Annotated in this window: 105 protein-coding genes and 2 tRNA genes (2 of these 107 cut by a window edge); 37 read left to right on the top strand and 70 right to left on the bottom strand. The window is 63.8% G+C overall.

Annotated features, from left to right (window positions below):
• The 4 genes from GB927_RS06965 to GB927_RS06950 form a co-directional block, all read left to right on the top strand.
• Positions 1-661: the 3' end of an ABC transporter ATP-binding protein gene (locus tag GB927_RS06965; protein ID WP_256115942.1), read on the top strand. Its footprint begins 968 nt before the window's first position; the window shows 661 of its 1,629 coding nt (coding positions 969-1,629); its start codon lies off the left edge, out of view; its stop codon occupies positions 659-661.
• A gap of 13 nt (positions 662-674) precedes the next feature.
• Positions 675-1,529 carry a serine hydrolase gene (locus GB927_RS06960; RefSeq protein WP_305110940.1) on the top strand — a complete coding sequence of 285 codons (855 nt, stop codon included), beginning with the start codon at positions 675-677 and terminating at the stop codon, positions 1,527-1,529.
• 26 nt (positions 1,530-1,555) lie between these two features.
• Positions 1,556-3,100 (top strand): ABC transporter substrate-binding protein, encoded by a 1,545-nt coding sequence (locus GB927_RS06955; protein WP_256115940.1) that lies wholly within the window; start codon positions 1,556-1,558, stop codon positions 3,098-3,100.
• 130 nt (positions 3,101-3,230) lie between these two features.
• A complete protein-coding gene (locus tag GB927_RS06950) occupies positions 3,231-4,673 on the top strand; it encodes a M20 family metallopeptidase (protein ID WP_256115939.1) in 1,443 nt (480 codons plus the stop codon).
• Positions 4,674-4,776: 103 nt separating this feature from the next.
• Here GB927_RS06950 and GB927_RS06945 read toward each other — a convergent pair whose 3' ends face one another.
• Positions 4,777-4,992: a hypothetical protein gene (locus tag GB927_RS06945; RefSeq protein WP_256115938.1), complete on the bottom strand. Its 216-nt coding sequence runs from the start codon at positions 4,990-4,992 to the stop codon at positions 4,777-4,779.
• Between the two features lie 75 nt (positions 4,993-5,067).
• On the bottom strand, positions 5,068-7,173 hold the full coding sequence (recG, locus tag GB927_RS06940) for an ATP-dependent DNA helicase RecG (RefSeq protein ID WP_256115937.1): 2,106 nt from the start codon (positions 7,171-7,173) through the stop codon (positions 5,068-5,070).
• A 108-nt stretch (positions 7,174-7,281) separates the two neighbouring features.
• Here recG and GB927_RS06935 point away from each other — a divergent pair, with 108 nt between their 5' ends.
• Together GB927_RS06935 and mfd are read left to right on the top strand one after the other, a co-directional pair.
• Positions 7,282-7,590 (top strand): FAD assembly factor SdhE, encoded by a 309-nt coding sequence (locus GB927_RS06935; RefSeq protein ID WP_256115936.1) that lies wholly within the window; start codon positions 7,282-7,284, stop codon positions 7,588-7,590.
• Positions 7,587-11,090 carry a transcription-repair coupling factor gene (mfd, locus tag GB927_RS06930; RefSeq protein ID WP_256115935.1) on the top strand — a complete coding sequence of 1,168 codons (3,504 nt, stop codon included), beginning with the start codon at positions 7,587-7,589 and terminating at the stop codon, positions 11,088-11,090. The genes GB927_RS06935 and mfd overlap by 4 nt, the downstream gene beginning before the upstream one ends.
• A gap of 3 nt (positions 11,091-11,093) precedes the next feature.
• Here mfd and GB927_RS06925 read toward each other — a convergent pair whose 3' ends face one another.
• Complete coding sequence (locus GB927_RS06925; RefSeq protein WP_256115934.1) at positions 11,094-11,765, bottom strand: DsbA family oxidoreductase; 672 nt, start codon at positions 11,763-11,765, stop codon at positions 11,094-11,096.
• A gap of 155 nt (positions 11,766-11,920) precedes the next feature.
• On the bottom strand, positions 11,921-13,717 hold the full coding sequence (locus tag GB927_RS06920) for an extracellular solute-binding protein (RefSeq protein WP_256116187.1): 1,797 nt from the start codon (positions 13,715-13,717) through the stop codon (positions 11,921-11,923).
• Between the two features lie 303 nt (positions 13,718-14,020).
• On the opposite strand from GB927_RS06920, the gene GB927_RS06915 reads away from it, so the two are divergent.
• Positions 14,021-14,647 carry an invasion associated locus B family protein gene (locus GB927_RS06915; protein ID WP_256115933.1) on the top strand — a complete coding sequence of 209 codons (627 nt, stop codon included), beginning with the start codon at positions 14,021-14,023 and terminating at the stop codon, positions 14,645-14,647.
• A gap of 76 nt (positions 14,648-14,723) precedes the next feature.
• On the opposite strand, the gene hspQ is transcribed toward GB927_RS06915, so the two are convergent.
• Entirely contained in the window at positions 14,724-15,056 is a 333-nt protein-coding gene (gene hspQ / locus GB927_RS06910) for a heat shock protein HspQ (protein WP_256115932.1), read from the bottom strand.
• 155 nt (positions 15,057-15,211) lie between these two features.
• On the opposite strand from hspQ, the gene GB927_RS06905 reads away from it, so the two are divergent.
• Positions 15,212-16,408 carry a coiled-coil domain-containing protein gene (locus GB927_RS06905; protein WP_256115931.1) on the top strand — a complete coding sequence of 399 codons (1,197 nt, stop codon included), beginning with the start codon at positions 15,212-15,214 and terminating at the stop codon, positions 16,406-16,408.
• A gap of 44 nt (positions 16,409-16,452) precedes the next feature.
• Positions 16,453-17,487, top strand: coding sequence for a TAXI family TRAP transporter solute-binding subunit (locus GB927_RS06900; RefSeq protein ID WP_256115930.1), 1,035 nt, complete (start codon positions 16,453-16,455; stop codon positions 17,485-17,487).
• A gap of 95 nt (positions 17,488-17,582) precedes the next feature.
• Here the strand turns inward: GB927_RS06900 and glnA are convergent, their stop codons facing one another.
• Positions 17,583-18,992 carry a type I glutamate--ammonia ligase gene (gene glnA / locus GB927_RS06895; RefSeq protein ID WP_256115929.1) on the bottom strand — a complete coding sequence of 470 codons (1,410 nt, stop codon included), beginning with the start codon at positions 18,990-18,992 and terminating at the stop codon, positions 17,583-17,585.
• 60 nt (positions 18,993-19,052) lie between these two features.
• Positions 19,053-19,391 carry a P-II family nitrogen regulator gene (locus GB927_RS06890; protein WP_003515720.1) on the bottom strand — a complete coding sequence of 113 codons (339 nt, stop codon included), beginning with the start codon at positions 19,389-19,391 and terminating at the stop codon, positions 19,053-19,055.
• Between the two features lie 363 nt (positions 19,392-19,754).
• Here GB927_RS06890 and GB927_RS06885 point away from each other — a divergent pair, with 363 nt between their 5' ends.
• On the top strand, positions 19,755-21,242 hold the full coding sequence (locus tag GB927_RS06885) for an NAD(P)H-hydrate dehydratase (RefSeq protein WP_256115928.1): 1,488 nt from the start codon (positions 19,755-19,757) through the stop codon (positions 21,240-21,242).
• An 82-nt stretch (positions 21,243-21,324) separates the two neighbouring features.
• On the opposite strand, the gene GB927_RS06880 is transcribed toward GB927_RS06885, so the two are convergent.
• Genes GB927_RS06880 through uvrA form a run of 3 tightly spaced genes read right to left on the bottom strand, consistent with a single transcriptional unit; the run spans position 21,325 to position 25,711 of the window.
• Positions 21,325-22,128 carry a DUF72 domain-containing protein gene (locus GB927_RS06880; protein ID WP_256115927.1) on the bottom strand — a complete coding sequence of 268 codons (804 nt, stop codon included), beginning with the start codon at positions 22,126-22,128 and terminating at the stop codon, positions 21,325-21,327.
• Between the two features lie 37 nt (positions 22,129-22,165).
• Positions 22,166-22,789 carry a glutathione S-transferase family protein gene (locus GB927_RS06875; RefSeq protein WP_256115926.1) on the bottom strand — a complete coding sequence of 208 codons (624 nt, stop codon included), beginning with the start codon at positions 22,787-22,789 and terminating at the stop codon, positions 22,166-22,168.
• A 3-nt stretch (positions 22,790-22,792) separates the two neighbouring features.
• Entirely contained in the window at positions 22,793-25,711 is a 2,919-nt protein-coding gene (gene uvrA, locus GB927_RS06870) for an excinuclease ABC subunit UvrA (protein ID WP_256115925.1), read from the bottom strand.
• A gap of 286 nt (positions 25,712-25,997) precedes the next feature.
• Between uvrA and GB927_RS06865 the strand changes: the two genes are divergently transcribed.
• A complete protein-coding gene (locus GB927_RS06865; RefSeq protein ID WP_256115924.1) occupies positions 25,998-26,522 on the top strand; it encodes a single-stranded DNA-binding protein in 525 nt (174 codons plus the stop codon).
• A 79-nt stretch (positions 26,523-26,601) separates the two neighbouring features.
• On the opposite strand, the gene GB927_RS06860 is transcribed toward GB927_RS06865, so the two are convergent.
• Entirely contained in the window at positions 26,602-28,356 is a 1,755-nt protein-coding gene (locus GB927_RS06860; RefSeq protein WP_256115923.1) for a hypothetical protein, read from the bottom strand.
• A gap of 62 nt (positions 28,357-28,418) precedes the next feature.
• The gene (locus tag GB927_RS06855; RefSeq protein ID WP_256115922.1) at positions 28,419-29,048 is read right to left on the bottom strand and encodes a MarC family protein; all 630 of its coding nucleotides are present in this window, start codon (positions 29,046-29,048) and stop codon (positions 28,419-28,421) included.
• Between the two features lie 238 nt (positions 29,049-29,286).
• On the opposite strand from GB927_RS06855, the gene gyrA reads away from it, so the two are divergent.
• Entirely contained in the window at positions 29,287-32,073 is a 2,787-nt protein-coding gene (gyrA, locus tag GB927_RS06850) for a DNA topoisomerase (ATP-hydrolyzing) subunit A (protein ID WP_256115921.1), read from the top strand.
• 165 nt (positions 32,074-32,238) lie between these two features.
• Here the strand turns inward: gyrA and GB927_RS06845 are convergent, their stop codons facing one another.
• Positions 32,239-32,385 (bottom strand): hypothetical protein, encoded by a 147-nt coding sequence (locus tag GB927_RS06845; RefSeq protein ID WP_256115920.1) that lies wholly within the window; start codon positions 32,383-32,385, stop codon positions 32,239-32,241.
• 9 nt (positions 32,386-32,394) lie between these two features.
• The gene (locus tag GB927_RS06840) at positions 32,395-32,520 is read right to left on the bottom strand and encodes a hypothetical protein (protein WP_256115919.1); all 126 of its coding nucleotides are present in this window, start codon (positions 32,518-32,520) and stop codon (positions 32,395-32,397) included.
• A 248-nt stretch (positions 32,521-32,768) separates the two neighbouring features.
• Here GB927_RS06840 and coaD point away from each other — a divergent pair, with 248 nt between their 5' ends.
• The 6 genes from coaD to tgt all read left to right on the top strand — a co-directional run bounded on the left by coaD (position 32,769) and on the right by tgt (position 37,176).
• Complete coding sequence (gene coaD / locus GB927_RS06835) at positions 32,769-33,260, top strand: pantetheine-phosphate adenylyltransferase (protein ID WP_256115918.1); 492 nt, start codon at positions 32,769-32,771, stop codon at positions 33,258-33,260.
• A 33-nt stretch (positions 33,261-33,293) separates the two neighbouring features.
• Positions 33,294-33,854 (top strand): peptidylprolyl isomerase, encoded by a 561-nt coding sequence (locus tag GB927_RS06830; protein ID WP_256115917.1) that lies wholly within the window; start codon positions 33,294-33,296, stop codon positions 33,852-33,854.
• 81 nt (positions 33,855-33,935) lie between these two features.
• A complete protein-coding gene (locus GB927_RS06825) occupies positions 33,936-34,451 on the top strand; it encodes a peptidylprolyl isomerase (RefSeq protein WP_256115916.1) in 516 nt (171 codons plus the stop codon).
• 78 nt (positions 34,452-34,529) lie between these two features.
• Entirely contained in the window at positions 34,530-34,979 is a 450-nt protein-coding gene (locus GB927_RS06820) for a DMT family transporter (protein WP_256115915.1), read from the top strand.
• A gap of 8 nt (positions 34,980-34,987) precedes the next feature.
• Positions 34,988-36,049 carry a tRNA preQ1(34) S-adenosylmethionine ribosyltransferase-isomerase QueA gene (gene queA, locus GB927_RS06815; RefSeq protein WP_256115914.1) on the top strand — a complete coding sequence of 354 codons (1,062 nt, stop codon included), beginning with the start codon at positions 34,988-34,990 and terminating at the stop codon, positions 36,047-36,049.
• Positions 36,046-37,176, top strand: a complete 1,131-nt coding sequence (tgt, locus tag GB927_RS06810; RefSeq protein WP_256115913.1) for a tRNA guanosine(34) transglycosylase Tgt — start codon at positions 36,046-36,048, stop codon at positions 37,174-37,176. The genes queA and tgt overlap by 4 nt, the downstream gene beginning before the upstream one ends.
• Before the next feature lie 9 nt (positions 37,177-37,185).
• Here tgt and GB927_RS06805 read toward each other — a convergent pair whose 3' ends face one another.
• Complete coding sequence (locus GB927_RS06805) at positions 37,186-37,608, bottom strand: DUF4864 domain-containing protein (RefSeq protein WP_256115912.1); 423 nt, start codon at positions 37,606-37,608, stop codon at positions 37,186-37,188.
• Between the two features lie 186 nt (positions 37,609-37,794).
• Complete coding sequence (locus GB927_RS06800; RefSeq protein WP_256115911.1) at positions 37,795-38,340, bottom strand: GNAT family N-acetyltransferase; 546 nt, start codon at positions 38,338-38,340, stop codon at positions 37,795-37,797.
• Between the two features lie 295 nt (positions 38,341-38,635).
• Between GB927_RS06800 and GB927_RS06795 the strand changes: the two genes are divergently transcribed.
• Positions 38,636-39,580 carry a phosphoribosylaminoimidazolesuccinocarboxamide synthase gene (locus GB927_RS06795; RefSeq protein ID WP_256116186.1) on the top strand — a complete coding sequence of 315 codons (945 nt, stop codon included), beginning with the start codon at positions 38,636-38,638 and terminating at the stop codon, positions 39,578-39,580.
• Here GB927_RS06795 and GB927_RS06790 read toward each other — a convergent pair.
• From GB927_RS06790 to GB927_RS06745, 10 genes are all read right to left on the bottom strand, one after another.
• Positions 39,568-40,395 carry an MBL fold metallo-hydrolase gene (locus tag GB927_RS06790; RefSeq protein WP_256115910.1) on the bottom strand — a complete coding sequence of 276 codons (828 nt, stop codon included), beginning with the start codon at positions 40,393-40,395 and terminating at the stop codon, positions 39,568-39,570. The genes GB927_RS06795 and GB927_RS06790 overlap by 13 nt on opposite strands.
• A gap of 2 nt (positions 40,396-40,397) precedes the next feature.
• Positions 40,398-41,177, bottom strand: a complete 780-nt coding sequence (locus tag GB927_RS06785) for a TatD family hydrolase (protein WP_256115909.1) — start codon at positions 41,175-41,177, stop codon at positions 40,398-40,400.
• A 7-nt stretch (positions 41,178-41,184) separates the two neighbouring features.
• Complete coding sequence (gene metG / locus GB927_RS06780) at positions 41,185-42,735, bottom strand: methionine--tRNA ligase (RefSeq protein WP_256115908.1); 1,551 nt, start codon at positions 42,733-42,735, stop codon at positions 41,185-41,187.
• A gap of 77 nt (positions 42,736-42,812) precedes the next feature.
• Positions 42,813-43,844, bottom strand: a complete 1,032-nt coding sequence (locus GB927_RS06775) for a DNA polymerase III subunit delta' (RefSeq protein ID WP_256115907.1) — start codon at positions 43,842-43,844, stop codon at positions 42,813-42,815.
• Positions 43,841-44,524, bottom strand: coding sequence for a dTMP kinase (gene tmk / locus GB927_RS06770; protein WP_256115906.1), 684 nt, complete (start codon positions 44,522-44,524; stop codon positions 43,841-43,843). Before tmk ends, GB927_RS06775 begins: the two co-directional genes overlap by 4 nt.
• Before the next feature lie 109 nt (positions 44,525-44,633).
• Positions 44,634-45,797, bottom strand: a complete 1,164-nt coding sequence (locus GB927_RS06765; protein WP_256115905.1) for a D-alanyl-D-alanine carboxypeptidase family protein — start codon at positions 45,795-45,797, stop codon at positions 44,634-44,636.
• 71 nt (positions 45,798-45,868) lie between these two features.
• Positions 45,869-46,840, bottom strand: coding sequence for a septal ring lytic transglycosylase RlpA family protein (locus GB927_RS34275; RefSeq protein ID WP_305110920.1), 972 nt, complete (start codon positions 46,838-46,840; stop codon positions 45,869-45,871).
• 267 nt (positions 46,841-47,107) lie between these two features.
• Positions 47,108-47,323 (bottom strand): hypothetical protein, encoded by a 216-nt coding sequence (locus tag GB927_RS06755; protein ID WP_256115904.1) that lies wholly within the window; start codon positions 47,321-47,323, stop codon positions 47,108-47,110.
• Between the two features lie 106 nt (positions 47,324-47,429).
• Positions 47,430-47,519 (bottom strand) — tRNA-Ser (locus GB927_RS06750).
• A complete protein-coding gene (locus GB927_RS06745) occupies positions 47,483-47,902 on the bottom strand; it encodes a hypothetical protein (RefSeq protein ID WP_256115903.1) in 420 nt (139 codons plus the stop codon). Before GB927_RS06745 ends, GB927_RS06750 begins: the two co-directional genes overlap by 37 nt.
• Between GB927_RS06745 and GB927_RS06740 the strand changes: the two genes are divergently transcribed.
• From GB927_RS06740 to GB927_RS06720, 5 genes are all read left to right on the top strand, one after another.
• Positions 47,890-48,102, top strand: coding sequence for a hypothetical protein (locus GB927_RS06740; RefSeq protein WP_256115902.1), 213 nt, complete (start codon positions 47,890-47,892; stop codon positions 48,100-48,102). The two genes, GB927_RS06745 and GB927_RS06740, sit on opposite strands and share 13 nt — an antisense overlap.
• A gap of 200 nt (positions 48,103-48,302) precedes the next feature.
• Positions 48,303-48,827 carry a DUF992 domain-containing protein gene (locus tag GB927_RS06735; protein WP_256115900.1) on the top strand — a complete coding sequence of 175 codons (525 nt, stop codon included), beginning with the start codon at positions 48,303-48,305 and terminating at the stop codon, positions 48,825-48,827.
• A gap of 86 nt (positions 48,828-48,913) precedes the next feature.
• Positions 48,914-49,177, top strand: a complete 264-nt coding sequence (locus GB927_RS06730; protein WP_256115898.1) for a hypothetical protein — start codon at positions 48,914-48,916, stop codon at positions 49,175-49,177.
• A 26-nt stretch (positions 49,178-49,203) separates the two neighbouring features.
• On the top strand, positions 49,204-49,551 hold the full coding sequence (locus tag GB927_RS06725; protein ID WP_256115897.1) for a hypothetical protein: 348 nt from the start codon (positions 49,204-49,206) through the stop codon (positions 49,549-49,551).
• 95 nt (positions 49,552-49,646) lie between these two features.
• Positions 49,647-51,440 (top strand): cation:proton antiporter domain-containing protein, encoded by a 1,794-nt coding sequence (locus GB927_RS06720; RefSeq protein WP_256115896.1) that lies wholly within the window; start codon positions 49,647-49,649, stop codon positions 51,438-51,440.
• Positions 51,441-51,484: 44 nt separating this feature from the next.
• Here the strand turns inward: GB927_RS06720 and GB927_RS06715 are convergent, their stop codons facing one another.
• The 7 genes from GB927_RS06715 to pcsA form a co-directional block, all read right to left on the bottom strand.
• The gene (locus GB927_RS06715) at positions 51,485-52,192 is read right to left on the bottom strand and encodes a FadR/GntR family transcriptional regulator (RefSeq protein ID WP_256116185.1); all 708 of its coding nucleotides are present in this window, start codon (positions 52,190-52,192) and stop codon (positions 51,485-51,487) included.
• A 200-nt stretch (positions 52,193-52,392) separates the two neighbouring features.
• Positions 52,393-53,463: a BMP family ABC transporter substrate-binding protein gene (locus GB927_RS06710; RefSeq protein ID WP_256115895.1), complete on the bottom strand. Its 1,071-nt coding sequence runs from the start codon at positions 53,461-53,463 to the stop codon at positions 52,393-52,395.
• 42 nt (positions 53,464-53,505) lie between these two features.
• Positions 53,506-54,426: an ABC transporter permease gene (locus GB927_RS06705; protein WP_256115894.1), complete on the bottom strand. Its 921-nt coding sequence runs from the start codon at positions 54,424-54,426 to the stop codon at positions 53,506-53,508.
• Entirely contained in the window at positions 54,426-55,520 is a 1,095-nt protein-coding gene (locus tag GB927_RS06700) for an ABC transporter permease (RefSeq protein WP_256115893.1), read from the bottom strand. Before GB927_RS06700 ends, GB927_RS06705 begins: the two co-directional genes overlap by 1 nt.
• The gene (locus tag GB927_RS06695) at positions 55,510-57,084 is read right to left on the bottom strand and encodes an ABC transporter ATP-binding protein (RefSeq protein ID WP_256115892.1); all 1,575 of its coding nucleotides are present in this window, start codon (positions 57,082-57,084) and stop codon (positions 55,510-55,512) included. Before GB927_RS06695 ends, GB927_RS06700 begins: the two co-directional genes overlap by 11 nt.
• 50 nt (positions 57,085-57,134) lie before the next feature.
• A complete protein-coding gene (locus tag GB927_RS06690) occupies positions 57,135-58,106 on the bottom strand; it encodes a quinone oxidoreductase family protein (RefSeq protein WP_256115891.1) in 972 nt (323 codons plus the stop codon).
• 21 nt (positions 58,107-58,127) lie between these two features.
• Positions 58,128-58,850, bottom strand: a complete 723-nt coding sequence (pcsA, locus tag GB927_RS06685) for a phosphatidylcholine synthase (RefSeq protein WP_256115890.1) — start codon at positions 58,848-58,850, stop codon at positions 58,128-58,130.
• Between the two features lie 249 nt (positions 58,851-59,099).
• Between pcsA and GB927_RS06680 the strand changes: the two genes are divergently transcribed.
• Positions 59,100-60,296, top strand: a complete 1,197-nt coding sequence (locus GB927_RS06680) for a UbiH/UbiF family hydroxylase (protein WP_256115889.1) — start codon at positions 59,100-59,102, stop codon at positions 60,294-60,296.
• Here the strand turns inward: GB927_RS06680 and GB927_RS06675 are convergent.
• On the bottom strand, positions 60,264-61,226 hold the full coding sequence (locus GB927_RS06675) for an AEC family transporter (RefSeq protein WP_256115888.1): 963 nt from the start codon (positions 61,224-61,226) through the stop codon (positions 60,264-60,266). The genes GB927_RS06680 and GB927_RS06675 overlap by 33 nt on opposite strands.
• Before the next feature lie 42 nt (positions 61,227-61,268).
• The gene (locus GB927_RS06670) at positions 61,269-62,018 is read right to left on the bottom strand and encodes a cytochrome c biogenesis CcdA family protein (RefSeq protein WP_256115887.1); all 750 of its coding nucleotides are present in this window, start codon (positions 62,016-62,018) and stop codon (positions 61,269-61,271) included.
• A 232-nt stretch (positions 62,019-62,250) separates the two neighbouring features.
• Here GB927_RS06670 and GB927_RS06665 point away from each other — a divergent pair.
• A tRNA-Lys gene (locus GB927_RS06665) sits at positions 62,251-62,326 on the top strand.
• A gap of 105 nt (positions 62,327-62,431) precedes the next feature.
• Here the strand turns inward: GB927_RS06665 and GB927_RS06660 are convergent.
• The 6 genes from GB927_RS06660 to GB927_RS06635 all read right to left on the bottom strand — a co-directional run bounded on the left by GB927_RS06660 (position 62,432) and on the right by GB927_RS06635 (position 71,763).
• The gene (locus tag GB927_RS06660; protein ID WP_256115886.1) at positions 62,432-63,958 is read right to left on the bottom strand and encodes a caspase family protein; all 1,527 of its coding nucleotides are present in this window, start codon (positions 63,956-63,958) and stop codon (positions 62,432-62,434) included.
• A complete protein-coding gene (locus tag GB927_RS06655; protein WP_256115885.1) occupies positions 63,958-65,532 on the bottom strand; it encodes a caspase family protein in 1,575 nt (524 codons plus the stop codon). Before GB927_RS06655 ends, GB927_RS06660 begins: the two co-directional genes overlap by 1 nt.
• 5 nt (positions 65,533-65,537) lie before the next feature.
• A complete protein-coding gene (locus GB927_RS06650) occupies positions 65,538-66,488 on the bottom strand; it encodes an OmpA family protein (protein WP_256115884.1) in 951 nt (316 codons plus the stop codon).
• 69 nt (positions 66,489-66,557) lie between these two features.
• Positions 66,558-69,911: a c-type cytochrome gene (locus tag GB927_RS06645; RefSeq protein WP_256115883.1), complete on the bottom strand. Its 3,354-nt coding sequence runs from the start codon at positions 69,909-69,911 to the stop codon at positions 66,558-66,560.
• 111 nt (positions 69,912-70,022) lie between these two features.
• The gene (locus GB927_RS06640; RefSeq protein ID WP_256115882.1) at positions 70,023-71,282 is read right to left on the bottom strand and encodes a ferredoxin reductase family protein; all 1,260 of its coding nucleotides are present in this window, start codon (positions 71,280-71,282) and stop codon (positions 70,023-70,025) included.
• Between the two features lie 238 nt (positions 71,283-71,520).
• A complete protein-coding gene (locus tag GB927_RS06635; protein WP_256115881.1) occupies positions 71,521-71,763 on the bottom strand; it encodes a hypothetical protein in 243 nt (80 codons plus the stop codon).
• Between the two features lie 166 nt (positions 71,764-71,929).
• On the opposite strand from GB927_RS06635, the gene GB927_RS06630 reads away from it, so the two are divergent.
• Entirely contained in the window at positions 71,930-73,285 is a 1,356-nt protein-coding gene (locus GB927_RS06630) for a M10 family metallopeptidase (RefSeq protein WP_256115880.1), read from the top strand.
• A 156-nt stretch (positions 73,286-73,441) separates the two neighbouring features.
• Complete coding sequence (locus GB927_RS06625) at positions 73,442-74,062, top strand: GntR family transcriptional regulator (protein WP_256115878.1); 621 nt, start codon at positions 73,442-73,444, stop codon at positions 74,060-74,062.
• Positions 74,063-74,113: 51 nt separating this feature from the next.
• Here GB927_RS06625 and GB927_RS06620 read toward each other — a convergent pair whose 3' ends face one another.
• From GB927_RS06620 to cysG, 5 genes are all read right to left on the bottom strand, one after another.
• Positions 74,114-74,926 carry a ferredoxin--NADP reductase gene (locus GB927_RS06620; RefSeq protein ID WP_256115876.1) on the bottom strand — a complete coding sequence of 271 codons (813 nt, stop codon included), beginning with the start codon at positions 74,924-74,926 and terminating at the stop codon, positions 74,114-74,116.
• 193 nt (positions 74,927-75,119) lie between these two features.
• Entirely contained in the window at positions 75,120-75,611 is a 492-nt protein-coding gene (locus GB927_RS06615; protein ID WP_256115875.1) for a DUF934 domain-containing protein, read from the bottom strand.
• 11 nt (positions 75,612-75,622) lie between these two features.
• Complete coding sequence (locus tag GB927_RS06610) at positions 75,623-77,296, bottom strand: nitrite/sulfite reductase (protein WP_256115873.1); 1,674 nt, start codon at positions 77,294-77,296, stop codon at positions 75,623-75,625.
• Positions 77,297-77,306: 10 nt separating this feature from the next.
• Positions 77,307-77,624 carry a DUF2849 domain-containing protein gene (locus GB927_RS06605; RefSeq protein ID WP_256115871.1) on the bottom strand — a complete coding sequence of 106 codons (318 nt, stop codon included), beginning with the start codon at positions 77,622-77,624 and terminating at the stop codon, positions 77,307-77,309.
• A gap of 1 nt (position 77,625) precedes the next feature.
• Complete coding sequence (cysG, locus tag GB927_RS06600) at positions 77,626-79,065, bottom strand: siroheme synthase CysG (RefSeq protein WP_256115869.1); 1,440 nt, start codon at positions 79,063-79,065, stop codon at positions 77,626-77,628.
• 197 nt (positions 79,066-79,262) lie between these two features.
• Between cysG and GB927_RS06595 the strand changes: the two genes are divergently transcribed.
• Together GB927_RS06595 and mazG are read left to right on the top strand one after the other, a co-directional pair.
• Positions 79,263-79,850, top strand: coding sequence for a deaminase (locus GB927_RS06595; RefSeq protein WP_256115868.1), 588 nt, complete (start codon positions 79,263-79,265; stop codon positions 79,848-79,850).
• A gap of 9 nt (positions 79,851-79,859) precedes the next feature.
• Entirely contained in the window at positions 79,860-80,711 is an 852-nt protein-coding gene (gene mazG, locus GB927_RS06590) for a nucleoside triphosphate pyrophosphohydrolase (protein ID WP_256115867.1), read from the top strand.
• Positions 80,712-80,718: 7 nt separating this feature from the next.
• Here the strand turns inward: mazG and hflX are convergent, their stop codons facing one another.
• The 9 genes from hflX to dusB all read right to left on the bottom strand — a co-directional run bounded on the left by hflX (position 80,719) and on the right by dusB (position 92,193).
• Positions 80,719-82,041, bottom strand: coding sequence for a GTPase HflX (gene hflX / locus GB927_RS06585; protein ID WP_256115866.1), 1,323 nt, complete (start codon positions 82,039-82,041; stop codon positions 80,719-80,721).
• 77 nt (positions 82,042-82,118) lie between these two features.
• The gene (gene hfq / locus GB927_RS06580) at positions 82,119-82,361 is read right to left on the bottom strand and encodes an RNA chaperone Hfq (protein WP_023514954.1); all 243 of its coding nucleotides are present in this window, start codon (positions 82,359-82,361) and stop codon (positions 82,119-82,121) included.
• A gap of 98 nt (positions 82,362-82,459) precedes the next feature.
• A complete protein-coding gene (locus tag GB927_RS06575) occupies positions 82,460-83,323 on the bottom strand; it encodes a D-amino-acid transaminase (RefSeq protein WP_256115865.1) in 864 nt (287 codons plus the stop codon).
• Positions 83,324-83,331: 8 nt separating this feature from the next.
• Entirely contained in the window at positions 83,332-84,708 is a 1,377-nt protein-coding gene (gene trkA / locus GB927_RS06570) for a Trk system potassium transporter TrkA (protein ID WP_256115864.1), read from the bottom strand.
• Positions 84,709-84,738: 30 nt separating this feature from the next.
• On the bottom strand, positions 84,739-86,103 hold the full coding sequence (gene ntrX, locus GB927_RS06565) for a nitrogen assimilation response regulator NtrX (RefSeq protein WP_256115863.1): 1,365 nt from the start codon (positions 86,101-86,103) through the stop codon (positions 84,739-84,741).
• Entirely contained in the window at positions 86,093-88,363 is a 2,271-nt protein-coding gene (locus tag GB927_RS06560; protein WP_256116184.1) for a sensor histidine kinase NtrY-like, read from the bottom strand. The genes ntrX and GB927_RS06560 overlap by 11 nt, the downstream gene beginning before the upstream one ends.
• A 208-nt stretch (positions 88,364-88,571) precedes the next feature.
• Positions 88,572-90,026 carry a nitrogen regulation protein NR(I) gene (ntrC, locus tag GB927_RS06555; protein WP_256115862.1) on the bottom strand — a complete coding sequence of 485 codons (1,455 nt, stop codon included), beginning with the start codon at positions 90,024-90,026 and terminating at the stop codon, positions 88,572-88,574.
• Positions 90,026-91,171: a two-component system sensor histidine kinase NtrB gene (locus GB927_RS06550; protein ID WP_256115861.1), complete on the bottom strand. Its 1,146-nt coding sequence runs from the start codon at positions 91,169-91,171 to the stop codon at positions 90,026-90,028. The genes ntrC and GB927_RS06550 overlap by 1 nt, the downstream gene beginning before the upstream one ends.
• On the bottom strand, positions 91,168-92,193 hold the full coding sequence (gene dusB / locus GB927_RS06545) for a tRNA dihydrouridine synthase DusB (protein WP_256115860.1): 1,026 nt from the start codon (positions 92,191-92,193) through the stop codon (positions 91,168-91,170). The genes GB927_RS06550 and dusB overlap by 4 nt, the downstream gene beginning before the upstream one ends.
• A gap of 145 nt (positions 92,194-92,338) precedes the next feature.
• Between dusB and GB927_RS06540 the strand changes: the two genes are divergently transcribed.
• Together GB927_RS06540 and GB927_RS06535 are read left to right on the top strand one after the other, a co-directional pair.
• A complete protein-coding gene (locus GB927_RS06540) occupies positions 92,339-93,550 on the top strand; it encodes a bifunctional 2-C-methyl-D-erythritol 4-phosphate cytidylyltransferase/2-C-methyl-D-erythritol 2,4-cyclodiphosphate synthase (protein ID WP_256115859.1) in 1,212 nt (403 codons plus the stop codon).
• A gap of 2 nt (positions 93,551-93,552) precedes the next feature.
• The gene (locus GB927_RS06535; RefSeq protein ID WP_256116183.1) at positions 93,553-94,047 is read left to right on the top strand and encodes a CinA family protein; all 495 of its coding nucleotides are present in this window, start codon (positions 93,553-93,555) and stop codon (positions 94,045-94,047) included.
• On the opposite strand, the gene GB927_RS06530 is transcribed toward GB927_RS06535, so the two are convergent.
• From GB927_RS06530 to GB927_RS06470, 13 genes are all read right to left on the bottom strand, one after another.
• Positions 94,044-94,853 carry a hypothetical protein gene (locus GB927_RS06530; RefSeq protein ID WP_256115858.1) on the bottom strand — a complete coding sequence of 270 codons (810 nt, stop codon included), beginning with the start codon at positions 94,851-94,853 and terminating at the stop codon, positions 94,044-94,046. The two genes, GB927_RS06535 and GB927_RS06530, sit on opposite strands and share 4 nt — an antisense overlap.
• 31 nt (positions 94,854-94,884) lie before the next feature.
• The gene (locus GB927_RS06525) at positions 94,885-95,337 is read right to left on the bottom strand and encodes a type II toxin-antitoxin system RatA family toxin (protein ID WP_256115857.1); all 453 of its coding nucleotides are present in this window, start codon (positions 95,335-95,337) and stop codon (positions 94,885-94,887) included.
• Between the two features lie 9 nt (positions 95,338-95,346).
• Entirely contained in the window at positions 95,347-95,913 is a 567-nt protein-coding gene (locus GB927_RS06520) for a P-loop NTPase family protein (RefSeq protein ID WP_256115856.1), read from the bottom strand.
• 73 nt (positions 95,914-95,986) lie between these two features.
• Positions 95,987-96,964, bottom strand: coding sequence for a lipoyl synthase (gene lipA, locus GB927_RS06515; protein ID WP_256115855.1), 978 nt, complete (start codon positions 96,962-96,964; stop codon positions 95,987-95,989).
• Positions 96,965-97,055: 91 nt separating this feature from the next.
• Positions 97,056-98,501: a dihydrolipoyl dehydrogenase gene (gene lpdA, locus GB927_RS06510; protein ID WP_256115854.1), complete on the bottom strand. Its 1,446-nt coding sequence runs from the start codon at positions 98,499-98,501 to the stop codon at positions 97,056-97,058.
• A gap of 58 nt (positions 98,502-98,559) precedes the next feature.
• Positions 98,560-99,201, bottom strand: coding sequence for an SGNH/GDSL hydrolase family protein (locus tag GB927_RS06505; RefSeq protein ID WP_256115853.1), 642 nt, complete (start codon positions 99,199-99,201; stop codon positions 98,560-98,562).
• 16 nt (positions 99,202-99,217) lie between these two features.
• Positions 99,218-100,567 carry a pyruvate dehydrogenase complex dihydrolipoamide acetyltransferase gene (locus GB927_RS06500; RefSeq protein ID WP_256115852.1) on the bottom strand — a complete coding sequence of 450 codons (1,350 nt, stop codon included), beginning with the start codon at positions 100,565-100,567 and terminating at the stop codon, positions 99,218-99,220.
• Between the two features lie 15 nt (positions 100,568-100,582).
• Positions 100,583-101,965 carry a pyruvate dehydrogenase complex E1 component subunit beta gene (locus GB927_RS06495; protein WP_256115851.1) on the bottom strand — a complete coding sequence of 461 codons (1,383 nt, stop codon included), beginning with the start codon at positions 101,963-101,965 and terminating at the stop codon, positions 100,583-100,585.
• A 19-nt stretch (positions 101,966-101,984) separates the two neighbouring features.
• Positions 101,985-103,031: a pyruvate dehydrogenase (acetyl-transferring) E1 component subunit alpha gene (pdhA, locus tag GB927_RS06490; protein WP_256115850.1), complete on the bottom strand. Its 1,047-nt coding sequence runs from the start codon at positions 103,029-103,031 to the stop codon at positions 101,985-101,987.
• Between the two features lie 149 nt (positions 103,032-103,180).
• A complete protein-coding gene (locus GB927_RS06485) occupies positions 103,181-103,489 on the bottom strand; it encodes an FtsB family cell division protein (RefSeq protein ID WP_256115849.1) in 309 nt (102 codons plus the stop codon).
• Positions 103,490-103,947: 458 nt separating this feature from the next.
• Complete coding sequence (gene eno, locus GB927_RS06480; protein ID WP_256115848.1) at positions 103,948-105,222, bottom strand: phosphopyruvate hydratase; 1,275 nt, start codon at positions 105,220-105,222, stop codon at positions 103,948-103,950.
• A gap of 130 nt (positions 105,223-105,352) precedes the next feature.
• On the bottom strand, positions 105,353-106,192 hold the full coding sequence (gene kdsA, locus GB927_RS06475; RefSeq protein WP_256115847.1) for a 3-deoxy-8-phosphooctulonate synthase: 840 nt from the start codon (positions 106,190-106,192) through the stop codon (positions 105,353-105,355).
• Position 106,193: 1 nt separating this feature from the next.
• Entirely contained in the window at positions 106,194-107,087 is an 894-nt protein-coding gene (locus GB927_RS06470; protein ID WP_256115846.1) for a VOC family protein, read from the bottom strand.
• A gap of 57 nt (positions 107,088-107,144) precedes the next feature.
• On the opposite strand from GB927_RS06470, the gene GB927_RS06465 reads away from it, so the two are divergent.
• The 3 genes from GB927_RS06465 (at position 107,145) to GB927_RS06455 (ending at position 110,699) form a co-directional block, all read left to right on the top strand.
• A complete protein-coding gene (locus tag GB927_RS06465) occupies positions 107,145-108,476 on the top strand; it encodes an NAD(P)/FAD-dependent oxidoreductase (protein WP_256115845.1) in 1,332 nt (443 codons plus the stop codon).
• A gap of 78 nt (positions 108,477-108,554) precedes the next feature.
• Positions 108,555-109,295, top strand: a complete 741-nt coding sequence (locus GB927_RS06460; protein ID WP_256116182.1) for a metallophosphoesterase family protein — start codon at positions 108,555-108,557, stop codon at positions 109,293-109,295.
• Positions 109,296-110,699, top strand: coding sequence for a bifunctional serine/threonine-protein kinase/universal stress protein (locus GB927_RS06455; RefSeq protein ID WP_256115844.1), 1,404 nt, complete (start codon positions 109,296-109,298; stop codon positions 110,697-110,699). It abuts the gene before it with no gap.
• Positions 110,700-110,702: 3 nt separating this feature from the next.
• Here the strand turns inward: GB927_RS06455 and GB927_RS06450 are convergent, their stop codons facing one another.
• Positions 110,703-111,662 carry a GlxA family transcriptional regulator gene (locus tag GB927_RS06450; RefSeq protein WP_256115843.1) on the bottom strand — a complete coding sequence of 320 codons (960 nt, stop codon included), beginning with the start codon at positions 111,660-111,662 and terminating at the stop codon, positions 110,703-110,705.
• A 100-nt stretch (positions 111,663-111,762) separates the two neighbouring features.
• Between GB927_RS06450 and GB927_RS06445 the strand changes: the two genes are divergently transcribed.
• Both GB927_RS06445 and GB927_RS06440 read left to right on the top strand, forming a co-directional pair.
• A complete protein-coding gene (locus GB927_RS06445) occupies positions 111,763-112,308 on the top strand; it encodes a cysteine hydrolase family protein (protein ID WP_256115842.1) in 546 nt (181 codons plus the stop codon).
• A gap of 195 nt (positions 112,309-112,503) precedes the next feature.
• Positions 112,504-113,649 (top strand): ceramide glucosyltransferase, encoded by a 1,146-nt coding sequence (locus GB927_RS06440; RefSeq protein WP_256116181.1) that lies wholly within the window; start codon positions 112,504-112,506, stop codon positions 113,647-113,649.
• Between the two features lie 4 nt (positions 113,650-113,653).
• Here GB927_RS06440 and GB927_RS06435 read toward each other — a convergent pair whose 3' ends face one another.
• Positions 113,654-114,043: the 3' portion of a TetR/AcrR family transcriptional regulator gene (locus GB927_RS06435; RefSeq protein WP_256115841.1), read on the bottom strand. The gene runs 201 nt beyond the window's last position; only the last 390 of its 591 coding nucleotides appear in the window; its start codon lies off the right edge, out of view; it ends in the stop codon at positions 113,654-113,656.

Genomic DNA, 114,043 nt, shown 5'->3' with positions numbered 1-114,043 from the left:
GACCACGCTTGGCCGCACCATTGCCGGCCTGGTGAAGGAAAGCGGCGGCCGGATCCAGTTCCAGGGCCGCTCGCGCGACGAGGAGTGGCAGGATTACCGCCTGAATTGCCAGATGGTGTTTCAGGATCCCTATTCCTCGCTCGATCCGCGCATGACGATCCTGGCGCTGGTCGAAGAAGCGCTGCGGCTGGTGCCGGGCCTCGATGCCGCCGCAAAACGCAAACGCGCGCTGGAGACGCTGGAGGAGGTCGGCCTCAATGCCGATTATGCCAGCCGCTACCCGCATGAACTCTCCGGCGGCCAGCGCCAGCGCGTGGCGATTGCCCGCGCCATCGCGCGCCGACCGCGTTTCCTGATCGCCGACGAGCCGGTCTCCGCGCTCGACGTGACGGTGCGGGCGCAGGTGCTCGCGCTCTTCTCCGACCTCCAGAAACGCTACGGCTTCTCGTGCCTGTTCATCAGCCACGATCTCGGCGTTGTCGAGCAGGTCGCCGACCGCGTCGTCGTCATGCAGGACGGCCGCATCATCGAAGAGGGCGACCGCGACACGATTTTCGACAGCCCGAAGGAGGCCTATACGCGCCGTCTCCTCTCGGCCATTCCCGCCCTCGACCAAAATGCGCGGGGCGGCGTGTCCCTCAAATGGCGCCTGGAGAACTGACGTGGACAGGCTGATGAATTCCGGGCGCGCGGCCGAACGGCTCGCCGCCATTTGCGACGCCCAGCCCTTCGTGACGCGCTTCCTGGCGCGCAACCTCCTGACGGGCGAGACCTATGAGCGCGGCGCCGACGAGGAGACACCGTCCGCCAGCACCCGCAAGACGTCGATCATGATGGCGGCGCTGAAGGCGGCCGAGGACGGCCGGCTCGATCTCGACGAAAAGATCACCTACGAGGCGCGCTATGCCGAGGAAGTGGCGAGCGGCATGTTCCGCTACCTGACGCCCGGCATCGTCATTTCGCTGCGCGACGCCATCACCGGCATGATGGTGCTGAGCGACAATGTCTGCACCAAGATGGTGTTCGAGCGGCTGACGCTGGAGGAGGTCGACGGCTATTGCAAGGCGATCGGCATGGCCGGCACGCATCACCGCTTCCTCATTCCGCCGCTCGCGCTCTCGCCGGATCACACGCTGACCTCCGTCACCACCACGACCGCGCGCGACCAGGCGTTCCTGCTGCAGGCGATCCTCCATGCGCAGACTTCTGAGGAAAGTGCCCGCCTGCTTGGATGCTCGCAGGCGCTCTGTGCCTTTGCGCTGCAAACCCTGAAGAACCAGATCCTGCGCTACGCGATCCCCTCCAGGCTGCCGTTCGGCGCGGTCGTCGCCCACAAGGGCGGCACGGGCAAGCGCGGCCGCATGAACTGCGGCATCGTCTATCGCGACGGAAATCCCTTCTACATCCTCTGCGCCTTCACCGATGAAGTGCCGCAGGCCATGCCCGACGGCACGCCGGGGTACACGCTATCGCTGGAAACCATCGGCAGGCTCTCGCGCGCCTGCTGGGATGAATTCCAGCCCCAATGATCAACAAGAGAAAAGAGGGTAGAACAATGAAAACGCTTCTTCTGGCAGGCACCGCCCTGCTTGCCTTGGCCCATGCCGCCGCCGCGCGCGACATCACCGTCGCGCAGAGCTCCGACCTGCGCAGCAACAATCCCGGCGTCAACCGCGACGGCAACACCGACGGCGTGATCCTGCACATCGTCGAGGGGCTCGTCGGCTATAACAACAGCGGCGAAGTCAAGCCGCTGCTCGCCAAGAGCTTCGAGACCTCGGCCGACGGCCTCACCTATACGTTCAAGCTGCGCACCGACGTGAAGTTCCACAACGGCAAGCCGTTGACGGCGGAGGATGTCGTGTGGAACTGGACGCGCTATCTCAACCCGGAAACGAAATGGACCTGCCTGTCCGATTTCGCCGAAGGGGGTGCCGCCGCCGTCACCGGCGTCAAGGCGGTCGATGCGTCGACGGTCGCGATCACGCTCGCAAAACCCTCGGCCGTTCTCCTCGGCCTGATGTCGCGCCCGGAATGCGGCTATACCGGCATGATCTCGCCCGACTCGCTGGCTGCCGACGGCAGCTTCGACAAGCCGATCGGCACCGGCCCGTTCCAGTGGGACGAGTGGAAGAAGGGTGAATACATCCATCTCGCCAAGTTCGCGGATTATGTGTCGCCGGAAAATGATGGAAAGCCGGACGGCATGGTCGGCTCCAAGCGGCCGCTTGCTGACGGCATCAAGTTCATGGTCATCCCCGATGCCTCGACGGTGAAGGCCGGCCTTCAATCGGGCGTGCTCGACACGGCGGAGATTTCGCCGGACCTCATTCCGGAATTCAAGTCCAGCGACAAGACGCAGCTGATCGTCTCGCGCAACAACGGCAAGAACCTGTTCTACATCCAGACCCGCGACAAGGTGCTGAGCAAGCCCGGCGTGCGCCGCGCCATGGCGATGGCGCTCGATCTCGACGAACTCGTCGCGGCCGCCTCGAATGGCACCGGCGAGGCGAACGGTTCGATGGTCTCGCAGGACTCCGTCTATTTCGACGATATCCAGAAGAAGCGTCTGCCCTACGACCTCGAAGCCGCCAAGAAGGAACTGGCGGATGCGGGCTATAACGGCGAGCCGATCTCGATCATCGCCAACAAGCGCGGCAACGTGCCGAGCTTCCCGGTCGCCGTCATGGCGCAGGCGATGATGCAGCAGATCGGCCTCAACGTGGAGATCGAGGTGCTCGATTACGCGACGCAGGTCGACCGCCGCCGTTCCGGCAACTACCAGGTGATCTCGCAGTCGGTCGCGCCCCGTCTCGACCCGGCGCTGATGTACGCCTTCTATGTCGGCGACAAGGACAAGAACGCCTCGCTGATGTGGGACGATCCCAAGGCCGTCGAACTGATGAAGGCTGCCTATGTCGAGGCCGATTCTGCCAAGCGCCAGAAGATCTTCGACGAGTTTCATGAACTGATGCTCAAGGAAATGCCCGGCATCTTTCTCTATGACATGGTCGACGTCTGGGGCGCCACGAAGAAGCTGAAGGGCCAGCCCGTCTGGCAGTCGAACACGCGCCTCTGGGAAGTGTCCGTCGAGGACTGAGCCCAACGCCGCGCCGGCAGCGGACCCCGGCGCGGCTTTTCCATCATCGATCAGGATCGACCCCGGCGACACGACGCCGGAAGGATTTCTGCGCCCTTCGAGGGCCTGCAAGCATAAACGAGGACATGCCATGGATAGCGACGCCCTGACGAAGATTGCCGCGGCAATCGACAGCATGAGGCCGGATTTCTCAGCGCTCAGCGACGAAATCTGGGATCATGCCGAGCTGAAGTTCGAGGAGCGGCGGTCTTCGGCTCTGCTGGCGAAGGCCCTCGAAGACAACGGCTTTGCCGTGCGGCGCGGCGTGGCGGGAATGGATACGGCGTTCATCGGGGAGTTCGGCAGCGGCAAGCCCGTCATCGCGTTTCTCGGCGAGTTCGATGCGCTGGCCGGAATGAGCCAGGCCGCGGGCCTTGCCGAGCCGCGGCCGCTTGCCTCGGGTGGCACCGGCCATGGCTGCGGCCACAATCTGCTCGGCGTCGGTTCGCTGATGGCGGCCATCGCGCTCGCGCGGCACCTGAAGGACAGCGGCCTGCCGGGCACGGTGCGCTACTATGGCTGCCCGGGCGAGGAGGGCGGTTCCGGCAAGACCTTCATGGTGCGGGCAGGGCTGTTTGCGGATGTCGATGCGGCGTTGACCTGGCATCCCGCACCCTTCAATGGCGTCCGCTCGACCAACAATCTCGCGGTGCTCGAATATTACTATCGTTTCAAGGGCATCGCTGCCCATGCCGCGAACGCCGCGCATCTCGGCCGCTCCGCGCTGGATGCCGTCGAGCTGATGAATGTCGGCGTCAATTTCCTGCGCGAACACATGCCGCAGGATTGCCGCGTGCACTATGCCATCACCGATACCGGCGGGCGGGCGGCGAATGTCGTGCAGGCACAGGCCGAGGTGCTCTATCTCATCCGCGCGCCGGAAATGCGCCAGGCGCTCGATCTGGCGGCGCGTGTCGAGAAGGTGGCGCAGGGGGCTGCCATGATGACGGAAACCCGGGTGGAGACCGTGTTCGATACGGCGTCCACCAATCTCCTGCCCAACATCACGCTGGAAACCGCCATGCACGAGAACATGGTGGCGCTCGGCCCGATCGCCTTCGATGAAGCCGACCTTTCCTTCGCGCGCTCGATCCAGCAGACGTTCACCGACGAAGCGATCCGGAGCAGCCTTCGCCTCTACCAGATCAAGGGCGATGTCTTTTCCAATGCGAAGATCGATGGTTCGACGCCGCTGCATCTCGGGCTGCGGGAATTCGAACGCCAGTCGCATTTCCGCGCTGGCTCGACCGATGTCGGCGATGTCAGCTGGGTGACGCCGACAGCCCAGTGCTGGACGCCGGCCTGGGCGATCGGCACCAATCCGCATACCTGGCAGGTGGTGGCGCAGGGCAAGAGTGCGGCCGCCCACAAGGCAATGGCGCATGCCGCCAAAGTGCTGGCTACGACCGGATTTTCATTGCTGACGTCGCCGCAATTGCTGGCTGCCGCCAAGACGGAATGGGCAGAAAAGACGGAAGGCCGACCCTATGTCTGCCCCATCCCGCCGGAGGTGATGCCGGGCGCCGGCCATTAGGTAGCGTGAATGCCAAGGCGAGCTGGCTGACGCGCAGCCTCGCCTTGGCGCTGGTCGAATTCTCCTGACCCGGCGCGATCATGCGCACAGGTCATGGACGACCTTATTTCGCGGCGGTCGCGTCTTTCTGGTCTTCCAGAATCAGCGCATCGGCTTCTGCCGGCAGGCGGGATTGTTTTTCGGTGGTGTTGACGCTTGCCGTCGTGATCGTCCTGTCGACGTCCGCTTCGGCCGAGCCCTTGGTGTGATAGGCGCAATCCGCAAAGGCGGCGGATGCCGAAAGGCCAAACGCTGCTGCGACTACGAGAACTGTCTTCATGGCATTTCTCCTTCTTCGCTGGTGCACAGCCAGTATGCCTTCACGGCCGGTCTCGGCGAAATCACGATTTTGTGGTCACCCAGCACGTAGGAACCGGATTGCCTCGTCGCGGCGGTAGAGATAGAGCAGCGTGCGTATTGCTTCGCCGCGTTCGCCCGTCAGCTCCGGATCGCGCTCCAGCATGTAGGCGGCGTCCTTGCGGGCGATTTCCAGTAGGTCGCCATGCGCTTCGAGGCTTGCCACCAGGAAACCCGGCGTGCCGGACTGGCGGGTGCCCAGAAGCTCGCCTTCGCCGCGCAGCTTCAGGTCCTCCTCGGCAATGCGAAAACCGTCCTCCGTCTCGCGCAGGATGGACAGCCGCGCGCGGCCGTTTTCGCTAAGTGGCCCCTTGTAGAGCAGGATGCAGCTCGACGCTTCCTCGCCGCGCCCGACGCGCCCGCGCAACTGATGAAGCTGGGCGAGGCCGAATCGTTCGGCATGCTCGATCACCATGATGGACGCATCCGGCACGTCCACGCCGACCTCCACCACCGTCGTCGCAACCAGCAGCCGCGTCTCGCCGCTTTTGAAGGCGAGCATGGCGGCATCCTTCTCCGGCCCGCTCATCCGCCCATGCACGAGACCCGCTGCCGGGCCGAAGACGCTGGCAAGCGTCGCGTGCCGCTCCTCGACGGACATCAGGTCGCTTTCCTCCGATTCTTCCACCAGCGGGCAGATCCAGTAGGCCTTCTTGCCCTCGGCAAGGGCGGCGCGCAGGCGCTCGACGATCTCGCCAACGCGCTCCTGCGCCATCACAACGGTCTGGATTGGCTTGCGGCCCGCCGGCTTTTCCGTGAGCTTCGAGACGTCCATGTCGCCGAAGGCGGCGAGCACGAGCGTGCGCGGGATCGGCGTTGCCGTCATCACCAGCATATGCGGCGAGATGCCCTTCGCCGTCAGCCGCAGGCGCTGGTGCACGCCGAACCGGTGCTGCTCGTCGACGACGGCGAGCACGAGGTCCTTATAGGCGACATTGTCCTGGAACAGTGCGTGGGTGCCGATGACGATCTGCGTTTCGCCCGACGCGATGCGGTCGAGAATGGCCTCGCGCTCGCGTCCCTTCGTGCGGCCGGTCAAAACGTCGATGGTGATGCCCGCAGGTGCTGCCATGCGCGACAGCGTGGCAAAATGCTGCCGGGCGAGGATTTCAGTCGGGGCCATCAGCACGGCCTGTCCGCCGGATTCGACGGCGGCCAGCATGGCCATCAGCGCCACCGCCGTCTTGCCCGCGCCGACATCGCCCTGCAGCAGCCGCAGCATGCGCTGTTCGGCGGTCATGTCCTTGAGCACTTCGGCGATCGCCGCCTGCTGGCTGTTGGTCAGCGAAAAGGGCAGGGCGTTGATGACCGGGCGGCTGAGCTTTCCGGTCGCAACGACCGGCCGGCCGGCGACCTTGCGCAGGCGCTGGCGCACCAGGGCGAGCGAAATCTGGCCCGCCAGGAACTCGTCATAGGCGAGCCGGCGGCGGGCCGGGGCCTGCGGGTCGAGGTCCGTCTCGTCGCGCGGATCGTGCAGGCGGTGGAAGGCATCGAAGGCGGAGGGGAAATCCTGCCGCTGCAACAGCGTCGCCTCGATCCATTCCGGCAGGTGCGGCACCCGCGCGATTGCCGCCTCGACGACCTTGCGCAGCACGCGCGACGTGAGCCCGGCGGTCAGGCCATGCACCGGCTCGACCAGCGGCAGGTTGTCGGCCTCGCCGAGCCGGACCATGTAGTCGGGATGCACCATCGAGGCGCGGCCGTTGAACCAGTCGACCTTGCCGCTGACGACGACGGTCTCGTCCACCGGCAGCGCCTTCTCCAGCCAGTTGCCCTTGACCCGGAAGAAGGTCAGCGCCAGTTCGCCCGTCTCGTCATGCAGAAACACGCGGTAGGGCTGGTTCGATTTGCCGGGCGGTGGCGGCTGGTGGCGATCGACCTCGCCGGTGATCGTGACGATGACGCCCGGCTGCGCATGGGCGATGCCCGGCTGGTTGCGCCGGTCGACGATCGAGTGTGGAAAATGGAAGACGAGGTCGATGACCCGGCAATCCTCGATGCTCTCGTGGTTCAGCAGGCGCGCGAACAGGTCCCCGAGCTTCGGGCCGATGCCGGGAAGCGAAGAGAGGGGTGCGAAGAGCGGATCGAGCAGGGCGGGGCGCATGACCGGCAAAATCGCCGGAGAAGGACGCTTTGGCAAGGCTGACAAGTGGCTTTTGCCGGTCTATAGAAGCGCCGGATGGTTGAGGTTGTTGGAAAAGGCAGGACGATCATGACGGGAACGACACGCTCGAGCGCCGAGATCGACCCGCGCCGCAAGCGCATCCTGTTCCGCTGCTGGCACCGCGGCATCCGCGAGATGGACCTGGTGCTCGGCAGCTTCGCCGATGCGGAGATCGAGACCCTCGACGAGGCCGAACTCGACGAGCTGGAGCGCATCATGGCCGAGGAGGACAACGACCTCGTGAAATGGGTGACCGGCGAAAAGCCGGTGCCAGACGCCTTTCGCGACGGCCTCTTCCCGCGCATCGCCGCCTATCGCCCCGATTTTTCGCCGCTCTTCAAAGACGACCGCGCATGATCCCCGGTTTTTCCCCAGAACGCATCGCGGCGGCCGGCCGTCCGCTGACGATCGGCGCCGTGCCTTCGGGCATCGAGCCGCTGATCCTCGCCGACCTCGCCCGCAAGACCGGCCCGATAGCCTTCGTGCTGTCGGACGGCCAGCGCATTCCCGATCTCGAACAGATGCTCGGCTTCGTCGCGCCCGACATTCCGGTGCTGACGCTGCCCGGCTGGGACTGTCTGCCCTATGACCGCGTCTCGCCGAGCGCCGAAGTGTCCGCGCGCAGACTGTCCGCGCTGTCGGCGCTGATCGCCCACCAGAAGAAGCCGCATCCGGCGATCGTGCTCGTCACCGTCAATGCCATGCTGCAGAAGACGGCGCCGCGCGACATCATCGAGAGCCTTGCCTTCTCGGCAAAACCCGGCAACCAGATCCGCATGGACGACGTTGCCGCCCGGCTGGAGCGCAACGGCTTCGAGCGGGTCGCGACCGTGCGGGAGGTCGGCGAATATGCCGTGCGCGGCGGCATTCTCGATGTCTTCGTGCCCGGCAGCGGCGAGCCGCTGCGCCTCGATTTCTTCGGCGATACGCTGGAGAGCATCCGCTCCTTCGACCCTGCCAGCCAGCGCACGACCGGCCAGGCGCGCAGCCTCAGCCTCAACCCGATGAGCGAGGTGACGCTGACGCCGGAGACGATCTCGCATTTCCGCAAGCATTATCTCGCGGCCTTTGGTGCTGCGACCCGCGACGACGCGCTCTACCAGGCGGTCTCCGAGGGCCGGCGCTATCCCGGCATGGAGCACTGGCTAGCGCTGTTCTACGACGGGCTGGAAACGGCCTTCGACTACCTCGAAGGGTTTCGCATCGTCACGGACCATACGGTGCGGGAATCGGCCATCGAGCGCGCGCGCCTGGTGCGCGACTATTACGATGCCCGCATGGCATCCGCGACGCCCGGCAAGGGGCAGGTAGCGCAGGCGACGCCCTACAAGCCCGTGCCGCCGGGCCAGCTCTATCTCGATGGCGAGCGTTTTGCGCAGGAACTCGACGCGCGCAACGCCATCCGCCTGTCGCCCTTCAATGAACACGACGGCGAGGCGCGCCACGTCGAGAGCATCGCGGCACGGCCGGGCATGCGCTGGGCGCGGCCATCGGGCAGCGAGGATGCCGAGGGCGCGCGCGTCAACGTCTTCGACCAGGCGACGAAACACATCGCCGACAAGCGGGCGTCCGGCGCGAAGGTGCTGGTGACGGGCTGGTCGGAAGGTTCGCTCGATCGGTTGTTGCAGGTGCTTTCCGAACACGGCCTCGGCAATGTCGTGCCGGTCGAGAAATTTGCCGATCTCGGCAAGCTGAAGCCGGGCGAGGCGGGGTCTGCGGTTCTCAGCCTCGAAAGCGGTTTCGAGACCGGCGACATCGTCGTCATCGGCGAGCAGGACATTCTCGGCGACCGCATGGTGCGGCGCTCGAAGCGGCGCAAGCGCGGTGCGGATTTCATCACCGAGGTCGCCGGGCTCGACGAGGGCTCGATCGTCGTGCATGCCGAACACGGCATCGGCCGTTTCGTTGGCCTGCGCACGATCGAAGCGGCCGGCGCGCCGCATGCCTGCCTCGAACTGGTCTATGCGGACGAGGCAAAGCTCTTCCTGCCGGTCGAAAACATCGATCTGCTCTCGCGCTACGGCGGCGAGGGCAGCGATGCGATGCTCGACAAGCTCGGCGGCGTCGCCTGGCAGGCGCGCAAGGCCAAGCTGAAAAAACGCCTTCTCGACATGGCGAACGGCCTCATCCAGATCGCCGCCGCGCGCCTCGTGCGCCATGCGCCGGTGCTGGCGGCGCCCGAGGGCGTCTATGACGAATTCGCTGCCCGATTCCCCTATGACGAGACCGACGACCAGGCAAGCGCCATCGACGCGGTGCGTGAGGATCTCGGCGCCGGCCGGCCGATGGACCGCCTCGTCTGCGGCGACGTCGGCTTCGGCAAGACGGAGGTGGCGCTGCGCGCCGCCTTCATCGCGGCGATGAACGGCGTGCAGGTCGCCGTCGTCGTGCCGACCACGCTGCTGTCCCGCCAGCACTTCAAGACGTTTTCGGACCGTTTCCGCGGCCTGCCGATCCGCGTGCAGCAGGCTTCCCGCCTCGTCGGCTCGAAGGAACTGGCGCTGACGAAGAAGGAACTGACCGAGGGCAAGACGGATATTGTCGTCGGCACCCATGCGCTGCTTGGTTCGTCGATCAAATTCGCCAATCTCGGCCTGCTGATCATCGACGAGGAGCAGCATTTCGGCGTGAAGCACAAGGAGCGGCTGAAGGAGCTGAAGAGCGACGTGCATGTGTTGACGCTCTCGGCGACGCCGATTCCGCGCACGCTGCAACTCGCCATGACGGGCGTGCGCGAACTCTCGCTCATCACCACGCCGCCGGTCGACCGCATGGCCGTGCGCACCTTCATCTCGCCCTTCGACCCGCTGGTCATCCGCGAGACGTTGATGCGCGAGCATTATCGCGGCGGCCAGAGTTTTTACGTCTGCCCGCGGCTCAGCGACCTCTCGGAAATCCATGATTTCCTGCGCCAGGACGTGCCCGAGCTGAAGGTTGCCGTTGCACACGGCCAGATGCCGGCGACGGAACTCGAAGACATCATGAACGCCTTCTACGAGGGCCGCTACGACGTGTTGCTCTCGACGACGATCGTGGAATCCGGCCTCGATGTGCCGACGGCGAACACGATGATCATCCACCGCGCCGACATGTTCGGTCTGGCGCAGCTCTACCAGTTGCGCGGGCGCGTCGGCCGATCGAAGGTGCGCGCCTTCGCGCTTCTGACGCTGCCGGTCAACCGTACTCTGACCGGCATGGCGGAACGCCGCCTCAAGGTGCTGCAATCGCTCGACACGCTCGGTGCGGGCTTCCAGCTTGCAAGCCACGACCTCGACATCCGCGGCGCCGGCAACCTGCTCGGCGAGGAACAGTCCGGCCATATCAAGGAAGTCGGCTTCGAGCTCTACCAGCAGATGCTGGAAGAGGCGGTCGCCGAAATCAAGGGTGACGAGGAAGTGGCAGACAGTGGCTGGTCGCCGCAAATCTCCGTTGGCACGCCGGTCATGATCCCGGACGATTACGTGCCGGACCTGCATCTGCGCCTCGGCCTCTACCGCCGCCTCGGCGAGATCAACGAACTCGGCGATATCGACGCCTTCGGCGCGGAACTGATCGACCGCTTCGGTCCCCTGCCGGTCGAGGTGCAGCATCTGCTGAAGATCGTCTACATCAAGTCGCTTTGCCGCACGGCGAATGTCGAGAAGCTGGATGCCGGCCCGAAGGGTGTCGTCGTGCAGTTCCGCAACAAGCAGTTCCCCAACCCGGCAGCATTGGTCAGCTATATCGCGAAGCAGGGCACGCTCGCGAAGATCCGGCCCGACCACAGCGTCTTCCTCGCGCGCGACTATCCGACGCCTGAAAAGCGCCTGACGGGCGCTGCGCAGGTCATGACGCAGCTTGCCGGCTTGGCGAAGTAGGGCTTACTCCGCGCCGTTGCGCTCCTGCGCCTTCATCGTCGCGATCTCGCGGAAGGCATTGACCAGCACGTCGGGGGACTGCGCGCCCATCACGGCATATTTGTTGTCGATGATGAAGCAGGGCACGCCGGTGACGCCCATGTCGCGGGCCATGCCGATCTCTTCCTTGACAGAATCGACATCGGCGCCGGCGGAAAATAGGGCGGTCACCACCGCGCGGTCCATGCCGGAGGCCTCAGCGATATCGAGCAGCACGGCGCGGTCGCCGACATTGCGACCTTCCTCGAAATAAGCCTTGAAGAGCGCGATTGCCGCGCGCTCCTGCACGAGCGGGCCTTCGATCATCGCCCAGCGCAGCAGGCGGTGCGCGTCGAGCGTGTTCGGGCTGATCTTCACCGCGGGGAAATCGAAGTCGATGCCGGCGGCATGGCCGAGGTCCGTCAGCATCTGGTGCGCACGGTCGACGGCGTCGATCCCGCCGAGCTTTTCGGCGAGATGCTTCTTGTGGTCGACGCCTTCGGGCGGCAGGTCCGGATTGAGCTGGTAGGGACGGAACGTCACGGTGACGGCAAGCTCGTCCTTGACGTTCTCGATCGCCTGTTCGAGCCGCTTCTTGCCGAGGTAGCACCAGGGGCAGACGACGTCAGAGACGACGTCGATCGTGATCGCTTCCATCCGGGTTTCCTTTCGAGACGCCGGAAGCTTCCGGCTGCGACGCAATCCTTTCAAGGCATTGCGCCGTCACTTCAACGTTACCGCCGAGATAAGCTTACCGGCCACGGCTTTCAACTGGTTACCTCGTGGTAACCCCAATTCTGGGGATACCCTCTTTATTGCGCCCTCTCGTCCCACCATGCGGGAAGCTGGAAGCCCCAGAGCGGCGTCATCTCCGGCCGCCCGACGTGCTTGTTGCGGGCGATCCACTGTTTGCTGAGGTGATAGAGCGGAACGATGTAGTTGCCGGAAAGCAGCATCCTGTCCTGCAGGCGAACGGCCGAGCGGAAATCCTCCGCCGAGCGAGCGGAAAGAATGGCGGTCATCACGCGATCGAGGTCGGGGTCAGCGACACCGGCGAAATTCTCGCTGCCCTCGCGATCGCGCGCATCCGTTCCCCAGCGCCGCAACTGTTCGAGACCCGGCGACAAGGACGACAGGAACGCCTTCATGATGACGTCGTAGTCGAAGGTCTGGCTGCGGCTCTGATACTGCGAATCGTCGACGGTCCGGAGGCTGACACGCACGCCCAGCGCCGCCAGGAAGCGCTGGTAGGCGAGCGCGAGCTTCTCCTGGTCGGCGTTCTGCGTCATGATTTCAAAGGCGAGCGGCTCGCCGGACGCGCCGACCATGCGGCCGTTCTGGATCGAATAGCCGGCCTTTTTGAAATGATCCATCGCCTGGCGCAGTACCGCGCGGTCGCGTCCCGAGCCGTCGGTTACCGGCAGGCGGTAGGTTCCGGCAAGCACGCCAGGATCGATTCGCTTTTCCGCCTCGCCGATGATCTCGCGCTCGCGCGCATCGATCGGCACATTGAGCGACGACAGCTCGGAGTTTTGCCAGAAACTCTCCGTGCGCGTGTAGGCGTTTTCGAACAGGGTGCGGTTGACCCATTCGAAATCGAAGGCAAGCGAGAGCGCCTTGCGCAGTTCCGCGTTCTGGAAGACGGGCCTGCGCGTGTTGAAGACGAAGCCGAACATGACGGGCGGAAGCTTCGATTTCACGGCGTCCTTGATGACCGTGCCGGACTGCACGGCGGGAAAATCGTAGCCCCGCGCCCACTTCGTCGGATTGCCTTCCTGGTAGACGTCGATCACGCCCTTCTTGAAGGCCTCGAACAGCGAATTGTCCTGCAGGAAATACTCGACGGAGATCTCGTCGTAATTGTCGAAGCCGACCTTCGAGGGGATGTCCTTGCCCCAGTAGTTCGGATCGCGTTCATAGACGATGCGTTCGCCGGGTTTGACAGCCTTTACCTTGTAGGGACCGGAGCCGAGCGGCAGAGCGAGCGACGACCGGTCGAAGATCTCCACGTCGATCGCGTGTTTCGGCAGGATCGGCGAGAAGGCAATCAGCAGGGGCGCCTCGCGGTCACCCTTGTCGTTGAAGGTGAAGCGGACGCTATGCTCGCCGGTTTTTTCCAGCTTTTCTACCGTGTTCAGGCGGATGCTGAAGGGCGCGCGGCCCTTGTCGCGCATGAGCTCGAAGGTGAAGATCACGTCCTCGGGGGTGACCGGCTGACCATCCGCCCAGCGCGCCTTCGGGTTGATGTGGAATTCGATGAAGCTCCGGTCATCGTCCCATTCCACGCTTTCGGCGAGCAGGCCGTACATGGTGAAGGCCTCGTCGCGCGAACGCACCATCAGCGATTCGTAGACGAGATTGCCGAATTCCGGATCCCACATGCCGCGCGCCGTCGTGCGCATGCTCTTGAGAATGAAGGGGTTCAGGCTGTCGAAGGTGCCGACGACGCCATAGGCGATGCGCCCGCCCTTCTTCACGTCCGGATTGACATAGCTGAAATGTTTGTAGTCCGGGGGAAGGGCAGGGTCGCCGTGCATGGCGATGCCGTGCACGGGGGCGGCGTGGCCGAGGGGCGCGGAGAGGCCGAGCAGCGAGGCCGCAAGGGCCATCAGGAGTGGTCGCAAGGGTGTCTCCTCGTTGCGATACGGATGATTCTCGCCCATTATACTCCTGCAAATGGGGACGGCAGCGTGGCGGGTGCTGTAAATCGAAAGCAGGCAGGATTTTCGCAAGAAAAGCTGGATATCCGGCGCCGCCCATTGTAACAGGGTTCCCCGAAGCGGGTCATGCAAATGCCTCAATTCGCCGACAGGAGAGCGCACGGCTGACCAAATCGCCCGAGAGTGACCCACGACGGGTCCAGGAGGGGCTTTTTCGCTCCGGCACCGGATTTTCAGGAGACCGAAATCGTTATGATCTTCACATCGCACCTCATCAAGCGGACCGTGCTTTCCGCCTTCGCTGCTTCCGTTGCCGTGGCGGCTGTGCCGTCCGCATCGCTTGCGCAGCAGCAGGCCCTGCCGCCGAAGGGCTGGTTCAAGGTCTGCACCAAGCAAGAAGACAACGACGTCTGCATCGTACAGAACCTGCTGACGGCCAATAGCGGTCAGCTCATCACGGCCGTCGGCCTCATCACGGTCGCCGGCAAGACGAACCGCAAGATCATGCAGGTCTCCGTGCCGAGCGCGCGCCTGGTGATCCCCGGCGTCCAGATGCAGATCGACGGCGGCAAGGGTCTGAAGCTCGACTACGCCATCTGCATGCCCGACAAGTGCGTCGCCGAAGTGCCGCTGACGGACCAGATGATCGCCAGCCTCAAGAAGGGCGGCGAACTGGTCCTGACCTCGGTCAACTTCCAGCGCGCGCCGAACCCGATCAAGATCTCGCTCGAAGGCTTCACCGGCGTGTTCGACGGCGAGCCGATCGAACAGTCGCAGCTCGAAGAGCGCCAGCGCCTGCTGCAGGAAGAAATGCAGAAGAAGGCCGAGGAAGCCCGCAAGAAGCTCGAAGACGCCCAGAAGGCTGCCAAGAGCCAGTAAGCGTTTAGCTTCATGAGACACGAAAAACCCGGCCATCGGCCGGGTTTTTTATTGCTTTCATGCTGGTCGCAAGCGGCTAGTGGAAGATGCCGCTTTCCTCTTTCCAGCGATAATGCCCCTGTTCCACGTCCATCAGGGCGCGGACCTGCGGGTGGCGGATCGGCTTGCCGCTTTCGTCCGGCACGAGGTTCTGCTCGGAGACATAGGCGACGTATTCCGTATCCTCGTTCTCCGCGAACAGGTGATAGAAGGGCTGATCGCGCGACGGGCGTATTTCAGCCGGAATGGCGTTCCACCACTCTTCGGTGTTGGCAAATTCGGGGTCGACATCGAAGATCACGCCACGGAAGGGGAAGACCCGGTGGCGGACGATATCGCCGATGGCAAATTTTGCGTTACGCATCTTCATGGCGTACCTACCTTTCTTCCCATATTTGGGTAATTACGCCAAAACATCAATAGTTAGACCTCGTCATACGTCCTTCATGCAGAGGCTTGCGGCGCTTGCGCCTCCAGCCGTTTCAGCGTACCTCGAAAGTCAACGTCTCAGGCGGGTCGGATGGCATGAACAATCAATGGGGCAGGAGCAGTGGCGGAACGGCGGCAAGCGGCGGCGGCATAGGCGGCATCCTGTTTGCCTCGGTGGTGAGCCTGGCATTGGGGGCGGCCGGCGGCTACGGCGCGTTCCGGATGATGGACGGCGCCGTTCCCACGAACGAAATCGAACAGCGCGACCAGCGCATCAGCGACCTCGCCCGGGAGCTCGATGCCCGCGTCGCCCAGGTCGAGGACAGCAGCCAGAAGGCGCAGGCGCTCACTGAGGAGAATGGCAGCCTCAAGCGCCAGATCGAGACCCTGCGCAAGAATTCCGGCACATCCGATGCCGCCGCGGCCCTGGCCGAAAACGTGCGGCTGAACCAGGAAGTGCCCGAACTCAAGAACCAGCTGGAACTGGCCTCGCAACTCGTCGCCGATGCCGAGGCGCTGAAGAAGCGCGCGGAGGAAACCGTCCGCGATCGCGATCGCCAGCTTTCGCTGCGCAGGGACGATATCGCCCGGCTGGAAAAGGCGCTGGCCGAGGCCCGCAGCCAGCAGAGCACGACACAGGGTGCCGAGGCGCAACGCCAGGAGGCCGAAGCGGCACTCCGCCGTGAGCTCGAAGAGGCGCAGCGCGCCAAGGACACGATCCAGACCACCGACCTGCCGGCGCTGCGCGACGAGGTTGCGCGACTGGAGAAGGCGCTGGCCGAGGCCCGCAGCGAGCAAAACACGACGAAGAGCGCCGAGGCGCAACGCCAGGAGGCCGAAGCGGCGCTCCGCCGCGAACTCGAAGAGGCGCAGCGCGCGAAGGATGCGATCGAGACGACCGACCTTCCAGCGCTACGCGACGAGATTGCCCGAAAGGACAAGGAGATCGCGGCGCTGAAGACGCTCAACACGTCCCTGACATCTCGGATCAGCGCGCTTGAGACTGCCGCACGCTCGGTTACAGTTCCGGGCAAGCCGGATGACAGTGGCGACAAGCCCGTGCTCGACAACAAGAAGCCGACGCAGGTGCGCAATCCGCGCAGCGCCGTGCTGGTCGCGTTGGCTATCGACAACTCACCCGGCCTCGACCGCCTGAGCAGCACCCAGCGCGAACAGCTCGAACAAACGCTGGTCTCCGGCGAGTGCGTCACCAAGGCGCTCGACAGCGCGCTGAAGCGTGTGCCGGTGCTGGCGCTGCGCAACCTGATGCGCGACCTCGACAGCGATTGCTAATTCATGCGGCGGCTCGACCGTCGGATTTGGGAAGGAGATTTTCGATGAAGCGATCCGTTCTGGCGGCAGCCCTTGGTCTTGCGCTTTTCGTGGGCGGGGCCTCGGCACAGGAATTTGAGCGCAACATCATGACCGGCGGTGCGCAGGGCACCTATATCAAGGTCGGCCGCGACATTGCGGCCCTCGGCGCCGAATGCGGCCTGAAACTCAATGTCGTGGAAAGCGCCGGCTCGCTGGAAAATTTCGTTGGCGTGCGCAACCGCCGCAACACACAGTTCGGCATCGTGCAGAGCGACGTGCTCGAATACCTGAAGACCTTCGAGGCGAACGACCCCGAGGTGCAGAAGGCGGTGAAGGGCGTACGCATCATGTTCCCGCTTTATAATGAAGAGATCCATGTGCTCGCCCGCAAGGACATCGGCAGCATGAAGGATCTCGCCGGCCGGAAGGTCGCCGTCGGCAAGAAGGATTCCGGCACCTTCCTCACCGCAACGCTGATCATGGACATCCTGCAGGTGAAGGCCGGCCAGCGCATGGACATCAATCCGGAGGAGGCGCTGCCAAAGCTGCTCTCCGGCGAGATCGACGCTTTCTTCTACGTGGCAGGTGCGCCCGCATCGCTCTTCTCCGGCAACACGATCGACAAGGCGAAATTCCACCTCGTGCCGATCACCGAGGCGCCGCTGCTGGCGACCTACACGCCCTCGCGCATCGATGCCGGCACCTATGCCTTCCAGGATCAGCCGGTCGACCTGATCGCGGTCAAGGCCGTGATGATGACCTATGACTACGACACCAAGCGCAACGCCTATCACCGCGACAGCTGCAAGACCGTGGCGGATTTCTCCAACCTCATCGTCTCCGGGCTCGACAAGCTGAAGACGACCGGCCATCCGAAATGGAGGACGGTGGACCTGACGGCGCTGCCGCCGGGCTGGCAGGTCGGCGTCTGCGTCAAGGCCGGCATGGCGCTCGACTACAAGCCTGCCTGCAAGGCGGGTGCCGCAACCTCCACCAGCGGCGGCGACGACAGCAACGAAGAATATCTCAACCTGCTCAAGCAGCGGCTTCAGCCGTAATTTTTTCGACGATACGGCAACAAAAAACCCGGCCATTGGCCGGGTTTTTTGTTTGAAAACCTCCCGTCCGAAGACGGGAGGAATTCTTGAGCCGATCAGGCGGAGTAGTACATGTCGAACTCGACCGGGTGCGGCGTCATTTCGTAGCGCATGACTTCGACCATCTTCAGTTCGATGTAGGAATCGATCTGGTCGTCGTCGAACACGCCGCCGGCGGTGAGGAACTTGCGATCCTTGTCGAGGCTTTCCAGCGCTTCGCGCAGAGAGCCGCAGACCGTCGGGATCTTCTTCAGTTCCTTCGGCGGCAGGTCGTACAGATCCTTGTCCATGGCCTTGCCGGGATGGATCTTGTTCTTGATGCCGTCGAGGCCGGCCATCAGCATCGAGGCGAAGCCGAGGTACGGGTTGCCCAGCGGGTCGGGGAAGCGGATTTCGACGCGCTTGGACTTCGGACCAGTGCCGAACGGAATACGGCACGAAGCCGAACGGTTGCGGGCCGAGTAGGCGAGCAGGACCGGCGCTTCATAGCCCGGGACGAGACGCTTGTAGGAGTTCGTCGTCGGGTTGGTGAAGGCGTTGATCGCCTTGGCGTGCTTGATGATGCCGCCGATGAAGTAGAGGCAGGATTCCGACAGGCCGGCATATTCGTCGCCGGCGAACTGCGGCTTGGAGTCCTTCCAGATCGACAGGTGGACGTGCATGCCCGAGCCGTTGTCGCCGAAGATCGGCTTCGGCATGAAGGTGGCCGTCTTGCCATAGGCATTGGCGACCTGGTGCACGACGTACTTGTAGATCTGCACCTTGTCGGCGCTGCGAACCAGCGTGTCGAACTTGACGCCGAGCTCGTGCTGGGCGGCCGCCACTTCATGGTGCTGCTTCTCAACGGTGACGCCCATCTCGGTGAGCACCGTCAGCATTTCGGAACGCATGTCCTGGCAGGAATCGACCGGGGGAACCGGGAAGTAGCCGCCCTTGACGCGCGGGCGATGGCCGAGGTTGCCGGTCTCGTAGTCGGTGTCGTCGTTCGACGGCAGTTCGGACGAGTCGAGCTTGAAGCCCGTGTTGTACGGATCGGCCTTGTACTTGACGTCGTCGAACACGAAGAATTCCGGTTCCGGACCGGCATAGACGGTGTCGCCGATGCCCGAGGCCTTGAGGTAAGCTTCAGCCTTCTTGGCCGTGCCGCGCGGGTCACGGTTGTAGGATTCGCCCGAGACCGGGTCGAGGATGTCGCACATGATGACCATGGTGGACTGCGCGAAGAACGGGTCCATGTGAACCGTTGCCGTATCCGGCATCAGCACCATGTCGGACTCGTTGATCGCCTTCCAGCCGCCGATCGAGGAGCCGTCGAACATGACGCCATCGGCGAACATGTCTTCGTCGACGACGCCGACATCCATCGTAACGTGATGCATCTTACCCTTGGGATCGGTAAAGCGCAGGTCGACGAACTTGACGTCGTTTTCCTTGATTTGCTTGAGGATATCATTGGCAGTCGTCATTTTTTATAGTCCCTGTGTGTGATGACGAGGTGGAAGCCTTGGCCGAACGGCAAGGCGGGATTAGATGGCGTCGACGCCGGTTTCACCGGTGCGGATGCGGATGACTTCTTCGACGTTGGAGACAAAGATCTTGCCATCGCCGATGCGGCCGGTCTGGGCCGCATTGCGGATGGCCTCGATGACGGCCTCCGCGTTTTCGTCCGCCAGCACGACTTCGACCTTCACCTTGGGCAGAAAATCGACGACGTATTCGGCGCCACGGTAAAGTTCCGTGTGCCCCTTTTGGCGTCCAAAGCCTTTCGCCTCGGTGACGGTAATTCCCTGCAGGCCAACTTCCTGAAGGGCTTCCTTCACCTCATCGAGCTTGAAAGGCTTGATGATCGCTTCGATCTTTTTCATGAGAAAATGTCTCTCCGCTTCTCCCGTTTGCGCAGGATTGCGCCTGCTGACCACTTCAAATGCACGTAGCATGCCAACTTGATGCGGAATGTCTGCCAAATCGGATGAAATCCGTTTCTTTCGTGATCCCGCTCGTCATCACGCCGGGATGATGCGGCTTTCCGGGCAAAAGGGCTAGCGAATTCTGCCTAAAATTTGTCACTTTCTGTGCCACCCAGCCCGCATGAGGGGCATGCCTTGCCATCTCGGGGCGCGAAGCTGCAAATTTGAGCATACCGAATATGCATATGATGAAAAAATAGGCTTTACGCTGCGCCGATCGTCGCGCTTGTCTCGATCATGCCATTGCGGGCATGGTGGGGAATGCACCAGGAAATCGACACGCTCATCATTACGCCCGCCGATATGGGCCATATCGACCAGGCCGCCGCCGCTTCAGGCCTTTCAAGCTATGGCCTGATGGAGCGGGCGGGCCAGGCCGTCGCCGCGACGGCGCTTCGCCGTTTTCCAGGCGCGTTGCGTTTCGCCGTGCTCTGCGGCCCCGGCAATAACGGCGGCGACGGCTATGTCGCGGCGCGCGCCTTGCAGGAGGTAGGTGCTTGCGTCGCGGTCTATGCTCTTGGAGACCCCGGCGCTTTGAAAGGCGATGCAGCAACCGCCTTCGCGGCCTTCCAAGGCCCGGTCGCGCCGCTCGTGAGCTACGCGCCCCAGCCTGGCGACGTGGTGATCGACGCGCTCTTCGGCGCCGGCCTGGCGCGCGACGTTCCGGACGAGGTCGCAAAAACCATCGAGGCGGTCCGCAGGGCCGTGCTTCCCGTTCTGGCGGTGGACCTGCCGTCCGGCGTCGACGGGCGGACAGGGCAGGTGAGGGGCGCGGCCTTCGAGGCCGCCGCCACCGTCACCTTCATGTGCCGCAAGCCGGGTCACCTGCTCCTGCCCGGCAAAACCCTGGCCGGCGAACTGGAGGTCTTCGATATCGGCATTCCCGCGCGCATCCTTGCCCGGCATGCCGACCATATGCGCGTGAACACGCCCGCCATCTGGCGCCTCGCTTTGCCGCCGCAGACCGGCGCCACACACAAATATGTCCGTGGTCACCTGGCCGTCTTCTCCGGCCCGGCGACGGCAACCGGTGCTGCGCGCCTCTCCGCCATGGCCGGCCTCCGCGCCGGCGCGGGCCTGGTCACGCTGCTCTCCCCCCGTGATGCGCTACCGGCCAACGCCGCGCACCTGACGGCGGTGATGCTGAAGGCCATAGACAACGAGGCCGATCTCGCTGCATTGCTCGACGACGAGCGCCTGAAAACCTTCGTGCTCGGCCCCGGCTTCGGCGATGCCGAAAAGACAAGAGCCTATGTAAAACTGCTTGCAGAACGGGATCGCCACCTCGTGCTGGACGCCGACGGCATCAGCGCCTTCCGCGACGATCCGGCCGTCCTCTTCTCCTTCTTCGCGGGCGGGCGGGCGAGGCTTGTCCTGACGCCGCATGACGGCGAGTTCGCCCGGCTTTTCCCGGACCTCGCCGCGGATAAGACACTTTCGAAGATCGAACGCGCCCAGAAGGCGGCGAGCCGCAGCAACGGCGCCGTCATCCTCAAGGGCGCCGACACCGTGATCGCTGCACCCGACGGCCGCGCGCTCGTCAACGAAAACGCCCCTCACTGGCTGGCGACCGCCGGTTCCGGCGACGTGCTCGCCGGCATGGTCGGTGCGCACCTGACCCAGGGCATGCCCCCCTTCGAAGCCGCCGCCAGCGCCGTCTGGCGCCACGGCGAAGCCGGCCGCATTGCCGGCGAGGGGCTAACGGCAGAGGACCTGCCGGACGCCATTCAACCGTGGCCGGTTGCATAAGGGTTTTTGCTGCGGTCGAGAAGACTCGAACTGTCGGACCGGGGTCGATTAAACCGCCACTCCGCAAAATTATGCAAAGACCTCAGCCGGTTAGCTTCTGAAGTTCACGCGCGCCGTTTGGTGCGTTCACCTTACCGGAGGTGATGAAGAAGGCGAAGACGTCGCGGGCTTTCTTGGCGGGCTTGGTGTCCGGGTCGATCTTCGGCAAGTCGCCCGGCTCGCCGCCGGCGGCCCAGTCCCTCAGCCTTGCCGCCCATTCGTCGAGCGCCTTTGGCGGATAACAGGTCTTGATGTCGTCGGAGCCTTTTTGCAGGCGCGCATAGACGAAATCGGCCGTCACGTCGGCGATCTCCGGATAGTCCTCGTGCTGTGCATAGACAACCGCCGTCTTGTATTTGCGGGCAAGCGCTGCGAATTCCGGCACCAGGAACGTGTCGTTGCGCACTTCCAAGGCATGTTTCAGCGCGAGGCCGTCCAGCTTTTCCGGCAGCAGTTTTAAGAACCCCTCGAAATCCTCCGGCTCGAATTTCTTCGTCGGCGGGAATTGCCAGAGGATCGGGCCGAGATGATCGCCGAGTTCTGTTAGCCCCTGGGTCAGGAACTTTTCGACGGATTCGCCGCCGTCGGCCAGCACCTTGCGGTTGGTCGTGAAGCGGCTGGCCTTCAGCGAGAAGATAAAACCGTCCGGCACTTCGGAGGCCCATTTGGCGAAGGTTTCCGGCTTCTGCGAGCCGTAATAGGTGCCGTTGACCTCGATCGCCCTCAGTTCACGGCTGGCGAATTCGAGCTGCCGCTTCTTCGTCAGCTTTTCCGGGTAGAAGGTGCCTTCCCACGGATCGAAGGTCCAGCCGCCGATGCCGGTGCGAATGGTGCCGGATGTGCTCATGTCTTGCTCTCCTCGACAGACAGGATGGCGGCGCGCCTCAAGCGGGCGCGATGAAGGCTTGCGAAATTTCCTGGAACACCGGCAGGGCCTCCATGCCGGCGCAATGGGCGGAAAGCGCTGGATAGGCCGCCGGATCGATGAGGCCGGGATGGGCCTCGCTCACATGCCGCCAGGCGCAGGCGACGGCGATGTCGGCATGGGTGATGCGGCCGAACCAGAAATCGCCCGGCCGCGCCGCACGCTCGGCCTCCAGCGCCGCCAGCACGGTCGCGATCTGCGAGCGGCAGCGTTCGACGAAATAGGCGGACGGCGTTTCGTGCAGGTGCAGCTCGTAAAAGAGGCTGACGCCCTTGTCGGCGAAACCGGTGGCGAGGGTCATGACTTTCAGCACCTGCCGCCGCTCCGGCCCGGCCTGCGGCAGCAGGCGTTTTTCCGGCGGCACGAGGCTGTCGAGATGGTCGAGGATGGAACTGCTGTCGGCCACCACGTCGCCGTCGTCGAGCACCAGCGTCGGCACGCGCATCAGCGGGTTGAGCGCCTGCACCTTCTCGCTCTCGCTGAACACCGACCAGGGTCGGTGCTCGAACGGCAAGCCGTAGAGCCGCAGGGCAATACCCATGCGGCGTACATAGGACGAGTCGTACTGGCCGATCAGGATCATCCGTTACTCCGCCGCCGCCTTTTTCATAGGCCGGCGCTCCAGCAGTTCCTTGAGGAAATGGCCGGTATAGGAGCGCTTCACCTTCACGATATCCTCCGGTGTGCCTTCCGCGATCACCTCGCCGCCGCCATCGCCGCCCTCGGGGCCGAAGTCGATGACCCAGTCGGCGGTCTTGATGACTTCCAGATTGTGCTCGATGACCACGACCGAATTGCCCTGGTTTACCAGTTCGTGCAGCACTTCCAAGAGCTTTGCCACGTCATGGAAGTGCAGGCCGGTCGTCGGTTCGTCGAGGATGTATAGCGTGCGGCCGGTGGAACGTTTCGAAAGCTCCTTGGCGAGCTTGACGCGCTGCGCCTCGCCGCCGGACAAGGTGTTCGCCTGCTGGCCGACCTTGATATAGCCGAGGCCGACCTGGTTCAGCGTCACCAGCTTGTCGCGCACGGCGGGCACGGCTGCGAAGAACTCGACACCTTCCTCCACCGTCATGTCCAGCACGTCGGCGATCGACTTGCCCTTGAAGGTGACGTCCAGCGTCTCGCGGTTGTAGCGCTTGCCGTGGCAGACGTCGCAGGTGACGTAGACGTCGGGCAGGAAGTGCATCTCGATCTTGATGACGCCGTCGCCCTGGCAGGCTTCGCAGCGCCCGCCCTTGACGTTGAAGGAGAAGCGGCCCGGCTGATAGCCGCGCGCCTTCGCCTCCGGCAGGCCGGAAAACCAGTCGCGGATCGGCGTGAAGGCGCCGGTATAGGTGGCGGGGTTGGAGCGCGGCGTGCGGCCGATCGGCGACTGGTCGATATCGATGACCTTGTCGATGAATTCGAAACCGTCGATGCGCTCGTGTTCTGCCGGGATTTCGCGCGCGCCCATGATGCGGCGCGCGGCCGACTTGTAGAGCGTCTCGATCAGGAAGGTCGACTTGCCGCCGCCGGACACGCCGGTGACCGCGGTGAAGACGCCGAGCGGAATGGCGGCCGTGACATTCTTCAGGTTGTTGGCTTTCGCGCCGACGACCTTGATTTCCTTTTTCTTCTTCGGCTTTCGGCGTTCTCCCGGAATGGCGACCGAGAGCTCGCCGGAGAGATATTTGCCGGTAAGCGACGCGGGGTTGGCGATCACCTGCTCAGGCGTGCCCTGGGCGATGACCTCGCCGCCATGGATGCCGGCGGCGGGGCCGATATCGACCACATAGTCCGCCGTCAGGATCGCGTCCTCGTCATGTTCGACGACGATGACGGTGTTGCCGATGTCGCGCAGATGCCGCAGCGTATCGAGCAGGCGGGCATTGTCGCGCTGGTGCAGGCCGATTGAGGGCTCGTCCAGCACGTAGAGCACGCCCGTCAGGCCCGAACCGATCTGCGAGGCGAGCCGAATGCGCTGGCTTTCGCCGCCGGAGAGCGTGCCGGAATTGCGCGAAAGCGAGAGATATTCGAGGCCGACATCGTTGAGGAAGCGCAGGCGCTCGCGGATCTCTTTCAGGATGCGCACCGCGATCTCGTTCTGCTTGGTGTTCAGGTTTTCCGGCAGCACATCGAACCAGTCGCGCGCGACGCGGATCGACATCTGCGTCACTTCGCCGATATGCAGCTTGTTGATCTTCACCGCCAGCGCCTCGGGCTTCAGGCGAAAACCGTTGCAGGCCGGGCAGGGGGCGGCGGACATGTAGCGCTCGATCTCTTCGCGCGACCAGGCGGAATCCGTCTCCTTCCAGCGGCGTTCGAGGTTCGGCACGATGCCTTCGAAGGTCTTTACCGTCTTGTAGGAGCGCGCGCCGTCCTTGTAGTTGAACTCGATCTTCTCCTTCGTGCCGTGCAGGATGGCGTCCTGCGCCTCTTCCGACAGTTCCGACCAGCGGTTGGAGAGCTTGAAGCCATAGGCGGCGCCGAGCGCTTCCAGCGTTTGGTTGTAATAGGGCGAGGAGGATTTCGCCCAGGGTGCCACGGCGCCGTCGCGCAGCGTGCGCTCCGTTTCCGGCACGATGAGATCAGGGTCAATCTTCTGCTGGCTGCCGAGGCCGTCGCAGGTCGGGCAGGCGCCGAAGGGATTGTTGAAGGAGAAGAGCCGCGGCTCGATTTCCGAGATGGTGAAGCCGGAGACGGGGCAGGCGAACTTTTCGGAAAACAGCACGCGCTCATGCGTCTCGTTCAGCGACTTGTTGGCGGAACCGCCGGCGGAGGTTTCCTCGACCGGCAGCGGCTTGTCGGCGAATTCCGCGATCGCAAGGCCGTCGGCGAGCTTGAGGCTGGTTTCGAGGCTGTCCGCCAGGCGCGCGGCAAGGTCAGGCCGCACGACGACGCGGTCGACCACCACGTCGATATCATGTTTGTACTTCTTGTCGAGCGCCGGCACATCGGCGATCTCGTAGAACTGGCCGTCGACCTTGACGCGCTGGAAGCCCTTCTTCATCAGCTCGGCGAGTTCCTTCTTGTACTCGCCCTTGCGGCCGCGCACGACGGGCGCGAGGATGTAGAGACGCGTGCCTTCGCCGAATTCCAGCACGCGGTCGACCATCTGGCTGACCGTCTGGCTCTCGATCGGCAGGCCCGTCGCCGGCGAATAGGGAATGCCGACGCGCGCAAACAAGAGACGCATGTAGTCGTAGATCTCGGTGACCGTGCCGACGGTCGAACGCGGGTTCTTCGAAGTCGTCTTCTGCTCGATGGAGATGGCGGGCGACAGGCCGTCGATCTGGTCGACATCCGGCTTCTGCATCATCTCCAGGAACTGGCGCGCATAAGCGGAGAGGCTCTCGACATAACGACGCTGGCCCTCGGCATAGATCGTGTCGAAGGCGAGCGACGACTTTCCGGAGCCCGAAAGCCCGGTCATGACGATCAGCTTGTTGCGGGGCAGGTCGAGATCGATGCCCTTGAGATTGTGTTCGCGTGCGCCGCGGATGGAAATTGTCTTGAGTTCGCTCATGGTATCCAGCGTCAGAAGTCGTTGCGCGTTCTAATAGGGGTTGGCCCCTATGTAGGGATAGGTTTGGGCCTGTCCATGCGCGATCAGAAGATTCCGTGCCCGTTTCCGATTCGGTTGACAAGAGTGTAGGGAATTATTAGAACAAAAAAAGAACAAAAATTCGCAATTGATCTGTGGATTACCACTTATGCGGGGCGGCGCTGGCAGACGACAGCCGGTAAGATGCCGCATTCATGGTGTGAAGTGATGTCGGGCCGAGGCCCGGAGCGAAACGGGAAAGACGGGTATGGCTGGAAGCGTCAACAAGGTGATCTTGATCGGGAACGTCGGGGCGGACCCGGAAATCCGGCGCACGCAGGACGGTCGGCCGATCGCCAACCTGCGCATCGCCACCTCCGAATCCTGGAAAGACCGCAACAGCGGCGAGCGCCGCGAGAAGACGGAATGGCACACGGTCGTCGTCTTCAGCGAACCTCTCTGCAAGGTCATCGAACAATATGTGAAGAAGGGCGCCAAGCTCTATATCGAGGGCGCGCTGCAAACCCGCAAGTGGCAGGACCAGACCGGCAACGACCGCTATTCGACGGAAATCGTGCTGCAGGGCTTCAACTCGACGCTGACCATGCTGGACGGCCGCGGTGAAGGCGGCGGCGCGAGCCGGGGCGGCAGCGACTTCGGCGGCGCGCAGAGCTACGACGACTACGGTTCGCGCCCCTCTTCGGGCGGCGGCAGTGGCAGCGGCGCCTCCGGCGGCAACCGTTCGAGCGGTTCGCCGCTCTCGCGCGACATGGACGACGACATTCCGTTCTGAGAATGCTGGCTGTTCCAAGAACACCGGATAGATGATGACGGCGGCTCTGGGGCAGACCCAAAGCCGCCGTCCGCGTTTTTTAGCTTGCGACGTTGCGCAGGCTTCCCCGCGCGAGATTGCTGAGCTGCTCGCGATGGATCGTCTGCAGCTTCGGGGCGTGGGCCGGCAGGAGTTCGATCAGGGCTTCCGCTGCCGCTTGCAGCATGCCAGGCGCCGGCTTTTCGCGCGGCGGCGTGAAGCGCTCCAGGCTCACCAGGAACTGCTCGAAGACGGCGCGCGACGCGATGATCGCCTGGTGCATGTCCACGTCGAATTCGTTCGGCTGGGCGGTGATCGTGACCGAGCCGTTCTCGGCATGCGCGGCGACGGCCGAGCCGTCGAGCGAGGCGTTCAGGCCCTCCAGGAACACGCGGTACTGGAAGAAATCCCGTCGCACCAGGGTGTCGTATTTGGTTTCGTCCGGCGAAACGGTCGGGTCGGTCACCAGGATGCTGGGCCGCAGCCTGTCCTGAAGCTCCAGGCGATCGATGAGATGGGTCAGCGAATTGCCGGTTCCCACGACGTCGATCAGCAGGGTCCGCGCACCGAGCCGGCCACGCAGATAGGCCTCGTATTCGGTCGACTTGTCGTAGCAGAGCGTGCGCGACACCTGGAAATAGGAAACCGGCGGCATGCCGGCGCGGGCGAAATGGGTGGAGGCCAGCATCTGGTGCCACAGGTTGCAATCGCGCGACGCTGCCAGGATCTTGTCCGCGCCGAAACGCTCAGCGCAATGCAGCGCCCAGAAGGCGCCGACGACCATGAGCGGAATGTTGACCGCCGCCTGTGCCTTCAGCACGTTGTGGATGGCGGGATCGCGATGGAAGGTCTTGAGCCGCGTTTCCCGCAGCGCATGGGCGTAGGGCGCGAGGCCCGCGCTGTGCAGAATCTCTTCCGTGCGGTCCCATTTCGAAATGCTGACCAGCGTCGGGTTGATGCCGGCGGCGGCGGCGCCGACGATATCCGCGTGGATGTTGTCGCCGAAATGCGTGCGGATCGTATGTTCCGCAAGGATGCTCGGCCAGATGACGCGGTGGTGCTTGCCGTAGTTGCTGAGGTAGAGCTTGTTGTCCAGGCCGCATTTCTCCTTGAGGATGCGGCTGACGAAGGCGTAGGGCAGGTACATGTCGGAGATGATGATGTCGTGGGCATCGACGCGCGCGACGACTTCCTGGATCGGGAAGAGCATGTCCCATTCTTCTTCGAGCTCCAGCAGGCGCGTGCTTTCGGCCTGCGCCTCCGTCAGCGTCGCTTCGGCGATGAGGGCGGAATAGATGTCGTCCAGGCCGTAGGTGCGGCGGCCGAACATGGCCATCTCGACCGCATGGCGCCGTGTCGCAAAACCGGCAATGCCGCATTTCGCCTCGACGGCGCGGAAGACTTGCAGGGGATCGTTGCAGCGGCGCGCGACCAGCGTATCGAAAAGGTCGAAGCTCTGGATGTGCGCGTGGAGGTCTGAGGCGTTTTCCTCCAGCGTGTGAAGGATCTCGGTCTTGGCATAATCCCCATTCGGATTGAGGAAATTGCCGGAGAAGGCCAGCCGGCCGGTGCCATCGGCCACCGAAAGCATGACGCAGGTCGCCTTGCCGAGCTTGTCGACGATTTCCACCGCCTCGCCGTTCAGCCGCCAGAAGGATTCGTTCGGATGGCTATAGCCGGCGATAAAGCCGTTTTTCTGGAAGATGAACCGGTCGCTGATCTCCTCGCCCCTCGGTTCCGCACGGAAGGTGAACGTTCTGGAGGTCAGTTGGTCGATCGTGATGGGAGACGCATTCACATGGGGTGCGGGAATCATATGGAGGGCCCTGGTTCAAGTTGCCGCAACGCTAGGCAGCGACGCTTGAGCCAGGCTGGCTTTTACCCGGCAAAGGCCGATTTCACGCCGTCCACCACGAACTGCACCGCCAGCGCCGCCAGGATCACGCCGAGCAGGCGCGTGAGGATCGCGCGGCCGGTTGCGCCGAGGAACCGGTCGATGCGTTCAGCGATGACGAGCGACAGGAAGAGGATGACGAGGCAGAGCGCCAGCACGCCGATCAGCGCGGTGCGTTCGAGCGCGGAGGGGAAGGAGCCGGAGAGCAGGATCGTCGCGGAAATGGCGCCGGGGCCGGCGATCAGCGGCAATGCCAGCGGGAAGACGGCGATGTTGTGGATGTGATCGCGGGTGATCGCCACTTCGCTGGTCTTTTCCTTGCGCTCGTTGCGGCGCTCGAAGATCATCTCGAAGGCGATCCAAAAGAGCAGCAGGCCGCCTGCGATGCGGAAGGCGCCGATCGAGATGCCGAGCAGCGACAGCACGCCCGCACCCGTCAGCGCGAAGACGGCGAGAATGCAGAAGGCGATGAGCGAGCCGCGCAGCGCCACCTGCTTGCGCTGCGGCCGCGTCATGCCAACGGTGAGCCCCAGAAAGATCGGCGCGAGACCCGGCGGGTCGATGGTCACGAGTAGGGTCGTGATCGCATTGACCAGAAGATCGACAGTGAGCATGAAGGCGTTCCCCTCGCCGTTTCGCGGCCGATTTTCCCGACCTTGTGGGTCTATTGTTAGGTGAGGGCGGCCCGCAAGGGAAGGGTGGTCGCAGCCTTGCGACGGTGATGCCACGAAAATGCGCAAATTACCGGATTTACCTCGCAAAAGCCTGTTCAAAACCCTCTGCAAAATTGGCGCCGCAGGCGCCGGTAGGCTATAAAACAAGACTGATTCTGAACAACGATCGTGATCAAAATTGACAGAGCAATCGACACCCGGCGGCAAAAACCCACCCGGCATTGAGCCTATTTCCATCATCGAGGAAATGCAGCGGTCGTATCTCGACTACGCCATGAGCGTGATCGTGTCCCGCGCGCTGCCCGATGTGCGCGACGGCCTGAAGCCCGTGCACCGGCGTATCCTCTACTCGATGAGCGAGATGGGCGTCGACTGGAACAAGAAATATGTGAAGTCGGCCCGCGTCACCGGTGACGTGATGGGTAAATACCATCCGCACGGCGACTCGGCGATCTACGACGCGCTTGCCCGCATGGCGCAGGACTGGTCGCTCCGCCTGCCGCTGATCGACGGCCAGGGCAACTTCGGCTCCATCGACGGCGACCCGCCGGCAGCCCAGCGTTACACGGAATGCCGCCTGGAGAAGGCGGCGCATTCGCTGCTCGACGACCTCGACAAGGAAACCGTCAACTTCCGCGACAACTACGACGGCACGATGAGCGAGCCGGTCGTCGTGCCGGCAAAGTTCCCGAACCTGCTGGTCAACGGGGCAGGCGGCATCGCTGTCGGCATGGCGACGAACATTCCGCCGCACAATCTCTCCGAAGTCATCAACGGCTGTATCGCGCTGATCGACAATCCGGCGATCGAACTGCTCGACCTGATGCAGCACATTCCGGGGCCGGACTTCCCGACCGGCGCGCTGATCCTCGGCCGCGCCGGCATCCGCCAGGCCTACGAGACCGGCCGCGGCTCCGTCATCATGCGCGGGCGCGCCCATATCGAGCCGATGCGCGGCGACCGCGAGCAGATCATCGTCACGGAAGTTCCCTTCCAGGTGAACAAGTCGTCGATGATCGAGAAGATGGCCGAACTGGTGCGCGACAAGCGCATAGAGGGTATTTCCGACCTTCGCGACGAATCCGACCGCCAGGGCTACCGCGTCGTCATCGAATTGAAGCGCGATGCCAATGCCGAAGTGATCCTCAACCAGCTCTACCGCTACACGCCTTTGCAGACCTCCTTCGGCTGCAACATGGTGGCGCTGAACGGCGGCAAGCCGGAGCTGATGACGCTGCTCGACATGCTGCGCGCCTTCGTCTCCTTCCGCGAGGAAGTCGTCAGCCGCCGCACGAAATACCTGCTGCGCAAGGCGCGCGACCGCGCGCATGTCTTGGTCGGCCTCGCCATCGCCGTCGCCAATATCGACGAGGTGATCGGCCTCATCCGCCGCGCGCCGGATCCGCAGACGGCGCGCGAGCAGTTGATGGAGCGCCGCTGGCCGGCCAAGGACGTCGACGTGCTGATCAAGCTCATCGACGACCCGCGCCACCGCATCAACGAGGACCTCACCTACAACCTCTCGGAAGAGCAGGCCCGCGCGATCCTCGAACTGCGCCTTGCCCGCCTGACGGCGCTTGGCCGCGAAGAAATCGACGAGGAACTCAACAAGATCGGCGAGGAGATCAAGGACTACCTCGATATCCTGTCGTCGAGCGTGCGCATGATGGACATCGTCAAGAACGAGCTTGCCTCCGTGCGCGACGAGTTCGGCACGCCGCGCCGTACCGAGATCCTCGAAGGCGGTCCGGATATGGACGACGAGGACCTCATCGCCCGCGAGGATATGGTCGTCACGGTATCGCATGCCGGCTACGTCAAGCGCGTGCCGCTCGCCACCTACCGTGCGCAGCGCCGCGGCGGCAAGGGCCGCTCCGGCATGGCCATGAAGGACGAGGATTTCGCGACCCGCCTGTTCGTCGCCAACACGCATACGCCGGTTCTGTTCTTCTCCTCGCGTGGCATCGTCTACAAGGAGAAGGTCTGGCGCCTGCCGATCGGCACGCCGCAGTCGAAGGGCAAGGCGCTCATCAACATGCTGCCGATCGAGTCCGGCGAGCGCATCACGACCATCATGCCGCTGCCCGAGGACGAAACGACGTGGGAAAACCTCGACGTGATGTTCACGACGACCCGCGGCACGGTTCGCCGCAACAAGCTGTCGGACTTCGTCCAGGTCAACCGCAACGGCAAGATCGCGATGAAGCTCGAGGAAGAGGGTGACGAGATCCTCAACGTCGAGACCTGCACCGAGAATGACGACGTGCTGCTGACGACCGCGCTCGGCCAGTGCATCCGCTTCCCGGTCGATGACGTGCGCGTCTTCGCCGGCCGCAATTCGGTCGGCGTGCGTGGCATCTCGCTGGGCGCCGGCGACCGGATCATCTCGATGACGATCGTCAGCCATGTGAATGCCGAGCCGTGGGAACGCGCGGCCTATCTGAAGCGCTCAGCAGCCGAACGCCGCGCGAGCGGCGTCGACGAGGAGGATATCGCCCTGGTCGGCGAGGATGTCGGTGAGGTCGGCGATCTTCCGGAAGAGCGTTATCAGGAGCTCCGTGCCCGCGAACAGTTCGTGCTGACCATCTCGCAGAAGGGTTTCGGCAAGCGGTCGTCCTCCTACGACTTCCGCACCTCCGGCCGCGGCGGCAAGGGCATTCGCGCCACGGACACGTCCAAGACCAACGAGATTGGCGAACTCGTCGCCGCCTTCCCGGTCGAGGACAAGGACCAGCTCATGCTCGTCTCCGATGGCGGCCAGCTCATCCGCGTACCGGTCGATGGCATCCGCATCGCCAGCCGCGCGACGAAGGGCGTCACAATCTTCTCGACCGCCAAGGACGAGAAGGTGGTCTCGGTTGAGCGCATCAGCGAGCCGGAAGGCGAGGATGATGTGGAAGCGGTGGATGTCGAGGTTGAAGGCGAAATCGACGCCGGGGATGCGGCAGCACCCGGCGAGGAATAAGTCCTCGCATCCTTGTAGAAATGGAAAAGCCGGACGGGCAGGGAACGACCGTCCGGCTTTTCATTTGGTGCGGGCGGCCCGGAGGGAAGGCCACCCGCGTTACGGCGACATACGTGCTAGGGCGTCGTTTGCGCGTCGAACGCGCGGGCGCCATAGGGGGGCGTGCTAGACGCCAAAGCCGCCTGCTTCTGTTTTCACCTTCACCGCCTTCATTTCCGCACGATCCCTTTTCAGTTCATGGATGGTGCGGGCGAAATCGAAGGTGAAGACGGTGGCGATGAGGATGGTGGAAAGGATTGTGAGCGCAGCCATCACAGGTCCTCAGCGCAGCCACTTGCCGCGAGCGGCGAGCTTATCGGCGGCCGGGCGATCCTCTTCGCGAAGCGCGTGAATCGTCGCTGCGGTGAGCGCGATGAACATCGTCATGCAGAGTAGAGCGAGTGCCATTTTTGTGTTCCTTCAAGCCTAAGGAAACGCATTACTTGTTTCGCTGTGTTCGGTCTGGAGAATGCGCGAGCGCGACCTTTGTTCCAGACCCCGATGCTGTCATTTAGACATGCTCTGCCTGAAATGGTCTTGAACGGGCCATTCATAACGGGTTCACGTTCTTGCGGGGGACAGTTCGGGATGCGACGGGCTGCGCCCTTGCGAAAACGGGCGGTCCATGACAAAAGGCGGCAAACGGGACCCTGCCGATGACAGTCGCCTTCTACCCTGGCTCTTTCGATCCGATCACGAACGGCCATATCGACGTGCTGGTGCAGGCGCTGAACGTGGCGCCCAAGGTCATCGTCGCGATCGGCATCCACCCCGGCAAGACGCCGATCTTCTCCTTCGAGGAGCGCTCGGACCTCATCCGCCAGTCGATCACCGAGGCGATGCCGGCGCGGGCAGGGGATGTCAGCGTCGTTTCCTTCTCGAACCTCGTCGTCGATGCGGCCCGCACACACGGTGCGCACCTGTTGATCCGGGGCCTGCGCGACGGCACGGATCTCGATTACGAAATGCAGATGGCCGGCATGAACCGCCAGATGGCGCCGGACGTGCAGACGATCTTTCTGCCGGCGGGCGTTGCCTCGCGGCCCATTACCGCCACATTGGTCCGCCAGATCGCGGCCATGGGCGGCGATGTCAGTGCCTTCGTGCCGGTGCCCGTCTTCCAGGCTCTGAAAGCCCGCAAGGGCTGAGCGCAATCACCCTGAACTCTCAAGGGAGCTATCATGAAAATCCTTCGTCTCGCCTTTGCAGGAGCCCTTTTCCTCGCAGGCGCCACCCTTGCCCAGGCCGCCGATTTCCTCACGATCCAGCTGAAGGACGGCCCGGTCGTCATCGAACTCAATTCGCAGGTCGCGCCGAAGCATGTCGAGCGCATGAAGGCGCTGGCCGCCGCCGGTGAATATGACAACGTCGCCTTCCACCGCGTGATCGAAGGCTTCATGGCGCAGACCGGCGACGTGCAGTACGGCGATCTGGCCGACGGCTACCAGGCGCAGGCGGCCGGCACGGGCGGCTCCAGCCAGGCGGACCTGCCGGCGGAATTCTCCAACGTGCCCTTCGAGCGCGGCACGGTCGGCATGGCGCGGTCGCAGGACCCGAACTCCGCCAACTCGCAGTTCTTCATCATGTTCGCGCCGGGCGACTTCCTGAACGGCCAGTACACGGTCGTCGGCAAGGTGGTCTCGGGCATGGAAAACGTCGACAAGATCAAGCGCGGCGACGACGCCAACAACGGTTCCGTGACCGACCCTGACCGCATGGTCAAGGTTACGGTCGGCAAATAATCCCACCTTTTATTTTCTGCCTGTTGTAATCGCAAAATCGCTTCACACTTTTGCGCAACACGCTTTTGAAGGAGAAAGACCATGGCCGAGATCAAGGATCCGGAAAACACCATCATCATGGAAACCACCAAGGGCAAGGTGGTCATCCAGCTTCTTCCGGATCTCGCTCCGGGACATGTCGCGCGCATCAAGGAACTGACGCGCGAAGGCGCCTATGACGGCGTCGTGTTCCACCGCGTCATCGAGGACTTCATGGCGCAGACCGGCGACGTGCAGTACGGCAAGACCGGCGGCAAGGACTTCAACCCGGCCCGCGCCGGCATGGGCGGCTCGGAAAAGCCGGACCTGAAGGCCGAGTTCTCCAACACGAACCATGTGCGCGGCACGTGCTCGATGGCCCGCAGCCAGATGCCGAACTCCGCCAACGCGCAGTTCTTCATCTGCTTCACGGATGCCCCCTGGCTCAACAAGCAATATTCCGTCTGGGGCCAGGTCATCGAAGGCATGGACAATATCGACAAGATCAAGCGCGGCGAGCCCGTGCGCGATCCCGACACCATCGTCTCTATGAAGGTTGCCGCCGACGCGACTGCCTGATAGACAACGATCGATTTCGACCGCGCTCGCCCCGGCGGGCGCGGTTTTTCTTTGTGCGCTTTTCAAGAGACACCCGACATGGCTGCTTTTCTCTGGGCGCTGCTCGGCATTGCGGCCGGCGCGTGCATCGCTATCCAGGCTCCGATCAATGCGCTGCTCGGCCGCGGGCTCGGCATGCCGGTTGCGGCAGCGTGCGTCTCGTTCCTCTCCGGTGCGCTCATCCTTGCCATCGTGGTACTGGCCACATCGTCCTTCGAGGGCCGGGCGCCGGACTGGCGCGGCCCGGCCTTCTGGCTCTATGTCGCCGGTGGCGCGCTCGGCACGGTCTATGTCACGACCGCGATCTTTCTGACGCCGCGCATCGGCGCGGCTGCCGTCATGGCTTTTGCTGTCTCCGGCCAGCTTCTCGCCGGCATCCTGCTCGACCGCATCGGCTTTCTCGGCATGGCGGTTCGGGAACTGTCCGTCGGCCGCATCGCCGGCGCCATGCTTTTGGTCGTCGGCGCGCTGATGATCCGCTTGTACTGAGGCCTGCCATGCGCGTCGACCTCTTCGATTTCGATCTGCCGGAAGACAATATCGCACTGCGCCCGGTCAGCCCGCGCGAGGCCGCACGGCTGCTCGTCGTGCGCCCGGCAAACGAAGCCCCCTACGAGGACCGCACCGTCGGCGATCTGCCGTCCTTGCTGCGGGCCGGCGACGCGCTGGTCTTCAACGACACCCGCGTCATTCCCGCACAGCTCGAAGGCATTCGCCACCGCGAGGGCGCTGGCGGCCAGAAAGTGTCCGCGACGCTGCACATGCGCATCGCCGCCGACCGCTGGAAGGCTTTTGCCAAGCCCGGAAAACGCATCAAGCTGGGCGACCGCATCACATTCGGCGACAGTCTCGCGGCGATCGTCGAGGCGAAGGGCGAGGGCGGTGATATCACCCTGCATTTCGAGGCCTCCGGCCCTGAACTCGACCGCGCCATTGCCACCGTCGGCCATATCCCGCTGCCGCCCTACATCGCCTCCAAGCGCGAGGACGACGAGGCGGACCGGCGCGACTATCAGACGATCTACGCCCGCGAGGAGGGCGCCGTCGCCGCTCCGACTGCCGGCCTGCATTTCACCGATGCGCTCTTCGAAAAGCTCGACGCGCTCGGCGTCGAGCGCCATTTCGTGACGCTGCATGTCGGCGCCGGCACCTTCCTGCCGGTCAAGGCCGACGATACGACCGAGCACGTCATGCACGAGGAAATCGGATACGTTTCGCAAGAGACGGCCGACGCGCTCAACGCTGTCAGGGCGAGGGGCGGGCGCATCGTCTCCGTCGGTACGACGTCGCTGCGCCTCCTCGAAAGTGCGGCGGACGCGGACGGCACGATCAAGCCGTGGTCCGGTGCCACGGGCATCTTCATCACGCCCGGCTACCGCTTTCGCACCGCCGACATGCTGATGACCAATTTCCACCTGCCGAAGTCGACGCTTTTCATGCTCGTCTCCGCCTTTTCCGGCCTGGAGACGATGCGCGGCGCCTATGCGCATGCGATCGCGACCGGCTACCGCTTCTATTCCTACGGCGACTCCAGCCTGCTTTTCCGGAACGACCGATGACCGAAAACTTTGAGTTCAAACTGCTGGCCACCGACGGCAAGGCGCGGCGCGGCGAGGTCTCCATGCCGCGCGGCACCATCCGCACGCCGGCCTTCATGCCCGTCGGAACGGCGGGCACGGTAAAGGCGATGTATCTCGACCAGGTGCGCGACCTCGGCGCCGACATCATCCTCGGCAACACATACCACCTGATGCTGCGCCCCGGCGCCGAGCGCGTCGCGCGGCTCGGCGGCCTGCACGAACTCATCCGCTGGCAATATCCGATCCTCACCGACAGCGGCGGCTTCCAGGTCATGTCGCTCTCGGGCCTGCGCAAGCTCGACGAGCAGGGCGTCACCTTCAAGAGCCATGTCGACGGCGCGCTGCACCACATGTCGCCCGAGCGATCGATCGAGATCCAGGGCCTGCTCGGCAGCGATATCCAGATGCAACTCGACGAATGTGTGGCGCTGCCCGCGTCGCCCAAGGAAATCGAGCGCGCCATGGAAATGTCGTTGCGCTGGGCCGAACGCTGCAAGGTGGCTTTCGGCGACCAACCCGGCAAGGCGATGTTCGGCATCGTGCAGGGCGGCGATATCCCCCAGCTGCGCGTGCGCTCGGCGGACGCGTTGTCCGGCCTCGGCCTCAAGGGCTACGCCATCGGCGGCCTGGCGGTGGGCGAGCCGCAGGAGGTCATGCTCGACATGATCGACACGACCGTGCCGCACCTGCCGACCGAAAAGCCGCGTTACCTGATGGGCGTCGGCACGCCGGACGACATGCTGAAATCCGTCGCCCGGGGCATCGACATGTTCGATTGCGTGATGCCGACCCGCTCCGGCCGCCACGGACTGGCCTTCACCCGCCGCGGTCGCATCAACCTGCGCAACGCCCGCCATGCCGAAGACATGCGCCCGCTCGACGAGGAATCGAACTGCCCGGCCGCCCGCGACTATTCGCGCGCCTACCTGCACCATCTCGTACGCGCCAATGAATCGCTCGGCGGCATGCTTCTGACCTGGAACAATCTTGCCTACTACCAGGACCTGATGGCCGGCATCCGCAAGGCAATCGATGAAGGCCGCTTCGCCGATTTCATGGCGGAGACGCAGGAAGGCTGGGCGAGGGGCGATATCGCCCCGCTCTGAGTTGGCAGATCAGATTTCCGGCCCCGGCGCCGAACGCACCATGTGCACGCCATTGATCTTGTAGCTGCCGTCCGGCTGCTTCACGACCTGGTAGAGCGCCGTCCAATCCTTGCCATCCGGCGCGGAGATCAGCACCTCCTGCACCACCATGTCGCCGGTCACCTTGGAGCGGCCGAAGGCGAAATTGCCCGGCCGGTAGACCGGCGCATAACCCTTCTTCACCATCTCGAAGAAAACGTCTTCGCTGGGGAATTTTCCCCGGATGGTCGGCGAGGCAAACGAATAAGCCGTCTTGGCATCGTCGTTCAGGAAGGCGGTGATCTGGCTCTGGATGACGGTCTGCGCCGTGTCGACAGGCTCGTCGGCCCGCACGGCTTCCAGCGGAAGGAGACAGAGGGAAACGCAAAGGAACACGGCGGCAGGCAATTTCATGGCGCACACTCCTTTTCGGCGAAAGCTAGAGTAGCACGGGAACTTGCAAAGAGCCGCATACGATGCGAGTGGCTTCTTTTCGTGGGTATTTTTTATAATTATTCTTTTAAAAACAATATAATAGTATTTTTACTTAAAGTAAATATATAATATCACTAATTCGTGATGGCGCGGGCAGGGCAGCTTTTAAGCGCTTTCCGATGAAGCAATCACGTCCTTGTGGAAGACCACGATTTCGGACCCCTGATATGTCGACCGGGCAAACGCCCGGAACCCGTGCCGCTCGGCAAGGCGTATGGAGGCCGCATTCTGCGCGTCGATGATGCAGGTGACGGGAACGCCGGCCTTGTTCGCCTTCGCCCAGGACCACATCGCATCGAGGGCTTCGCTGGCATAACCTCGGCCCTGGACGTCGGGGATCAGTCCCCAGCCGGCTTCCATGGTGTTCTCGATGCTGGGCGTGAAGGCTCTGCGCATCTCATGGAACCCGGCTTCTCCGATGAGTTGGCCGGAGAGCTTGTCCGTGATCGCCCAGAACCCGAAACCCATGATGCTCCACATGCCGATATGGCGTAGCATGCGGGCCCAGGACTGCTCGCGCGACAAGGGCGTTCCGCCAATGTAGCGCACGACCTCCGGCATGGCCCACATCGCCGCCGTCGCGTCGAGGTCGTCAATTTGAAAGCCGCGCAAGACGAGGCGATCGGTTTCGAGCAGAGGAATGTCGGGCATCTGGATATCGCGGTGAAAAAGCTGAAGGGTGGCGCGCCGAATCTGACGGCAATCTACTCTCGAACGCGTAGGATAGTCGACATCTGAAACGTGGGATTGTGGCCTGGGAGCGGGCATGGTGGGCTGCCAGCAGACCTCATCCATAAATCGGATAAGATAGATTATGGAACTAAACGATATGCCGAAATGCCCAAAGACGCTGGAAATCCGGTTTCCGCCTTGACCCGGCACCTCTCACAGCCTTAAGCGAAACGGCAGACGGAACCAACAGCGAAAGCCTGCACCGATGAGCGAGTTGCGCATTCTCTCCGACGCCCACATTCCGGAACTGCCGAACCGCTACAACGGCAAGGTCCGCGAGAATTACGACCTGGCCGATGGCAGCCGCATCATCATCGCGACGGATCGGCTCAGCGCCTTCGACGTCATCCTGACCGCCATTCCCTTCAAGGGCCAGGTGCTGACGCAGACGGCGCGCTACTGGTTCGAAGAGACCGCCGACATCTGCCCGAACCATGTTCTGGCCTATCCGGACCCGAACGTCGTCATCGGTACACGGCTCGATATCCTGCCGGTCGAGGTCGTCGTGCGCGGTTATCTCGCCGGCACGACCAGCACCTCGATCCTGACGAAGTACCGCAAGGGCGAACGCCAGATGTACGGCATCACGCTGCCGGACGGTCTTCGCGACAACGAGAAACTGCCCGAGCCGATCATCACGCCCACCAGCAAGGCCTTTGACGGCGGGCATGACGAGCCGCTTTCCGGCGAGGAAATCCTTGCCCAGGGCCTGCTAACGCCCGAGCAATGGGAAACGGTGTCGCGATATGCGCTGTCGCTCTTTGCGCGCGGCCAGGCCCGCGCGGCCGAGCGCGGCCTGATCCTCGTCGATACCAAATACGAATTCGGCACGGACAAGGACGGCCGCATCGTGCTGGCCGACGAGATCCACACGCCGGATTCGAGCCGCTACTGGATCGCGGAGAGCTACGAAGAGAGTTTTGCCAAGGGCGGCCGCCCGGCGAGCTTCGACAAGGATTTCGTGCGCGCCTGGGTCACCGAGCGCTGCGATCCCTACAAGGACCCGATCCCGGAAATCCCGCGCGACCTGGTCGAGCAGACGTCGAAGGTCTACATCCAGGCCTTTGAACAGATTACCGGAAAGACGTTTGTGCCGGATCTTTCCGGAAAGACGGTGCTGGACCGTATCCGCAACAATCTCGCGCCTTACTTCGCCTGATCGTCGGCGAGTTCGACCTCGAAGCGCAGGCCATCAAACGCCGGTTCCACGTGGGCTGGCGTTTCCTTTTGCACGGTGTCGTAGTCGAGCGGCACATGCATATGGGTCAGAATGGCGCGCGCCGGCTTCAGGCGTTCGATCCATTCGAGCGCCTGGCTGAGCGACAGATGGCTGGAATGGAAGCGATATTGCAGCGCGTCGACGATCAGCACGTCGAGCCCTTGCAGCCGTGGGACCGTCTCGTCCGGAAAGTCGCTGATATCGCTGCAATAGGCGATGTCACCGATGCGAAAGCCCAGCGAATGGATCGAGCCGTGCACCTGGAGCAGGGGCTGGAAGACGATCGAGCCCCCTGCTCCCGTTATCGTGACCGGCGCGTCCATCGGCTCTATCAGGTTTTCCGTCACGATCGGCGGATACATGCTGCCCGCTGGCGTCTTCAGGCAATAGCCGAACCCCTCGCGGATGCGCTCCATCGTGATGACATCCGCCCAGATCGGCACCTGCTTACGATTGAGCAGCACGAAACCGCGGATATCGTCGATGCCGTGGATATGGTCGGCATGGGCATGCGTGTAGAGCACCGCATCGATGTTTTCGACGCCTGCGGCGATCATCTGCGTGCGGAAATCCGGCCCCGTATCGATGACGACGGTGGTGCAGCCGAGCGGCCCAAACTGCTCGACGAGGAAGGCCGCGCGGGTACGGCGGTTCTTCGGGTTGGCGGGATCGCAGGCACCCCAGTCGCCGGTGATGCGCGGCACGCCGGGCGACGAGCCGCAGCCGAGAATGGTGAAGCGCCGCCGGTAGACCACCGCTACACCCGCGGCATCTTCGAGAAGACGCGGAAGGCGTTTTCGGTCGTGATGCGGGCGATCTCTTCCGCGCTGACGCCAATGGTCTCGGCGAGCACCGCGGCAGTGTGCGCCACGTAAGCCGGCTCGTTGCGCTTTCCGCGGAACGGTTTTGGCGCGAGGTAGGGCGCGTCGGTTTCCACCAGCATGCGCTCCAGCGGCACGGTCTTGGCGATCTCGCGCAGCTCTTCCGATTTCGGGAAGGTCAGGATGCCGGAAAACGAAACATAGCCGCCGAGTTCGACGCCGATGCGCGCAAGGTCCGGGCCGGAAGAGAAACAATGCAGCAGGAAGGGGAAGGCGCCCTTCCCCGTTTCTTCGGTCAGGATCGCCGCCATGTCCTCATCCGCCGAGCGGCTGTGGATGACGAGCGGTAGGCCGGTCTCGCGCGCGGCGGCTATATGGTTGACGAGGCCGATCCGCTGCGCGTCGCGCGGCGCGTTGTCGTAGAAATAGTCGAGGCCCGCCTCGCCGATCGCCACGACACGCGGATGCTTGGAGAGCTCGACGAGCTCCGCAACGGAGACATCCAGTTCCTCGTCCGCATTGTGCGGATGCGTGCCGACTGAGCAGAAGACCGACGGGTATTTCTCAGCGATCGCCAGGATCGTCGGGAATTTCCGCACCCGCGTCGAAATCGTGATCATCTGCTTCACGCCGGCCGCGTGCGCCCGCGCGACGATGTCGTCGCGCTCCGCTTCGAAATCCGGAAAATCCAGATGGCAATGGGTGTCGATCAGCATCGCCGCGTCAGGCCTCGGGTGCCACGTAGCGCGGGAAGACCGGTGTTGGCGCTTCCAGCGGCGTGCCGCTGACAAGACGGCCGGCCTCGCCGAGCGCCGCGAAATCGCGTTTCTCGACGGGTGCCGCGACGAGATCGAGCATCTTGCGGCTGGATTTCGGCATGAACGGCTGCAGCAGGATCGCGATCTGGCGCACGACTTCCGCCGTCACGTAGAGCACGGTGCCCATGCGGACCGGATCGGTCTTCTTCAGCGCCCAGGGCGCCTCGCCGGCGAAATAGCGGTCGGCCTCCGAGACGACGGCGATGATCGCGGCCAGCGCCTTGTGGATCTGCTGCCGGCCCATTTCCTCGCGGGTCAGCGCATAGAGCGCATCGACGGAGGCGAGCATCGCGCGGTCGGCGTCGGTGAGGTCGCCGCACTCCGGCACCTTGCCGTCGCAGTTCTTCACGATCATCGACAGCGAGCGGCTGGCGAGATTGCCGATGCCGTTGGCGAGGTCGGAATTGATGCGGGTCGCGATGCCCTCCTCGCTATAGCTGCCATCCTGGCCGAAGGAGACCTCGCGCAGGAAGAAGTAGCGGATCGGATCGAGGCCGAAATGGTTCACCAGGTTGACCGGATCGACCACGTTGCCGAGCGACTTCGACATCTTCTCGCCCTTGTTGAGCAGGAAGCCATGCGCGAAGACGCGTTTGGGCAGCGGCACGCCGGCCGACATCAGGAAAGCCGGCCAGTAGACGGCGTGGAAGCGGATGATGTCCTTGCCGATGATGTGGATGTTCGCCGGCCAGTATTTCGCGCGCGGGCCTTCGGGATCGGTCAGGTAGCCGGTCGCGGTGATATAGTTGGTCAGCGCGTCGACCCAGACATACATGACATGCGCCGGATCACCCGGGACCGGGATGCCCCAGTCGAAGGTCGTGCGCGACATGGAGAGGTCCTTGAGGCCGGACTTCACGAAGGAGATCACCTCGTTGCGGCGCTCCGCCGGGCCGATGAAATCCGGGTTGTCCTCGTAGTGCTTGAGGAGCTTGTCCTGGTAAGCGGAGAGGCGGAAGAAATAGCTCTCCTCCTCCACCCATTCGACAGGCGTACCCTGCGGTCCGTAGCGCACGCCGTCGTCGCGCTTTTCCGTCTCGTTTTCCTGGTAATAGGCCTCGTCGCGCACGGAATACCAGCCGGCATAGCTGTCCTTGTAGATGTCGCCATTGGCGGCCATGCGGCGCCAGATCTCGGCGCAGGTCTCGTAGTGGCGCTCTTCGGTGGTGCGGATGAAATCATCGTTCGACGCATTAAGAAGAACGGCCATATCTTTGAATTCTTTCGAATTCCGGTCGGCAAGCTCACGCGGGGAAATGCCCTCCTTGCGCGCCGTCTGCTGCATCTTCTGGCCGTGTTCGTCCGTTCCGGTCAGGAAGAACACATCGCGTCCATCGAGCCGCTGGTAACGCGCCATGGCATCCGTCGCGATCAGCTCGTAGGCATGGCCGATATGCGGCTTGCCGTTCGGATAGGAAATGGCGGTCGTGATGTAGAAACGGGACGTGTCGGTCATGGGTGCGTTCTGTCTTCGGTTGTGCAATGCCGCAAGGTATTAGACCATGCGGGCGGAGAGGGAAACAGCAAGTTGACTTAAAGCGAGGCGCGGATGTCGTCGAGCACGCTGATGATCGTCTGTTTTCGATCGAGATTATAGGCCTGCGCGATGGTGATGCGCTCGTTGAGCAACGAGGCGAGCTGGGCGAGGCGGTCGGCGCGGGAAATGTCACCGGCAAGGGCGGCGCCGCGGGCAGAGTCGGTCACGAAATCGGTGGCGTGCTGGCAGAAGAAGGAGAAGACGGTGTCGCTGTCCTTCGCCGAAAGCACGTCGGCGAGCTTGTGCACGTCGCGGCGCGGCGGCTCGGCCGGGGCCGCGACGATCGTGCGAAAAGCCTCGACGATGTCGAAGCCGCCGTAGTTCACCAGCTTCAGCGCTTCGGAAACGCTGCCCCGGGCGGCGGAGAGCACATCCCCTGCCCGCGGACCCGAAGGTGCTGCGCCGAGGCTTTCCAGCGCGGCGGCAAGGTCGTTTTCCGCAAGCGGCGACAGCGTCAGCGGCAGGCAGCGCGAGCGGATCGTCGGCAGCAGCTTTCCCGGCGCGTGGGTCAGGACGAGGAACAGCGAGCGTTTCGGCGGCTCTTCCAGGATTTTCAGGATGGCGTTGGCGGCGTTGCGGTTCAGGTCGTCCGCCGGGTCGATGATGATGATGCGCCAGTTGCCGGTGCCCGAGGTCTGCGCCAGGAATTTGCCGGCCTTGCGCACCTCGTCCACTGTGATGGCCGATTTCATCTTGCCGGTTTTCTCGTCGACCGGGCGGGAGAGATGCAGCAGGTTGTGCGAAGCGCCTGCCGCCAGCTGGCGGGTGATGGGTGCTGCGGGCGATGGGTCTGCCATGGTCTCCGGCGCCTCGGCGGGCTCCGGGTGATGCAGGACGTGGTTTGCGAAGCGGAAGGCGAGTGTCGCCTTGCCGATGCCCTGCGGCCCCTCGATCAGGATGGCGTGGTGCCCCTTGCCGGAGCGGTAGGAGCGCGCCAGGAAGGCTTCAGCCTCGGCGTGGCCAAAAAGCTTCGTCTGCTCGGCCGGATGGACCGCACCATCGAGAATGCCCGGCCGCTCGTCGCTCACGAGACCTGCTCCGGACGACCCTCGGCCGTGATCGGCAGCAGCGTCTCTACGAGGGAAAGCACCTGCGCCGCGATCACCTCCTGCGTCTCAGTCGCATCCACCACGCGGCAGCGCAGCGGCTCGCGCTCGGCGATGTCGAGGAAGGCCTCGCGGCGTTTTTCGTGCGTCTCCAGCTCTTCCTTCTCGAAGCGATCGGGTTCGGCGCTCTCGCCCGACCCGCTGCTGCGCTTGCGGGCGCGTTCCAGGCCGATGGCCGCCGGCAGGTCGAAGATGATCGTGCAGTCCGGCACGACGCCGTTGATGGCCACGCGCTCCAGCGCCTCGATGAAGGGCTGCTCCAGATTGCCGGTGATGCCCTGGTAGACGCGGGAGGAATCCATGAAGCGGTCGCAGAGCACGACCGTGCCCGCAGCAAGCGCCGGGCGGATGACCTGCTCGACATGATCGCTGCGCGCGGCGGCAAAGAGCACGGCTTCCATGCGAATGCCGTAGGGTTCCGCCGCACCCGAAAGCAGAACATGGCGTACGGCCTCCGCCCCCTTGGAGCCGCCGGGCTCGCGCGTCATCAGCACGGTGAGGCCGCGTTCACGCAAGGCTGCCGCCAGAAGCCGGATCTGCGTCGACTTTCCGGCGCCCTCGCCGCCTTCGAACGTGACAAACAAACCCGGTGCGGCAGACAAATCCTACTTCCATTTCCCTGGCAATATCCGGCAAAGGCCGGGATGACTCGGGATCACTACTAACCCATGTTTCCGGCCGGCGAAACGCTTTTCGCCCCGCTTCGCCCTTTCAAATCCAGAAGAAGAAGAGTTCGATCAGCGCATCGAGCGCGCGCGCCCGCAGCGTGCCCTCGCCCACCGTGCCCGCCGTCTTCACCGGCACCTCGCGCAAAAGCTGCTTGTCGTTCCAGATTTTCAGCGTACCGACCGCCTGCCCCGGCGTGACCGGCGCGCGCACCGGCCAGCTATAGACGACGCGCGCGACGAGGCGCTGCGAATTGTCCTTCGGCAGAAACACGTCCACCTGCTCGCCGGCGACCAGCGGCACCGTCGAGGCATCGCCGCCATAGACGCTCGCATCCGCAATGGCCTCGCCCTCCTTGAAAAGCGTGCGCCGCTCGAAGGAAGAGAGCGCCCATTCGATGATGCGGCGGGATTCCTCGATGCGCGTCTTTTCGTTCTCCAGGCCGCCCATGGCGAGCAGCAGGTGTTTGCCATCCCGGTTCACCGCCGCGACGATCGAATATCCGCCTTCCTCCGAAAAGCCGGTGACGAAGCCCGTCACGCCGATATTCAGCGCCAGCAGCGGATTGCGGTTGCGCTGCTTGATCTTGTTCCACTCGAATTCCGGTTCGAGATAGTAGCGCATGTGCTGCGGATAGGTCGTCTGCAGGTGGCGCGCGAGCAGCACCATCTCGCGCATCGTCACCTTATTATCTGGGTTCGGCAGGCCGGTCGCATTGGCAAAGTTCGACTTCACCAGCCCGAGCGCCCGCGCCTCCTTCGTCATCTGTTCCGCAAAGGCGGCCTCCGACCCGGCAATGCCCTCGCCCAGAATGATGCAGGCATCGTTGGCGAACTGCACCGTGACGCCGCGGATCAGGTCCTCCACGCGCACATTCGATTTCAGCGCCGCAAACATGGTGGAGGTGCGCGACGGCGCGCCGCCGGTCCGCCAGGCATATTCGGTCACCGGATATTGCGTCTCAAGCGTGATTCCGCCATCGGCAAGCGCCTTGAACACCGTTGCCATGGTCATCAGCTTGGCGAGCGAGGCGGCCGGGACCGTGTCGTCCTCGGCGCGGGCGAACAGCACCGTGCCGGTTTGCGCCTCGATGAGATAGACCTGCTTCGCCTTGACGTCGAAGCCGGCTTGCGGCGCCGCGGACTGGGCGTGCGCAACGCTGATGAAGAACAGGGAAAAAACGACGGCGGCAAAAAGGCGGCGATGCATGGCGACTCCGGGATGTCGTCACACTCCCACAGCCGCCTGCATTGCGCAAACGGCTTTGGGGACGCGGGCGATCAGCCCGCGTTGTCGGCGAGTGCAGAGAGCGGCGTGAGTTTTCCGTCGATCGTCAGGATGGCGTCGAAGGCGCCTGCCGCATCCCGCACGCGCTCGTCCGCATAGGCGGCGGCATAGCTCGGCTCGGTCGAAAGGTCGGGCACGAAATTCGGCCGTTCCATCGGCAGCGGGCCGATTTCCGGCAGCATGACGAACTGTTCCATCGCCTGGAAAGCATCCGTCGCCGGCGTCGTCTTGGCGAGCGCCGTCATCGTGCTCTGTTCGGGAACGGTAAGCGTGCCCTCACCCACACCCGGCAGCGCGCTGTCGTCGGCGGAAGCCACCATGACGCCCGTCGCGATCTGCCCGCCCGGATCGACCGCCGGCACGCGCGAGCCCTTGGTGACGTAAGAAGCCATCAGATAGGGCATGTCGTTGCCCTCGAGCGGCGCCTTGCCGACATATTGCACGCGCACCTTGGCCGTGCCGGTGCGTTTCATGTCGAGCAAATCCGCCGTCTTCGAGGAAACGTCGATCACGCGACCTTCATGGAACGGGCCGCGGTCGTTGACGCGCACGACGACCGACGTGCCGTTCTCCATATTCGTGACACGGGCATAACTCGGCAGCGGGAATGTCGGATGCGCGGCGGAAAGATGGTAGCGGTCGTAGACCTCGCCATTCGCCGTCCTGCGGCCGTGGAAGGCGGAGCCGTACCAGGATGCGAGGCCGGTCTTGTTGTAGCCGGGCTCTTCGCGCGGCTTGTACCACTTGCCGCGGACCTGATAGGCCTTGCCGAGCTGGTAGCGGCCGCCGCCCTTCGGCACGGCCTGCCCGTCCTCGACGACGCGCGGGCTCGCCTTCACGCCATATTCGGATTCGGAGAAATACTCCTTGCCGCGCACCTTCTTCTTGGAGGGCGCCGGTGTCGTCGTGGCACAGGCCGCAAGGCCCGCGCAGACCAGCGGAATAGCCAGCAACCGCAGGCCCATGCCAAACCGGGTCACGTTCTTCTCGAAGTTTTTATGTCCCACGCCGCTATTGTCCCCGACGGTGCGCCAGCCAACCTGCCTTGCCCCTGCAAGCCGGCCGTCAATGCCACTCAGTAAATAACAGTACGTTAATCATGCCAATAACATGGCAAAATTGCGAATGGATAGGAAGCCCGCCGCCAGCTTCGATGAATTATGGTTTCCATATGATTAAAACGCCCGCTTTACTGTCAGCGAGCTTCGGCCACATCGGCGCGGTTCAAACCTTCAGGATGTCTGGATATGCAGCACGTCGAAGAGCTGTTCGGGATCGCGCACGCCGTGCCGGTACAGCGTGATGATCGAGCGCGCCAGCGATCGCTCCCGCGCCTCGTCGAGCCCGGGGCTCTTGGCTGCCGTCAACCGGGTGAAAACACCTTTCAGGATATCGAGATCCTGCGGTTCAAACATGCCGATATGCGTGGGGTCTCGAAGCACGTCCATCGCTGCCTCCCCTTATCTCGCATCCAGCCGACAAATCGCTTTTGGCTGCATGCGAATTCTAGGATGACAATGCGTCAGCAACAAGTCGGGAAAAGTAGCAGGGGGATGGCGGAAGAGGTGGGATTCGAACCCACGGTAGACTCTCGCCTACGCCGGTTTTCAAGACCGGTTCCTTAAACCACTCGGACACTCTTCCCTGTCGATGAAGGGTGCTCTTTTCCCGGTTTTCGGAAAAGCCGCGGCACCGGGTTTCAGGCCGGTTTGCCGCCCCTTCAGGCGATGCGGCTTTTTAGCAGTTTTGCTTGTCTCGTCAATGTGGGATGACGAGCCCTTGATTTGAACACAATGGCCATCTATATCACCGTCATCGGCCTTGCTGATGAGCGCTGGAAAGCTTCTGCCGCTCGCGATGGCCGCATCACCTGATGCTTTTGACCACGGATGTACTGGCACGGGTGAACAGGTGATGATGAGGAAGGTCGGTGCGGTTTCGCCCCGGCCTTTTTTATTGCCGGAACAATCGGGCGGCGGGAACTGTTTTGGTCCGTCACCAGAGGAGGCTGGCCATGGAACAGACATCCACCGCAAAACTCGCCGCAGACTATCTCCGCCTCGGCGGCCGCCGGCTCGCCAAGATTGACGACAACCATGTCAGCACGCGGCAATGGAAACACGAGACGCGCGCGGCCGAGGCTTACTGGAACGCGCATATCGCACCGCTCGATGAGAAGCGCCGGGACGAAGTGATCACCCATCTGCCGACGATCAACGAGGTGTGAGCGCGCGAGTACGCGCGCCCTTCCCCCATATGTTGTTGAAAAGCCTCAGCCGGCGGGCGCTGACCACATGCGCGCGCACTATTTGTTAGCAAAAAGTTACTTGCCCACACTCCGCCACGATCTTCACCATGAGATGCGGCTGCGACCGGAACCAAAGCACCGGATTCGCCATTATCGTGCCAGTTAGAAGGAGTGCACAGATGAACAAGAAGCTTGGAACAGTCCTCGCGCTGAGCCTTGCGCAGGCTCTCGCAACCACGGCTGGCGCGGCGGACATGGTTATCCGCGAGGAAGCACCGGTCTCCGTCGACCGCGGCGATCGCGACGGCGTCAAGATCGGCATGCTGACCTGCGATGTCGGCGGCGGCGTCGGTTACGTACTCGGTTCGGCGAAGTCCGTCGATTGTGTCTTCTCGTCGACCCGTGGCGAGCATGACACCTATTCCGGCGTCATCCGCAAGATGGGCGTCGACCTCGGTTTCACGACACAGGGCCGCATCGTATGGGCGGTTTTCGCGCCGACGGCCGGCTACCACCAGGGTTCGCTCGGCGGCCTCTATCAGGGCGCAACGGCGGAAGCCACGCTCGGCTTCGGCGTCGGCACCAACCTCCTGGTCGGCGGCACCTCCGGCTCGATCCACCTGCAGACGATCAGCGTCAGCGGTCAGATCGGCCTGAACCTTGCCGCTACCGGCACGTCGGTGACGCTCACGCCGCAGGGCTGACACACGAAACGGGCGGCTCCGGCCGCCCTTTTCCATCTGGATGCTCGGCGGCGATCTGCTAGATTTCGAGGCAGAAGGAGATCATCATGGTCCGGATAGCCCTCGCCTGTCTCGCCGCCCTTTCGCTTGCCGCCTGCACCGCGGGCTATTCCGGCGGCGTCGAGCCCATTCGCGGCAGCATCACCTATAATGGCCAGCCGCGCACGAAACTCACCAAGGCGCCGATCGGCAGCACGTTCGAACACACGTTCAATGACCAATATGGTCGCCCGGTCGTCGAAACCTATCGCATCCAGCCGGATCGTTCGTTACTTCTCATCCACCGCTACGTGCGAATCGAGTACTTCTGAAACGACGGCGGCAACGGAGACGGACCATGCTGGAAAGCACCGACATCGAACTGGAAGACGAACGGCTGAAGCAGCTCGACATCCTGGCCGAAGAGCGCGCCCTGACGCCGACGGAACTGCTGGCGCATTACACCTCGGGCTCCTTCGGCTTCCATGAGGCGGTGCACACCACCTCCATCGTGCTCGATCTCGTCGATGACCAGTTGCTCCACCACCCCGCCATTGCCGGCAACACGGAATGGTTCCGTCTTGCGGCGCGCGCCAGCGAATCGCTGTTCAACCTCTACCAGGCGATGGGGGCGGCCCAGCTCGCAACCAAAGCGGCGGATGAGGGCATGCGGCCGGAAGAGCTGAACGCCAGCAACGACGACTGAAGCGCGTCGCGTTCTTTCGGATTCGCGTCTTGCGCGGGGCGGCGGGCCGCCCTACCCTATCCTCTTGAATTCCCACGGAATCAGGATAGACGCGCTTGCCCCATGCGACACCGCTGATCGCCACGCTGGTTGCCGGTATCTGCCTCGCCTTCCTCGCGGGGCTGGTCGCGCATCGTTTTCGCCTGCCCCCGATAGCCGGCTACCTTCTGGCCGGCGTCGTCATCGGTCCCTTCACGCCGGGCTTCGTCGCCGATCAGAAACTGGCAAACGAACTGGCGGAAATCGGCGTTATCCTGCTGATGTTCGGTGTGGGCCTGCATTTTTCGCTGAAGGATCTTCTCTCGGTGCGGGCGATCGCCATTCCGGGCGCGCTCGGCCAGATCGTCGTCGCGACCTTCTTCGGCCTATTGCTGGCGCTTGCGATGGGGTGGTCCGCAGGCAGCGGTTTCGTCTTCGGCCTGTCGCTCTCCGTCGCCAGTACCGTCGTGCTGCTGCGCGCGTTGCAGGAGCGCCGCATGGTGGAGACGGAAAAGGGGCGCATCGCGGTCGGCTGGCTGATCGTCGAGGACCTCGTCATGGTGCTGACGCTCGTGCTTCTGCCGCCGCTTGCCGGCGTGCTGGGCGGTACGGCGCAGACCGCCGATGTCGATCCGGACCTGACGCGGGCGCTGGGCATCGGCGCTGTCTGGACGGCGGTCGGGGTCACGGCGCTGAAGGTCTCGGCCTTCATCGCACTGATGCTCGTCGTCGGCCGCAAGGTCATTCCGATGATCCTGCACTACGTGGCGCATACCGGCTCGCGCGAACTGTTCCGGCTTTCGGTTCTGGCCATTGCGCTCGGCGTCGCCTACGGCTCGGCAAAACTCTTCGGCGTGTCCTTTGCGCTCGGCGCCTTCTTCGCCGGCATGGTGCTGGCGGAATCGCAGCTCAGCCAGCAGGCCGCGCGCGAAACCCTGCCGCTGCGCGATGCCTTCGCGGTGCTGTTCTTCGTCTCCGTCGGGATGCTGTTCGATCCGGTCAACCTCGTAGAGCGGCCGCTGGCGATCCTCGCGACCTTCGTCACCATCGTCTTCATCAAGTCGGCGGCTGCCTACCTCATCGTCAAGGCCTTCGGTTATCCGCGCACGATCGCGCTCACCATTGCCGCGAGCCTGGCGCAGATCGGTGAATTCTCCTTCATTCTCGTCGTGCTCGGCGTCGGCTTGGACCTGCTGCCGGCCGTGGCGCAGGACCTCGTCGTCGCGGGCGCGCTGTTCTCCATCCTCGTCAACCCGCTGCTGTTCATGGCAGTCGACCATTACGGCGCAAAACTGGACGCCGCAGAGGAGGCGGAAGGCGGCGAGGATGCGGCCGCACAGCCGGAGGAACCGGACGAAGACGAGCCGGAGCCGACGACGCTCAGCGACCACGCGGTGTTGGTGGGCTATGGCGGCGTCGGCAGGCGCATCGTCGAGCGGCTGCGCGGGGCCGGTCTCCCGCTCATCGTCATCGAGGAGCGGGCGGGTGTTGCCGAAGCGCTGCGCGAACAGGGCATCGAGGCGATCGGCGAGCCGGCGGGCAATCGTGGCGTGCTGGCGCAGGCGAATATCGCGGGCGCACGCTGGTTCATAGCCGCCATTCCGGACGCCTTTGCGGCCGGCACGCTGATCGAGCAGGCGCGTTCTGCGAATGGCGCACTCGCCATCGTGGCACGCGCGGCCTCCCAGGCGGAAGCGGACCATCTGCGGCAGTTCGGCGCCAATCACGTCATCATTGCGAAAGACGAGCTTGCCGCCGCCATGTCCGAGCAGTTGCTTGCCTTGGAGGCAATGAGAAAACCGTCTGAAGAGGCAGACACGCAAGGGGAACTGAATCTGGCTGCACCGTCTCAGGGCGAAGCATCGGCATAGCTGTCGAAGACGCTCCCCTGCTAAGGGCGTATACCTGAACCCCGCTATCTTTCTTCACGCAGCGCCTCGACGACGCGCTCCCGGCCGACCTTGATGACGTTCTCCATGGCGCGTCGGGCGCCACCCTCATCCCGCTTGTCGATCTCCTCGACGATGCGGATATGGCTGGTCGAGACGTCAGCGATCTGGCCGCGGTCGGCGGCGGGCGAAGAGAGCTTGAAGGCACCGACGAGCCCGGCTTCGATGAGGCTGCCGAGCGTGCGCAGGAAGGGGTTGCGCGAGGCTTCGAGCACCGAGAGGTGGAATTTCAGGTCCGCTATGGCGAGCGTTTCCGCCGTGTGCTCCGGATCGCCCATCGCGACCGCAAGGCGCATCATCTGGCTGATATCGGCCTCGGAGGCATGGCGTGCCGCAAGGGCCGCCGCATGCGGTTCGAAAGCCAGGCGCACTTCGGAGAGATGCAGCAGAAAATCCTCGTTGACGCCGACGGCGAAGTACCAGGTAAGGATATCGCTGTCGAAGAGGTTCCATTGTGTGTTCGGCGTCACCCGGGTGCCGATGCGGGCGCGCGGCACGACGAGGCCCTTGGCGGCGAGCGTCTTCATCGCCTCGCGCAGGACCGTGCGGGAGACCTTGAAGCGGGCGGCGAGGTCGGCATCGCCCGGCAAGGTCGCGCCGACCGGATACTCGCCGGCGATGATGGCTCTTCCGAGCTCGTTGACGACCTGCGCGTGGCTGGTGCGCGTGTTCATCCCGCTGATCACGGTCTCAAGCAAACCCCTGCGCAAGTATGTCCCCTCCTGCGCCCCAAAACACCCATTTTGTTCCGGGGCCGTCTGGCAGGTATAAAGTGCGTCGCCGATTCCGCAAAGTCCGTTCGCGTCATCCCGCTTTCACAATGAAAAAAGGCGCCTCTTGCGAGGCGCCCCTGTATCGTCGTGGGTCGGGAAGCTTACTTCGGCAGCTGGTCGTCGACGCCGGCGATGTAGAAGTTCATGCCGAGCAGCGTGCCGTCGTCGGAGACGGCGCCATCAGCGAGCCAGTCCGAGCCGTCCTGCTTCTTGATCGGGCCGGTGAAGGGGTGCAGTTCGCCGGAGCGGATCTTGGCTTCCGCCTCTTCCGCGAGCTTCTTCACGTCGTCCGGCATGTTGGTGTAGGGCGCCATGGTGAGGATGCCGTCCTTCAGGCCGTCCCAGACCTGCTCCGACTTCCAGGTGCCGTCGAGAACGGCCTTGGTGCGCTTGATGTAATAGGCGCCCCAGGTGTCGACGATGGCGGTCAGCTGCGTTTCCGGGCCAGCCTTGATCATGTCGGATGCCTGGCCGAAGGCCTTGATGCCGCGTTCGGCAGCAACCTGCATCGGCGCGGTCGTGTCGGTGTGCTGCGTCAGGATGTCGACGCCCTGGTCGATCAGCGCCTTGGCGGCATCGGCTTCCTTGCCGGGGTCGAACCAGGTGTTGGCCCAGATGACCTTGACCTTGAAGTCCGGGTTGATCGACTGCGCGCCATGCACGAAGGAATTGATACCCATCACCACTTCCGGGATCGGGAAGGACGCGATGTAGCCGGCGACGCCCTTCTGGGACATCTTCGCGGCGATCAGGCCCTGGATGTAACGGCCCTCATAGAAGCGCGAATTGTAGGTCGCGACGTTCGGGCCGGATTTGAAGCCGGTCGCATGTTCGAACTTCACGTCCGGGAATTTTTCGGCGACCTTGACCGTCGCGTCCATGAAGCCGAACGAGGTGGTGAAGACCAGGGCGCAGCCGGAGCGGGCCATGCGCTCGATGGCGCGCTCGGCATCCGGGCCTTCCGGCACGTTTTCCAGGAACGGTGTTTCGATCTTGTCGCCGAATTCGGCCTGAAGCGCCTGGCGGCCGATGTCGTGCGCCTGCGTCCAGCCGCCGTCGGTCTTGGAGCCGACATAGATGAAGCAGATTTTTGTCGCGTCCTGGGCGTTGGCGGCTGCGGCAAAGCCGATAACGGCGGCTGAGGTGGCGAGAGCGAGAATGATTTTCTTCATTTTATCCTCTGTGGTTAGAAGTGGTTGCTTTTTCTTGTTTTCCTATCGATCGGGCACGAAGGGCTTGCCGAGCGAGGCGGGCGTGTTGATCAGCGTGGTGCGCCGATTGTGCGATATCAGGACGAGCACGATCACCGTGGCGGCATAGGGAAGCGCCGACAGGAACTGCGAGGGGATGCCGATGCCGAACGCCTGGGCGTGCAGCTGGCTGATCGAGACCGCACCGAAAAGATAGCCGCCCGCAAGCAGCCGCCAGGGCCGCCACGAGGCGAAGACGACGAGCGCCAGCGCGATCCAGCCGCGCCCGGCCGACATGTTCTCCACCCATTGCGGCGTATAGACGAGCGAGAGCTGCGCACCGGCAAGCCCGGCACAGGCGCCGCCGAACATCACGGCGAGATAACGCGTGCGGATGACATGGATGCCGAGCGCATGCGCCGAGCCATGGCTGTCGCCGATGGCGCGCAGCTTCAGGCCCGCGCGGCTCTTGAACAGGAACCAGTTGACGCCGATGACCAGCGCGATCGACAGGTAGAAGATCAGGTCCTGCTTGAAGAGCAGCGGCCCGAGGAACGGAATGTCGGCGAGCAGCGGGATGACGATCGGTTGCAGCTTGATGCCCGACATGCCGACATAGGGCTCGCCGATCTGGCCGGAAACGCCGAGGCCGAGAATGGTGAGCGCAAGGCCGGTCGCCACCTGGTTGGCGACGAGCGTCAGCGTCAGGAAGCCGAAGAGCAGCGAGAACAGCGCGCCACAGGCAATGCCGGCGAGAATGCCGATATAGGGCGAGCCCGTCGCCTGCGTGGCGGCGAAGGCGAGCACGGCGCCCATCACCATCATGCCCTCGACGCCGAGATTGAGCACGCCCGACCGTTCCGTGACAAGTTCGCCGAGGGAAGCCAGCACCAAAGGCGTCGCCGCGGTAATGACGGTGAGCAGGATCGCTTCGATGATACCCATCAGTGCGCGCTCCCTTCCGTGGTCTGGCCGAACCGCGAGAACACCAGCCGGATCTTGTACTGGATGAGCGTGTCGCAGGAGAGCACGAAGAACAGCAGCAGCCCCTGGAAGACGCGCGTGACCTTGTCGGACACGCTGAGCGTCAGCTGCACCGCTTCGCCCCCCACATAGGTCAGCGCCAGGAACAGGCCGGCGGCGATGATGCCGAGCGGATTGAGGCGGCCGAGGAAGGCGACGATGATGGCGGTGAAGCCGTAGCCGGGCGAAATGATCGGCTGGAGCTTGCCGATGGTGCCGCTGACCTCCGAAATGCCGGCAAGCCCGGCAAGCGCGCCGGAAAGCAGCATCGAGAACCATATCATACGCTTAGACGAGAAGCCGGCAAAGCGCCCTGCCCGCTCCGACTGGCCGAGCACGGTGATCTCGAAGCCTTTCAGCGTGTAGCGCATCATGATCCACAGCCCGACGGCGGCGATGATGGCGAAGGCGAAGCCGAGATTAGCGCGGCCCGAGGAGATGAGTTCGGGAAGGATCGCCTCCGGCACGAAATCCCGCGTCACCGGGAAATTATAGGCGTCCGGGCTGCGCCACGGCCCGCGCACCAGCCAGTCGAGGAAGAGCTGGGCGATATAGACCAGCATCAGGCTCGTCAGGATCTCGTTGGTGTTCATATGCGCCTTCAGGAAGGCGGGAATGGCGGCATAGAGCGCGCCGCCGATCATGCCGAAGATCAGCATCAGCGGCAGGACGAGCGAGGAATGCCAGTCGTGGAAGACGACCGGCACGATGGCGCCCGCAATGGCGCCGGCGATGAACTGCCCCTCGGCGCCGATATTCCAATTGTTCGAGCGGTAGCACACCGAAAGCCCGGCGCCGATCAGGATCAGCGGTGCTGCCTTGATGGCGATCTCGTGCAGCGACCAGATGTCGAGCAACGGCTCGATGAAGAAGGAGTAGAGCGCTGCGACCGGGCTCTTGCCGATGAGCGCGAACATGATGCCGCCGGCTACGACCGTCAGCGCCAGCGCCAAGAATGGCGACAGGATGGAGAAGAGCGTCGAAGGATTGGCGCGCTTTTCGAGTTCAATGCGCATGGGCCACCTCGCCGCCTTCCGTCTTGCCGTACATGCCGCCCATCAGCAGGCCGATCTTTTCGCGCGTCAGGTCGTGAGCCGGATAAACATCCGACAGCCGCCCCTCGCTGACGACGGCGATTTCCGTCGCCACCTCGAAGATTTCGTCGAGATCCTGGCTGATCACCAGCACCGCCGAGCCCGATTTCGCGAGATCCACCAGCGCCTGGCGGATGCGGCTCGCCGCCCCCGCATCGACGCCCCAGGTCGGCTGGTTGACGATCAGCACGGCCGGTTGGCGATCTAGCTCCCGCCCGACGATGTATTTTTGCAGGTTGCCGCCGGAAAGCGAGCCGGCCGCCGGGTCATCACCGCTCTTGCGCACGTCCATCGTCTCGGAAATGCGCTTCGAGGCGATGCGCACGACGGCATGCTTGATAATGCCGAGCACACCGCCGGCAAGAAAGGTTTTCCGATCCGACTGGTTGCGCGCCAGCACGAGATTGTCCGACAGCGGCAAAGACGGCACCGCGGCGTGGCCGTGGCGTTCCTCCGGCACGAAGCCCGCGCCCATTAGCCGCCGCGCCGTGATGCCGAGATTGCCGGCCGCCTTGCCGCGAATGGCGACGGCAGATGCCTCAGCCACCGGATATTCGCCGGAGAGCGCATCGAAAAGCTCGCCCTGTCCATTGCCGGCAACGCCGGCGATCGCGAGAACCTCGCCGCCGCGCACCTTGAGACAGACATTCTTCAGCGTCACGGCAAAGGGCGTGCGCGCCGGGACGCTCAGATGATTGGCTTCGAGCAGCACCTCGCCTTTGGTGTTGGTGCCGGCGGCCGTTACCGAGGCGACGTCGCTGCCGACCATCATGCGGGCAAGTGATGCGGGCGTTTCCTGGCGCGGATCGCAGGCGCCGGTGACCTTGCCGTGGCGCAGCACTGTTGCGCGATCGCAGATGCGCTGCACCTCTTCCAGCCGGTGGCTGATATAGAGCACCGAGCGGCCTTCCGCCTTCAGCTTGGCGAGTGTTTCGAACAGCCGGTCGGCCTCCTGCGGCGTCAGCACCGAGGTCGGCTCGTCGAGGATGATGAGTTCCGGGTGCTGCAACAGCGCGCGCACGATCTCGATGCGCTGGCGTTCGCCCACCGAGAGGTCGGCGACATGCGCCTTCGGATCGAGCGGCAGGCCGTAAAGATGAGAGAGGCGCGAGGCCTCTTCCGCGACCTTGGAGAGCGAAATGCCGGGGCTCAGCGACAGGGCGATGTTCTCGGCGACCGTCAGCGCCTCGAACAGCGAAAAATGCTGGAAAACCATGCCGATGCCGAGGCGCCGCGCGGCACCGGGGCTCGGGATGCGCACAGGCTCGCCCTTCCACAGGATCTGCCCGCTGGTCGGCGAAAGCACGCCGAAGAGCATTTTCACGAGGGTGGATTTTCCGGCGCCGTTCTCGCCCAGCAGGGCGTGGATTTCGCCGGGCCGGATATCGAGATCGATGCCGTTGCATGCGGCAAACGAACCAAAAAGTTTCGTCAGGCTGCGGACAGCCAGCAACGGGCTGCCCTCGGACGCTCCAACGGCTGACACTCTGCCCCTCTTTCCTGCGGTCTCAGCCCTTGCCGCCCATTCGGGTCGTGTCAGGGAATGAGCAACGTCGTTCCACTCGTTTTTCTTGCTTCCAGATCCGTGTGCGCCCGTCCTGCCTCGGACAACGGATAAGTCTGATTAATATTGATACGCACTTTGTTGCTTTGCACAATATCAAAGAGCGAGTTTGCACATGCATCGAGCGCCTCGCGCGTCGGGATGTAGGCGAAGAGCGTCGGCCGCGTCGTGTAGAGCGAACCCTTTTGCGACAGCAGGCCGAGGTTGAAGGCATCGACGGGACCAGAGGAATTGCCGAAGCTGACGAACAGGCCGCGCGGCTTCAGGCAGTCCAGCGACTGCGGGAACGTGTCCTTGCCGACGGAATCGTAGACGACGTCGACGCCTGCCCCGCCGGTCAATTCGCGCACCCGCGCGACGAAGTCTTCCTTGCCGTAGTCGATGACATGGTCATAGCCATGCGCCAGCGCGAGATCGATCTTCGCCTGCGAGCCGGCCGTGCCGATCACCGTGGCGCCGAGCGCCTTCGCCCACTGGCCGGCAATGAGGCCGACGCCGCCCGCCGCCGCATGGAACAGCAGCACGGTGCCCGGCTTCACCTGATAGGTCTGGAGCAGCAGGTACTGCGCCGTCATGCCCTTCAGCATCATGGCGGCAGCCGTTTCGAGCGAAATGCCCTCCGGCACCTTCACCAGATGTCTCGTCGCGACATTGCGTTCCACCGCATAGGCGCCGTCCGCCGAGGCATAGGCGACGCGGTCGCCGATGGCGAAATCCGTGACGCCTTCACCGAGCGCCGTAATCGTGCCGGCGCCTTCCTTGCCGGGAACGAAGGGCAACTCGGTCTTGTAGAGGCCGGTGCGGAAATAGACGTCGATGAAATTGAGGCCGATGGCGGCCTGCCTCATCTGCACCTCGCCGGGGCCGGGTGCGGCAAGCGGCACGTCCTCCAGCGTCAGGACTTCCGGTCCGCCGAGACTGCGGATGACAATCGCCTTGGTCATGCTGGTTCTCCCGAGAATTGGCTACCGCCCGAGGCTGGGAAAGGCCTGCAGGACGGCGCCGATGACATAAAGATAGAGCCCCGTCGCCACGACACCCCAGACCACCCAGGCCGGCGTATCGAAATGCAGGAGAAGCGCGTAGCCGCTGAGCAGCGCCCACAGAAAGAAGACGCCGAGATTGATCGCCCTCAGCCGCTCCACGCGCACGGGATGCAGGAAATTGATCGGCATGAAGGTTAGGAAGACGGAAACGAAGACGATGATCGACGCCGTCAGTTCGCTCGCCTGGATGACGAAGAGCGTGAATACCACCATGTTCCAGACGACCGGAAAGCCGGAGAAGAAATATTCGTCGGTCTTCATGCCCATATCGGCATAATAGATGGCGCTGGAGACGACGATGGCGCCGGCCGCCACGAAGGACCAGGGCTCGCCGATCATGCCGCTCTGGTAGAGCGCAAAGGCCGGCAGCAGCACGTAGGTCACGTAGTCGATGACATTGTCCAGCGTATCGCCGGACCAGTTCGGCAGCACTTCTTTCACGCGCACCTTGCGCGCGATCGGCCCATCGATGCCGTCGACGACGAGCGCCAGGCCCAGCCACCAGAACATGTCGACGAAACGGTGTTCGGCCGCCGCCACGACGCCGAGAAAGGCGAGGAACGACCCGGATGCCGTCAGGATATGGACGGAAAAGGCACGGATTTCCGCGTAGGGCACGCGCTTGTAGTTGAAAAACTTCATCGCCTTTGGCTGTCCATCCCTTGAGGGGCTTTCATCGGCCGCGGTTCGCCGAACACGCCCTCTTACGCGGTCACTGCCGGTAATATGCATTGATTGCCCGGCATCGCCAGTGAAAATCGGCTGCCTCCCGGGCGGTTCCGGCGCCTGCGCCGATTCATCCCATGGAAATTGCCTCTTTGCGGGCCTAGTCTTCCCGCAGTAGAAGCAGCCAAATCTGTGGGTAACGCTTCGCTGTCTGAGAGGTCGGTCATGAAGGAATTCGATATCGCGATCGTCGGCGCCGGCCTTGCCGGCAACCTCGCGGCTCTCTCGCTTGCCGATTCGGGGCGTAGCGTCGCGCTCATCGCCCCGCCCACGCGCGCCGCCGATGGGCGCACCACGGCGCTGATGGACCAGTCGATCGCCTTCCTGAAGGCGCTCGGCCTCTGGGACGAGATCGCGCGTCATGCGGCGGCCCTCGAAACCATGCAGATCCTCGACGGCACGACGCGGCTCCTGCGCGCCCCGCCGGTCGCCTTCCGCTCCAGCGAGGTCGGCCTTCCCGCCTTCGGCTACAACATCCCGAACGCGCCCTTCCTCGCCGTGCTGAACACGCAGATCGCCGCCCGCGACAATATCGTCCGGCTGGAAAGCGGCGTGACGGCAGCCACCGCCTTCGAGCACGGCGTCGAACTCGTGCTCGACGATGGCGAACGCGTCACGGCACGCCTCGTCGTCGGCGCCGATGGCAAGAAATCGAAGATCCGCGACAGCGCCGGCATCGCCGTCAGCGCCTGGTCCTATCCGCAAGCCGCCCTCGTGCTCAATTTTGCGCATGAACGGCCGCACGGCAATGTCTCCACGGAATTCCACACCGAAAGCGGTCCCTTCACCCAGGTCCCCCTGCCTGGCCGCCGCTCCAGCCTCGTCTGGGTCCTGCCACCGAAGGAAGCGGCGCGGCTGCGCGAACTCCCTGTCGCCGAGCTTAACCGCGCCGTGGAAGAGCGCATGCAATCCATGCTCGGCAAGGTCACCGTCGAGGGTACGCCGCAGAGTTTTCCGCTCTCCGGCATGACAGCCCGGCATTTCGGCAAGGGTCGTTTCGTGCTGGTGGGCGAAGCCGCACACGCCTTCCCGCCGATCGGCGCCCAGGGCCTCAATCTCAGCCTGCGCGACATCATGGCGCTGAAGGACCTCATCCAGGAGGGCGATGACGGCATCGGCGAGCGCTTCGACCGCAAGCGGCAGGCCGATATCCGCACGCGCACCATGAGCGTCGACCTGCTCAACCGCTCGCTTCTGTCCGATTTCCTGCCCGTGCAGTTCCTGCGCTCGGCAGGCCTGCACCTGCTCTCCGCACTCGGGCCGCTGCGCAGCATCGTCATGCGCGAGGGCATCGAGCCCGGCGGCTCGCTGAAGGCATTTCGCGACGGTCTACGGGAACGGGTCGCCCGCGAGCAGGCCTGACTTGATCAGGTAAAGCAGGATCGTCACGGTCGCGACGGAGAGCACCGTCGTGATGAGGATCGTTGCCGAAGCCCGCTCCTGCCACACGCCATATTGCTGGCCGATGACGAAGACATTCGTCGCGGTCGGCAGTGCCGCAAGCAGCACGGCGGTGAACACCCAAACCGGATCGAAATTGCCGGCAAGCCCAAGCACGAAATACATGGTGACCGGCAGCAGCAGGAGTTTTGCCGGCACGATATAGCCGATCTCCATGGGCACGCGCTTCAAGGGCCGCAGCGCCAGCGTCACGCCCATGGCGAACAGCGCGCAAGGGGCGGCCGCCTGCGCCAGGTAGTCGATCAGCCGTTGCAGCGGCGCCGGCGGCTCGAAGCCGGCAAAGGCCGCGACAAAGCCCGCGGCCGTCGCGATGATGAAGGGATGCGTGACGATCTTCTGCACGATCCCGCCGGCAATCTGGATCGCCGGCCGCTTCTCCCCGCCGGCCAGCGCCATCAGCGCCGGCGCGACCATGAAGTGCAGCATGTTCTCGAAGCAGAAGACAAGTGCCACCGGCACCGCCGCAGGTTCCCCGAAGGCCAGCAACGCCAGGCCCGGCCCCATATAGCCGATATTGCCATAGGCGGCGGCCAGCCCCTGGATCGTCGCCTCGCCGATCGTCGCGCGCCGCAGCCACAGCCCGACGGCGAAGACGAGGCCGAAGATCAGGTAGGTCGCGCTGATATTGGCGACGATGAAATCGACGCGCGTCAGCTGCTCGATCGGCGTCTTGGCCACCAGCTTGAAGAACAGCGCCGGCAGCGCGATGTAGATGATGAAGGTATTGAGCCAGCCGAGCGCCTCGACCGGCTGTCGGGTGATCTTCGCGACCACATAACCCAGCAGGATCATGCCGAAGAACGGCAGGACCAGTCCGATGATGTCAGCCATGCGCCGTCGTCGATTCCCGCTTGCCGAGGATGATGTTTCGACCTAGCCGATTTGCGAGAGAATGGGAAACGTTTGCTGGAACCAGATGGCGACCGCGCTGATATAGCCGAAGATGAAGGCAAGGCCGGTGAGGATGAGCAGCACGCCCATCGCCTTTTCGACCGTGCCGAGATGGCGGCGGAACCGCACGAGGAAGCGCATGAAGGCGCCGGAAAAGCCCGCCGCGATCCAGAACGGCACCGCAAGCCCCAGCGAATAGACCGCCAGCAGCGCCGCTCCGTCGCCGACCGTCTCGCGCGCCGCCGCCACGCCGAGGATCGCCCCCAGTACCGGCCCGATGCACGGCGTCCAGCCGAAGGCGAAGGCCAGACCCATGATATAGGCGCCCGACGCCGTCGCCGGCTTGCCGCCGCCCTGGAAGCGCGCCTCGCGGGCAAATAGCCCGATGCGCAGCAGTCCGAGAAAATGCAGCCCCATCAGAATGATGATGACGCCGCCGATCTGCGCGAGGATGTCGAGATGCCGGCGCAGCACCATGCCGATCGTGGAGGCGCCCGCACCGAGCGCCACGAAAACCGTCGCAAAGCCGAGCGTGAAGCAGAAGGCGGCGAGCAGCACCGCGCCGCGCGTATCCCGCCGCACCGCCACCGCATCGTTTCCGCGAAACTGCTCGACCGAAATGCCCGCCATGTAACAGAGATAGGGCGGCACGAGCGGCAGCACGCAGGGCGAAAGAAACGACAGCGCCCCGGCCAGGAGCGCGCTCAACAGGGAAATATCGGCGATCGACAAGGGCTACTCCGCGACGGCGAGCCGGAACCGGCCGAGCCCACCAACATGGCCTCGCCCGCTCCCGCATTTGCGCCTTCTGATATCCGCCGTGCCCCCCTCCTGCCAATCACCTTTTGGAGAACGCGGCGAAATGCAGCAAAACCTGTTTTTCGCCGCATTTTCCGGGTTGACCCGGCAAACCCTCCTGCATATGTTCCGCGCACTTCCGCGGGGCTCACTTTGCACCGCCCGGGAGCGCGTAGCTCAGCCGGTAGAGCAACTGACTTTTAATCAGTAGGTCCAGGGTTCGAATCCCTGCGCGCTCACCACGACGTTTCCAGCAAACATTCAAGCATGGTTTCGCACGGACGTTAAACGGCTTGTTTTCCACCGGAACCAACGGGTTCCGGCGAGAAGCCCCTCGCCGAACTCGATCAGTAGATCGTGTACTTCAACAGTCCCAGTGACCAATGGACGCTGCGGTTTTCGGTGTCTCTTGTCCAGGTCTGCTTCAGCGTGCCGGCGATGTCGGCGATGGTGGTTCGGGCGTCGAGTTCCTTGGTCAGGCCGTAATCGCTGGGTGCGACCTTGGTGAGGTCAACGTCGTCGGCGACGACAATGGCGACCAGCACATTTTCGCTCGGGCCTTCGGCTTCGAAGTCGAAGCCGTAATAGTCGTCGGGGATGGTCATCGGCATGTTTGCGGTGAGCGGCGTGATCTTCTGGGCCGATTCGTTCGGGAAGATCTGGGTCGCCTTGCCGTCCTTGGCGACGTCGTAGAGGATGAGGTGGCCGCCGGTGCTGCTGGTTACGGTGATCTTGAAGACGTCGCCGTGTTTCAGGTAGTCGGAGGAGAGCACGACCTTGACGTCGCCGGTCTCCGGCTTGCCGAGGATATCGCCGACGGCGTCGACCGGATCGGCAGCGACATAGGCGGTCTGCTGCGTGTTCTCGACCTTCACCTCTTCGACCTTGCCGTAGTCGGGCGTCTGTTGCTGCGTCTGCTGGGCGGTGGTGTCGGCGGTGGGTGTGGAGGCGCTGGCGCCGAGCAGCGCATAGTTGACCTCCAGCTGCGGATCGAGGCCCTGGCACTGGGTCTGTGCGGCGCAATAGGTCTGCGACTGCTTCTTCACATATTCCAGCAGTTCGGCATTGGAGACGATGCCATTGCCGTTGCTGTCACCGGCGGTGATGTCGTGGCCGTTCACATAGGAGAGCGTGAAGACGCCGTGGCGTTCTTCCGGCGGCAGGCGGGTGTCATCCCAGGCGACCTGATAGGAGGATGCGGCGCTCCAGGCTTCCACGCCGTTCTGCTTGGCGATATCGGGCTTGTCGACCACGGCGACGTCGATGCGCAGGCCGCGCATCTTCACCGCATCCACGGGTTTAGCGAAGGGACGCGGCAGGAAGCGCGCGCTTTCCAGCGATTCGCCGACATCCGTCGAGAGCGACCGCGAGATCGTGCCGGAATGGCAGGCGTCGATGACGATGGAGACGGCGCGGTCCTTCAGCTTGGCGAGCATGGCGTCGATCTCGTCGTCGAGGATGACATTGGTCCAGTCGCCATCGCCAGCGGCGATATCGAAGGTGGAAAGCGCTTCGTCAAGCCCGTCCTCCTCGTCGCCGCTGGCATCCTTCACCTGGAGGCCATGGCCGGAGAAGTAGAAATAGACGCGGTCGCCCGGCTGCGTGCCGTTGACCAGCCATTCGTCGATGCTGGCGAGGATCGCGGCGCGGGTCGCATCCTTGTCGAGCAGCACGCGGATCGATTCCGGTGCAAAGCCCTGTTTTTCCTTCAGCAGCTTCTCGATCAGCGGCACATCGTTCTTCGGCCCTTCGAGGAACATCTTTTCGGGCAGCGTGGCATAGGTGCCGATGCCGATCAGCAGCGCCTTGTCGGCGGCCTGGGCGCCCGAAAACAGGCAGAGCGAAAGGAGAAGGGCTGCCGCGTAACGGATCATCAGAGCGTTTCCCGCGTATAAAGGGGTTGGATGGCGACGCTCGCTTCCTTGCCGTCGAGCCGCGTCAGAAGCGCCTGCAGCAGGGTTTGCGAGGTCACGGCACGGTCGGCGAGCACCGCGCCGATCGCATCGACCGGCTCGGCGGTCCAGATCGTGATGAGGTGGTCGGCGCCGAAGGGCTTGACGATCTCGACATCGGTCAGCTTGAACTGCGAACTGCTGGTGCCGGCCGCCTGCATGTCGAGGAACTGCACCTCACCCGTATTGGCGAGGTTGAAGACCAGCATGTTCGGATAGCGGCCGGGCGGCGCGTCGAAGCGCAGGCGCGTGCCGGCGGCGTAGATGTCCTTGACCGGGGTGAGCGAAACGGAGCCCGGATTCTGGCTTGCCAGCGCCTTCAGGAAGTCGAGCAGGACATATTTGTCGACCACGGACTGGATGCGCTCCGCATCGACATTCTCCGCCGCGACGTCGCCATTCGGCGTGTAGAAGACGCCGCTTGCCACATCCCAGCGGAAGGGCGTGCCCGTGCCGTCGGCATTCTTCGGCTTGTCGCCGGCGCCATCGATCTGCAAAGCGATGTTGCCGGTCCAGCCGAGGTCTTTTGCGGACTTGATGGTCTTTTCCACGACCGGCGTCGTGGTGCCGTTGTCATTGTCTGCCGTCTCGGTCGTCGTGCCGTTGTTGACCGGAATACCGCGCGTCAGCGTGACGACGACTTCGCTCTCCGAGCGCGCCACCTGCGGCATGAAGTTCGGCACCTGCAAGGCTTCCGAGCGGTTTTTCACGTTCGAGAAGATGTAGTCTTCGAGCTCGATGCGCGTGATGATGCCGTTGCCGTCGCGGTCCGCGCTGCCTTCCACCGCGCGGGCGAAACTCCAGCTCAGCGCGCCGCGCGGCTCGCCATCGATGATGACCTCCGGCGTCGGCTGGCTTTCCAGCGAGGCAGCCAGAACCGTCACCTGCTTGAAGTCGATGTCCTTGAGGTTTGCGCCGGCAATCGCCTCCTGCGAGGGCGGCGCGAGCTTCACCGTGACGGCGGGCGCGAGCCGGGTCTTGCCGGTGACCGAGCGGCTCATGCCGCCGGAAAAGCAGCTGTCGGAAACGAAAAGCACATGCACGCCCTTGCCTTCCGCTTCGCCGAACCAGGCGTTCATCTCGTTGTCGACGATGATTTCCTTGGAGGTCTCTTCGTAGCGGTTACGGTCGAAGCCCGGCAGCTGGAGGAATTCGTCTAGACCATCCGCCTCGTCGCCGGCGATGAGTTCGGGCATCTGCGCGCCGTGGCCGGCATAGGTGAAGATGATCGTGTCGCCGGCGGCGGCCTGCGCCACCATGTCTGTCCAGGCCTTGCGGATATCGTCCTTGCGTGCCTCGGCATTGGTGAATTTCGTGACCGTGAAGCCCGCCGCGCTCATCGAGCGATAGACGTCCTCGGCGTCGCGCACAGCGCCGTCGAGGCTGACATCGTTCGGATATTGGTCGACGCCAACGACGAGCGCAAAAGTCTGCGCCGCGAAGGCGGGACCCGGCAGGGCGACGGCGAGGGAAAGCGCCAGCAATCGAGGCAGCATTTTCATCATTCCACGTCCACTTCCACGCGGCGATGCAGCTGGTTCATCGTATCCGTATCGTAGGCGCTGGCATCGTCCGGCGTGAAGGGCTGGTCCTCGCCCTTGCCCTCGGTGGTGATGGCGCCGGCATAACCGGCGGTGGAGAGATAGGATTTCAGCGTCTCGGCGCGGGCGAGCGAAAGCTTGTAATTGGCGTCCGCCGAGCCGACGGGGTCGGTGTGGCCGATCAGCTTGATCGAACCGGGCTTCATCGTCTTCAGGCATTCCGCCAGGTCTTTTGCCGCCTCGACGCCCTCGGGCGTGAAATCCGCCGTGCCGAAGACGTAGCGCACCGGGGTCGACTTCTTCTTGATCTTCACGCCGCGGAAGGAGACCTTGCAGCCGCCGCGCATGGCGAGCTGCACCGGCCGGGGTGAGGCAAGCCGCATTTCACCCGCAAGCTTGTCGAGCCGCAGGATGTATTGCTCATCCGGCGCCATCCAGTCCGGCGTCATCGTCTCGTTCGAGCCGTCTTCCAGCGCAAGCTGGTAGAACCGCGCGGCCTGTTCGTAATCCTTGCGCTCGCGGGCGAGATCGCCGAGCGCGTCGTAAACCTGCCAGGGGCCGCCATACTGGCGCTGGAGGTCTTCCAGTTCCTGCTGGTGATCGGCGAGCTTTCCGCCATTGCCGACGGTGGTCGCGATGCGGTTGAAGGCGGTGAGCGAGGCGACGCGGCCCGTCAGCGTGCGCTCGTTGGCGCTGCAATTGGCCGTGCTCGCGGTCTCGGCGATCGAGCGCGCCTTCTGCTCGTCGCCCGCATTGAATGCCTCAGTGACGCCGGTGTAGGCATCGCAGGCGGCCTCGGCGGGTGCTGCTCCGGCCAGTGCGAAGACTGTCGACGCAAGAGCAATTCCAGCAAAAGTGCGAAGCGGTTTTGCGCCCGTTATCGCGTCAAAGCAAAGAGATCGCAGCAGCATTGTCGGTCCAGCCCTCATGTCCTCGTGGAAAAGATCAGGCAGGGATCCAAAGGACCTCTGCCCGGTTTGTCACTTGATCTCGAAGGTCACCATCTGCAGACCACTTGCCCCGTTGTCCTTCTCGGCCTGCTTGGCGAGATTGATGGCGAGGCCGCGCGTCAGCGGCTGCTTCGAGTTGGCGACCAGTTCCTTGGCCTTTTCGGCCGTCAGTTTCTGGTCGCCGAGACCGCCGATCTTGCAGAAGGCGATCATCGTTTCGCCGGGCGACGGCGAATCGAAGGTCAGGTTACCCGTTCCCGGCTGCGGGATCAGGCGTTTTTCGCCGGCATTCAGCGTCGTCGAGCCGATCATCACATCCGGCACGATTTCGACATTGCCAGTGTCTTCGACATACATCAGCTGAAGTTCGCAGGCGTGGTTGGTGCTGAGTTCGAAGCTCAGATAATCCCCAACCTTGGCGCTTGTCGATGCCACATGCACGGCAAGTTTCACCTTGTCGGCCTGCGCCTTGTCGTCCTGCTTGTAGGCCGGCACGGCATAAGCCGTGTTGGCACTCGCCCCGGCATACTGGTCGCCCGTTGCCTGGCCCTGGGTCTGCTGCTGGTAGGCGTCGTTGTTGACGGCCTGCTCCTGCTTTTGTTCCTGCTTCTGCTCGGGCTGCTGGTAGCCGGCATTGTTGTCGACCGGCTGCTGGTAGTTGTTGTCAGCCGTCTGCTGGCCCGCATTGGCGGCGTTCGCATCCGGGTTGACGCCGCGCTTCAGCGGATCGAGCTGGAGAAGCGGCTGGAGCATGAAGGCATATTGCTCCTCGACCTCGACGCGCGGGATCGTGGAACCGGCTTCGAGCGTCGCAACCCAGTCGAGGCCGATGCGCAGGGCATTGACGTCGGTGAGGCGACGGATGTCGGACGAAAACTCTTCCGGCGTCATGTCGAATTCGGCGGCAAGCTGTTCGAAGTTCAGCTCGTCCTCATACTTGTCGGCGAAGTAGGTGAAGATCTCGGCACCGCCGGGAGCCTTCAGGCTGGTCAGGCCGCCACCCGAGGTCGGCTCGGTGATGCCGAGGCGATCGAGGGCCGCGACGAAACGGTCCGTGTCACGCTTGTAGACCTCGTTCAGCTCCTCCTGCGGCACGTAGACGGCGAGCAGCTCGTCCTGCTGGTCCTTGGAGAACAGCGTGGACGTCTCGATATGCTCGCGCAGCTGGTCGCGCTTGGAAAGGATGCCATCGAAGTGGCAGTCGAAGCACGAGCGGGCATTGATGATCTCGACGCCCTTGCCGATCGGCCGCTTGCGGAAGGAGACGATCGCCGTCGGGCCGATGTCGAGCTGGTCGCCCTTGTCGGTCGAGAGATAGTAGCCCTGCATGCCGTTCGGAAGCGAGAAGATCATTTCGCCGCCGTCATGATCGAAGGGTTCCAGGCCGGCCTTCAGGCGAATGCCCTCCGGACCCGCGGGGAAGCGCTTCAGCACCTGCTTGCCGACGTCGCCGGCAAAGTCATAGGACTTCCAGTAGTAGCCGCCGAACGGCATGTCGTGCCGTTCCAGCATACGGTTGTGGTCGGACACACCCGAGGAACCATCCGCAAAGCCGGCCCGCACGATGCGGCGGCGTTCGATGTTCTGGTTGACCGGCACCCCGAAGCGCTTTTCGAGCTCGGCGATGTTGGTCGGCAGCTTCATGAGGCGGTTGTAGACCTTCGGCCGTGCGCCGTTGCTCATGAACCAGTCGACACGCATGATCGGCAGCTGCGTCTGCGTTGCCTTGGCAAGCGAGTGAAGCTGCGCGTCGCTCGTCGGGTCGACGCCGTAGAAGTACTCGTTGATGAGGAAGTTGTAGTCGTCCTCGCTCCATTCGAGATCGCGCAGGTCGACGCGCACGAGCAGGCCGTCGGTCCCTTCGACTTCTTCCGGAAGCACGAGCTCCGGCCCGTAGGAGAGCGAGTTGAGCAGTTTCTTGAAGCCGCCGGCGAGAACCTTCATGCGCTTCAGGAAGGTCTCGTGCGATTCGCAGCTCATCATGCCGTTATACTGGTCGCGATAGCTGAAGTAGCGCATGAACGGTTGGTCGTGTTCGTCGACCTTGGAGATGTCGCGCAGCGCCAATTCGACGAAATCGAGATATTTCAGCATCGGCCGCGAGCGCTTGGCTTCCGTCGCGGCGACGGCTGTCGGGATATCCGACTGGTTCAGCGAGTTGATCCAGGTGGCAAGGCTCTGCACTTCTTCGTCGCTAGGACGCTTGCCGAGCGGCATGCGGCCGCTGGTGACACTGGTGTAGAGCAGCGACTTGGCGGCATCGCCGGGTGTCACGAAGGCCGGATTGGCGGCGATCGAGGCAAGGTCGCCTGCCGGGAAGGACCCTTGCGAGCTTTCGCCTGGGCCGTGGCAGTTGCGGCAATATTTGCCGATGAAGGCATCGGCGGCGGAAGCGGATTCCGCGTTGCCACCGCCAGCACTCAGCGCCGTTTCAGGCGTCGATTCGCTGCAGACAGGCGTTTGGCTCTGCTCGACAGGCGCCTCTACGGGTATCTCGCGATCCGCAAGGAACGCGTACATGGCCTGCTTGTCCTCATCGGGCAGCGTCGAAAGGCCTTGGGCGATGCGACGCATGACCGGATCGGACAGCGGCGAACCGGAGAGCTTCTTGCCCTCGTCGATAAGCCCCTTGGTGAAGACGGTATGCGAAGCAAGACCGCTGATGCGGGCCTTGGTGATATCGGGCGCGACCGCGCCAGTCAGGCCCTTCTCGCCCTCATAGGCGCGGGTAAGGTCAAGACCGTAGGTCGTGGTGCGCGGCGTGTGGCAATCACCGCAGCCGCCGACATTCTCGATCAGGTAGCGGCCGCGCTCCATCTGCGTTTCCTCGCGCGGCTGGAAGGCCTGCACGGTGAAATGGCTGCGCTTCCAGAGCGTGATCGTCGTCTGGCGGCTGAACGGGAACGCGATCTCGTGTTCCTTCGAGGCGGCATCCGATTGCGGCAGCGAATCGATGTAGGCCTTGATGTCCAGCACGTCCTCCGGCTTCATGCCGCCGTAGGAGGTGTAGGGCATGACCGGGTAGAGGTTGTCGCCGTTCTTCTTGAGGCCGACCATCACGGCGTTCAGGAAGTCCGCATTGGACCAGCCGCCGATGCCGTTCGGATGGGCGGAAATGTTCGGCGCGAAGAACTTTCCGATCGCCGTCTGCATTTCCATGCCGCCCGAAAGCAGTTCGATATTGTCGCCCGAGCCATGGCAAGCGCCGCAGCCGGCGGCGCCGAACAGGATCTTGCCGTTATCGGCATTCGCCTGGTAGGTGCCATAGGCATCGGCCGCGAACTGGTCGATGGCGTAAGCCCCCGCGGGACAGAAGATCGCCAACGCAAGGCCGAGAGCGGCGGCAAGCCGGGCACCCGAACGGACGAATGATGTCTTGAACATGCGCATGGCTTGTTCCCTTCGCTCCAAAAGGCCGGCGGACCGGCTGGAAATCCATTTCTTTCACACAATTCCAAAGGCGAGACCGCTTTGCGCGCTTTCGCCGAAACTGCTCTACCGAAACTCGAAACGCTCGAACTCGACGCGGCGCGGCGCCTTGCCGAGTTCCCTCAACCCCTTTTCGATCGCCAGCCGCAAGGGCGGCGGTCCGCAGAACCACAGGTCCGCTTCTGCCGGATTCATGCTGGTCCCCGCCACGAGCTTCGTCGCATCGAAGCGGCCGTCGACCGCCGAATTGTGCAGGACGAAGTTGAAGTTCTCGAGCTTTTCCGCCTGCGCGCGGAACGTGTCGAGGCCGATCGCCTCCGCCCCGTCGCGCACGCAGTAGACCATGTGGATATCCTGCCCCTCGTCGCCCTTCAGCCGGCTCGCCATGGCGAGGAACGGCGTGACGCCGATGCCGCCGGCAAGCCAGATCTGCTTCTTGCCGCCGCGCTTGTGGTTGAAATGCCCGTAGCCGCCTTCGAGCGTCAGCGCATCGCCGACGGCGACGCCCTCGCGCAGTGCCTTGGTATAGTCGCCGAGCGGCTTGATGGCGAAGCGGACCGAACCGTCCTCGTCGATGCCGGCGATGGTGAAGGGATGCGGCTCGCGGAGCCCCGCCTTGTTGACGCGGAAGAAGCCGAATTGGCCGGGCATGGCCCTGAGCTTGCGGTTGATCGGCCTTGCGGAAATGATCGTCGCGCCCTCGTGGCGCTCGACATTCACCACCTCGTAGCGGCGGGTGCGAAGCCAGGGCAGTAGCTGCGTATAGGCGTAGCTGACGATGCCGACCGCGGCAAAGAGGTTCAGATAGGTCGCCAGGAAAGCCGTGCCGTCATAGGGCCGCTTGATGAACATCTGGTGGAAGGCCACCATGACGAAAAGCAGGCCGATGAAGCGGTGCGTGATGCGCCAGTATTGATAGGGAATCTGGAAGCGCGTCTTCGGGATCACCTTCACGATGCTGAGGATGAGCAGGAAGACGAAGCCGTAGAAGGCCCACTCACCCGCCGTCGCCGCAAGAATGTTCAATCCGCTGGTGACGGCAAGGCCCTGGAAATCCGGTGCAATGAAATAATGCACCAGGATAAGACAGAGCACCGCGATGCCGATCTTGCGATGGAATTGGTAGATGCGGTCGAGCCCGCCGAAAAGCCGCTCGATGAAGGGCGGGCGCGTCGCCATGAACTGCGCGATCCCCATGGCGACGAAGGCCATGGACGAGGCCATCAGCGAAAAAGTCGTGCCCGCATTGGTATGGCTGACGGCCGGCACGGCCAGCAGGCCGGCGAAAACGATCAGGATTGTTGCGATGATGGAACCCGCAGTCAACGTATGCCCCCACAATTCAACTGGACGGTCCGAATTCCAGGGGCATGCTGGCAAGGCCCATGACGTTCGTCAACCGCATTCGTCCTATCGACGCGTGGGCGTCCGGCTTTATTCGGGTTGGTTTCGCATGCGCGGGAAGAAGGCTGGAAAAGGTCACCCAGGGAACATCAGGAGTGCGAAAACAGACGCAAAAAGGGCGCCTCGCGGCGCCCTTCAATCTGCGGTTTCAAAGGTACGACTACTTGCCAAGCCGCTTGATGTCCTCGCGCGCCCTGTCGGCGAGCGGGTGTTCGGGATGGCGCGCGATGAAAAGCTCGAGCGCGTCGCGCGTGCCCTTGGACTTCAGATTTTCATATTCCGCCTGTACGGCTTTTTCCGGATCAGACGGTCGCGCCATGATGCCGCCGGTGCCTTCTGGCGCCTCCCCGGCCGCGGCGAGGACAAGGCAGGTCGTGGCGACAATGGTTATCTTCGAGAACAATTTTAACCTCCGGTCGAATAGCATTCGGCGATCATCCGTTCTGTGCTACGAGGTGTCCATCCCATCATGGGCGGAGTGGATGTTCAAGCATCGTCAGAATCGGAGTGAATTGCGGTCTATCCAAGGCACGCAAACAAAACGTCCAGCATAGTAGGAGAATTTTGACATGACAGGCACTGGTAAGGTCATCAAGACCATCAACAAGACTGGCATAACGACCATTGACGGCGTGTTGTCCGGCTCCGCCTGGTCAGGTTCCCTGACCTATTCTTTCCCGACGTCGTCGAGCGCTTACGATTACACGGGCGAACCCGACAGCGGCTTCGGCACGATCTCCTCCCTGCAGCAGTCGGCCGCCCGCTTCGCGCTGGACACGGCCTTCGGCAATGCCGCCAACAACGGCTTTTCCGTCGAGGGATTCACCAACTTGGCGGTCTCGCAGGGCAGCACCACGACGGCCAACCTGCGCTTTGCCGAATCGGACATGCCGTCCACGGCCTGGGCCTACTATCCCGGAAACAGCAGCCAGAGCGGCGATCTGTGGTTCGGCCGGCAGTTCGACTACCGTTCGCCGGTCGCCGGCAACTATGCCTGGGCGACGATGCTGCACGAGATCGGCCATGCGCTCGGCCTCAAGCACGGCCACGAATTCGAAGGCAGCTTCCCCGCTTTGCCCGCCAACCGGGACTCGATGGAATATTCCATCATGACCTACCGCTCCAATGTCGGCGGCCCGGCAGACGGCTACCGCAACGGCGAGTTCGACTACGCACAGTCCTACATGATGTCCGACATCGCCGCCTTGCAGCGCATGTACGGCGCCGACTTCACCACCAATGCGACGAACACCGTCTACAAGTGGAACCCGGGCAGCGGCGATACGCTCGTCAACGGCAAGGTCGCCATCGATGCCGGCGCCAACCGCATCTTCGCGACGATCTGGGACGGCGGCGGCCGGGACACCTACGATCTGTCCTCCTACAAGAACGGCGTCAGCGTAGACCTGCGCCCCGGCTCGCACTCGAAGTTCAGCGACGTCCAGCTGGCGCTCCTCAACTTCGAAAGCGACACCTATTCGCGCGGCAACATCTTCAACGCCCTGCTCTTCAAGGGCGACACGCGCTCGCTGATCGAGAACGCCAAGGGCGGCAGCGGCAATGACGTGCTGCGCGGCAACCAGGCGGCCAATTCGCTTCAGGGCAATGCCGGCAGCGACAAGCTCTTCGGCATGGTCGGCAACGACAAGCTCGACGGCGGCAGGGGCGCCGACCAGCTTACCGGCGGTGCCGGCGCCGATGATTTCGTGTTCAAGAAGGGCTACGGCCGCGACACGATCACGGACTTCAAGAACAACATCGACGACATCGACCTGCGCAGCTACAATTTCGCCAGCGTCAACGCGGTGCTCAACAAGGCATCGCAAGTCGGCGACGACGTGCACATAAAGCTTGCCAGCACGGACATCCTCATCCTCGACGACTTCAAGCTGAAAGATCTCGACGCGCGCGACTTCCTGCTCTGATTTCCAGCAACAATCCGAGCACAGCACGGCCGGAACCCCTGAGGTTCCGGCCTTTTTTGTTACCTGCTATTACCAAAAGCCGTCTCTGATATATCAGCGCATTGGACATCCGTTTTGCGACATGCCACCATGTGATATATCAATTGGGATTCGGGAATGACGGAAACCGCGGCGTCGCAAGCCCACCTCGCCTATCTCGCCCTCGAAGGGCTGATCGTTACGCTGAAGCTGAAGCCGGGTTCGCTGGTCACCGAACGCCAGCTCATCGAGCTCGCCGGCCATGGCCGCACGCCGGTGCGCGAGGCGATCCAGAAGCTGGAATGGCAGGGTTTGATCGCCGTGCGCCCGCGCGCCGGCTTGCAGATCACGGCAATCCGCCCGGAGGATCACGCACACGTCATGGCGACGCGCCGGCAGCTCGAACCGCTCGCCGCCGATCTCGTCGCCCGGCACGCGAGCGACGAGCACCGGGAACAGCTCGTCGCCTGCGCGCAGACGATGACGGCCTGCTCGATCCATTCCGACATGGAGGGGTTTCTTGCGGCCGACAAGACCTTCGACGAGATCATGGAGCAGGCCTGCCCCAACCGCTTCGTTACCGCCGCGCTCGCCCCCTTGCAGACCCATGCGCGCCGGCTCTGGTTCGCGCGCGCCGACAATAGGCAGATGGACCGTGCGGTGGATCTGCATGTGAAGGTCATCCGCGCGATCCGTAACGGCGACGGCCCGGCGGCGGCGACCGCGATGGCCGACCTGCTCGATTCGCTGTCAGCCTGAAACGAAAAAGGGCGGCCCGAAGCCGCCCTTGTTATCCCATGTGCCCTTCGCTCAGTCGACGAAGGCGCGCTCGATGACGAATTCGCCGGGCTTGTTGTTGGAGCCCTCGATGAGGCCAGCCTGTTCCAGCAGCCCCTTGGTTTCCTTCAGCATCGCCGAAGAGCCGCAGATCATGCCGCGATCGACCGCCGGGTCGAAATGCGGCACGCCGAGATCGGCGAACATCTTGCCGTTGCTAATGAGGTCGGTGATGCGGCCCTGGAACGGATAGTCCTCGCGGGTCACCGTCGCATAGTGGCGCAGCTTGTTGCCGACGACTTCGGCCAGGAATTCGTGGTTGCGGATTTCCTCGACGAGGTCGAAGCCGTATTTCAGCTCGGAGACTTCGCGGCAGGTATGCGTCAGGATGACTTCGTCGAACTTTTCGTAGGTTTCCGGATCGCGCATCAGGCTTGCGAAAGGCGCAATGCCGGTGCCGGTCGAGAACATGTAGAGCCGCTTGCCGGGTGTGAGCGCATCGAGCACCAGCGTGCCGGTCGGCTTCTTGCGCATCAGCACGGTATCGCCCGGCTGGATCTGCTGGAGATGCGAGGTCAGCGGGCCGTCCGGCACCTTGATCGAGAAGAATTCCAGTTCTTCGTCCCAGGACGGGCTTGCGATCGAATAGGCGCGGTAGACCGGCTTTTCGCCGACCATCAGGCCGATCATGGCGAACTCGCCGGAGCGGAAACGAAAGCTCTCGGGGCGCGTCATGCGGAAGCGGAACAGGCGATCCGTATAATGCTGCACGCTCGTCACCGTCTCGGCGAATACGCCGGCGGGAATGGCGGGCACGAAATCTTCGGTCTTGGCAGGTGCGTTCATTTCGGGATCGATCCTGGCTGCGTCGGAAATTCTTGACGATAGGCAGATATTACATGTTGAGCGGCAAAGGAAGGTATTCCGTTCCAATGCGCCGATTGGCCGCGCATCTCTTTTCTAACAACGCTTGGCGGTCGTTTTTATTCCGGCCCGAGCCTAAAATACGATTGCGGCGTTTCGCCGGTCGAGCTCGAAATCAGGCTCGCCGGCGCCAGCTGTAGGAACCGGCATCTTCCGATGCCCGCGCCGTCGGCTGGTAGTGGTTCTCGATGCCCGGCAGCCGGTTTTCCGCAAGCCGCTTCAGCGCCGTGGCGTTGGTCACGGCAAAGCTGTCGATGCCACAGCGCAGCATCAAAGGAATCTGGTCGATCAACACGTCGCCGACCGCCCTCACCTCGCCCGTAAACCCGAGCCGCGAACGCAGCAGCGACGCATGGCTGAAGGCGCGGCCGTCGTTGAAGGCCGGAAAAGCGACGGCGACCAGCGCCAGCCGGTCGAGATGGCCTTCCAGCTTGCGCACATCGTCCGCAGGGTTGATCAGCACGCCGAGGCCCGTTTCGTCCGTCTTCGCCAGAAAATCGTCGAGACCGAGCACCGCCTTCTCGTTCGAGCCGGCCTTGACCTCTTCGGTTTCGAGGATCCAGGGATCGTCGGTCACGAAGCCGGCTTCGTTCCAGATTTTCGTCATCGCCAAACTCCTCAGGCTGCCGCGGCCGTCTTATCACCGTAGAGCGCATCCTTGAAGGGCTGCGGTCCGATGCGGCGATAGGCATCGAGGAAGATTTCGGATGGATCGAGGCGCAAGCGAAGATAGGTGTCGACGATCACCTCCACGGCATCCGTCACCTTCTCCGGCTCGAAACCGCGGCCGATGATCTCGCCGATCGACGTGTTCTCGTCACCGGAGCCGCCGAGCGTGATCTGGTAGAGCTCCTCGCCCTTCTTCTCCACGCCGAGCAGGCCGATATGGCCGACATGGTGGTGGCCGCAGGCATTGATGCAGCCGGAGATTTTGATCTTCAGCTCGCCGATCTCGGCCTGGCGCTCGGGCGCGCCGAAGCGCAGCGACAGTTCCTGCGCGACGGGGATCGAGCGGGCATTGGCCAGCGCGCAATAGTCCAGCCCGGGACAGGCAATGATATCCGTGATGAGACCAGCGTTCGCCGTCGCAAGGCCGGCCGCGACGAGGCCGCGGTAGATCGGCTCCAGATCGGCCAGCGCCACATGCGGCAGGATCAGGTTCTGCTCGTGGCTCACGCGGATCTCGTCGAAGGCATATTCCTCCGCGATGTCGGCGACCGCCTCCATCTGCACATCCGTCGCATCGCCCGGAATGCCGCCGATCGGCTTCAGGGAGATCGTCACCATGCCGTAGTCGGGGTGCTTGTGCGGCTGCACGTTCTGCTGCACCCAGCGAGCGAATTCCGCATCCGCCTTCTTCCACTGCGCCAGGCTTGCCCAGCCTTCCGCGCGCGGCGCCAGTTCCGGCGGCGCGAAATAGGCGGTGATGGCGGCAATGTCCTTTTCCGGCAGCTTCAGCTCGGTGTTCTTGAGTTCGGCGAACTCGACCTCCACCTGCCGCGCCAGTTCCTCGGCACCCGTTTCGTGCACGAGAATCTTGATGCGCGCCTTGTACTTGTTGTCGCGCCGGCCGTGCAGGTTGTACACGCGCATGATCGCGGTCGTATAGGACAGAAGATCCTCTTCCGGCAGGAAGTCGCGGATTTTCTTGGCGATCATCGGCGTGCGCCCCTGCCCGCCGCCGACATAGACGGCAAAGCCGATGCGGCCGTCGTCGTCCTTCTTCAGATGCAGGCCGATATCGTGCACCTGGATGGCCGCGCGGTCGCGCTCGGCGCCGGTAACGGCGATCTTGAACTTGCGCGGCAGGAAGGAGAATTCCGGATGCACGGAGGACCACTGGCGCAGGATTTCCGCATAGGGCCGCGGGTCGGCGACCTCGTCGGCGGCGGCACCGGCAAAATGGTCGGCCGTGACATTGCGAATGCAGTTGCCCGAGGTCTGGAGCGCATGCATCTCGACCGTCGCGAGATCGGCCAGCGCATCCGGCAGCTCGTTGAGCTTCGGCCAGTTGTACTGGATGTTCTGGCGCGTGGTGAAATGGCCGTAACCGCGATCGTATTTGCGCGCGATATGCGCCAGCATGCGCATCTGGCGGCCGTTCAGCGTGCCATAGGGAATGGCGACGCGCAGCATGTAGGCGTGAAGCTGGAGATAGACGCCGTTCATCAGGCGAAGCGGCTTGAACGCGTCCTCGGCAAGCTCGCCGGACAGGCGGCGGCCGACCTGGTCGCGGAACTGCTCAACGCGGTCGGAAACAAAGGCGTGGTCGAATTCGTCGTAGCGATACATGCAGAGATCCTCAAGCCGCCGGTGCGGCCGTCGCGGTCAAGCCGGAATAACCGGCGGCATAGACAATGGTCGGGCCTTCGGCGCGGATGCGTTCGCGCATGCGCAGCGGCCGCAGCACACCATCGACTTCTTCGACGTCGACGACGTTGACGTCAACCACTTTGTTGTCGGCCAGCGCCTGCTTGCCGGTGGCTTCCAGCGCGTCGACCGCCTCCTTGTGGCGCGCCACGAAGGCGGCCTGGAGCTGCTCGTTCCAGGTGCCGGCGGCATCCAGCCAGACGGAAATGCCGTCGGAAAGGCGGTTGGCTGTCAGAACCTTGTCGGCCATGTCATGCTCCCAATACTGCTGTGCTGCGCGCCGGCTCGCGGATGGCGAGCGGTGCGGAATGTTCGAAATTGGCGCCGGCGACGGCGTCGCCGATGATCACCATGACCGGACCGGAAAGCTCGTCGCGATGTTCGAGCCCCGGCAGGTCCTTGAGCGTGCCGTGCAGCAGCCGCTTGTCGCGACGGCTGGCATTTTCCACCACGGCGACCGTGGTTTCCGCCGGCAGGCCGGCATCCATCAGGCGCGCGGCAACGGAAGCTGCAACAGTGCGGCCCATATAGACGGCGACGGTGGCGCCGGAAATTGCGAGCCGCGCCCAGTCCGGCAACACGGCGCCCGTCAGGTCGTGCCCCGTCGTGAAGACGAGGGACGAGGCGACGCCGCGCAAGGTCAGCGGCAGTTCGAAATCGGCGGCGGCAGCAAAGGCAGAGGTGATGCCGGGCACGATCTCATACGTCACGCCCGCCTGGCGCAGGGCCGCCATTTCCTCGCCCGCGCGGCCATAGACCAGCGGGTCGCCGGATTTCAACCGCACGACGCGCTTGCCGGCCTTGCCGAGCTCGACGAGCAGGTCGTTGATCTCTTCCTGCGACTTGGAGTGACAGCCTTTACGCTTGCCGACGGAAAAACGCTCGGCATCGCGGCGGCCCATGTCGACGATCGCCTGCGGCACCAGCGCATCGAAAACGATGACGTCGGCTTCCATCATCACGCGCTGGGCGCGCAACGTCAGCAGGTCTTCCGCACCCGGACCGGCGCCGACGAGCCAGACATGGCCTGCGGCCTTGCCCTGCGAATTCAGCAGCGTGTTGGCGGCGTGGCGGGCGAGATCGATATCGCCATTGTTGACGGCATCGGCGACGGCGCCCTGGAAGAAGCGGCGCCAGAAGACGCGGCGGGTCACGCCGCGCGGCAGCACGCGATCGACCGCCTCGCGGTAGCCGCTGGCAAGACTCGCCAGCCGGCCGAGCGACGGCGACAGGATCTGGTCGACCTGCGCGCGGATCATCTGCGCCAGCACGGGGCCGGCGCCTTCCGTGCCGATGGCGACGGCGACGGGCGCGCGGTTGACAAGCGCAGGCGTGAAGAAATCGCAGTAATCCGGCTGGTCGACGGCATTGACCGGAATGCCGAGGGTGCGGGCGGCGGCGGAGATGGCGCGGTCGGCGGCCGCATCGCCCGTTGCCGCAAAGACGAGCGTCGCGCCGGCAATCGCCTCGCTGGAAAAGGGTTCGCGGACGAGCACGAGGCCCTTGTCGGCGATGAAGCGGGCGAAATCGGCTTCCGGTGCTTCCGCCAGAACGACGATCCGGGCATCCGTGTTGAACAGCAGGCGGGCCTTGGCAAAAGCCTCGTCTCCTTCGCCCACGACAACGACCGTCCTGCCGCTCGTGCGGAAGAACGCCGGGAATGTCGAAAGCTTCTGCTGCGGCTCAGTCATGGTCACGTCCGTTGGGAGTGTGCGCACTATCGCGAAAAATGACCATAAACGAAAGAAACATAAATCCTGAACCTTATGGAGGCGCGTATTGTTTTGCTCGCACCTCCCGCATTTTGAGCATAAGTCACCGGCCGCCCTTGCCTGCCCGACGCGCGGACCGCTAAGGATGCGCCATAAGACCAACCGGGATTCCCATCATGGATCAGGCTGCCCTCGCAAAGCGCCTTCTCGACGTCATCGAATTCGACATCCTGCCGCTGACGCGCGACGGCGTGGCCGCCGGCAACAAGGTGTTTGGCGCAGCGATCCTGAACAAATCCGACCTCTCGCTGGTGCTGGCCGAAACCAACAACGAGACGGAAAACCCGCTCTGGCACGGCGAAGTTCACACGCTGAAACGGTTTTACGAACGCGCGGAAAAGCCGGACACGAAGGACCTGGTCTTCCTCTCCACGCACGAGCCCTGCTCCATGTGCCTTTCGGCGATCACCTGGGCCGGCTTCGACAATTTCTATTACTTTTTCAGCCACGAAGATTCGCGCGACGCCTTTGCCATCCCGCACGACCTGCGCATCCTGAAGGAGGTCTTCCGGCTCGATCCGGGCGGCTACGCCAAGACCAACGCCTTCTGGCGCTCCGCCGCCATCGCCGATTTCATCGCGACCTCGGATGAAGCCGCCAAGGCGGATCTTCAAAGACAGGACGCCGAAATCCGCGCGGCCTATGACGGATTGTCGGAAAGCTACCAGTCCGGTAAGGCCGGCAACAGCATCCCGCTGAACTGAGTGACAGCCATGGAACCGAGCCGCGAGATAGAACGCCTGATCGAGATCATGGCGGCGCTGCGCCAGCCGGAGACCGGCTGCCCCTGGGATGTCGTCCAGACCTTCGAGACGATCAAACCCTATACGATCGAGGAGGCCTACGAGGTCGCCGATGCGATCGAGCGAAACGACATGGACGACCTCTGCGAGGAGTTGGGCGACCTGTTGTTGCAGGTGGTTTTCCACGCCCGGATGGCGGAAGAGCGCGGCGATTTCGATTTCGGCAGCGTCGTTGAGGCCGTCACGCGCAAAATGATTCGCCGCCATCCGCATGTCTTCGCCCGCTCGGATGCGGACACGCCCGAAGCGGTGAAGCTGCAATGGGACGACATCAAGCAGGCGGAAAAGCGCGAGCGCAAGGAGCGGCGCGCCAAGCGCGGGCTGCCGGAGGATCCGTTGCGCGGCCATCTCGGCTCCGTGCAACGCTCTTTCCCGGCGCTGGTCGAGGCGCTGAAACTTCAGGAACGCGCCGCCAAGGTCGGCTTCGACTGGTCGGAACCCGCCCCCATTCTCGACAAGATCGAGGAAGAAATCGGCGAATTGCGCGAGGCGCTGCGCAATGACGACCAGGCGGCCGTCGCCGACGAGCTTGGCGACCTGATCTTTGCTTTGGTCAATATCGGCCGCCATGTCGGCGCCGATCCGGAAATGGCGCTGCGCGGCACGAACACAAAATTTCGCAACCGCTTCTCCCATATCGAGGACAGCCTCGCCGCAAACGGCGAAAGCCTCGAAGCGGCGACGCTGGAGCGCATGGAAGAACTGTGGCAGGCGGCCAAGCAGATCGAGCGCAGCTTGGGTGACGCAACGTCAAAAGAGTGACGTAACGTCAGCGTTCCCAGTCTTCGCGTGCAGTCCTCTGCCCAATGCCGAGGCGGCGGTCGAGTTCGGCGGCTTCGGTTTCGGTCAGCCGCAGTTCCAGCCGCACATTGCCGTCTTCCATATCCTCGCGGTGATCGACGATCGAATGATCGTAAATCCACGGCAGCAGCTGTAGCTGCATCACCGGCACGACGATATCACGATCGACGAGCACGCCGGAAAGCCGCTGGTTGATCTCGGCCAGCAGCGTATCGACACCCTCGCCCGAAATCGCGGAGACGGCAATGACGTTCGGCTGCGTCTCCGCCTTCTGCACGAGCGCGGCGCGCCCCTCCCGCTCCAGCCGGTCGATCTTGTTCCAGACTTCGAGGATACGCTCCGCGCCGTCCTTCTCGTCGATACCGAGGTCGGTGAGAATGCGCAGCACGTCCGCCGATTGCGCGCCGTTGTCCGGGTCGGACATGTCGCGCACATGCAGGATGAGATCGGCTTCCAGCACCTCTTCCAGCGTCGCGCGGAAGGCGGCGACGAGATGGGTCGGCAGGTTGGAGATGAAGCCAACGGTATCCGACAGGATGACGGTGCGGCCCTGCGGCAGCTTCATGCGGCGCAGCGTCGGGTCAAGTGTGGCGAAGAGCATGTCTTCGGCCAGCACGCCTGCCCCGGTGATGCGGTTGAACAGCGTCGACTTGCCGGCATTGGTATAGCCGACGAGCGCCACGATCGGATGCGGCACCTTCTTGCGCTTGGAGCGGTGAAGCTGGCGGGTGCGGCGCACCTGCTCCAGTTCGCGCTCCAGCTTGATGATCTTGTCCTGCAGCAGCCGGCGGTCGGCTTCGATCTGCGTTTCACCCGGACCGCCCATGAAGCCCGCCCCACCGCGCTGGCGTTCAAGGTGGGTCCAGCTACGCACCAGCCGGCCCTTCTGGTAGTTGAGATGCGCAAGCTCGACCTGCAACGTGCCTTCCTTGGTGGAGGCGCGGCGGCCGAAGATTTCGAGGATCAGGCCCGTGCGGTCGATGACCTTGGCGTTCCATTCCTTTTCGAGGTTACGCTGCTGCACCGGCGTCAGCGGATGGTCGACGATGACGAGACCGGCATCGTTTTCATCGAGCGCCGCCTTGATCTCCGCAATCTTGCCGCTGCCGAGCAGCGTGCCGGGCTTCGGCTGGCTGACGGGTACGAGCGCCGAATGGGTGATGGTGAGGTCGATCGCCCGCGCAAGGCCGATGGCCTCTTCCAGCCGTGCCTCTTCCGAGCGCGCCATGGCGCCCTGGTCGGACTGGCCGCGTGCGCCCTTCAAGACGGGGGCGATCACGACAGCGCGCATATCGTCCCGGTGCTTTTCAGCTTCCGGAACGATGGAATCCTTGTTTGAATCGGATTTTTTAATTTTCGTGGGTCCTGTCAGGAGCCGCTTTCCTCGGTCTCGAACATCTGCAACGGCTGGCCCGGCATGATGGTGGAGATCGCGTGTTTGTACACGAGCTGCGAATGACCGTCGCGACGGAGCAGCACACAGAAATTGTCGAACGACGTGACAACCCCGGTCAGCTTGACCCCGTTGATGAGAAAGATCGTGAGAGAAATCTTTTGCTTGCGAACGGTATTAAGAAAAAGATCCTGCAGGTTCTGAGAACGTTCCGCCATCGCGCCGCTTCTTTCTGATTGCCGGCCCTTGAGACCGGTTGCCTGAAAATAAATTGTCCCCTTGCCCGGCAGAAACTGCCGGACCGTCGATTTTGGTATCAAATCGCAGTCTTCTCCGCAACGGCGAAAAAGGCTTCGCGGATTTTCTGCGCCGTCATGCCGGGATGGCCGTTGGCGATGGTCACGCCATCGACGGAAACGACCGGCAGGCAGATCGTCGTGGCGCCGGTGACGAAGATTTCCCGCGCTTCCAGCATCTCCGCTACGGAGAATCGGCGCTCGGTGACCGGCAGGCCAAGCCTTTCCGCGACATCCAGGAGCGTCCTGCGGGTGATGCCGCTAAGAATGCCATGGTCCGCCGGGCGAGTGACGAGGTTTCCGGCCTTGTCGACGATCCAGAGATTCGTCGCGCCACCCTCGGTTACATTGCCCTCGCCGTCCACAAAAATCGCCTCCTGCGCGCCCGCCTCCTTCGCCTGCTGGCGTGCCAGAACGTTCGGCAGCAGGCCGACGGTCTTGATGTCTACCCGGCCCCAGCGGTTGTCCTCGACGGTTATCGCCGTGATTCCCGTCGCATATTTCGCGGCATTCACCGCCGGATTCAGGCTCTTCGCCGTAACGACCAGCGAGGCCCGCACATCCGGCGACGGAAAGACGTGGTCGCGCTTGGCGACGCCGCGCGTTACCTGGAGATAGACCATGCCGTTAACGACATGGTTGCGGCGCAGCACCTGCCGCATGATTCCCGAAAGTGCTGCGCGCGGCATGGGCGGGCGGATGCGGATTTCACTAAGCGAGCGATCAAGCCGGTCGAGATGGCGCGTGAGATCGACGATAAAGCCGCGCTGCACCTGGCAGACCTCGTAGACCGCGTCCGCAAAGACGAAGCCCCGGTCCTCGATATGCACCGCGGCATCGGCATGGCGGACATAGCGGCCGTTGACATAGGCGATACGCGGCATCGGAGATCCTAGAAATACTGAATGCTGACGCGGAAGAGCTGCTCGACATGGCGCACGGCCGCGGCGGCGGCGAACAGCACGACGCGATCCTTCGCCTTGATCTTCGTGTCGCCATCCGGGCGGATCACCGTCTTGTCGCGATAGATCGCGCCGATGCGAATACCGGGCGGCAGTTCAAGCTCGCGTAGCGGCTTGCCGACAAGCGGGGAAGTCTCCAGCGCTTCCGCCTCGATCACTTCCGCAGACCCCTTTTGCACCGCATAGACCGAGCGGATTCGGCCCTTGCGGACATGTTGCAGGATGCCGGAGATCGTCACGGCGCGTGGATTGATATGCGCATCGATGCCGAGCGTCTTGGTGAAATCCTGGTAGCTCGGATCGTTGATCAAAACGAGGTTCTGCTTGCAGCCGAGGCGCTTGGCCATCACGCTGCCCAGAATGTTGATCTGGTCGTTGTTGGTCAGCGCCACGATCAGGTCGGCATCCTGGATATCGGCCTGCAACAGCATCTTCTGGTCGAGCGCCGAGCCGTGCAGCACGACGGTGTTTCGCAGCTTGTCGGCGACCGCCACCGCGCGCTCGCGGTCGTTTTCGATGATCTTCAGCCGGGTCTTCGGCTGGTAATCCTCGATCGCCTTGGCGACGAAATAGCCGATATTGCCGCCGCCGGCGATGACGATTCGGGCTGCTTCCTGCTCCTCATGGCCGAACAGCGCCAGTGTGCGCCGCACATGCCCCTTGTCGCAGACCACATAGGCGAGATCGCCGGAATGCAGCTGGTCCGAGGAATTCGGCACGAAGAGCTTTCCATTGGAAAAGATGCCGGTAACGGTGGCGTTCAGGTCCGGAAAGAGTTCACTCAGTTGCTTCAGCGGCGTCTCGACGACCGGGCAATCCTCCATGCACTCGATCGCCACCATCACGATGCGGTCGTCGGCAAAGCGCACGACATCCGTCGCGCCCGGGAATGAGATGCGCCGCAGCACCATCTTGCCCACCTCGACTTCCGGCGAGATGGTGACGTCGATCGGCATATGTTCGCGCGAAAACAGGTCGGAATATTCCGGCGCGAGATAACTTTGCGACCGAATGCGCGCGATCTTGGTCGGCACATTGAACAGTGAATGGGCCACCTGGCAGGCGACCATGTTGATCTCGTCGAACAGCGTGACGGCGATCAGCATGTCCGCCTGGTCGGCGCCGGCCTTCGCCAGCACCTCCGGATGCGCGCCATGGCCGACGATGCCGCTGACATCCAGCGTCTCGGTGATAGCGGCGATCAGCGACGGCTGCGTGTCGATCACCGAGACGTCGTTGCCCTCCTCCGAGAGACGCTCTGCGATACCGTAACCGACGCGACCGGCGCCGCAGATGATGACCTTCATGCCCAAGAATCCCTCAAAACCCTGAGGGCCTTATACGCCAAGCGATTTCAGTTTGCGATGGAGCGCGGAACGTTCCATGCCGACGAATTCGGCCGTGCGGGAAATGTTGCCGCCGAAGCGGTTGATCTGGGCGATGAGATAGTCGCGTTCGAACATTTCGCGCGCCTCGCGCAGCGGCAGCGTCATGATGTGCTGGTCGCCCTGCGTCGAAATCTTCGGCAGCATGTCGCCCACTTCCGTCGGCAGCATGTCGGCGGTGATCGCCGTGTCCGGACCGTCGCTGCGGGCGAGAATCATCAGCCGCTCGATATTGTTGCGCAACTGGCGGATATTTCCGGGCCAGTCGTGCGCCTGGAGCACGGCCAGCGCGTCATCACCGATTTTTCGCGCGCGGATGCCGGCCTGTTCGCTGATCTGGCGCATGAACATGTCAACGAGGAAGGGAATGTCCTCGCGCCGCTCGGCGAGCGGCGGCACGCGCACTGGCACCACGGCGAGGCGGTGATAAAGGTCTTCGCGGAAACCGCCCTCGGCGATCAGGCTTTCGAGATTATAGGCGGTGGACGAGATGATGCGCACATCCACCTTCACCCGCTTCGAGCCGCCGACGCGCTCGAACTGCTGGTCGACCAGCACGCGCAAAATCTTGTTCTGCGTCTCGCGCGGCATTTCGCCGATCTCGTCGAGATAGAGGATGCCGCCGTGCGATTCCTCCAGCGCGCCCGTTTTTCGCGACTGGCCGGGCGTGCCTTCGGTGCCGAAGAGGGCCACCTCCATGCGCTCCGGCGTGATCGCCGCCGCGTTCAGCACCACGAACGGACCGGCAGCGCGGCTCGACTTGCGATGGATCATGCGTGCCACCAGCTCCTTGCCGGAGCCGGAGGGGCCGAGGATCATGATGCGGCTGTTGGTCGGCGAGACCTTGTCGATCGTCTGGCGCAACTGCGAGACGGCGACGGAGGTGCCGATCAGCTCGGCCGGATCGCCGGATCGCTTCTTCAGCTCCGTCACCTCGCGGCGCAGCTTCGAATTCTCCAGCGCCCGCTCGGCGATGAGAATCAGCCGGTCGGCTTTGAACGGCTTCTCGATGAAATCGTAGGCGCCACGGCGGATCGCCGAAACTGCGGTCTCGATGTTGCCGTGACCGGAGATCATCACCACCGGCAGGTCCGGATGGCGGCTCTTGATCTCGTCGAGAAGCGCCAGCCCGTCGAGCTTGCTGCCCTGCATCCAGATGTCGAGGAAGACGAGACGCGGCACGCGGTCGCTGATGGCGGCCAGCGCGCTGTCGCTGTCATAGGCCGTGCGCGTCTCATGGCCCTCGTCGGATAGAATGCCGGAGACGATCTCGCGAATGTCCTGTTCGTCGTCCACCACAAGAATATCAGACGCCATGGCTCACTTCCTTGCTCTTATTGTCCGCATCGACGGCCGCCGTTTCCTCGTAGGGCAGGATCACGCGGATCATCGCCCCATGGCCGTTGTCGAAATCCGCAGGCGCGTCATGCAGTTCCAGCTGCCCGCCATGGTCTTCGATAATCTTCTTCACGATGGCGAGGCCAAGCCCCGTGCCCTTGTCGCGCATCGTCATATAGGGTTCGAGAATCCGGTGCCGGTTCTCCATCGGCAAACCCTTGCCGTTGTCAATCACATCAACGACGAACCGCCGTCCTGCGTCGTCGGGCGTCGCCCGCACGAGGACCTTGCGCTCATCGCGCGTCACGTCGGGCGGCAATGCCTCGATCGCCTCCACCGCATTCTTGATGAGGTTGCCGAAGGCCTGGCCGAGCATGCGCGCATCGAAAAGACCTTCGAGCGGCTCGTCGCCAAAATCCTTGCGGAAGACGACATGGTTGTTGCCCATCTCGCGCAGGAAAACCGCGTCCTTCAGGATGTTGCGCAGGTCCGAGCGTTCCTTGGTCGGCTTGGGCATGCGCGCGAAAGCGGAGAATTCATCGACCATGCGGCCGATATCCTCGACCTGGCGCACGATCGTATCCGTACACTGGTCGAAGACCGCGCGGTCTTCCTGGTCGATCTGCTTGCCATATCGCCGGCGAATGCGCTCGGCGGAAAGCTGGATCGGCGTCAGCGGGTTCTTGATCTCGTGCGCGATGCGCCGCGCCACATCCGCCCAGGCGGTCGAGCGCTGCGCGATGACGAGATCGGTAATGTCATCGATGGTCACGACGTAGGAATCCTTGGCGTCCTTCGCCTCTTCGCGGGTCACCTGCACGTTCAGCGTCCGCTCCTTGCCGCCATGCATGATGTTGATCTGCTTGCGGTAATTGTTGCGGTGGCGGGTGGATCCCTCCGCCAGCACGGCCGCGATTTCCGGCGCCACGTCCGTCAGCGGCTGGCCGATCAGGTCGTTGGCATTGCGCCCCAGCAGGATTTCCGCCGAGAGGTTGGCGATCGTCATGCGCCCGTCGTCCTCGACGCCGATGACGGCGGCCGTGACGCCGGACAGCACCGCCTCGATGAAGCGGCGACGGTGGTCGACCTCGTCCTTCGCGTCGAGAATCTGGTCCTGCTGCGCGCGAATTTCCGCGATCATCTTGTTGAAGGTGCGCGAGAGGTTACCGACGTCGCCATCCGCCGTGCGCACCGGCACGCTGACGTCGAGATTGCCGGAGGCCACGCTGTCCGCAGCACCGATCAGCTGGCGGATCGGCCGCACGATACGGTCGGCAACCGCGATCGCCGTCCAGATCGCGGCGAGCAGCACGATCAGCGCGAAGCCGAGATAGAGCACGCCGAAGGCGATCTGCAGGGTCGTGCGCCCGGCTTCCAGCGCGCGGTACTCCGCCGTGTTCTCCTCCATCAGCCGCATGGAGCGCATGACTTCCGGATCGACCGTGCGGATCGTATAGAGGAAGGCGTCGGGAATGTTGTCGAGCTTGATGATGGCGCCGACGAGGTTGGTCGTGCCCGGCGGGATCAGCGTCGGCTGGCCGGCGGCGGACGCCTTCAGCGCATCCTCCGGCACCGCCGGCAGCGGATTTTCGATCTGGATGTTCGCCTGCAGAATCGTCGAGCCATCGGCGCGCAGCAGGAAGGCGCCGAGCATGTTGCGCCCGCGTGCCTGCCGCGTCATCAGCTCGATGAAACCCGTGCGGTCGAGGCTGTAGAGCTGGCGGTTGCGGTCGAGGTCGTTGGCCATCGAGGCCGTCTGGCCCTGCAAATAGCTCGCATTTTCCAGCACATAGGCCTGCGCCACGTTGAGCGACGAGCTGACAATCGACTGGGTGCGGATGGAGAACCAGCGGTCGAGGCCGACATCGAGCGTGATGGAGGCGAAGATCGCCACGAGCACCGCGGGCGTGATCGCGACGATGGAGAAAAGCGCCACGATGCGCACATGCAGCCGCGCGGCCGCACGGCCACGGCTGCGGGCGCGCAGCAGCCGCAAAATCTCACGGCCGATCAGGAACATCAGGCCGACGATGAACACTGCATTGATCGCCGCCGAGGCGATGACGACATTGGCTTCCGGCTTGATCGGCGTCAGGCCGAGCAGGATGAACAGCGAGATCGTCGCGGCAACGAGCGCACCGCCCGCAAGCACCAGGCCCGGCAAGGCGAAGGAGGCGCGCCGGTCGGCACCCGTTCCCTTCTCATTTCCGCTCGAAAGCAGGCTCACGCCGTCCGTCATCTGCCGCATCGCTTCCCCACCGTACACCCTGGAAAGGTGCCGGCGTTGTTCTCGTGTTTTGGGAGTAGCGCCGACCGCGCGAGGAACCGGCCGCTTGTCGCACCCGGATCCATGACGATCAGGCACGCGGACCTATTCGGCCGCAAAACCCCTCTGTTACCCTCAAGCAACAGATTGTGGCCAAAATGCAACGCCGCTTGCCGTTAAGTCAAGCAGAGCGCGAACTTCTGTACACAGATACACCCAGTTCGCGAATTTTCTTGCGCAGCGTGTTGCGGTTGAGGCCAAGCAGATCGGCCGCCTTGATCTGGTTGCCGCGCGTGGCGGTAAGTGCGGCCAGAATCAGCGGGTATTCCACCTCGGCCAGCACGCGGTCATAGAGCCCGGCCGGCGGCAGCCCATCGCCAAAACTCGAAAAATATTGCCGCATGTTTTCCTCGACCGCCTGAGAGATCGAGAGCGAGCCGCCGCGCACCACGGTCTTTTCGATCGGGCTGTCCGGAATATCGGCGCGCAGCTCCGTCTCGATGATCTCGCGGGAGATGACATCCTGCGGATAGAGCGCGGTCAGACGGCGCACGACGTTTTCCAGCTCGCGCACGTTGCCCGGCCATGGATGCGCCTTCATCAGCTCCAGCGCCTCCTGGTCGAAGCGCTTGGCGTCGAGCCCTTCCTTCTCCGCCTGCTGCACGAAATGGCGCACGAGATCGGGAATATCCTCCGCCCGGTCGCGCAAAGGCGGCAGGCGCAGCGGCACGACGTTCAGGCGGTAATAGAGGTCCTCGCGGAAAAGGCCCTGGTTGATCGACTGCTTCAGGTCCTTGTTGGTTGCTGCGACGATTCGGACATCGGTGCGGATGGGCGTACGGCCGCCGACGGTGGTGTATTCGCCCTGCTGGAGCACGCGCAGAAGCCGCGTCTGCGCGTCCATCGGCATGTCGCCGATCTCGTCGAGGAACAGCGTGCCGCCCTCGGCCTGCTCGAAGCGGCCGGTCGAGCGCGTCTGCGCGCCGGTGAAGGCGCCCTTCTCGTGGCCGAACAGTTCCGATTCGATGAGGTCGCGCGGGATCGCCGCCATGTTGATCGCGACGAACGGGCCGTTGCGGCGCTTGCCGTAGTCGTGCAGCGCGCGGGCGACGAGCTCCTTGCCGGTGCCCGATTCGCCGGTGATCATCAGCGTCAGGTCCGTCTGCATGAGACGGGCGAGCACGCGGTAGATTTCCTGCATCGCCGCCGAGCGGCCGACAAGCGGCATGCCGTCCTGCGTGTCGTCGTCGAGGCGGGCGGGCTTGCGCTTCGGCTCGGACAGCGCCCGGCCGATGATTGCGATCAGTTCGGTGAGGTCGAACGGCTTCGGCAGGTAGTCGTACGCGCCCTTCTCCGAAGCCTTGATCGCCGTCATGAAGGTGTTTTGCGCACTCATCACCAGCACTGGCAGGTCCGGCCTCGCCTTCTTGATGCGCGGCAATAGGTCGAAGGCGTTTTCGTCCGGCATCACGACGTCGGTGACGACGATGTCGCCCTCGCCGGCGGCAATCCAGCGCCAGAGCGTCGCAGCGTTGGAGGTAATGCGCACGTCATATCCGGCGCGGCTCAGTGCCTGATTGAGAACCGTGCGGATCGCGGCATCGTCATCGGCAACGAGGACTGTGGCGCCTGTCATCAGATATGTCCTTTGGTCTTGGGAAAGTCGTCGTCTTCGCTGACGCCGCGCGACGCCGGCATCAGCACGCGGAAGGTGGTGCGGCTACCCTGGCTGTCGCATTCCACGATGCCGCCATGGCCGCCGATGATTTTTGCAACGAGCGCAAGGCCGAGGCCGGAGCCGTTGGTCTTGGTCGTGATGAAGGGATCGAAAAGATGCGGCAGCAGGTCCGACGGCACGCCCGGCCCGTTGTCATGCACGCAGAATTCCAGCGGCAGCGAGATCTTTTCCCGCGTGCCGGCCACCGAAAGCCGGATGCCCGGCCGATAGGCGGTGGTGAGCTGGATTTCGCCATCCGGCCGGTCGCCGATCGCTTCCGAGGCGTTCTTGATGAGGTTCAGGAAGACCTGCACGAGCTGGTCGCGGTTGGCGAAGACCGGTGGCAGCGACGGATCGTAAAGCTCGGTGATCTTGATGTTGCGCGCAAAACCCGCCCGGGCGACGACCTTCACATGGTCGAGCACGGCATGGATGTTGAGCGGCACGCGATCGACCGGCCGCTCGTCGGAAAACACCTCCATGCGATCGACCAGCGAGACGATGCGGTCGGTCTCCTCGCAGATCAGCCGCGTCAGCGCCCGGTCCTCGTCGGTGACTGAGGTTTCGAGAAGCTGCGCCGCGCCGCGAATGCCGGACAGCGGGTTCTTGATCTCGTGCGCCAGCATGGAGGCGAGCCCCGTCACCGAGCGCGCAGCACCGCGATGGGTCAGTTGCCGGTCGATCTTGTCCGCCATGGAGCGTTCCTGGATGACGATCACCACCGAACCCGGCTCGGTCGTCACCGGCGCCACATAGATATCGACGAGCTTTTCCGCCCCCAGCCGCGGCGAAGAGAGATCGACGCGATATTCGCTGACGGGCGCCTTGCGCTCGCGCACCTGGTCGATCAGCGTCAGGAGCGGGCTGCCGAAGGGAATGACGGTGGAGACGTTGTGGCGGGCGAGATGGCTGGCGCTCGCGCCGAAAAACGATTCGGCCTCCCAATTGGCAAAGGCGATCAGGCCGCTCGCATCGACGAGGATCACAGGGTTCTGGATAGCGTTGAGCACGGCGAGCGCCAGTTCGGGTGCTGCGGCATGCGGCTCTCCGGTCTTTCCCGTCATGCAGCCTCCCCGAGTTTTGCAGCTTGATCGCCAAGCAGCGCGGCCGCCAGGCGCTCGGCGACGAAATCGCTGTCGCGCGCCGTCATGATCTCCGCCTTTGTCGCGCCCGGCAGGCCCGGTGCAAAACGCTCCAGATACCAGCCGACATGTTTTCGCGCATGGCGCAGCCCCGCCTCGACGCCGTAGAAATCGAGCATCATGCGGTAGTGCTCCACCGCCACCGCGGCAATCTCTTCCGTCGACGGGTGCGCGTACGCGCCGGCAAGCACCGCGGGATGCCACGGCCGGCCCTGCGCCGAGCGGCCGACCATCACGGCATCGGCTCCGGAACGCCGCAGGATCTCCTCGGCGTCCGCCGCCGTCTCCACATCGCCGTTCGCGACGAGCGGGATCGACAGGACATCACGAACCGCGCGGATCGCGTCCCAGTCGGCCCGGCCCTCGTAGAACTGCATGCGCGTGCGTCCATGTACCGTGATCATCGCGGCCCCCGCCGCCTCGGCGCGCTGGGCGATATGCGGCGCATTGATCGAATCGTGATCCCAGCCAAGCCGCATCTTCACCGTCACCGGCACACTCACCGCGTTCACAGTCGCCTCGATCAGGCCCAGCGCGTGATCCGGGTCGCGCATCAGGGCGGAACCGGAATAACCGCCGATTACCTTCTTGGCGGGGCAGCCCATATTGATGTCGATGATATCGGCGCCCTCGCCCTCGGCGATTTTCGCCGCTTCCGCCATCCAGTGCGCCTCGCGGCCGGCAAGCTGCACCATATGCGGCCGGATGCCGCAATTGCGGATGCGCGACCAGCTTTCGCGCGCATTCAGCGCCAGTTCGCGGCTCGCCACCATCTCCGTCACCACCAGCCCCGCGCCAAACCGCCAGGCGAGATCGCGGAACGGCAGGTCCGTCACGCCGGACATCGGCGCCAGCACGACCCGGTTCCGGAGGGTCCGGCCGCCGATCGCGAGGGGCGCTGACAGGGTGGGGATCGTCAAATGCTCATCTTTCAAGCAGGTCATCTCTTTGCACTATTTTTAGCCATTGTTGACGTTCTTGCCAAGCCGCAATCACATCGGACTGCATTTTTCCCCGGGACGCTGGAATTGCGGCTTCCTTCCGGCTAAACCGACCAAAACGCTTTGAAATGGGAGATGTAGAACCGAAATGCTGGCGGAAAAGACGCTATCCTGCGGCGTGGTGATCGTTGCCGCCGGGCGCGGCGAGCGGGCGGGCAGCCACGCCGAAGGCCCCAAGCAGTATCGCCGCATCGGCGGAAGGCCGGTCATCTCCCATACGCTCGATCTCTTTGTCAATTGGCAGCCGGCCCGGCGTATCGTGGTCGTGATACACAAGGATGACGAGGCGCTGTTCGAGACGGCCCGCGCCGCCGCCCTCCCCGCCGGCGACCGCCTCACGGTCGTACACGGCGGCGCGACGCGCCAGCAATCCGTGCTCGCCGGCCTCGAAGCGCTCGCCGACGAGGACATCACCCATGTCCTCATCCAGGATGCCGTGCGCCCCTTCGTCGAGCCCGCCATGCTGGAGCGTACGCTGGCCGCCTTCCACAACGGCGCGCGCGCCGTGCTGCCCGCCGTCGCCGTCGCCGATACGCTGAAGCGCGCGGATGCCAACGGCAATGTCGCCGAAACCGTCTCCCGCTCCGGCCTCTTCGCCGCCCAGACGCCGCAATCCTTCCACTTCGCCGCGATCCTCGAAGCCCACCGCCGCGCAAGCGTCTCCGGCCACGACGATTTCACCGACGATGCCGCCATTGCCGAATGGGCGGGCGTGCGCGTGCATCTCGTCGAAGGCAGCGCCGGCAACGTCAAGCTTACATTGCAGAAGGATATCGCCATGGCCGACCAGCGCCTTTCCCACGGCCTGCCGGATGTGCGCACCGGAAACGGATACGACGTGCACCAGCTCGTCGAAGGCGACGGCGTAACGCTCTGCGGCATCTTCATCCCGCATGACCAGAAGCTCTCCGGCCATTCCGACGCCGACGTGGCCCTGCATGCGCTGACCGACGCCCTGCTCGCCACCTGCGGCGCCGGCGATATCGGCGACCATTTTCCGCCGTCCGACATGCAGTGGAAGGGCGCAGCCTCGCGCATCTTCCTCGAACACGCCGCGGCCATCGTGCGCAAGAACGGCGGCACGATCATGAATGCCGACGTCTCGCTGATCGCCGAAGCCCCAAAAATCGGCCCGCACCGCGAGACGATGCGCAAAAACCTTTCCGACATGCTCGGCATCTCGCTCGATCGCTGTTCGGTCAAAGCCACGACCAACGAAAAGATCGGCTTCGTCGGCCGGCGCGAGGGCATTGCGGCCATCGCCACCGCCACCGTCGTCTACAGGGGAACCGACGCATGAGCATCTGGCCGAAGGACATCGAGGATACAGCCCGCGGCATCGTCGCCGATTTCACCGAGCGCCAGCTCCTGATCGCCACCGCCGAATCCTGCACGGCAGGCCTCATTGCCGGTGCCATCACCGAAATCTCCGGCTCCTCCAGTGTCTTCGACCGCGGCTTCGTCACCTATTCCAACGAGGCGAAGCGCGAGATGATCGGCGTCGCCAACGCGACGCTGAAGGCGCACGGTGCCGTCTCACGAGAGACCGCCCTCGAAATGGCACAGGGCGCCATCGGAAACTCCGGCGCCAACATCTCCGTCGCCGTCACCGGCATCGCCGGCCCCGGCGGCGGCTCGGATGAAAAGCCGATCGGTCTCGTTCATCTCGCCGCCGCGCGTACTGGCTACGAGACGCTGCATCGGGAAATGCGCTACGGCGATATCGGCCGCAGTGCCGTCCGGCTTGCGACGGTGCGCACCGCGCTGGAAATGCTGATCGAGATATCGCAGGATTAATTCGGGCAGAGCGAATAGATGTTCATGGCGAAATTCGCCTCATAGAGCGCCGTATCTCCCCAGAAAGCCTGGCCCGCTGGAAAATTCTTCGCGAGGAACGCATCGACGAGCGCCCTCTGCTTTTCGGCGAGCGCCTTGTACTCCGGTGTCTTGCGCTTTTCGCTCACGCATTTCGTGAAATCCGGAATGGGGCTTGTCCGCTCCACGAAAAGCGCCTCGAAATCGCTGGAACTCAAGGCCTTGCCGATCTCGACAGCACCGATCTTGCGGGCCGCCTGTGCGTACAGCACGATATCGAACGTCTCGACATGGAAAAAATCGCCGAGGCGCCGGTCCTCGTCGCCAAGTTCAGCCCCTTCGACGGTATAGGCCTTGCCGACGAGCTTGTAGCCGCTCACCTCGAAGGCCAAGCGCGCCGAGACCTTCACTTTGAGCGCCTTCTCGCGCTCCGGTTTCTGGTCCTTGAAGAGCGGAGGCTGCAGCGTCTCCGTGTCCACGATGCGCATCTCACCGCCGACGTCGACCGCCGCCGGATCGGAGGAATAGGCGTGGCGCGCGTTGTAGAAGGCCAGCATTTCCGCTTCGCGGGTGGGGAAGAAGGCGCGATCCAGATAAACCGGATTTCGAGGCAAGCCATCCTCTCTGCCCTGGATTGTCATCTTCACATCCGGCCCGATACGATAACTGCCGGCGAGCGGCCGGTTCTGTTCGTCGAGAAGAAGAATGTAGTCTCCCGGCGCTTCCTGCGCGGACGCAGGCGTGCAGATGAAGGCGATCAGGACGAAGGGAGCGAACCGGGTGATCATAACCCGGTAACGGGCGAGCCGATCGAAAAATTCAGCCGGCGGTATAGATCGCCGCCGCCCGCTTTTCGAAAGCGTCGGTGAACATGCGGAAGGCGCGGTCGAACATCGAGCCCATCAGCGCGCCGAGAATGCGGCTCTTGAACTCGTAGTCGATGAAGAAATGCACGTTGCAGCCGCCATCCGGCAGCGGCTCGAAGCGCCAGCGGTTGTCGAGATAGCGGAAAGGCCCGTCGAGATATTTGACGTCGATCGCGCGCTCCGCCCGGTTGAGCAGCACCTGCGTGGTAAAGGTCTCGCGGATCGCCTTGTAACCGACGGTCATGTCGGCGACGAGCAGTTCCTTGCCGTCGCGCTCCTTGCGCGAGCGCACGGAAAGCCCTTCGCAGAGCGGCAGGAACTCCGGATAGCGCTCGACATCGGCGATGAGGTCGAACATCTGGTCGGGCGTATGGGGAACCGGGCGGCGCGTTTCGAACTGAGGCATGGCCGAGAGCTAATAAACCTCGCCGATCCTGGCAAGTAGCTGCCGGTTCTCCGCCCGCGATTTCAACACGCAAACCGGCACATCGGGACCATAAGCCGCAAGATTCTCCAGGATTTCCGGGCTTTCCGTCTTCTCGAAGTTCCAGACATAGGTCAGGAACTCCCGGCTGAGCCGCTCCGGACATCCATCCGCCATCTCCGGCCGCGACTGTCCGCGCAGTTTCAGCCAGCGCGAGAGCACGCCATAGAGCGACACCCAGCGGGGCGGTCGAAGCCAGAGCACGAGATGGGTGCGCGGCAGGCGCAGCGCCAGCGTACCGGGGCTGGTGCCGTCGATGATCCAGCGCTCCCGGGCCGCGAATGCCGCGAGAAGAGCCCGTGCCTCCGCCCGCGGCCGCGGTTGCCAGCCGGGCAGCCAGAAGATTTCCCGGTCCATCGAGACGTAGGGCAGACCAAGCCGGCGCCCGAGCTTTTGCGCCAGCGTGCTCTTGCCGCTGCCCGAGCAGCCGATCACCAGCACACGCTCCGCGGTTTTCAGCTGCGCTGCTGCTTCCTCCATCGTGATCGATACCGTCATCGCCACCCCCCCGAAACGAAAAGCCCCGCCGTCTTGCGGGACGGCGGGGCTTAAAGGAAGGTGGCGGAAAAGTCTATTCCGCGGCGGCCAGAACCTTGCGCTCGCGGGCGGCGCGAAGCCGGGCGAAATCATCGCCGGCATGGTGCGAGGAACGCGTCAGCGGGCTCGACGAGACCATCAGGAAACCCTTGCTGTAGGCGACCGTCTCGTAGGACTTGAACTCTTCCGGCGTCACGAAGCTCATGACGGCATGGTGCTTGCGGGTCGGCTGGAGATACTGGCCGATGGTCAGGAAGTCGACGTCGGCGGTGCGCAGGTCGTCCATCAGCTGGAGCACTTCGTTGCGCTCCTCGCCGAGGCCCACCATGATGCCCGACTTGGTGAACATGGTCGGGTCCAGTTCCTTCACGCGCTGCAACAGGCGGACGGAGTGGAAATAGCGCGCACCCGGACGAACCGTCAGGTAGTTGCCCGGCACGGTCTCCATGTTGTGGTTGAACACGTCGGGCTTGGCGGCGACGACGCGCTCCAAGGCACCGGGCTTCTTCAGGAAGTCGGGCGTGAGGATTTCGATCGTCGTCAGCGGCGAGGCCGCGCGGATCGCCCAGATCACCTTCTCGAAATGTTCGGCGCCGCCGTCGGCGAGATCGTCACGGTCCACCGAGGTGATGACGACATGCGACAGGCCCATCTGCTTGACGGCCTTGGCGACGTTTTCCGGCTCCGCCATGTCGAGGGCGTTCGGCTTGCCTGTCGCCACGTTGCAGAAGGCACAGGCGCGGGTACAGATCTCGCCCATGATCATGAAGGTGGCGTGCTTCTTGTCCCAGCACTCGCCGATATTCGGGCAGCCCGCCTCTTCGCACACCGTCACCAGCTTGTGGCTGCGCACGAGATCACGCGTCTCCTGGTAGCCCTTGGAAACCGGCGCGCGCACGCGGATCCATTCCGGCTTGCGCAGCACTTCCGTGTCCGGCCGGTTGGCCTTTTCCGGATGGCGCACCCGCTTGGCATCGGGCGAAGGATTTGTGCGGTCGAGAATCGTGACCATGTCGTTTCCACTTTCCTGGCGAGCTCAAGCGCCTGCCCTGCGGACCCTGAAAGAGTGAGCCCGCCTCATGTGGAGGCGGGCTTTAGCACGTTCAAGCGTTCAGCGCACGCCCATAGGCATCCAGCACGCTTTCCTTCAGCGTTTCGGAAATCGTCGGATGCGGGAAGATCGTGTGCATCAGCTCTTCCTCGGTGGTTTCGAGGTTCATGGCGATGACGAAACCCTGGATGAGTTCGGTGACTTCCGCGCCGACCAAATGCGCGCCGAGCAGTTCGCCGGTCTTCTTGTCGAAGATCGTCTTGACGAGACCCTGGTCTTCGCCGAGCGCAATGGCCTTGCCGTTGGCGACGAAGGGGAAGCGGCCGACGCGGATGTCGCGGCCCTGTTCCTTGGCCTTGGCTTCCGTGAGACCGACGGAGGCGACCTGCGGATGGCAATAGGTGCAGCCCGGGATCTTCGACTTGTCCATCGGGTGCACGTTCGGCAGACCTGCGATCTTTTCGATGCAGATGACAGCCTCATGCTCCGCCTTGTGGGCGAGCATCGGCGGGCCGGCGACGTCGCCGATGGCGTAGATGCCCGGCACGTTCGTCTTGCCGTAGCCGTCGATGGCGATGAAACCGCGGTCGGTCTTCACGCCGATCGCTTCGAGGCCGATGTTTTCCACGTTGGCCTGCACGCCGACCGCCGAAATCATCCGGTCGGCGGTGATCTTCTCCACCTTGCCGTCCTTCATCTCGACATGGGCGGTGATCGAGTTGGCACCCTTCTCCACTTTGGTGACCTTGGCCTCCAGATGGATCTTCATGCCCTGCTTTTCGAACTGCTTCTTGGCGAGCGCGGAGATTTCCGCATCCTCGACAGGCATCACCGTCTTCATCACTTCGACGACCGTCACGTCGACACCGAGCGTGCGGTAGAAGGAGGCGAATTCGATGCCGATGGCGCCCGAGCCCATGACGAGCAGCGACTTCGGCATCTCTTCCGGCTTCATCGCTTCGAAATAGGTCCAGATCAGCTTGCCGTCCGGCTCGATGCCCGGCAGTGCGCGCGGGCGAGCACCGGTGGCGATGACGATATGCTTTGCGGTGTAGGTGCCCTCGGGCAGCACGTTTTTCGGCAACGGCGCCTGCGGCTGCTGGATCGCCTTGGTCGTCTTGGACACGACGATCTCGCCCGGCTTGGTGATCTTCGCTTCACCCCAGATGATGTCGACCTTGTTCTTCTTCATCAGGAAGCCGACGCCGCCGTTCATGCGCTGGGCAATACCGCGCGAGCGGGCGACGATCGCCTTCAGGTCCGGCGTCACCGAGCCTTCGATCTTGATGCCGTAGTCGCCCGGATGCTGGGCGTAATGGAAGATTTCGGCCGAGCGCAGCAGCGCCTTGGTCGGAATGCAGCCCCAGTTGGAGCAGATGCCGGCGAGGTGCTCGCGCTCGACGATGGCCGTCTTCAGGCCCAACTGGGCGGCGCGGATCGCGGCGATATAGCCGCCCGGACCCGAACCGATAACGATGACGTCGTAAGTCTGAGCCATGTCGTTTCCTGCCTTGTCTCTCGCGCGGGCCAAACGCCGCGTCTCTTGTTCTCTTCGTTCACAGTCCGAGCATCATGCGCACGACGGGCTCCAGCCCGCGGCCAATCGCCCGCGTGTTTTCCGCATCGAGATGCACGCCGTCGAGCGGCGTCGTCTGCGCCACCGAGCCGGCATCGAAGAAGCCGCAGCCGGTCTCGTCCGCAAGGTCCGCATAAAGCGTCGCCAGCATTGCCGATTGCTCGACGCCGCCGGCAAACATTGCCGCAAAAGCGGTGTTCGCCGTCTCGCAGATCGGCGGCGGCGAGACAAGCAGGATCTCCGGCCCCTCCTGCCCGCCGAACGACCAGGCGTGGTGGCGCACCAGATCCACCAGCCGCTCCATGCCCTGCACCGCGCCAAACGCCGTGCCGCAGATCACCGGCTTCATGTCGTTGGCGCCGAGCAGGATGATCACGAGATCGATCGGGTCGTGGCTATGCAGGATCGTCGGCAGGATGCGCGCGCCATTGCGATCGCAATCCGCCAGGTGGTCGTCATAGGCGGTGGTGCGGCCATTGAGGCCCTCGGCAATGACGGTGACCTCCGGCCCCAGCGCCTTGGCGAGCACGCTCGGCCAGCGATCCTCGAAGGAATGCCGATCGAGCGTTTCCGCACTGTAGCCCCAGGTGAGACTATCGCCGTAGCAGAGAACCGTTTTCATGGCCGCACTCCGCTTATCAGACGAGCATCCCCATCGGGCTTTCGATGTAGCGCTTGAAGGCGCCGAGCAGTTCGGCCCCCAGCGCGCCGTCGACGCAGCGGTGGTCGGTGGAGAGCGTGACCGTCATCGCGTTGACGATGACCATCTGGCCCTTCTTGACCACGACCCGCTCCGTGCCGGCGCCGACCGCCAGGATCGTCGCATGCGGCGGGTTGACGACGGCGGCGAAGTTCGAGACGCCCATCATGCCCATGTTGGAGACCGCGGTCGTGCCGCCCTGGTATTCTTCGGGCTTCAGCTTGCGTTCCTTGGCCCGCTTGCCGAGGTCCTTCATCTCATTGGAGATGGCCGACAGGCTTTTCAGCTCGGCCTTGCGGATGATCGGCGTGATCAGGCCGCCCGGGATCGACACGGCAACACCGACATCGGCGTGCTTGTGCTTGACCATGTTGGTGTCGGTCCAGGAGACGTTGGCATCCGGAACATCCCGCAGGGCAAGCGCCATGGCCTTGATCACCATGTCGTTGACCGAGAGCTTGTAGGCCGGCTTGTCGTCCTTGCGCGGTGCGGAATCGTTGATCTGGGCGCGCAGCGCCAGCAGCGCATCGAGTTCCACATCGACCGAGACGTAGAAGTGCGGGATCGTCTGCTTGGATTCCTGCAGGCGCTTGGCAATCGTCTTGCGCATGCCGTCATGCGGCACGAGCTCGTAGGAGCCCTGCTCGAACAGCTTGAGCACGGCCTCTTCCGACATGCCCTTGGGGGCTGCGGCGGGTGCGGCCGAGGCGGCAGCAGCCGGAGCTGCGGCAGCGGCAGGCTTTGCACCGCCGGAGGCGACCGCCTTTTCCACGTCACTCTTCACCACGCGGCCATGCGGACCGGAACCGGTGATCGCCTTGATGTCGATGCCGGCATCCTTGGCGATGCGGCGGGCGAGCGGCGAGGAGAACAGGCCGTTGCCGTCCTTGGCAGGCGCCGAAGCAGCAGCAGCCGGCGCCGCAGCAGCTGGCGCAGCGGCGGCAGCAGGCTTTTCCGCTTCCTTCGGCGCTTCGGCCTTGGCTTCCGCCTTCGGGGCCTCGGCCTTTGCCGAACCACCGCCGGCAGCGGCTGCCGATACATCTTCACCGTCGGCGGCGAGGATGGCGATCAGGCTGTTGACCTTCACGCCTTCCGTGCCCGCCGGAATGACGATCTTGGCGACAACGCCCTCGTCGACGGCCTCGACTTCCATCGTCGCCTTGTCGGTCTCGATCTCGGCGATGACGTCACCGGATTTCACGGTGTCGCCTTCCTTGACGAGCCACTTGGCGAGGTTGCCCTCTTCCATGGTGGGCGAGAGGGCGGGCATCGTAATGTTGATCGGCATGGATGCGCCCTCCCCTTATTTGTAGCAGACGGTTTTGACCGCCTGGACGACTTCGCCGACATTCGGCAGCGCCAGCTTTTCGAGGTTTGCGGCATAGGGCATCGGAACGTCCTTGCCGGCGATCGTCAGGATCGGCGCATCGAGATAGTCGAAGGCCTGCTGCATGACGCGGGTCGCGATCTCGGTGCCGACGGAGGACTGCGGATAGCCTTCCTCGACGACGACAAGACGGCCGGTCTTCTTGACCGATTCGATGACGGTCGGCAGGTCCATCGGGCGGATGGTGCGAAGGTCGATCAGTTCGACGTCGATGCCGTCCTTTTCGAGTTCCGCAATCGCCTTCAGCGCATAGGTCATGCCGATGCCGAAGGAGACGACGGTGACATCGCTGCCCTTCTTGTGAATGCGCGCCTTGCCGATCGGCAGCACGAAATCGTCCAGCTTCGGCACTTCGAACTGCTGGCCGTAGAGGATTTCGTTTTCGAGGAAAATGACCGGGTTCGGGTCGCGGATGGCGGCCTTCAAGAGGCCCTTCGCGTCGGCTGCCGTGTAGGGCATGACGACCTTGAGGCCCGGAATGTGGCTGTACCAGGCGGCATAGCACTGCGAGTGCTGGGCCGCGACGCGCGCCGCTGCCCCGTTCGGGCCGCGGAAGACGATCGGCGCGCCCATCTGGCCGCCCGACATGTAGAGCGTCTTGGCGGCGGAGTTGATGATCTGGTCGATCGCCTGCATGGCGAAGTTGAAGGTCATGAACTCGACGATCGGCTTCAGGCCCGTCATGGCCGCGCCGACGCCGACGCCGGCAAAGCCGTGTTCGGTGATCGGCGTGTCGATGACGCGGCGGTCGCCGAATTCCTGGAGAAGGCCCTGCGTGATCTTGTAGGCGCCCTGGTATTCGGCCACTTCCTCGCCCATGACGAAGACGTCGCCGTCGCGGCGCATTTCTTCCGCCATGGCGTCGCGCAGCGCTTCGCGCACCGTCGTCATCACCATTTCGGTGCCGGCCGGGATATCCGGATCGGCGGCAGCTTCGGTCTTCGGCGCAGCCGGAACGGGCGCGGAGGCAGCCGGTGCCGGCTCGGAAGCCTTGGGCGCCTCGGCTTCGGCCGGCTTTTCAGCGGCCTTCGGTGCGGCGGCGGCATCGGCGCTTTCGCCGTCCTGCAGCAGCACGGCGATCGCCGTGTTGACCTTGACGCCCTCGGTGCCGGCGGCGATCAGGATCTTGCCGATCACGCCTTCATCGACGGCTTCGACTTCCATCGTCGCCTTGTCGGTTTCGATTTCGGCGATCACGTCGCCGGACTTGACGGTGTCACCCTCGTTCTTGACCCACTTGGAGAGCGTGCCCTCCTCCATGGTCGGAGACAGGGCGGGCATGAGAATCTCGATTGGCATTTTTCGTCCCTCCCCGGATTTACAGCAGGATGTCGGTGTAGAGCTCGGATGCATCCGGCTCCGGATCGGCCTGCGCAAAATCGGCGCTGTCGGCGACGATGTCACGGACGTCCTTGTCGATCTTCTTGAGATCGTCTTCGCTTGCCCACTTGTTTTCCAGAAGACGGGCGCGCACCTGCTCGATCGGGTCGTGCTCGGAGCGCATCTTCTGCACTTCGTCCTTCGAGCGATACTTCGCCGGGTCGGACATGGAGTGGCCGCGATAGCGGTAGGTCTGCATTTCGAGGATGACCGGACCCTTGCCAGCGCGGCAATGTTCCACGGCCTCGTCGGCGGCAGCCTTCACCGCGCGCACATCCATGCCATCCACCTGGAAACCGGGGATGTTGAAGGACGCGCCGCGATGCGAGAAATCGGTCTGGGCGGAGGCGCGCGAAACGGACGTGCCCATGGCGTAGCGGTTGTTCTCGATCACGTAGACGACCGGCAGCTTCCAGAGAGCCGCCATGTTGAAGCTCTCGTAGACCTGGCCCTGGTTGGCAGCGCCGTCGCCGAAATAGGCGAGCGAAACATTGTCGTTGCCGCGGTAGCGGTTGGCGAAGGCGAGACCCGTGCCGAGCGAAACCTGTCCGCCGACGATGCCGTGGCCGCCGTAAAAGTTCTTTTCCTTGGAGAACATGTGCATGGAGCCGCCCTTGCCCTTGGAAAGGCCGCCGCGACGTCCGGTCAGTTCCGCCATCACGCCGCGCGGGCTCATACCGCAAGCGAGCATATGGCCGTGGTCACGATAACCGGTGATGACCTGGTCACCTTCCTTCAGCGCCAGTTGCATGCCGACGACGACAGCTTCCTGGCCGATATAGAGGTGACAGAAGCCGCCGATGAAGCCCATGCCGTAGAGCTGGCCGGCCTTCTCCTCGAAACGCCGGATCAACAGCATCTCGCGGTAGGCTTTGAGGTCGTCTTCCTTGGAGAATTCGGCGATGGTGCCGCCGGTGAAGTCTTTTTTGACAGGCTTAGCCGCTGTCTTGCGGCTGGACGTGGACGCGGTTTTACGCGGAGCCATGCGTTCCTCCCTATGTTTGCCTCTTGTTGGAAACCATAGGGGAGAAATTCCGCATCAGCAATGCCATAAATGCATGGCTTATATTCTTTGTAAGTCGCTGATTAGTAAGGGAGATTTACGATTAACCTGATTTCAGTTAATCCACACTCCTAGTGGAAAATCACGATTTCGTCGGCTCTGGACATGTTGAGATAGGAGCGCGCTTTTTCATCCAGCATGTCGCGCTCCAGCGAGCCGTCGCTCATCAGAGCCACTTCTTTTTCCAGGATTTGGCGCTGACGCACGAGTATGTCCAGGCGCGCCTGACGCTCCACTCTCTGCCGTTCGAAATCCTCCATCCCCCTGAGGCCGAAATCGCCGTGCACGGAATGATAGCCGAAGTAGGAAAGGAATGCGACCGTAATTACCGGCAGGGTAAGCCGGCCGAATTTCCGCTTTTTATGATGTTTGGTCCACATGCAAGTGCCCCGATACGCAATACGGATTTCATACTAGCGCCAAGGGGTTAACCGATCATTGACCATGATGGGCGGGGCGCGGAAAAAGCCATGCGGCACGCAGCGCGAGACGGGCAGCGTCGTGCGCGCAGCATGGATCCTCGGGTCAAGCCCGAGGATGACGAAGGAGAGGTGGTGAGGACAAGAAGTAGGAGAGAGAACTCGTCGAGAGATCGGACTTGAGGAGGCCAGAGGATATCTCCAGATGCCCGCGATACCTAGGCGCGCACGGAACACTGCGCCGCATGCCGCACCGTTCGCTGGGGGGGGAAACAGTCCCTCCCCTCCGTCATCCTCGGGCTCGACCCGAGGATCCACACCCCTCCCGCGACGAGAAAAAAGACCCCTCAGGGCGCTTAAAAAACAAAACCCGCACCTTGCGATGCGGGTTTTGCCATTTTGGAGAAACTGTTTGTCGATCAGCCGCGCAGGATGCCTCGGCCGGCAAATTTCGCCTGCGGACCGAGCTGCTCCTCGATGCGGATCAGCTGGTTGTACTTGGCGGTACGGTCGGAGCGGGCGAGCGAGCCGGTCTTGATCTGGCCGCAGTTCGTGGCGACCGCGAGGTCGGCGATCGTCGAGTCCTCGGTTTCGCCCGAACGGTGCGACATGACGGCGGTATAGCTCGCCTTGTGCGCGGTCTCGACGGCGTCGAGCGTTTCGGAGAGCGAGCCGATCTGGTTGACCTTGACGAGGATCGAGTTGGCAACGCCCATCTTGATGCCGTCGCGCAGGCGCGCCGAGTTGGTGACGAACAGGTCGTCGCCGACGAGCTGGACCTTCTTGCCGATCTTGTCGGTCAGCGACTTCCAGCCGTCCCAGTCGTCTTCCGCCATGCCGTCCTCGATCGAGAAGATCGGGTATTTTGCGGCAAGTTCCGCCAGGTAATCGGCCATGGCTTCCGGCTCCAGCGTGCGGCCTTCGCCTTCGAGCACGTATTTGCCGTCCTTGAAGAATTCGGTCGAGGCGCAATCGAGCGCGATATACATGTCTTCGCCGGGCTTGTAGCCGGCTTTCTCGATCGACTTCATGATGAAATCGAGGGCGGCCGGCGCGGATGCGAGACCCGGCGCGAAGCCGCCTTCGTCACCGACATTGGTGTTATGGCCATCGGCAGCGAGCTGCTTCTTCAGCGTGTGGAACACTTCCGAACCCATGCGCACGGCGTCGCGGATGTTGTCGGCGCCGACGGGCACGATCATGAATTCCTGGAAGTCGATCGGGTTGTCAGCATGCGCGCCGCCGTTGATGATGTTCATCATCGGCACTGGCAGGATGCGGGCGTTCGGGCCGCCGACATAGCGGTAGAGCGGCAGGTTGGCGGCTTCGGCGGCAGCCTTGGCGACGGCGAGCGACACGCCGAGAATGGCGTTGGCGCCGAGGCGGGCCTTGTTCGGCGTGCCGTCGAGCTCGATCAGCGCCTGGTCGATCAGGATCTGGTCTTCGGCTTCGAGCCCGCCGACCGCTTCGAAGATTTCGCCGTTGACGGCGGCGACCGCATTTTCGACACCCTTGCCGAGGTAGCGCTTGCCACCGTCACGCAGTTCGACGGCTTCGTGCGCGCCGGTCGAGGCGCCCGAGGGAACGGCGGCGCGGCCGAAGCTGCCATCTTCCAGATGCACGTCCACTTCGACGGTGGGATTGCCGCGGCTGTCGAGAATCTCGCGGCCGATGATGTCGATGATAGCGGTCATGGATATCGTCCTGTTTCTGGGTTTATAAATCGATTAAAATCTCTCTTAATCGATGATGCGGAAATTACAATGGCTGAGCCGCGACGAGCGGCAACGGATGACACGCCTCTGTGTCATCCGTTTGAAGCCGTCACGCCTTGGTGATGTCGTCGAAGGCGATGAGCTTTTCGAGAAGCCGCGGCATGTCCTTCAGGTGCACCATGTTCGGGCCGTCCGAAGGCGCGTTGTCCGGGTCCTCATGCGTCTCGATGAACAGGCCGGCAACACCGACGGCGACCGCTGCACGGGCCAAAGTCTCGACGAATTCGCGCTGGCCGCCGGAAGAACCACCCTGCCCGCCCGGCTGCTGCACCGAATGGGTCGCATCGAAGACGACCGGCGCGCCGAGCGAGGCCATGATCGGCAGCGAGCGCATGTCGGAGACCAGCGTGTTGTAGCCGAAGGAGGCGCCGCGTTCGCACAGCAGCACGTTCGGATTACCGCTCTCGGTGAATTTCGCCAGCACGTTTTTCATGTCCCAGGGGGCCAGGAACTGGCCCTTCTTGACGTTAATCGTGCGGCCGGTCTTGGCGGCAGCGATGAGCAGGTCCGTCTGGCGCGACAGGAAAGCGGGGATCTGCAGGATGTCGGCAGTTTCGGCGACGATCGCGCACTGCTCTTCCGTATGAATGTCGGTCAGCACGGGAAAGCCGTAATCCTTCTTGAGGTCGGCGAAGATTTCCATGGCCTTTTCAAGCCCGATGCCGCGCTTGCCGGACAGCGAGGTGCGGTTCGCCTTGTCGAAGGAGGACTTGTATACGAGGCCGAGGCCGAGCTTGTCGCAGAGTTCGACGAGCGTGCCGGCGATCATGTAGGCATGGTCGCGGCTCTCCATCTGGCAGGGGCCGGCGATCAGCGCAAAACGCTTGTCCTGGGCAAAGGTGACCTTCTTGGCGCCTTCGCCGACGACGACTGTGGTATTGGCTTTCATCTCATTCTCCGAAGACAAAAAGGACGCCCTGCCCCGGTGCCGGTGGCACCAGAAGGCGGTTGTCCCGTTGATGGAAGGTGACACCGCGCTCCGTCAGCAGGCGGTGACATTCCGATAGATTCTCGACAGTGAACACGACCGCGCGTCCCTTGAGTCCGCGATCCGTGCCGGCAAGCGGCGAGAGACCGTAAAACCCTTCGAGCCCCGCATCGTTCAGCACCGTGATGCGGCCGCGCGGCGTATCGACGGACATGCCGAAGGACAGGGCCTCGACCTCGCGTTCGTCGGCCGCTTCCTGCACGAGATACTGGAAATCGGTCGGGTTCTGCTCCGAGAGCACGACTTCAGACAGGGCGATCACGCCGTTTTCATGGCTTTCCAGCGCCTTGCGGTCGGAGGGCAGCGGCAGGATGCGCTGCGAGGCGAAGAAGAAGAAATCTGGGCTGCGCAGGTCGGCAGCAAAGGCCAGGCGGAAGCTGCCGGTCGCCGACGTGCCGTCGGGCAGCAGCATATCGCGGGAAAACTCCAGAACCTCGCCGCCGGAAATGCCGGACGACGTGTAGCGCTGGTCGTCTTCCCAGGCATCGCCGCTGGCCATGGCGATGGCGGAAAAACCTTCGATACCGCGGCGGAAACGAAAGGCCTGGTCGCGCGCGACGAAGACATTGCCGCCGCGCGCGGCCTCTTCGCATTCCTCGCGATTGGCGATGCCGAGCGGCTCCAGATAGCTGCCGTCGGCGAGGAAAACGCAACAGTTTTCCGTGCCGAACGGGTGGCGGGCATCCTTGGCGACGGTGAAGCCGAGCGCCGTCAGGCGTTCACGGGCAATTCCGAGGTCGGACACCGGCAGCACCAGATGATCGATCGGGCGGGGCGTTCTCGAACTCACGGTCATGGGTAAAAATCCGGTCGTGTTTCAGGCGCCTCGTGCTTTGCCTGCTTTCCGCCCGCAATGCAAGCACCAGCGCCGCGCGCGGCGGGCCGCTGGAACTTTTCCGTCGCCCGGCCATTCCGGAAGACCCCTCTTGACCGGAGCACTCCCATTCTCAAGAACAACGAGATTACTCGGCAGCGCGATCTCCACGAGTCACGCCCTGTCTGGGCCGGTTCGCCGCGCATTACGCTCCGCACCCGCAAGAAGCCCGCCCGTGACACCTATGACGTCATCATCGTCGGCGCCGGCATTTCCGGCGCGCTGATGGCGCATGCGCTGGCGGACGGGCGCCGCTCCGTGCTCGTCGTCGACCGCCGCCGCCCGGTGCATGGCAGCACGCTCGCTAGCACCGCGATGATCCAGCACGAAATCGACATTCCCCTGCATGTGCTCACCGGCATGATCGGCGAGGAGAAGGCGCGCCGCGCCTGGCAACGCTCGGGACGCGCCGTCGAGCAACTGACGCGCATCGTCGCGGACCTCGACTTTTCCTGCGGCTTCGAGCGCAAGAAGACGCTGTTTCTGGCTGGCGACGAATATGGCAGCCGCGCCCTGCGCACGGAGCTCCACGCCCGCCACGCCGCCGGCATCAAGGCGGATTTCCTCGACACCGCGGCACTTCGGGATGGCTTCTCCATAGACCGCACCGGCGCGATCCTCAGCGACATTTCCGCCTCCGCCAACCCCGCCCAGATGGCCGCCGGCATCCTGCGCGCCTCTGTGTCGCGCGGCGTCGAGGTGGTGAGCCCGCTGGAAATCACCGATGTGCGCTCGACGACGCAAGGCGTCTTCCTCGCCACCGCCGACGGCAAGATCATCTCCGCCGGCCACGCCGTCTTCTGCTCCGGCTATGAATTCCTGGAAGCCGTCGCGCACAAGGACCATGCCATCATCTCCACCTGGGCGATCGCCACCCCGCCGGCCATCGACCTGCCCGACTGGCTGAAGGAATGCATCGTCTGGGAGGGTGCCGATCCCTATCTCTATCTTCGCCGCTCCCGCGACGGCCGGCTGATTGCCGGCGGCGAGGACGAGGAGGACGAAGAGGCTTTCGCCTCGCCGCAGAAGCTGAAGAACAAGGCGAAGACCATTCGCAAGAAGGCCGAAGCCCTGCTCGGCATTTCGCTGCCGGAGCCCGACTATTCCTGGGCAGCGCCCTTCGGCACCACCCGCACCGGCCTGCCGCTCATCGGCCGCGTGCCCGGCATGGACAATGTCTTCGCCGTCATGGGCTTCGGCGGCAACGGCATCACCTTCAGCCAGATCGCCGCCGAGATCGTGTCGTCGGAGATCGCCGGTCATGGGGACGCGGACGCCGACCTTTTCGCCATCCGCAACGCCGATTCCTGACGATCGGCAGGATGACCGGCGCGATATTCCCCTTCCGTCGAATGGCTGCGGGCGGCAAGGCACGGTATGGTCGGCACCATGCGCATCGCCATCCTCTCCGATATTCACGCCAACCGCGAAGCCTTCGAAGCCGCCCTCGCCGCAGCGAATGCGGCGGGTGCCGAGCGTTTCGTGCTGCTCGGCGATATCGTCGGATACGGCGCGGACCCCGAATGGTGCGCGGAACAAGCGATGGCGATGGCCGCAGGCGGCGCCATCGTGCTGCGCGGCAACCATGACGACGCCGTCGGGAACACCGCCGTCTCGATGAATGCGACGGCGACCATGGCAATCGAATGGACGCGCCGGCAGCTCGGCAGCGAGACCCGCGCCTTCCTGGCCGGCCTGCCCATGAAGGCACGCGAGGAGGATTGCCTCTTCCTGCATGCCGATGCCAGCGCACCGGCGGACTGGAACTATGTGCTCGACGCCAGCGATGCCGGCCAGCATCTCGGCGCCTGCGATGCGCGCGTCAGCTTCTGCGGCCATGTGCACAAGCCGGCGCTCTATTGCACCGCGCCGGGCGGCAAGGTCACGCACTTCCGCCCCGTCGCCGCCACCCCGGTGCCGCTTCTGCCGCAGCGCCGCTGGCTTGCCGTCATGGGCGCGGTCGGCCAGCCGCGCGACGGCAATCCCTGCGCCGCCTTCGCGCTCTACGATACCCAAAGCGCCGAACTGCGCTTCCTGCGCGCCGCCTACGATGTGGAAAAGGCAGCGCAAAAAATCAACGCGGCCGGGCTGCCGGCCTCCCTCGCCGATCGCCTTTTCGAGGGGCGCTAGATGGTCCATGTGCGGCTGAAACCCGGCGACGTGATCGACGGCTTCGCCATCGAAGGCATAGCGCACAATGGCGGCATGGCGCGTATCTGGCAGGTCAGCCGGCCGGATATCGATTTCCCGATCCTCATGAAGGTGCCGGTCATCGGCGAGGGCGACGATCCTGCCGCCATCGTCGGCTTCGAGATGGAGCAGATGATCCTGCCCCGCCTTTCCGGCCCGCATGTGCCGCGCTTCGTCGCCAACGGCGATTTCGCCACGCTGCCCTATATCGTCATGGAGCGCCTGCCCGGCGCCTCGCTCTATCCCCTGCTGGAGCGGCTTCCCCTGCCGCCGGAGGAGGTGGCGGCACTCGGCGCGAAAATTGCCGTCGCGCTCGATTCGCTGCACCGCCAGCATGTCGTGCATCTCGACCTGAAACCCTCCAACGTGATGTTCCGCGAGAGCGGCGAGGCCGTGCTGATCGACTACGGCCTCGCCCGACACGTCCACCTGCCGGACCTGATGGACGAGCAGTTCCGCCTGCCCTATGGCACCGCGCCCTACATGGCGCCCGAACAGGTGCTCGGCACGCGCAGCGACTTTCGAAGCGACCTCTTTGCACTCGGCGTCATGCTCTATTTCTTCGCCACCGGCGAGCGGCCCTTCGGCGACCCGCAGCGGCTGAAAGGCCTGAAACGCCGGCTCTGGCGCGATCCGCTGCCACCGCGCGCCCGCAACGCCGCGATACCGCCCGCCCTCCAGGAAATCATCCTGCGATGCCTGGAGGTGAACCCGGCCTGGCGCTATCCGAGTGCCGCCCAGCTCGCGCTCGATTTGCAGGACCTCGCCTCCGTCAAGCTGACGGCGCGGGCGGAGAAGATGAAGCGCGACCCACTCGGCATGGTGCTGCGCCGCCGCTTCAATCCCGTGCCGATCGAGACGGTGAAGCCGCAGGCGGCCGAAGCGCAGCTTGCCAATGCGCCGATCGTCGCCGTGGCGATCGATCTTTCAGGCGGCACGGCGGAGCTTGCCGACGCCATGCGGAAAACCGTCACGCGCATCATCGAGAACACGCCGGATGCCCGTATCGCCTGCCTCAACGTGCTGAAAATCAACCGCATCGCCATTGACACCTCGCTGGACGAGGCCGGCCGCAACAAACATGTGCTGCGGCTTGTGGAACTGCGCAACTGGTCGACCGGCCTACCCGCCCCCGGCGGCGGCATCACATTCCATGTGCTGGAAGCCGTCTCGCCCGCCGATGCCATCCTCGCCTATGCCCGGGAAAACTATGTCGATCACATCGTGATGGGCGCGCGCGCCGAATCGGCCATGCGCTCCATGCTCGGCAGCGTCTCCGGCGAGGTGGCCGCGCATGCGCCCTGCACCGTCACCGTGGTGCGCAACCGGCCGCGGCCGGACTGATCGTCATGAGCGGAAGCGCTTGCGGTATTCCCCCGGCGTCAACCCGACGATGCGGGCGAAAACCTTGCGGAACGCGCCGGGATCGACATAGCCGACATCGACGGCGACGCTCTCGACCGAGCGCGTGGTGAATTGCAGCATCTCCTGCGCCTTTGCCACGCGCAGCCGCTGGCAATAATCGGTCGTCGTCAACCCCGTCGCCTTGCGGAAACGCCGCAGGAACGTGCGCGCCTCCAGCCCCGCTTGCGCCGCAAGCCCATCGAGGCCGATCTCCTTCGCCTCGCTCGCCTGCAACCAGTGCTGCACCTTCAGGATTGCCGCATCGCCATGCAGCAGGCGCGGCGAGAAGGTGCTGTAGTAGCGCTGTTCGCGCCCCGGCGGGTCGATGACGAATTGCCGGGCGATCTCCAGCATGATCGTCGGCCCGAGAAAGCGGTCGATCAGCTTCAGCCCGAGATCGACCCAGGCCATCACGCCGCCCGCCGTGAAAATATCGCCGTCGTCGTTGAGGAGGCGATCCGTATCGACATGCACATCCGGAAACCGCATCTCGAACGTCTCCGCGATCACCCAGTTTGTCGTGATCGTGCGGCCGGTCAGAAGCCCGGTCTCGCCGAGCAGGAAGGCGCCGGCGCAGATCGAGGCGAGCTGGATGCCGGCGGCGTGGCATTCGCGCAGCCAGGCGGCGAAGGGTGCGGCATCCTCCCGGCGGATCGGATCGCCAAGTGCGGGCGGCAGCACGAGCACGCAGGGCCGCGACGCCCTGTCGATAGCGCCGCTGGCGTCGATGCGCACGGGTGCACCGTCCTCCAGCCGCCAATGGCTGACCACCAGCGTCGGCCCCGCCCGACCCTTCTCGCCGGCCAGTTCCGTCGCCGAATTGAAGAGATCGGTCATGCCGAGCACGGCGGCCATCTGTACGCCGGGGTAAAGCACCAGTCCGATCTCGGCCGCGTCTGCCATGTCACTTTCACCCTGTATTATGTCGGTATCGCCAATGGCGAGAGATGGCAGGGCAGAGGCACAATGTCCATGACATCAAGCAACAGGGAAAGGACACCCCATGAGCAAACGCGCCGTCATCATCGTCGACCTCCAGAAGGACTATCTCGCCACCGGCAATTTCGCTCTGACCGGCATCGACGCCGCTACCGCCAATGCGGCCCGCGTAGTCGAGGCGGCGCGCGGCAAGGGCGACCGGATCGTGCATGTCCACCACGTCGCCAAGGATGCCGATTCGCCGCTCTTCGCCCCCGGCACGGATGGCATCAACCCGATCCCGGCGATCAAGCCGCAGGACGGCGACACTGTCATCGTCAAGAATTATCCAAACTCGTTTCGCGAGACGACGCTGCAGCAGGCCTTGCAGGCTGACGGCATCGAGGAGGTGGTGGTCGTCGGCGCGATGAGTGACGTCTGCATCGATGCGACGGCGCGCGCGGCGGCCGATCTCGGCTACGGCCTCACCGTCGTGCACGATGCCTGCGCCACGCGCGACAAGGCCTTTGGTGATTCGGTCGTGCCGGCCGCCCAGGTCCATGCCACGATCATGTCGGCGCTGGAATTCGGCTATGGCAAGGTCACGACGACCGCGGACTTCCTCGCATAATCCTGAAAAACCTGACGAAAGCCGTCACCTCCGCGCTCGGCGGGGGTGACTGCCGCCCGTCCACCGGCACGCTTCAGGCCGCTCCAGGGCGGCCCGTCATTCCCGTGTCATGTGACAATGGTGTCTCTTCCCGCGTGAATGAACCCGGCTGCCGCCAGCATGGCCCGGCGCCCTTCGGAGTACGCGTGAATGGACATGGCTCAGGCCTTCGCCCTTGCCTCGGGCGCTCTCGTCGCCACCAATGCCGCAAGCATCCTCATCGCCGGCAGGCGGCTGAAGGCCGTCGATGCCGCCCCGCCGGAAATCGAGGAAAAGCCGCCGGTATCGATCGTCGTTCCCGTGCGCGGCATCGAGAATTTTTCCGCCGAGACGCTTGCCCGCGCCTTCCGCCTCACCTGGCCGGACTATGAACTGCTGTTCTGCGTGGCGCATGCCGGCGACCCGATCATCCCGGAAATCGAGAAGACGGCGGCGGCACACCCCAATGTCGCGGCCCGCATCCTGATCGGCGACGACCGCATCAGCGCCAATCCGAAGCTCAACAATTGCGTCAAGGGCTGGCAGGCGGCGCGCCACGACTGGGTGGTGCTGGCCGATTCGAACGTGCTGATGCCGCCGGACTATATCCAGCACCTGATGGGCGGCTGGCGGATCGATTCGGGCCTCGTCTGCTCGACGCCGCTCGGCTCGCGCCCGGATGGGTTCTGGGCGGAGGTGGAATGCATGTTCCTCAACACCCAGCAGGCGCGCTGGCAATATGCCGGCGAAGCGATAGGCCTCGGCTTCGCGCAGGGCAAGAGCATGCTCTGGTACAAGCCGATGCTCGATGCGAATGGCGGCATCCATGCGCTGAACGCCGAGATCGCCGAGGATGCAGCCTCGACGAAGCTTGTCAGCCGCCTCGGCCTGAAGGTCCATCTCGTCTCCTCGCCCTTCGAGCAGCCGCTGGGTCGGCGCACCGGGCAGGAGATCTGGTCGCGCCAGTGCCGCTGGTCGCGCCTGCGCCGCGTCACCTTCCCTGGCTTCTTCACCCCGGAAATTCTTCTGGGCGCCCTGCCGCCGCTGCTGCTGGCGCTGGTCGCGGCATTGATCGGCGACGCAACGCTCGCGCCCGCCGCCCTCCTGGTGCTGGCCGCCATCTACCTGCCGGAGGTCGCCCTTGCCATGGCCAAGGGCTGGCGGCTTTCCGTCTGGTCGGTGCCGGCGATGATCGTGCGCGACTGCATGATGCCGGCTGTGTGGCTGCGCAGCTGGGTCGGCGGCAATATCGACTGGCGCGGCAACACCATGACGATCGGCACGACCGTCTGTGAGTTGAAGGAAGCGCCCGCGGGCTCGTAACCCGTCAAGCCTTCACCCGCAGCCCGTCCAGCAAAGTCCGGAACCCGCGGACCGCTCGCTTCGACGTCTCCTCCGGCGTTTCGGACTTGGCGATCCACAGCGCCGCATGGCTGCTCGCCCCGTTGATCAGGCGAGCGGCCGTTTCCGTATCGATATCGGCCATCACGCCGTCGTCCTTCAACTGCTCGATGCTGTGGCTGAGCGCGGCAATGCAGCCATTGCTGGTCGGCCATTGCGAGACGTCGCCGAGCACCGCCGGCCCGTCGCGGAACATGATGCGCTGGATTTCCGGCTCCAGCGCCATCTCGATATAGGCGACGCATTCCTCGACGAACCCCTCCCATCGGCTCGGCGCCCCGGCCGAAATCGTGTGCAGCCGCGCCGTCATCTCCGC

The sequence above is a fragment of the Shinella lacus genome (genome assembly GCF_010994755.1).
Lineage (GTDB): Bacteria > Pseudomonadota > Alphaproteobacteria > Rhizobiales > Rhizobiaceae > Shinella > Shinella lacus.
This window is presented reverse-complemented; position numbering and strand designations above follow the sequence as displayed.

Coding starts and splice junctions, on each gene's coding strand:
- GB927_RS06960 (WP_305110940.1), top strand. CDS start 675: ATGAATTCCGGGCGCGCGGCCGAACGGCTCGCCGCCATTTGCGACGCC.
- GB927_RS06955 (WP_256115940.1), top strand. CDS start 1,556: ATGAAAACGCTTCTTCTGGCAGGCACCGCCCTGCTTGCCTTGGCCCAT.
- GB927_RS06950 (WP_256115939.1), top strand. CDS start 3,231: ATGGATAGCGACGCCCTGACGAAGATTGCCGCGGCAATCGACAGCATG.
- GB927_RS06945 (WP_256115938.1), bottom strand. CDS start 4,992: ATGAAGACAGTTCTCGTAGTCGCAGCAGCGTTTGGCCTTTCGGCATCC.
- recG (WP_256115937.1), bottom strand. CDS start 7,173: ATGCGCCCCGCCCTGCTCGATCCGCTCTTCGCACCCCTCTCTTCGCTT.
- GB927_RS06935 (WP_256115936.1), top strand. CDS start 7,282: ATGACGGGAACGACACGCTCGAGCGCCGAGATCGACCCGCGCCGCAAG.
- mfd (WP_256115935.1), top strand. CDS start 7,587: ATGATCCCCGGTTTTTCCCCAGAACGCATCGCGGCGGCCGGCCGTCCG.
- GB927_RS06925 (WP_256115934.1), bottom strand. CDS start 11,765: ATGGAAGCGATCACGATCGACGTCGTCTCTGACGTCGTCTGCCCCTGG.
- GB927_RS06920 (WP_256116187.1), bottom strand. CDS start 13,717: ATGGCCCTTGCGGCCTCGCTGCTCGGCCTCTCCGCGCCCCTCGGCCAC.
- GB927_RS06915 (WP_256115933.1), top strand. CDS start 14,021: ATGATCTTCACATCGCACCTCATCAAGCGGACCGTGCTTTCCGCCTTC.
- hspQ (WP_256115932.1), bottom strand. CDS start 15,056: ATGAAGATGCGTAACGCAAAATTTGCCATCGGCGATATCGTCCGCCAC.
- GB927_RS06905 (WP_256115931.1), top strand. CDS start 15,212: ATGAACAATCAATGGGGCAGGAGCAGTGGCGGAACGGCGGCAAGCGGC.
- GB927_RS06900 (WP_256115930.1), top strand. CDS start 16,453: ATGAAGCGATCCGTTCTGGCGGCAGCCCTTGGTCTTGCGCTTTTCGTG.
- glnA (WP_256115929.1), bottom strand. CDS start 18,992: ATGACGACTGCCAATGATATCCTCAAGCAAATCAAGGAAAACGACGTC.
- GB927_RS06890 (WP_003515720.1), bottom strand. CDS start 19,391: ATGAAAAAGATCGAAGCGATCATCAAGCCTTTCAAGCTCGATGAGGTG.
- GB927_RS06885 (WP_256115928.1), top strand. CDS start 19,755: ATGCACCAGGAAATCGACACGCTCATCATTACGCCCGCCGATATGGGC.
- GB927_RS06880 (WP_256115927.1), bottom strand. CDS start 22,128: ATGAGCACATCCGGCACCATTCGCACCGGCATCGGCGGCTGGACCTTC.
- GB927_RS06875 (WP_256115926.1), bottom strand. CDS start 22,789: ATGATCCTGATCGGCCAGTACGACTCGTCCTATGTACGCCGCATGGGT.
- uvrA (WP_256115925.1), bottom strand. CDS start 25,711: ATGAGCGAACTCAAGACAATTTCCATCCGCGGCGCACGCGAACACAAT.
- GB927_RS06865 (WP_256115924.1), top strand. CDS start 25,998: ATGGCTGGAAGCGTCAACAAGGTGATCTTGATCGGGAACGTCGGGGCG.
- GB927_RS06860 (WP_256115923.1), bottom strand. CDS start 28,356: ATGATTCCCGCACCCCATGTGAATGCGTCTCCCATCACGATCGACCAA.
- GB927_RS06855 (WP_256115922.1), bottom strand. CDS start 29,048: ATGCTCACTGTCGATCTTCTGGTCAATGCGATCACGACCCTACTCGTG.
- GB927_RS06845 (WP_256115920.1), bottom strand. CDS start 32,385: ATGGCTGCGCTCACAATCCTTTCCACCATCCTCATCGCCACCGTCTTC.
- GB927_RS06840 (WP_256115919.1), bottom strand. CDS start 32,520: ATGGCACTCGCTCTACTCTGCATGACGATGTTCATCGCGCTCACCGCA.
- coaD (WP_256115918.1), top strand. CDS start 32,769: ATGACAGTCGCCTTCTACCCTGGCTCTTTCGATCCGATCACGAACGGC.
- GB927_RS06830 (WP_256115917.1), top strand. CDS start 33,294: ATGAAAATCCTTCGTCTCGCCTTTGCAGGAGCCCTTTTCCTCGCAGGC.
- GB927_RS06825 (WP_256115916.1), top strand. CDS start 33,936: ATGGCCGAGATCAAGGATCCGGAAAACACCATCATCATGGAAACCACC.
- GB927_RS06820 (WP_256115915.1), top strand. CDS start 34,530: ATGGCTGCTTTTCTCTGGGCGCTGCTCGGCATTGCGGCCGGCGCGTGC.
- queA (WP_256115914.1), top strand. CDS start 34,988: ATGCGCGTCGACCTCTTCGATTTCGATCTGCCGGAAGACAATATCGCA.
- tgt (WP_256115913.1), top strand. CDS start 36,046: ATGACCGAAAACTTTGAGTTCAAACTGCTGGCCACCGACGGCAAGGCG.
- GB927_RS06805 (WP_256115912.1), bottom strand. CDS start 37,608: ATGAAATTGCCTGCCGCCGTGTTCCTTTGCGTTTCCCTCTGTCTCCTT.
- GB927_RS06800 (WP_256115911.1), bottom strand. CDS start 38,340: ATGCCCGACATTCCTCTGCTCGAAACCGATCGCCTCGTCTTGCGCGGC.
- GB927_RS06785 (WP_256115909.1), bottom strand. CDS start 41,177: ATGCTGATCGACACCCATTGCCATCTGGATTTTCCGGATTTCGAAGCG.
- metG (WP_256115908.1), bottom strand. CDS start 42,735: ATGACCGACACGTCCCGTTTCTACATCACGACCGCCATTTCCTATCCG.
- GB927_RS06765 (WP_256115905.1), bottom strand. CDS start 45,797: ATGCATCGCCGCCTTTTTGCCGCCGTCGTTTTTTCCCTGTTCTTCATC.
- GB927_RS34275 (WP_305110920.1), bottom strand. CDS start 46,840: ATGGGCCTGCGGTTGCTGGCTATTCCGCTGGTCTGCGCGGGCCTTGCG.
- GB927_RS06755 (WP_256115904.1), bottom strand. CDS start 47,323: ATGGACGTGCTTCGAGACCCCACGCATATCGGCATGTTTGAACCGCAG.
- GB927_RS06740 (WP_256115902.1), top strand. CDS start 47,890: ATGGAACAGACATCCACCGCAAAACTCGCCGCAGACTATCTCCGCCTC.
- GB927_RS06745 (WP_256115903.1), bottom strand. CDS start 47,902: ATGTCTGTTCCATGGCCAGCCTCCTCTGGTGACGGACCAAAACAGTTC.
- GB927_RS06735 (WP_256115900.1), top strand. CDS start 48,303: ATGAACAAGAAGCTTGGAACAGTCCTCGCGCTGAGCCTTGCGCAGGCT.
- GB927_RS06730 (WP_256115898.1), top strand. CDS start 48,914: ATGGTCCGGATAGCCCTCGCCTGTCTCGCCGCCCTTTCGCTTGCCGCC.
- GB927_RS06725 (WP_256115897.1), top strand. CDS start 49,204: ATGCTGGAAAGCACCGACATCGAACTGGAAGACGAACGGCTGAAGCAG.
- GB927_RS06715 (WP_256116185.1), bottom strand. CDS start 52,192: ATGAACACGCGCACCAGCCACGCGCAGGTCGTCAACGAGCTCGGAAGA.
- GB927_RS06710 (WP_256115895.1), bottom strand. CDS start 53,463: ATGAAGAAAATCATTCTCGCTCTCGCCACCTCAGCCGCCGTTATCGGC.
- GB927_RS06705 (WP_256115894.1), bottom strand. CDS start 54,426: ATGGGTATCATCGAAGCGATCCTGCTCACCGTCATTACCGCGGCGACG.
- GB927_RS06700 (WP_256115893.1), bottom strand. CDS start 55,520: ATGCGCATTGAACTCGAAAAGCGCGCCAATCCTTCGACGCTCTTCTCC.
- GB927_RS06690 (WP_256115891.1), bottom strand. CDS start 58,106: ATGACCAAGGCGATTGTCATCCGCAGTCTCGGCGGACCGGAAGTCCTG.
- pcsA (WP_256115890.1), bottom strand. CDS start 58,850: ATGAAGTTTTTCAACTACAAGCGCGTGCCCTACGCGGAAATCCGTGCC.
- GB927_RS06680 (WP_256115889.1), top strand. CDS start 59,100: ATGAAGGAATTCGATATCGCGATCGTCGGCGCCGGCCTTGCCGGCAAC.
- GB927_RS06675 (WP_256115888.1), bottom strand. CDS start 61,226: ATGGCTGACATCATCGGACTGGTCCTGCCGTTCTTCGGCATGATCCTG.
- GB927_RS06660 (WP_256115886.1), bottom strand. CDS start 63,958: ATGATCCGTTACGCGGCAGCCCTTCTCCTTTCGCTCTGCCTGTTTTCG.
- GB927_RS06655 (WP_256115885.1), bottom strand. CDS start 65,532: ATGCTGCCTCGATTGCTGGCGCTTTCCCTCGCCGTCGCCCTGCCGGGT.
- GB927_RS06650 (WP_256115884.1), bottom strand. CDS start 66,488: ATGCTGCTGCGATCTCTTTGCTTTGACGCGATAACGGGCGCAAAACCG.
- GB927_RS06645 (WP_256115883.1), bottom strand. CDS start 69,911: ATGTTCAAGACATCATTCGTCCGTTCGGGTGCCCGGCTTGCCGCCGCT.
- GB927_RS06630 (WP_256115880.1), top strand. CDS start 71,930: ATGACAGGCACTGGTAAGGTCATCAAGACCATCAACAAGACTGGCATA.
- GB927_RS06625 (WP_256115878.1), top strand. CDS start 73,442: ATGACGGAAACCGCGGCGTCGCAAGCCCACCTCGCCTATCTCGCCCTC.
- GB927_RS06620 (WP_256115876.1), bottom strand. CDS start 74,926: ATGAACGCACCTGCCAAGACCGAAGATTTCGTGCCCGCCATTCCCGCC.
- GB927_RS06615 (WP_256115875.1), bottom strand. CDS start 75,611: ATGACGAAAATCTGGAACGAAGCCGGCTTCGTGACCGACGATCCCTGG.
- GB927_RS06610 (WP_256115873.1), bottom strand. CDS start 77,296: ATGTATCGCTACGACGAATTCGACCACGCCTTTGTTTCCGACCGCGTT.
- GB927_RS06605 (WP_256115871.1), bottom strand. CDS start 77,624: ATGGCCGACAAGGTTCTGACAGCCAACCGCCTTTCCGACGGCATTTCC.
- cysG (WP_256115869.1), bottom strand. CDS start 79,065: ATGACTGAGCCGCAGCAGAAGCTTTCGACATTCCCGGCGTTCTTCCGC.
- GB927_RS06595 (WP_256115868.1), top strand. CDS start 79,263: ATGGATCAGGCTGCCCTCGCAAAGCGCCTTCTCGACGTCATCGAATTC.
- mazG (WP_256115867.1), top strand. CDS start 79,860: ATGGAACCGAGCCGCGAGATAGAACGCCTGATCGAGATCATGGCGGCG.
- hflX (WP_256115866.1), bottom strand. CDS start 82,041: ATGCGCGCTGTCGTGATCGCCCCCGTCTTGAAGGGCGCACGCGGCCAG.
- hfq (WP_023514954.1), bottom strand. CDS start 82,361: ATGGCGGAACGTTCTCAGAACCTGCAGGATCTTTTTCTTAATACCGTT.
- GB927_RS06575 (WP_256115865.1), bottom strand. CDS start 83,323: ATGCCGCGTATCGCCTATGTCAACGGCCGCTATGTCCGCCATGCCGAT.
- trkA (WP_256115864.1), bottom strand. CDS start 84,708: ATGAAGGTCATCATCTGCGGCGCCGGTCGCGTCGGTTACGGTATCGCA.
- ntrX (WP_256115863.1), bottom strand. CDS start 86,103: ATGGCGTCTGATATTCTTGTGGTGGACGACGAACAGGACATTCGCGAG.
- GB927_RS06560 (WP_256116184.1), bottom strand. CDS start 88,363: ATGACGGACGGCGTGAGCCTGCTTTCGAGCGGAAATGAGAAGGGAACG.
- ntrC (WP_256115862.1), bottom strand. CDS start 90,026: ATGACAGGCGCCACAGTCCTCGTTGCCGATGACGATGCCGCGATCCGC.
- GB927_RS06550 (WP_256115861.1), bottom strand. CDS start 91,171: ATGACGGGAAAGACCGGAGAGCCGCATGCCGCAGCACCCGAACTGGCG.
- dusB (WP_256115860.1), bottom strand. CDS start 92,193: ATGACCTGCTTGAAAGATGAGCATTTGACGATCCCCACCCTGTCAGCG.
- GB927_RS06540 (WP_256115859.1), top strand. CDS start 92,339: ATGCTGGCGGAAAAGACGCTATCCTGCGGCGTGGTGATCGTTGCCGCC.
- GB927_RS06530 (WP_256115858.1), bottom strand. CDS start 94,853: ATGATCACCCGGTTCGCTCCCTTCGTCCTGATCGCCTTCATCTGCACG.
- GB927_RS06525 (WP_256115857.1), bottom strand. CDS start 95,337: ATGCCTCAGTTCGAAACGCGCCGCCCGGTTCCCCATACGCCCGACCAG.
- GB927_RS06520 (WP_256115856.1), bottom strand. CDS start 95,913: ATGACGGTATCGATCACGATGGAGGAAGCAGCAGCGCAGCTGAAAACC.
- lipA (WP_256115855.1), bottom strand. CDS start 96,964: ATGGTCACGATTCTCGACCGCACAAATCCTTCGCCCGATGCCAAGCGG.
- lpdA (WP_256115854.1), bottom strand. CDS start 98,501: ATGGCTCAGACTTACGACGTCATCGTTATCGGTTCGGGTCCGGGCGGC.
- GB927_RS06505 (WP_256115853.1), bottom strand. CDS start 99,201: ATGAAAACGGTTCTCTGCTACGGCGATAGTCTCACCTGGGGCTACAGT.
- GB927_RS06500 (WP_256115852.1), bottom strand. CDS start 100,567: ATGCCGATCAACATTACGATGCCCGCCCTCTCGCCCACCATGGAAGAG.
- GB927_RS06495 (WP_256115851.1), bottom strand. CDS start 101,965: ATGCCAATCGAGATTCTCATGCCCGCCCTGTCTCCGACCATGGAGGAG.
- pdhA (WP_256115850.1), bottom strand. CDS start 103,031: ATGGCTCCGCGTAAAACCGCGTCCACGTCCAGCCGCAAGACAGCGGCT.
- GB927_RS06485 (WP_256115849.1), bottom strand. CDS start 103,489: ATGTGGACCAAACATCATAAAAAGCGGAAATTCGGCCGGCTTACCCTG.
- eno (WP_256115848.1), bottom strand. CDS start 105,222: ATGACCGCTATCATCGACATCATCGGCCGCGAGATTCTCGACAGCCGC.
- kdsA (WP_256115847.1), bottom strand. CDS start 106,192: ATGAAAGCCAATACCACAGTCGTCGTCGGCGAAGGCGCCAAGAAGGTC.
- GB927_RS06470 (WP_256115846.1), bottom strand. CDS start 107,087: ATGACCGTGAGTTCGAGAACGCCCCGCCCGATCGATCATCTGGTGCTG.
- GB927_RS06465 (WP_256115845.1), top strand. CDS start 107,145: ATGCAAGCACCAGCGCCGCGCGCGGCGGGCCGCTGGAACTTTTCCGTC.
- GB927_RS06460 (WP_256116182.1), top strand. CDS start 108,555: ATGCGCATCGCCATCCTCTCCGATATTCACGCCAACCGCGAAGCCTTC.
- GB927_RS06455 (WP_256115844.1), top strand. CDS start 109,296: ATGGTCCATGTGCGGCTGAAACCCGGCGACGTGATCGACGGCTTCGCC.
- GB927_RS06450 (WP_256115843.1), bottom strand. CDS start 111,662: ATGGCAGACGCGGCCGAGATCGGACTGGTGCTTTACCCCGGCGTACAG.
- GB927_RS06445 (WP_256115842.1), top strand. CDS start 111,763: ATGAGCAAACGCGCCGTCATCATCGTCGACCTCCAGAAGGACTATCTC.
- GB927_RS06440 (WP_256116181.1), top strand. CDS start 112,504: ATGGCTCAGGCCTTCGCCCTTGCCTCGGGCGCTCTCGTCGCCACCAAT.